At 43.3% G+C, this 84,537-nt stretch carries 82 protein-coding genes; 39 read left to right on the forward strand and 43 right to left on the reverse strand.

What is annotated here, in order from left to right:
• Nucleotides 1-99: 99 nt before the first annotated feature.
• Nucleotides 100-981: a LysR substrate-binding domain-containing protein gene (locus KPL72_RS17175; RefSeq protein ID WP_219703851.1), complete on the reverse strand. Its 882-nt coding sequence runs from the start codon at nt 979-981 to the stop codon at nt 100-102.
• A 171-nt stretch (nt 982-1,152) separates the two neighbouring features.
• Between KPL72_RS17175 and KPL72_RS17180 the strand changes: the two genes are divergently transcribed.
• Complete coding sequence (locus KPL72_RS17180) at nt 1,153-1,932, forward strand: HalD/BesD family halogenase (protein ID WP_219703852.1); 780 nt, start codon at nt 1,153-1,155, stop codon at nt 1,930-1,932.
• 6 nt (nt 1,933-1,938) lie between these two features.
• Here the strand turns inward: KPL72_RS17180 and KPL72_RS17185 are convergent, their stop codons facing one another.
• Nucleotides 1,939-2,460 (reverse strand): GNAT family N-acetyltransferase, encoded by a 522-nt coding sequence (locus tag KPL72_RS17185; protein ID WP_219703853.1) that lies wholly within the window; start codon nt 2,458-2,460, stop codon nt 1,939-1,941.
• A complete protein-coding gene (locus KPL72_RS17190; RefSeq protein ID WP_219703854.1) occupies nt 2,457-2,954 on the reverse strand; it encodes a GNAT family N-acetyltransferase in 498 nt (165 codons plus the stop codon). The genes KPL72_RS17185 and KPL72_RS17190 overlap by 4 nt, the downstream gene beginning before the upstream one ends.
• A 94-nt stretch (nt 2,955-3,048) precedes the next feature.
• Here KPL72_RS17190 and KPL72_RS17195 point away from each other — a divergent pair, with 94 nt between their 5' ends.
• Nucleotides 3,049-4,143: an MBL fold metallo-hydrolase gene (locus KPL72_RS17195; RefSeq protein WP_212917795.1), complete on the forward strand. Its 1,095-nt coding sequence runs from the start codon at nt 3,049-3,051 to the stop codon at nt 4,141-4,143.
• Nucleotides 4,144-4,239: 96 nt separating this feature from the next.
• Here the strand turns inward: KPL72_RS17195 and KPL72_RS17200 are convergent, their stop codons facing one another.
• Nucleotides 4,240-5,133 (reverse strand): LysR family transcriptional regulator, encoded by an 894-nt coding sequence (locus KPL72_RS17200; RefSeq protein ID WP_212917794.1) that lies wholly within the window; start codon nt 5,131-5,133, stop codon nt 4,240-4,242.
• 256 nt (nt 5,134-5,389) lie between these two features.
• Here KPL72_RS17200 and KPL72_RS17205 point away from each other — a divergent pair, with 256 nt between their 5' ends.
• Nucleotides 5,390-7,357 (forward strand): ligand-gated channel protein, encoded by a 1,968-nt coding sequence (locus KPL72_RS17205; protein ID WP_212917793.1) that lies wholly within the window; start codon nt 5,390-5,392, stop codon nt 7,355-7,357.
• Between the two features lie 189 nt (nt 7,358-7,546).
• On the opposite strand, the gene KPL72_RS17210 is transcribed toward KPL72_RS17205, so the two are convergent.
• Nucleotides 7,547-8,923 (reverse strand): glycine--tRNA ligase, encoded by a 1,377-nt coding sequence (locus KPL72_RS17210; RefSeq protein ID WP_219703855.1) that lies wholly within the window; start codon nt 8,921-8,923, stop codon nt 7,547-7,549.
• Between the two features lie 362 nt (nt 8,924-9,285).
• Here KPL72_RS17210 and KPL72_RS17215 point away from each other — a divergent pair, with 362 nt between their 5' ends.
• The 3 genes from KPL72_RS17215 (at nt 9,286) to KPL72_RS17225 (ending at nt 10,952) form a co-directional block, all read left to right on the forward strand.
• Nucleotides 9,286-9,726: a DUF3429 domain-containing protein gene (locus KPL72_RS17215; protein ID WP_212917791.1), complete on the forward strand. Its 441-nt coding sequence runs from the start codon at nt 9,286-9,288 to the stop codon at nt 9,724-9,726.
• A gap of 69 nt (nt 9,727-9,795) precedes the next feature.
• Nucleotides 9,796-10,188 (forward strand): thiol-disulfide oxidoreductase DCC family protein, encoded by a 393-nt coding sequence (locus KPL72_RS17220; protein WP_219703856.1) that lies wholly within the window; start codon nt 9,796-9,798, stop codon nt 10,186-10,188.
• A 38-nt stretch (nt 10,189-10,226) separates the two neighbouring features.
• Nucleotides 10,227-10,952 (forward strand): SDR family NAD(P)-dependent oxidoreductase, encoded by a 726-nt coding sequence (locus KPL72_RS17225; protein ID WP_219703857.1) that lies wholly within the window; start codon nt 10,227-10,229, stop codon nt 10,950-10,952.
• A 39-nt stretch (nt 10,953-10,991) separates the two neighbouring features.
• Here KPL72_RS17225 and KPL72_RS17230 read toward each other — a convergent pair whose 3' ends face one another.
• Nucleotides 10,992-11,741 (reverse strand): DUF1826 domain-containing protein, encoded by a 750-nt coding sequence (locus KPL72_RS17230; RefSeq protein ID WP_219703858.1) that lies wholly within the window; start codon nt 11,739-11,741, stop codon nt 10,992-10,994.
• 137 nt (nt 11,742-11,878) lie between these two features.
• On the opposite strand from KPL72_RS17230, the gene KPL72_RS17235 reads away from it, so the two are divergent.
• Nucleotides 11,879-12,346, forward strand: coding sequence for an Lrp/AsnC family transcriptional regulator (locus KPL72_RS17235; RefSeq protein ID WP_249411696.1), 468 nt, complete (start codon nt 11,879-11,881; stop codon nt 12,344-12,346).
• A 40-nt stretch (nt 12,347-12,386) separates the two neighbouring features.
• Here KPL72_RS17235 and KPL72_RS17240 read toward each other — a convergent pair whose 3' ends face one another.
• Nucleotides 12,387-12,647, reverse strand: a complete 261-nt coding sequence (locus tag KPL72_RS17240; protein WP_012068645.1) for a DUF5062 family protein — start codon at nt 12,645-12,647, stop codon at nt 12,387-12,389.
• Between the two features lie 328 nt (nt 12,648-12,975).
• Here KPL72_RS17240 and KPL72_RS17245 point away from each other — a divergent pair, with 328 nt between their 5' ends.
• The 9 genes from KPL72_RS17245 to KPL72_RS17285 all read left to right on the forward strand — a co-directional run bounded on the left by KPL72_RS17245 (nt 12,976) and on the right by KPL72_RS17285 (nt 25,492).
• Entirely contained in the window at nt 12,976-13,665 is a 690-nt protein-coding gene (locus KPL72_RS17245; RefSeq protein WP_219703859.1) for a GntR family transcriptional regulator, read from the forward strand.
• Between the two features lie 28 nt (nt 13,666-13,693).
• Nucleotides 13,694-14,572, forward strand: coding sequence for a methylisocitrate lyase (gene prpB, locus KPL72_RS17250; protein WP_072840362.1), 879 nt, complete (start codon nt 13,694-13,696; stop codon nt 14,570-14,572).
• Nucleotides 14,573-14,627: 55 nt separating this feature from the next.
• A complete protein-coding gene (prpC, locus tag KPL72_RS17255) occupies nt 14,628-15,767 on the forward strand; it encodes a bifunctional 2-methylcitrate synthase/citrate synthase (RefSeq protein ID WP_212917784.1) in 1,140 nt (379 codons plus the stop codon).
• Nucleotides 15,768-15,804: 37 nt separating this feature from the next.
• Nucleotides 15,805-17,304, forward strand: a complete 1,500-nt coding sequence (prpD, locus tag KPL72_RS17260; protein ID WP_219703860.1) for a 2-methylcitrate dehydratase — start codon at nt 15,805-15,807, stop codon at nt 17,302-17,304.
• A gap of 232 nt (nt 17,305-17,536) precedes the next feature.
• Nucleotides 17,537-19,570: a methyl-accepting chemotaxis protein gene (locus KPL72_RS17265; protein WP_219703861.1), complete on the forward strand. Its 2,034-nt coding sequence runs from the start codon at nt 17,537-17,539 to the stop codon at nt 19,568-19,570.
• A 78-nt stretch (nt 19,571-19,648) separates the two neighbouring features.
• Nucleotides 19,649-21,754, forward strand: a complete 2,106-nt coding sequence (locus KPL72_RS17270; RefSeq protein ID WP_219703862.1) for a tRNA(Met) cytidine acetyltransferase TmcA — start codon at nt 19,649-19,651, stop codon at nt 21,752-21,754.
• A 270-nt stretch (nt 21,755-22,024) separates the two neighbouring features.
• Nucleotides 22,025-23,017: a TRAP transporter substrate-binding protein gene (locus KPL72_RS17275; RefSeq protein WP_212917781.1), complete on the forward strand. Its 993-nt coding sequence runs from the start codon at nt 22,025-22,027 to the stop codon at nt 23,015-23,017.
• Between the two features lie 168 nt (nt 23,018-23,185).
• Nucleotides 23,186-23,863 (forward strand): TRAP transporter small permease, encoded by a 678-nt coding sequence (locus tag KPL72_RS17280; RefSeq protein ID WP_212917780.1) that lies wholly within the window; start codon nt 23,186-23,188, stop codon nt 23,861-23,863.
• A gap of 15 nt (nt 23,864-23,878) precedes the next feature.
• On the forward strand, nt 23,879-25,492 hold the full coding sequence (locus tag KPL72_RS17285; RefSeq protein ID WP_219703863.1) for a TRAP transporter large permease: 1,614 nt from the start codon (nt 23,879-23,881) through the stop codon (nt 25,490-25,492).
• A gap of 236 nt (nt 25,493-25,728) precedes the next feature.
• Here KPL72_RS17285 and KPL72_RS17290 read toward each other — a convergent pair whose 3' ends face one another.
• The 4 genes from KPL72_RS17290 to KPL72_RS17305 all read right to left on the reverse strand — a co-directional run bounded on the left by KPL72_RS17290 (nt 25,729) and on the right by KPL72_RS17305 (nt 29,476).
• Complete coding sequence (locus KPL72_RS17290; protein ID WP_219703864.1) at nt 25,729-26,526, reverse strand: NAD-dependent epimerase/dehydratase family protein; 798 nt, start codon at nt 26,524-26,526, stop codon at nt 25,729-25,731.
• Between the two features lie 25 nt (nt 26,527-26,551).
• On the reverse strand, nt 26,552-27,838 hold the full coding sequence (locus KPL72_RS17295) for a TRAP transporter large permease (protein ID WP_212917777.1): 1,287 nt from the start codon (nt 27,836-27,838) through the stop codon (nt 26,552-26,554).
• Between the two features lies 1 nt (nt 27,839).
• Complete coding sequence (locus KPL72_RS17300) at nt 27,840-28,397, reverse strand: TRAP transporter small permease (protein WP_212917776.1); 558 nt, start codon at nt 28,395-28,397, stop codon at nt 27,840-27,842.
• An 80-nt stretch (nt 28,398-28,477) separates the two neighbouring features.
• Nucleotides 28,478-29,476 carry a TRAP transporter substrate-binding protein gene (locus tag KPL72_RS17305; protein WP_212917775.1) on the reverse strand — a complete coding sequence of 333 codons (999 nt, stop codon included), beginning with the start codon at nt 29,474-29,476 and terminating at the stop codon, nt 28,478-28,480.
• A gap of 247 nt (nt 29,477-29,723) precedes the next feature.
• Here KPL72_RS17305 and KPL72_RS17310 point away from each other — a divergent pair, with 247 nt between their 5' ends.
• Entirely contained in the window at nt 29,724-30,482 is a 759-nt protein-coding gene (locus tag KPL72_RS17310) for a FadR/GntR family transcriptional regulator (protein WP_249411695.1), read from the forward strand.
• A gap of 166 nt (nt 30,483-30,648) precedes the next feature.
• Nucleotides 30,649-32,403, forward strand: coding sequence for a gamma-glutamyltransferase (ggt, locus tag KPL72_RS17315; RefSeq protein ID WP_249422320.1), 1,755 nt, complete (start codon nt 30,649-30,651; stop codon nt 32,401-32,403).
• Between the two features lie 33 nt (nt 32,404-32,436).
• Here ggt and KPL72_RS17320 read toward each other — a convergent pair whose 3' ends face one another.
• The 6 genes from KPL72_RS17320 to KPL72_RS17345 form a co-directional block, all read right to left on the reverse strand.
• Nucleotides 32,437-33,189, reverse strand: a complete 753-nt coding sequence (locus tag KPL72_RS17320; RefSeq protein WP_219703866.1) for a GGDEF domain-containing protein — start codon at nt 33,187-33,189, stop codon at nt 32,437-32,439.
• A gap of 30 nt (nt 33,190-33,219) precedes the next feature.
• A complete protein-coding gene (locus KPL72_RS17325; protein WP_219703867.1) occupies nt 33,220-33,984 on the reverse strand; it encodes a sulfite exporter TauE/SafE family protein in 765 nt (254 codons plus the stop codon).
• A 96-nt stretch (nt 33,985-34,080) separates the two neighbouring features.
• Nucleotides 34,081-35,439, reverse strand: a complete 1,359-nt coding sequence (locus KPL72_RS17330; protein WP_219703868.1) for a sigma-54-dependent transcriptional regulator — start codon at nt 35,437-35,439, stop codon at nt 34,081-34,083.
• The gene (locus KPL72_RS17335; RefSeq protein WP_219703869.1) at nt 35,439-37,739 is read right to left on the reverse strand and encodes an ATP-binding protein; all 2,301 of its coding nucleotides are present in this window, start codon (nt 37,737-37,739) and stop codon (nt 35,439-35,441) included. Before KPL72_RS17335 ends, KPL72_RS17330 begins: the two co-directional genes overlap by 1 nt.
• Nucleotides 37,740-37,820: 81 nt before the next feature.
• On the reverse strand, nt 37,821-38,798 hold the full coding sequence (gene epmA, locus KPL72_RS17340; protein WP_219703870.1) for an EF-P lysine aminoacylase EpmA: 978 nt from the start codon (nt 38,796-38,798) through the stop codon (nt 37,821-37,823).
• A gap of 108 nt (nt 38,799-38,906) precedes the next feature.
• Nucleotides 38,907-39,338 (reverse strand): hypothetical protein, encoded by a 432-nt coding sequence (locus tag KPL72_RS17345; RefSeq protein ID WP_219703871.1) that lies wholly within the window; start codon nt 39,336-39,338, stop codon nt 38,907-38,909.
• Between the two features lie 116 nt (nt 39,339-39,454).
• On the opposite strand from KPL72_RS17345, the gene KPL72_RS17350 reads away from it, so the two are divergent.
• Both KPL72_RS17350 and KPL72_RS17355 read left to right on the forward strand, forming a co-directional pair.
• Nucleotides 39,455-40,060: a hypothetical protein gene (locus KPL72_RS17350; RefSeq protein WP_219703872.1), complete on the forward strand. Its 606-nt coding sequence runs from the start codon at nt 39,455-39,457 to the stop codon at nt 40,058-40,060.
• A gap of 1 nt (nt 40,061) precedes the next feature.
• A complete protein-coding gene (locus KPL72_RS17355; RefSeq protein WP_219703873.1) occupies nt 40,062-40,409 on the forward strand; it encodes a hypothetical protein in 348 nt (115 codons plus the stop codon).
• A 415-nt stretch (nt 40,410-40,824) separates the two neighbouring features.
• On the opposite strand, the gene KPL72_RS17360 is transcribed toward KPL72_RS17355, so the two are convergent.
• Both KPL72_RS17360 and KPL72_RS17365 read right to left on the reverse strand, forming a co-directional pair.
• Nucleotides 40,825-41,466: a LysE family translocator gene (locus KPL72_RS17360; protein ID WP_219703874.1), complete on the reverse strand. Its 642-nt coding sequence runs from the start codon at nt 41,464-41,466 to the stop codon at nt 40,825-40,827.
• The gene (locus tag KPL72_RS17365) at nt 41,442-42,353 is read right to left on the reverse strand and encodes an EamA family transporter (RefSeq protein ID WP_219703875.1); all 912 of its coding nucleotides are present in this window, start codon (nt 42,351-42,353) and stop codon (nt 41,442-41,444) included. The genes KPL72_RS17360 and KPL72_RS17365 overlap by 25 nt, the downstream gene beginning before the upstream one ends.
• A gap of 211 nt (nt 42,354-42,564) precedes the next feature.
• Between KPL72_RS17365 and KPL72_RS17370 the strand changes: the two genes are divergently transcribed.
• Both KPL72_RS17370 and KPL72_RS17375 read left to right on the forward strand, forming a co-directional pair.
• Nucleotides 42,565-43,989: an aminotransferase-like domain-containing protein gene (locus tag KPL72_RS17370; protein WP_219703876.1), complete on the forward strand. Its 1,425-nt coding sequence runs from the start codon at nt 42,565-42,567 to the stop codon at nt 43,987-43,989.
• 112 nt (nt 43,990-44,101) lie between these two features.
• Nucleotides 44,102-45,094: an NADP-dependent oxidoreductase gene (locus tag KPL72_RS17375; RefSeq protein ID WP_219703877.1), complete on the forward strand. Its 993-nt coding sequence runs from the start codon at nt 44,102-44,104 to the stop codon at nt 45,092-45,094.
• Between the two features lie 57 nt (nt 45,095-45,151).
• On the opposite strand, the gene KPL72_RS17380 is transcribed toward KPL72_RS17375, so the two are convergent.
• Nucleotides 45,152-45,880: an SDR family oxidoreductase gene (locus KPL72_RS17380; protein WP_219703878.1), complete on the reverse strand. Its 729-nt coding sequence runs from the start codon at nt 45,878-45,880 to the stop codon at nt 45,152-45,154.
• Nucleotides 45,881-46,197: 317 nt separating this feature from the next.
• Here KPL72_RS17380 and KPL72_RS17385 point away from each other — a divergent pair, with 317 nt between their 5' ends.
• The gene (locus KPL72_RS17385; RefSeq protein ID WP_219703879.1) at nt 46,198-46,638 is read left to right on the forward strand and encodes a DoxX family protein; all 441 of its coding nucleotides are present in this window, start codon (nt 46,198-46,200) and stop codon (nt 46,636-46,638) included.
• Nucleotides 46,639-46,752: 114 nt separating this feature from the next.
• On the opposite strand, the gene KPL72_RS17390 is transcribed toward KPL72_RS17385, so the two are convergent.
• Nucleotides 46,753-47,277, reverse strand: a complete 525-nt coding sequence (locus tag KPL72_RS17390) for a nuclear transport factor 2 family protein (protein WP_212917760.1) — start codon at nt 47,275-47,277, stop codon at nt 46,753-46,755.
• Between the two features lie 131 nt (nt 47,278-47,408).
• Between KPL72_RS17390 and KPL72_RS17395 the strand changes: the two genes are divergently transcribed.
• A complete protein-coding gene (locus KPL72_RS17395; protein ID WP_212917759.1) occupies nt 47,409-47,819 on the forward strand; it encodes a winged helix-turn-helix transcriptional regulator in 411 nt (136 codons plus the stop codon).
• A gap of 80 nt (nt 47,820-47,899) precedes the next feature.
• On the opposite strand, the gene KPL72_RS17400 is transcribed toward KPL72_RS17395, so the two are convergent.
• The 3 genes from KPL72_RS17400 to KPL72_RS17410 are packed head-to-tail and all read right to left on the reverse strand — an operon-like array spanning nt 47,900 to nt 48,887.
• Nucleotides 47,900-48,070, reverse strand: a complete 171-nt coding sequence (locus KPL72_RS17400) for a S1 domain-containing protein (RefSeq protein WP_430010745.1) — start codon at nt 48,068-48,070, stop codon at nt 47,900-47,902.
• The gene (locus tag KPL72_RS17405; protein ID WP_212917758.1) at nt 48,060-48,314 is read right to left on the reverse strand and encodes an Atu4866 domain-containing protein; all 255 of its coding nucleotides are present in this window, start codon (nt 48,312-48,314) and stop codon (nt 48,060-48,062) included. The genes KPL72_RS17400 and KPL72_RS17405 overlap by 11 nt, the downstream gene beginning before the upstream one ends.
• Nucleotides 48,315-48,320: 6 nt before the next feature.
• Entirely contained in the window at nt 48,321-48,887 is a 567-nt protein-coding gene (locus KPL72_RS17410) for a hypothetical protein (protein WP_212917757.1), read from the reverse strand.
• 125 nt (nt 48,888-49,012) lie between these two features.
• On the opposite strand from KPL72_RS17410, the gene KPL72_RS17415 reads away from it, so the two are divergent.
• A complete protein-coding gene (locus tag KPL72_RS17415; RefSeq protein ID WP_219703880.1) occupies nt 49,013-49,915 on the forward strand; it encodes a LysR family transcriptional regulator in 903 nt (300 codons plus the stop codon).
• 95 nt (nt 49,916-50,010) lie between these two features.
• On the opposite strand, the gene efp is transcribed toward KPL72_RS17415, so the two are convergent.
• Entirely contained in the window at nt 50,011-50,586 is a 576-nt protein-coding gene (gene efp / locus KPL72_RS17420) for an elongation factor P (protein WP_168827528.1), read from the reverse strand.
• 187 nt (nt 50,587-50,773) lie between these two features.
• Between efp and epmB the strand changes: the two genes are divergently transcribed.
• Entirely contained in the window at nt 50,774-51,817 is a 1,044-nt protein-coding gene (gene epmB / locus KPL72_RS17425; RefSeq protein ID WP_249422321.1) for an EF-P beta-lysylation protein EpmB, read from the forward strand.
• 6 nt (nt 51,818-51,823) lie between these two features.
• Here the strand turns inward: epmB and KPL72_RS17430 are convergent, their stop codons facing one another.
• A complete protein-coding gene (locus tag KPL72_RS17430) occupies nt 51,824-53,107 on the reverse strand; it encodes a ribonuclease J (RefSeq protein WP_249422322.1) in 1,284 nt (427 codons plus the stop codon).
• 235 nt (nt 53,108-53,342) lie between these two features.
• Nucleotides 53,343-54,749 (reverse strand): amidohydrolase, encoded by a 1,407-nt coding sequence (locus KPL72_RS17435; protein WP_212917754.1) that lies wholly within the window; start codon nt 54,747-54,749, stop codon nt 53,343-53,345.
• A gap of 120 nt (nt 54,750-54,869) precedes the next feature.
• Here KPL72_RS17435 and KPL72_RS17440 point away from each other — a divergent pair, with 120 nt between their 5' ends.
• Nucleotides 54,870-55,805: a hypothetical protein gene (locus tag KPL72_RS17440; protein WP_219703882.1), complete on the forward strand. Its 936-nt coding sequence runs from the start codon at nt 54,870-54,872 to the stop codon at nt 55,803-55,805.
• A gap of 58 nt (nt 55,806-55,863) precedes the next feature.
• On the opposite strand, the gene KPL72_RS17445 is transcribed toward KPL72_RS17440, so the two are convergent.
• Complete coding sequence (locus tag KPL72_RS17445) at nt 55,864-56,241, reverse strand: DUF4870 family protein (RefSeq protein WP_219703883.1); 378 nt, start codon at nt 56,239-56,241, stop codon at nt 55,864-55,866.
• A gap of 167 nt (nt 56,242-56,408) precedes the next feature.
• On the opposite strand from KPL72_RS17445, the gene KPL72_RS17450 reads away from it, so the two are divergent.
• The 3 genes from KPL72_RS17450 to KPL72_RS17460 all read left to right on the forward strand — a co-directional run bounded on the left by KPL72_RS17450 (nt 56,409) and on the right by KPL72_RS17460 (nt 59,084).
• On the forward strand, nt 56,409-56,885 hold the full coding sequence (locus KPL72_RS17450) for a LabA-like NYN domain-containing protein (RefSeq protein ID WP_219703884.1): 477 nt from the start codon (nt 56,409-56,411) through the stop codon (nt 56,883-56,885).
• Between the two features lie 82 nt (nt 56,886-56,967).
• The gene (locus tag KPL72_RS17455) at nt 56,968-58,017 is read left to right on the forward strand and encodes a GGDEF domain-containing protein (protein WP_249411692.1); all 1,050 of its coding nucleotides are present in this window, start codon (nt 56,968-56,970) and stop codon (nt 58,015-58,017) included.
• A gap of 68 nt (nt 58,018-58,085) precedes the next feature.
• Nucleotides 58,086-59,084, forward strand: coding sequence for a GGDEF domain-containing protein (locus KPL72_RS17460; protein WP_219703885.1), 999 nt, complete (start codon nt 58,086-58,088; stop codon nt 59,082-59,084).
• Here KPL72_RS17460 and KPL72_RS17465 read toward each other — a convergent pair.
• The 10 genes from KPL72_RS17465 to KPL72_RS17510 all read right to left on the reverse strand — a co-directional run bounded on the left by KPL72_RS17465 (nt 59,081) and on the right by KPL72_RS17510 (nt 68,974).
• Nucleotides 59,081-59,302 carry a VF530 family protein gene (locus tag KPL72_RS17465; RefSeq protein ID WP_219703886.1) on the reverse strand — a complete coding sequence of 74 codons (222 nt, stop codon included), beginning with the start codon at nt 59,300-59,302 and terminating at the stop codon, nt 59,081-59,083. The genes KPL72_RS17460 and KPL72_RS17465 overlap by 4 nt on opposite strands.
• A 116-nt stretch (nt 59,303-59,418) precedes the next feature.
• Complete coding sequence (locus KPL72_RS17470) at nt 59,419-60,555, reverse strand: Gfo/Idh/MocA family protein (RefSeq protein WP_219703887.1); 1,137 nt, start codon at nt 60,553-60,555, stop codon at nt 59,419-59,421.
• Between the two features lie 4 nt (nt 60,556-60,559).
• Entirely contained in the window at nt 60,560-61,615 is a 1,056-nt protein-coding gene (locus KPL72_RS17475) for a sugar phosphate isomerase/epimerase family protein (RefSeq protein ID WP_219703888.1), read from the reverse strand.
• A gap of 9 nt (nt 61,616-61,624) precedes the next feature.
• Nucleotides 61,625-62,764, reverse strand: coding sequence for a Gfo/Idh/MocA family protein (locus tag KPL72_RS17480; protein ID WP_219703889.1), 1,140 nt, complete (start codon nt 62,762-62,764; stop codon nt 61,625-61,627).
• Entirely contained in the window at nt 62,761-63,525 is a 765-nt protein-coding gene (locus KPL72_RS17485; RefSeq protein ID WP_219703890.1) for a sugar phosphate isomerase/epimerase family protein, read from the reverse strand. Before KPL72_RS17485 ends, KPL72_RS17480 begins: the two co-directional genes overlap by 4 nt.
• Before the next feature lie 38 nt (nt 63,526-63,563).
• Nucleotides 63,564-64,637: an ABC transporter ATP-binding protein gene (locus KPL72_RS17490; protein ID WP_219703891.1), complete on the reverse strand. Its 1,074-nt coding sequence runs from the start codon at nt 64,635-64,637 to the stop codon at nt 63,564-63,566.
• A 4-nt stretch (nt 64,638-64,641) separates the two neighbouring features.
• Nucleotides 64,642-65,535, reverse strand: coding sequence for a carbohydrate ABC transporter permease (locus KPL72_RS17495; protein ID WP_212917743.1), 894 nt, complete (start codon nt 65,533-65,535; stop codon nt 64,642-64,644).
• Between the two features lie 9 nt (nt 65,536-65,544).
• Complete coding sequence (locus tag KPL72_RS17500) at nt 65,545-66,462, reverse strand: carbohydrate ABC transporter permease (protein ID WP_219703892.1); 918 nt, start codon at nt 66,460-66,462, stop codon at nt 65,545-65,547.
• A gap of 115 nt (nt 66,463-66,577) precedes the next feature.
• Nucleotides 66,578-67,816: an ABC transporter substrate-binding protein gene (locus KPL72_RS17505; protein WP_219703893.1), complete on the reverse strand. Its 1,239-nt coding sequence runs from the start codon at nt 67,814-67,816 to the stop codon at nt 66,578-66,580.
• A gap of 168 nt (nt 67,817-67,984) precedes the next feature.
• Nucleotides 67,985-68,974: a LacI family DNA-binding transcriptional regulator gene (locus KPL72_RS17510; RefSeq protein ID WP_219703894.1), complete on the reverse strand. Its 990-nt coding sequence runs from the start codon at nt 68,972-68,974 to the stop codon at nt 67,985-67,987.
• A 172-nt stretch (nt 68,975-69,146) separates the two neighbouring features.
• Here KPL72_RS17510 and KPL72_RS17515 point away from each other — a divergent pair, with 172 nt between their 5' ends.
• The gene (locus tag KPL72_RS17515; protein ID WP_219703895.1) at nt 69,147-69,431 is read left to right on the forward strand and encodes an HlyU family transcriptional regulator; all 285 of its coding nucleotides are present in this window, start codon (nt 69,147-69,149) and stop codon (nt 69,429-69,431) included.
• Nucleotides 69,432-69,453: 22 nt separating this feature from the next.
• Entirely contained in the window at nt 69,454-70,458 is a 1,005-nt protein-coding gene (locus tag KPL72_RS17520; RefSeq protein WP_219703896.1) for an alpha/beta hydrolase, read from the forward strand.
• A gap of 47 nt (nt 70,459-70,505) precedes the next feature.
• Here KPL72_RS17520 and KPL72_RS17525 read toward each other — a convergent pair whose 3' ends face one another.
• Complete coding sequence (locus tag KPL72_RS17525) at nt 70,506-71,339, reverse strand: SDR family NAD(P)-dependent oxidoreductase (protein ID WP_219703897.1); 834 nt, start codon at nt 71,337-71,339, stop codon at nt 70,506-70,508.
• Between the two features lie 148 nt (nt 71,340-71,487).
• Between KPL72_RS17525 and KPL72_RS17530 the strand changes: the two genes are divergently transcribed.
• The 5 genes from KPL72_RS17530 to KPL72_RS17550 all read left to right on the forward strand — a co-directional run bounded on the left by KPL72_RS17530 (nt 71,488) and on the right by KPL72_RS17550 (nt 77,009).
• On the forward strand, nt 71,488-73,110 hold the full coding sequence (locus KPL72_RS17530) for a methyl-accepting chemotaxis protein (protein ID WP_219703898.1): 1,623 nt from the start codon (nt 71,488-71,490) through the stop codon (nt 73,108-73,110).
• Between the two features lie 206 nt (nt 73,111-73,316).
• Nucleotides 73,317-73,982: a TetR/AcrR family transcriptional regulator gene (locus KPL72_RS17535; protein WP_219703899.1), complete on the forward strand. Its 666-nt coding sequence runs from the start codon at nt 73,317-73,319 to the stop codon at nt 73,980-73,982.
• 12 nt (nt 73,983-73,994) lie between these two features.
• A complete protein-coding gene (locus KPL72_RS17540) occupies nt 73,995-74,942 on the forward strand; it encodes an HlyD family secretion protein (RefSeq protein ID WP_219703900.1) in 948 nt (315 codons plus the stop codon).
• Complete coding sequence (locus tag KPL72_RS17545; protein ID WP_219703901.1) at nt 74,939-75,877, forward strand: ABC transporter ATP-binding protein; 939 nt, start codon at nt 74,939-74,941, stop codon at nt 75,875-75,877. Before KPL72_RS17540 ends, KPL72_RS17545 begins: the two co-directional genes overlap by 4 nt.
• Nucleotides 75,867-77,009: an ABC transporter permease gene (locus KPL72_RS17550; RefSeq protein ID WP_219703902.1), complete on the forward strand. Its 1,143-nt coding sequence runs from the start codon at nt 75,867-75,869 to the stop codon at nt 77,007-77,009. The genes KPL72_RS17545 and KPL72_RS17550 overlap by 11 nt, the downstream gene beginning before the upstream one ends.
• A gap of 21 nt (nt 77,010-77,030) precedes the next feature.
• Here the strand turns inward: KPL72_RS17550 and KPL72_RS17555 are convergent, their stop codons facing one another.
• The 3 genes from KPL72_RS17555 to KPL72_RS17565 form a co-directional block, all read right to left on the reverse strand.
• Nucleotides 77,031-77,804 carry an AraC family transcriptional regulator gene (locus tag KPL72_RS17555; protein ID WP_219703903.1) on the reverse strand — a complete coding sequence of 258 codons (774 nt, stop codon included), beginning with the start codon at nt 77,802-77,804 and terminating at the stop codon, nt 77,031-77,033.
• Nucleotides 77,805-77,827: 23 nt separating this feature from the next.
• Entirely contained in the window at nt 77,828-78,361 is a 534-nt protein-coding gene (locus KPL72_RS17560; protein WP_219703904.1) for a YbhB/YbcL family Raf kinase inhibitor-like protein, read from the reverse strand.
• A 139-nt stretch (nt 78,362-78,500) separates the two neighbouring features.
• Entirely contained in the window at nt 78,501-79,853 is a 1,353-nt protein-coding gene (locus KPL72_RS17565; protein ID WP_249422323.1) for a sigma-54 interaction domain-containing protein, read from the reverse strand.
• 224 nt (nt 79,854-80,077) lie between these two features.
• On the opposite strand from KPL72_RS17565, the gene KPL72_RS17570 reads away from it, so the two are divergent.
• The gene (locus tag KPL72_RS17570; RefSeq protein ID WP_219703905.1) at nt 80,078-80,959 is read left to right on the forward strand and encodes an MBL fold metallo-hydrolase; all 882 of its coding nucleotides are present in this window, start codon (nt 80,078-80,080) and stop codon (nt 80,957-80,959) included.
• 81 nt (nt 80,960-81,040) lie between these two features.
• A complete protein-coding gene (locus KPL72_RS17575) occupies nt 81,041-82,681 on the forward strand; it encodes a bifunctional protein tyrosine phosphatase family protein/NAD(P)/FAD-dependent oxidoreductase (RefSeq protein WP_219703906.1) in 1,641 nt (546 codons plus the stop codon).
• A gap of 130 nt (nt 82,682-82,811) precedes the next feature.
• Here KPL72_RS17575 and KPL72_RS17580 read toward each other — a convergent pair.
• A partial coding sequence (locus tag KPL72_RS17580) for a hypothetical protein (protein ID WP_219703907.1) occupies nt 82,812-84,537 on the reverse strand: 1,726 nt, incomplete at its 5' end.

The following is an 84,537-nucleotide window of genomic DNA, read 5'->3' on the forward strand; positions in this document are numbered from 1 at the left end:
GAACAACCTAATTTACTGTCCGGAATTAGTTGACCACTACATTCAGGAAAGGGCTGAACGTGTAACTTTTTGCCAACTCAACAGCACACCTAATCCCTTTCACTCTTTCAACCGCTCTATCAGCCCCATCGCTCCGTCTTTATTTTTCGTTCTATCTGGGTAGATGAGGTAATAGGCTTTTCTTAGGGGAAGTGTGATTGGGCTGAGTGTGATGAGTTGCCCTGTTTTCAGTGCGTTTTGGATGAAGAGTCCTTGGCCGAGTAGTAGGCCTTTGCCTTGTATGGCGGCGTCGATCGCCATGCTGGAGAGGTTGAATTGTGGGCCTTTGTTGGGTTTTCGGTTGTGGTAACCTGCGGCGGTTAGCCAGTCTTGCCAGTTGGGTAAGTATGGGTTCTCGTCGCCCCAGTCGATATGGATCATTGGTTTTTCCAGTAATGCGTCTAAATCCCCCTGTGCTATTCCGTTAACGAGTGATGGACTGGCGACTAGGTGTACTTCGTCTTGGAATAGAAAATCGTGATTCAGTGATTTGTCTTGTTTACCAAAGCTGATGCTTGCATCACAGCGGCTCAAGTTGAAGTCGATCGCTGTATGGCTTGCTTCCACTCGTATTTCTAGGTCTGGATGTTGTTCCATTATGTGCAGTACTTTGGGCATTAACCACAAGCTAGCAACGGAGGGTAATGTGTGGAGTGTAAAAATCGTTTGCTGCTTTAATTGGTCTAGGCTGGCTTGTCCACGTTGCAGGCTTTCAATCGCTTGGTTGGCAAAGTATAGGTATTGCTGACCTGCTTGAGTCAGTTCCACACCAAGTTTTGAGCGTTCAAACAGCGCTGTGTCTAGATGAGATTCTAGCTGTTTTATTTGTTGGCTGACGGCCGCTGGCGTTATGCACAAGGCTTTTGCCGTTTTCGCAAAGTTGCCTGTGTGTGCTGCGTTTATAAAAGTGATTAGGCTGTTCAGGTTAGGCAGTTTTAACATGATGCTCTCGTAGAATGAAGGCTGTGCAAAACGTGGTCACTTATTAACATTATTGTTAAGCAAAAATTAATGATGAGTGTATAAAATATTGATTTAACTGTTTTGCTAACTTCATTAATCTGGACGATATCCTTGGCAATATAAAAGATCAAAACCTAAAGGGGAACACTAATGTCGTTATCCAATATTATTAATGAGACAACTTACCCTATTGAAGATAATGACTTTAGAGAAGATTGTAAAAAGACGTTGGCTGAAAACGGGGCTTTGGTCTTGCCTGATTTCCTCAATCATAAGGCGGTTCAAGCCGTTATTGAGGAAGGCGAGATGAAGAAGGATCTCGCTTGGTATACCAAGTCCACCCATAACGTTTACTTAACGAATGTCGATCCAAGTTATGACGCTGATCATGCGAGAAACAAGCAGGTCATTTCTTCTAAAGGTTGCATCACGGACGATCAAATTGATGGCGATTCGCCACTACGACAGCTTTATGATTCGGCGGTATTTCGAGCCTTTCTTGCCAGTGTGTTAGACGAAGAAGCGCTGTATAACTACGCAGATAATCTTTCGTCGATCAATTTACATTATGCCAGCGAAGGACAAGAGTTAGGTTGGCATTTCGATAACTCGTCATTTGCCATTACTTTGTTAATTCAAAAGCCTGAGGGCGGCGGTGTGTTTGAATACATTGAAAACATGCGTGACGCCGATGCTGGCGAGATGAATTATAGCGGTGTAAGTGAAGTTCTCGCGGGACATAAAAAAGTCAAAGAATTGGCAATAGAACCCGGCGCTTTGGTGCTTTTTCGTGGTCGAAATGCCATTCACCGAGTCACACCAACACAAGGCAATACCACCCGTATGTTGGCGGTTCTCGCTTATAACTCACAACCCGGAATTGCGCTATCAGAAGCGGCAAGCAAAACCTTTTATGGGCGAGTGAATTAATACGCCTTAAAGCGCTCGAATCATGATCTTGGCGTCTTCCCCGTAGCTCTCATTGGCTTGTTGGTTCTTTAGTTCGACAAAGCCGTGTTTTTGCCAGAAGGATACTGAGTCTTGGACAGAGACGAGTAAGGCTTTTTCAAAGCCTGATGTAGTAGCGGTATCAAGTAGATGCTTAACCATTTTGGTGCCAACTCCCCTACCCGCCGCGTGTTTTGAAATGGCTAGATCGTGTAGGAATAAGATGGTGCCAAGGCTTTCTTCTGGAAGGATTTGGTATAACTTGGGTGGTGTTTCACTGTGCCAAGCGTGGGCCAATAAATAGCCCAGTACGTTTTGCTCTTCTAGTCTGCTTTGTTCTGCTAATTCTGCTTTTGCAAGGTAAACGAAACAACAGCTTGGGGATTGTTGCCATTTGCTTTGCAGTACCTCTAGGCTTTCAGGTTCGATTTCTGAATACACTTCAGCTTGGATTTTTAGTATCTCAGCCCACATGGTTTGGATAATTGGCTGTATGTGTCTGCTTGTCATTGGTTCGCCGCCTTAATGCCCGACTCAATTGATCTCACCATAATGTGCTGTGGCCCTGCGGCTCCGCCGTGGTAGAGCGTGTTGGTGTCCTGAAAGCCACCTTTTAAATAAAGTTCTTTGGCGATGAGATTTTGGCAGTTTACAGTTAAGAAGATATTTAAGTGGTTAGGATAAGCTTCGCTCAGATAGTTTGGTAGCGCCAAGATGGCTTGTTTCGCGTAGCCTTTGCTTTGGTGCTCTTTGCTGATAAAAAAGCTACGTAAGCCAATTGAGTTAGATTGTCTGGCAAAGTCGTAGTTTTTTGCATAGGTAGTATCGATGAGAAAGAAGCCGACAATGGTGTCTTCTACTAGGATCACATGAGGACGAATTTGTGCATTGGCGTTTGCTAGAATGTCTTCGATGCTGCCGACAAACTTTTTCTGTTCTTCCACAACACTCAAAGTAATGACGCCTGCTAAGTGTCGTGTCTTCATCTTTTCAATAGTAACCATGCTTTATCCTCCTAATTCTTTTCTTTTTTACCTTGTTGTATTTATCCCATTAGCCCAAATTATAAGCAGCCATCCAATTTGAAAGTGGTATTCTATGTTTGTCATCAAGCTCTTTGTTGCCTTGATTCTCGCACTTGCTATAGCGATATATCTCGTGAATTTAAACATTAAATCCAAGGTAAATCCTATCGAGGAAGTCACTTCCGCGCCTTATGAAAACTCAAAATTTCATAATACAGCACCGCGTAACCCTATGTCCTTGAGTGATACGGCTGCTTTGTGGATACGTTTTTTTACCGAGAAAAAAGTCGACACCACGCCAGACATCAATATTCCGGTACAAGCTGTGAGTCGAGCCGATTTGGATGCGCTGAGTAGTGATACGCTGCATCTAGTTAAGCTTGGGCACTCCTCTATTTTACTAAAAGTGTATGGCGAATATTGGCTAATCGATCCGGTATTCTCGGATCGCGCGTCGCCCTTTCAGTTTGCTGGCCCAAAACGTTTCCACCAGCCGCCAATTAGTTTAGAAGATTTACCTCCTATCGATAAAGTCTTGATTTCCCATAATCATTACGACCATTTAGACAAAGCGAGCATCAAGATTTTGTTAGCGAAAACTAAGCAATTTTTGGTGCCAAAAGGGGTCGATGGCGACTTAGTTGATTGGGGTGTTGAGGCAAATAAAATCGTCACTTTCGATTGGTGGCAAGAACTCCAGACTCGCCAAGGTTTGATCGCCTTTACACCTACACAACATTTTTCTGGTCGTGGGATGGGCGATGGCAATGCCACCTTGTGGGGAGCTTGGGTAATTAAAACACCTAACGAAAGTATCTTCTTTAGTGGTGATTCTGGCTATTTTTCGGGCTTTAAAGACACAGGCGATAAGTACGGGCCATTTGATCTAACCATGATAGAAACCGGCGCTTATGATAAAGACTGGGCTGATATCCACATGAAACCAGAAGAAAGCGTTCAGGCTAATATCGATTTACAAGGGAAAGTAATGATGCCAATCCACAATGGCACTTTCGATCTGGCGTTCCATACATGGCATGACCCGTTTGATCGTGTGGTTGTCGAATCAGAACGTCGAGGTGTAACGTTAAGTACACCTGAATTTGGTCGTATTTTTCCTATTAACGATTTACCGCCACTAACACCCTGGTGGCAAACAACACCTTAATTTTCCCACTCGTCTTCATTCTTTTCAGCACTTTTACTCTCTGTTTTCAGATAGTAAAAGTGCTGCTAACAAGGCAGTAGAATTAGTACGCTAGATTTAATAAAAAGCCTTTGCCTCTTCTCTTAGATATTGAATCAAGGTCTGCATTTTTTTCGGCAAATGACCAAAAGGATATTGCAGGTAAACAGGTAATGACTTTCCTTTCCACTCAGGTAAACAAGAGACAAATACTTCAGGATGACGCTTTAAATGTTTTTCAGCAAAATAATGTGGCAGTAATCCAACACCTTTTCCTCGGATAATAGCCTCAGCGTGAAGCATGTATTGATCTACTGTAAGACGAGACTTAGGTAAATCAAAAGACACATCTCCCTGCGTTCCATGCTCTAGCACTATGTCATTCTGCTCACTTTTCAGCGTATCAACCCAAGCATATTGATTCAGTTCACTTGGATGATTCAGCATACCAATTCGTTCTAAATACTCCGCACTGGCGTACAAACCTTGGCTTAATGTGCCTATCTGTTCGGAACGTAATTGGTCATTGGCAGGCTCACCAACCCAAACACAAACATCGTTGCTCTTTATTTCTTGGGATGACTGGTTGCCGGTGCGAACTTCAATATTTACTTGAGGAAACTCATCTAAGAAATCAAACATTAGCGCTGAAAACCAGCCCCGAACTAACGTTGTGTGTACATAGACAACTAATGATCCACTTATTTCATCTTTTAATTCTTCGACGGCTTTATGACCTTCATCGGCGACATGGAGCATTTTTTTTGCGAAAGGCAAAAACTTAATACCCGCCTCATTCGCGAAAAGTCGATTGGCTTGTCTGCGTAATAACGGCTGATTTAGTGCTTGTTCCAAATGGCTAATACGACGACTCAGGGTAGATTTAGACACACCTAATTTTTGAGCACTATCTTTAAGACTACCTGTTTCCATAACAGAAACAAACGTTCTAACTTCGTTCAGATCGTACATTCACCTTTCCCCAAATAAACCTTTAAACATCCCTAAGATGCAGTCTAAATTTTATGTATCTATCCACTGCAATGCAGCACTTATCAAACCAACTGTTTTTGAGCTCTTTTGCAGATGTTGCAAAAAGAGGAACAGAACGTGTCACCACAAAAAATGAATATTATCAGATAATACAAATGATAAGCATTCTTAATATCTTTTGTATAGCAGATTATACGAGATAAACACCACTTCTACTACGGAGAAATTGTTCATAATGACCCCTTCAGCTCGCCATTATAAACTGACTACTTTAGCCGCTCTAATCAGCGCCGCAACGTATTCTGCAACGTTATTAGCAGAAGAAAGTACTGTCGACCTAGATAAATTAGTTGTGACGGCCTCGGGCCACGAGCAACAAATCACTGATGCGCCAGCTTCTATTACGGTAGTTACTCAACAAGAACTCGAAAAGAAAGCGTACCGAGATGTTACCGATGCTTTGAAAGATGTTCCTGGTGTTATGGTAACGGGTGGTGGTTCGACAGAAGAAATATCCATGCGCGGTATGAGCGGAAAATACACGCTAATACTAGTCGATGGAAAACGCCAAGGTTCTCGTGAAACAAGACCAAATAGTGATGGCGCAGGAATTGAACAAGGCTGGACGCCACCATTATCAGTTATTGAGCGTATTGAAGTTATTCGTGGCCCAATGTCTTCACTATATGGTTCTGATGCACTTGGCGGTGTCATTAATATCATCACTAAAAAAGTACAGAATAAATGGGGCGGCGAGTTATCATTAAGTACCACACTTCAAGACAATTCAACGTCTGGTGATAGCCAACAAGCAGATTTAACATTGAGTGGACCTTTAGTAAAAGACAAACTCGGTTTGCAACTATATGGACAAGTGTCACAGCGCGACGAAGATGAAATTGTCGATGGCTATGCAGATCAAGAGATTAAAAATGCCACGGCAAAATTATCATGGGCTGTTTCTGAAAACCAACAATTGACCTTTGAAGCCGGTAAAGAAGAGCAATCCCGCTATCGCAATCCGGGTTATTCTATTGCTGCTGATGGAAGCGTGTCTAAGCAAGACTATGATCGAAAACACTATGCCATTACCCATTCTGCAAGAGTTAATAACAATAACATTGAAACCTATTTAACCCATGAAGAAATTGATAATCCTAGTCGTGATATGAATTATCAAAACACAGTACTAAATAACCAAACAGTACTGCCATTTGACTCTCATGTACTAACCGTTGGCGGCCAATATGATTATCAAAAACTAAAAGACGAAGGCAATGAAGCTGGCAATGGTATTGACGAGCTAACTCGCTGGAACACAGCGTTATTTGCGGAAGATGAATACTTTCTTACTGACAACCTTTCAGTTACTGGTGGCTTACGCTACAACGAAGATGAAAACTATGGCTCAAATGTATCGCCACGTTTGTACAGTAACTGGTCATTTGCTCCAGACTGGACATTAAAAGGTGGGATAAGTACAGGCTATCGTTCACCAGATCTTCGTCAAGGTAGTGACGGCTGGGGACAAATATCAGGTCGTGGCTCGGCACTTATTTTAGGCAATTCTGAACTAAAACCAGAGGAAAGTACTAGCCACGAAATTGGTCTTTATTGGGATAATCAGCAAAGTACACAAATCAGCGCAACTTTATTCCACACAAACTATAAAGATAAAATTACTGAACAGCGCATTTGTGACACCACTGCAGGAGATACTAGCTGTTCCTACTCTGGAAACTCTTATACATTTATAAGTGAACGAACTAATGTAGATCGTGTTGAAATGCAAGGGGTTGAATTGACCTTATCACATGAGTTCACTGACACGTTTTTTATCACAGCTAATTACACTTATACAGATTCAGAACAAAAAACCGGAGACTTTGCTGGTGAGCCGCTAAACCGCCTACCAAAACACATGGCTAACGCGACCCTTAACTGGGATACAACACCCAAGCTTACTTCTTGGACTCGTATAAACTACCGTGGAGAATCTAGTGAAGGTTTGAACCGCACATCAATGCAGGAAGCAATTCCTTCCTACACTTTTGTCGATACAGGAATCAGCTACAGCATCAACGATACTATTTCTGTTTATGCGGGAATCTATAACTTACTAGATAAAAAAGTAGATATTGAAAACTACGATACGGTATTAGATGGTCGTAGATACAACGCTAAAGTAAAAATCGCATTCTAACTCCCTACCCCTTAGCTTTCCTTATAGTGCAATTTGTAAAAAAGACCGCAACCTATTTGCGGTCTTTTTTTGATGGTACTTTTTTTGATGGTACTTTTTGTCATGACTTTTGCTTATAGACCAAACAGCAGGCATAAAAAAACCATACCTATCAAACGAAAGGCATGGTTTTTTATTCATCAATTAAAATTAGTTTTGGTTGATGAAGTAGTTAATAACGTAAGCTGGAAGATCCGCTGCTGGTACAACGATTTGTTCCATTGTATCGCGATCACGAACCGTAACTGGTGCGCCTTCTTGCTCGATAGAATCGAAATCAACCGTTACACAGATTGGCGTACCTACTTCGTCATGACGACGGTAGCCTTTACCTACGTTGCCCGTGTTTTCATAAAGAATACGACCAAGGCCAAGCTTCTGCAGCTTGTTTTTCAATTCCTTCGCAAGGGCTACGATTTCTGGTTTGTTCTTCTTAAGCGGCATGATAGCGACTTTGATCGGCGCTAGGTGCGGTTTGAACTTAAGTACAGTACGAGAAGTGCCGTTTGGTAGCTCTTCTTCCGTATAAGCTTCGGTCATTACAGCCAATAGACCACGGTCTAGACCTGCTGAAGGCTCGATACAGAAAGGTACTTCCCATTTGTTTTCTTCAAGATCACGAATCGCCAACTTAGCGGTTGAATGCTCGTTCTTTTTCACTTTCGCAGAAAGACCGAACTCTTCTTGTGCTTTGGTGTGAGAACCTAGATCGTAGTCAGTACGGTTCGCAACACCTTCTAATTCTTCAAAACCATGTGGAAACTTGTACAAGATATCCACAGTAGATTTTGAGTAGTGAGCCAAATCATCACCAGTCACATATTCAAACTGGATATTTTCTTCTGCTAGACCTTGATCCAACCACCATTGTTTACGAGCGTTAACCCAAAACTCATGCCATTTTTCATCTTCACCTGGCTTACAGAAGAATTCCAATTCCATTTGTTCGAATTCACGAACACGGAAAATGAAGTTACGAGGTGTGATTTCGTTACGGAAGGATTTACCAATCTGCGCGATGCCAAATGGCAAAGTACGAGAAGTCGAATCAACTACGTTTTTAAAGTTCGTGAAGATACCTTGTGCGGTTTCTGGACGAAGGTAAGTGTAAGATTCTTCGTTCACCATTGGGCCAACGTTGGTTTTGAACATCAGGTTAAAATCACGTGGCGCAGTAACGTTGGTAGAACCACAGTTATCGCATACTTTGATGTCTTTCATGTGATCGGCACGCATACGAGACTTACATTCGTGGCAATCTACCATTGGATCGGTAAAAGTATCTTCGTGCCCAGAATATTTGTAGACGTGTTTGTTTTGGATAATCGCCGCATCCAAACCTTCTACATCGTCACGCTCATAAACCATTGAGCGCCACCAAGCGGCTTTTAGGTTGTTTTTTAATTCAATACCTAGCGGACCGTAATCGTAAGCACCTTGCATACCACCGTAGATTTCACTGCCTTGGAAAATAAATCCGCGACGCTTACATAGGGAGACGAGTTCATCCATTGTTTTAGCTGGCATTTCTAAACACACCTTAAGCAAAATTCGTTAATGAGGACATAAAAGCCAATCTGGCATCATGTTCAAGTAATAATAGCCGACCATTGTACTCGTTGACCCTATTTCGCTCAATGGCGATTCCACGCAAGCAATGAATAAGTATTTCCCCTTACTTATTTTACGCGCTAAGACAAGAAAACCGCCCCACATCCAGACAAAATCGACCTAACAAACAGACAAAATCGACATAACAAAAAACTTTACACTTTTATGCATAAAAATAGGACAAAATAAGGAACTATAATGCTGTTTTAAAGTCCATTTTGTTAGATAATTCGTATTGTTTACATATTTGTATTTTTCATTTTTTCATGGGTAATTTCATGCGTTCTTATAAGCTCCTAGCAACAACACTTGCTACATTGAGCATAATCCCTTTTGTCCTGACAACTTATTTAAGCCTTAGCAACCATGCTTTTCTAGGGAAAACAGGCGTCACTCTTTTTGCCATTTATAGCGGCCTATCTCTCAGTTTTATTAGCGGCATAATTTGGGGACGAGTAATAGAGCTACCTGAAAGTGCTAATGGCAAGAGACTACTTATCTCCTGCTATATTCTCATATCTTCAGCTTGGTGCGCTTTACTAATGAATACGCCTGAGCTTTCAGTCGTATTATTACTACTCGGCTTTATTAGTATTTATTGGGTAGAAAACCGTTGGTTGAAGCAATCAAATGCTAATAAGCCCTTTTTGCCTTTGCATTTTGGTTTAACCACTACCATATGCATCATGCATTTGCTTGTTTTGTACCCACGTTATTAAACAAAAAGTGATCTAATTCCCTTCTCTCTGCGTATCATTACTCATCGTTCACACCAAGAGTAATGATACATGCTAACCATTTTCTACGATGGCCATTGCCCTCTTTGCGCCGCTGAAATGCAAACATTGCAGTCATTAGATACGCAAAAAAAGCTGCAGTTAGAAGACATTCACGCAGATAATTTCAGTGAGAAGTTTCCTTATATTGACAAGGTCGAAGCTGATCGATTACTGCACGGTCAACTCGCCAATGGGAAAATAATCAAAGGATTAGACGTCACTTGCCTTGCTTGGAAGCTCGTCGGAAAACACAAATGGATACAAATGCTTCGCTGGCCAGTGATTCGCTTTTTTGCGGACATGGGCTACAAATTTTTTGCACGCTACCGTCACCAAATATCGTCTTTTGTTACGGGCAAACCGCGCTGTGAATCCTGCCTAAAAGATCGCTGTGACCTTTAACCAGCGAGGTTCATTTCGCCTATTATCGGAGTCTTGATATGTCATCCTTTTATGCCTTAGTAATTGGCGCGGCCAGTGCAATCGCTCAAGCCGCTATTCAACAGTTTGAAGCTGATCAAGATTGCCTTGGCATCTTTGCAGTTAGTCGATCCGTACCAAATACTGAAAGAGCGACAAAAACCCAATGGCTAGAATCGGATTACAGCGAAACAAGCATTCAGAGAATTTGCCAATCTCTTTCATCTTATTCTGGAAAGATAAGCAAAGTATTGATTTGCAATGGCATATTACACAATGACAGCATGATGCCAGAAAGAAAGTTAGAAGAAATCAGAGCTTCTCAGCTAGAAGCTATTTTCCATGCTAACACCATTATTCCTATGCTGTGGTTGAGCCAGCTATTACCCATTTTACAAGGTGAACAAGCCACTCAAGTTGCCCTATTTAGTGCTCGAATTGGCAGTATTTCGGATAATAAAACCGGCGGTTGGTACAGCTATCGAGCCTCAAAAGCGGCATTAAATATGCTTATCCAAACCAGTTCCGTGGAATACGCCAGAAGAGCGAAAAACGTTAAGCTCATCGCTTTTCATCCTGGTACCACAGACACGCCGCTTTCCAAACCTTTTCAACGATCAGTGCCGAAAGACAAACTTTTCACGGCAGACTTTGTTGCAACACAGCTTTTATCCATCATGGGAAGTGTCACTATGGACAACAAAGCCGCTTATCTTGATTGGAACAACCAACCAATTGAATGGTGATTTTTCCAATCACCATTCAAAGAAGAAGTAGCCGATCTGTTAAATCATGTCCAAGCTTAAAAACAATCGCTTATTTTCAAGGCTTGCCGAAGGCGAACGATGCACTACACCTCGGCCTAATGACGTAGGCCATTCATCACCTTTCATTAACGCCACATCACCCGCCTTTAATTGATTAATACGGCCTTTGTCATGCAAGCCACTATTGTGATCAGACACATGACCGCCGAGCCCTAAGCGATCTCTTATCACATGAGCTTCATGCAGCCATTCACTACCGCTTCCCACATATGTTGATACTAAGCGACAAGGAATTTTATCTACATGAAAGCGTGGACACATGGCACTGGAGAGAACATTTAACCGCAAACCGACTTCTTCAAGATCAAATAAGCAGGCAAACATATCCACCAACAAGAAAAGATCATCAAGAAACAAAGCTTTATTTTCAGCATCAGGTAGAAGCCCTCTTAACAAAGAAATCAACTCTTCAGCGTTGCCCTGAGATTTGAAGGTGAAGTTTGGCGCTAACGTCAAAAGAGATTCTGCGTATTCCTCTACACCACCCAATTGGCGCTCCCAAACCACCATACTAATATTTTTCTGGTAGACATCAGCCAACACTTCTATATAGGAGGACTTAGCCACACCTAATAATGTTGGCCTTGTCTCTGATAAGCTTTTATCGACCCATTGAAAAGCGTTTGCCCTTTCATCCAGCAGATTAAAATTCGCTTGGCTAAAATCAACAGAGTTCGAAGCAATTCCTGAACTAAGATTCACCTTCATAACGCTTCCCCTAAAAATACAGACAGACACATAACATCAAAAACAAATATGTTACGTTATAACATTTTATAAATAAAGTGTTGAAATGAAGTAGATGAATCCATTACCTTAATCCTGACTTTTCAGAGATGGATTCCATGGAACAGCTAGATTCAACTGATCGTAAGATTCTTAATTTGCTGCAACACGATGGCAGTCTGAGTGCGACTCAAGTGGCTGACAAGATTGGCTTGTCTCAATCACCCTGCTGGCGACGTATTAATCGCCTAGAACAAGATGGCTATATTCGTTCGACACAAGCGATTTTAGACAGAAACAAATTGGGATTGGGCATCGTCGTCTTGGTAAATATCAAACTCTCTTCCCATGGCCGAAAAATGCTAGATGAATTCGAGCAAGCCATTGTCGACTATCCCGAAGTGGTAGAATGTTGGACGATTTCTGGTGCGATGGATTACAGCTTAAGAGTGGTTTCAAATAGCATTGAAAGTTATGAACACTTCTTGCGCAGCCAGTTATTGCAACTGCCACACATTCAAGAAGCGCAAAGTCACTTCACCATGCGTGAAGTAAAAAATATCACCACTCTACCGCTGGACTTGTAATTATTAACCCAGCAACTCTTAATTATTAACCCAGTAACTCTTACTTAAGAAGTGGATCATCTTTAGGTAATAGCTTCTGAATCCACAACGCTAGTTTATGTTTCATGCTTGGCAAGTCTTCTTTGTCTGCTGGTAATCCAACGACTAATTTATCCAACACCAACAATCGATAAATTGCTTCGGTTTTTTCGTTGGCAGACATGGTTGAAGAAAAGCCTGCATAGCCGCGTTTAAGGGCATAGTTCTCGCCAACTTGAATGGCTTTTTTACTTAGGGCTGCTTCATTTTTAATTTTTTTCATAATTTCCCTTATCTGTTGGGTAATCAAACAAACCGCCAAGCGAACAAGCCTAGCAAAGCGATTGTCGACACATTTGATCATAACGATATTCAAACGATTATCTCGACTCTATCAGCTTTTACGACTCAACCAAGCATTTCTAATCGATAAAGCCAAAAAATCACTTAATAAACACAATGTTAGCGGCTTCTATCTCCTAAATCACGCTCACACGTAAGACTAAAGGATAAGAGTAAATTCGACTTATTGTCGACAATCTAACTTGATAAACCGCTAAAACCAGACTATAACTAGCAATATTGTTAACAATAAAGTATTTCGTCTTCTTATGAACAACCTAATTTCGATCAAATCCGCAACACTGTCTGAAGACATAGCCCAGCAGCTCACCAATGCTATTGTGCAGGGGCATATTCCACAGGGCAGTAAGATATCTGAGCCAGAACTCGCCAAACAATATGGCGTTTCTCGCGGGCCATTAAGAGAAGCCATCGTCAAACTAGAAGGTCTTGGTCTAGTCACACGCACCGCCAATGTAGGCGCTCGTGTTATCCAGCTGAACACACAAGATATGCTGGATACCTTTACCATGCGCGAGGCATTAGAAGGCATGGCCGCTCGCTTAGCCGCCAGCAACATGCCATCAGATGAAATAAACAGCTTGTACGCGCTGCTCGACAAACACCAAGCGCATCTAGATGCCAATCAAGACGAACATTACGTGCAACAAGGCGGCAATGACGATTTTCACTTACGCATCATTCACGCCAGCGGCAACGCTAAGCTTATTCGTTTATTAACAGAAGAATTGTACGCGGTAATTCGCATGTATCGACGTCACACGGCCGATCAGCGCAGCGACCCGCGCCAAGCATTAAGGGAACATAAAGCCATTCTCGACGCGATTGCAAATCACGAAGGTGATCTCGCAGAACTACTCATGCGCCGCCATATCAGCCGCGCCAGCCAACTATTAAAGCAAGCGATGGAGCATTCTGCTGTCGCTTCCCGTACTTAATTAAAATCGTTCTAAAGAGAGGAAAATAATGACAATACTTTCAGCAGGCGCCCGTTTTAGACAAGCCGTCGCAACCCAATCCCCATTACAGGTTGTTGGCGCCGTGAACGCTTATTGCGCCATGATGGCAGAGCAAACAGGTCATCATGCCATTTACTTATCTGGCGGCGGCGTTGCTAATGCCTCCTATGGTTTGCCAGACCTTGGCATGACAGATTTACACGATGTATTAGAAGACGTGCGACGTATTACTTCCGCTTCGAATTTGCCATTACTAGTCGATATCGATACTGGCTTTGGTGGCGCATTTAATATCACTCGAACCATTCAGCAAATGGAAAAAGCGGGTGCGGCGGCTGTTCACATTGAAGACCAAGTTCAACAAAAGCGTTGCGGCCATCGCCCGAATAAAGCCATTGTCAGCCAAGATGAAATGGTCGATCGCGTGAAAGCCTGCGTCGACGCTCGTGTCGATGACAACTTTGTCATCATGGCACGCACTGATGCTTTGGCTGTGGAAGGTATGGAGTCGGCCATCGAGCGAGCCATTGCTTGTGTCGAAGCTGGCGCGGATATGATCTTCCCAGAAGCCATGATCACTTTGGATCAATACAAAGAATTTGTCGCGGCCGTGAAGGTGCCTGTTTTAGCAAACATCACCGAATTTGGCGCTACGCCTTTATTCAGTAAAGAAGAATTGGCCAGCGCAGGCGTGGATTTAGTGCTTTATCCACTGAGTGCGTTTCGCGCAATGAACAAAGCCGCGCTAAACGTATATCAGCATTTATTGAACGACGGCCACCAGCGCAATGTAGTCGACAGTATGCAAACTCGTAATGAGCTTTATGAATTTCTCAACTACCATGAATACGAAGATAAATTAGACGCGCTCTTCTCTAAAAAATAAGAGCCTAAAAAATAAGCACAAGCTTCTCTAAACAATAACAAAATGGAGTAGAAAAATGGCTAAAGTACTTTCTGGCGCAGGTCTACGAGGCCAAAGCGCAGGTGAAACCGCACTCTGTACCGTCGGCAAAGCAGCCTCCGGATTAACTTATCGTGGCTACGACATTGATGTCTTAGCGGACAAAGCCAGCTTTGAAGAAGTGGCTTATCTATTGCTGTACGGCAAATTACCCAACCGCACTGAACTGCATGACTACGAACAAAGACTGATGAGTTTGCGCTGCTTGCCTGAAGAGCTTAGAGCCGTCTTAGAACTTATCCCAGAAAGCGCTCATCCCATGGATGTGATGCGCACCGGCTGCTCTTTCTTAGGTAATCTAGAGCCAGAGCTGCCATTTGAAAAGCAACCTTCTCTAGCACTGCATACCGCGGATCGATTGGTCGCGACGCTGCCAGCTATGGTGGTTTATTGGTATCGTTTCAGCCACGATGGCGTTCGCGTAAATACGCACAATGCCAACGTGCCTTCCTTGGCGGGTCATTTTCTCACCATGCTGCATGACAAAGAACCAAGCGCTCTTCATACACAAGTGATGAACGCGTCTTTGATCTTGTATGCTGAGCACGAATTCAACGCTTCAACCTTTACCGCTCGTGTTTGTGCTTCCACCTTGTCAGACATGTATTCATGCGTTACTGGCGGTATCGGCAGCTTACGTGGCCCACTTCATGGTGGCGCAAATGAAGCTGCGATGGACATGATAGAACCATGGAAAACCCCTGACGAAGCCGAAGCGGCGTTGATGCAAAAACTTGCCAATAAAGAAAAAGTCATGGGCTTTGGTCACGCTATTTACAGTGAACGCGATCCACGCAATGACATCATTAAAAAGTGGGCCAAAAAACTCAGTGAAGACGTCGGTGACGATCACTTATACGCGGTATCAGAACGTTGTGAAGAAGTTATGTGGCGCGAGAAAAAACTCTTTTGTAATGCGGATTTCTTCCATGCTAGCGCCTATCGCTTTATGGGCATTCCCACCAAGTTATTTACGCCGATTTTTGTCTGTTCCCGCGTCACTGGCTGGGCTGCTCACGTCATGGAACAACGGGCGAATAACCGCATTATTCGCCCCAGCGCAGATTACATAGGGCCAGACCATTCTGAGTGGGTCGATATCGACGACCGCCATTAACCCAGAATCCGCCAACTTTCACGATTAAGGAAAAGAAATGAGCAACAACGTAGATTTAAACAACCGCCCCGATTACGACCAAGTCATCCAAGATATCGCAGACTATGTACTGAATTTTAAAGTGGAAAGCCAAGAAGCTCTCGATACCGCTCGTAATTGTTTAATGGACACCCTGGGATGTGGCTTACTCGCCCTGCGCTTCCCAGAATGTACCAAGCACCTTGGCCCCATTGTACAAGGCACAGTGGTGCCCAACGGCGCTCGCGTGCCAGGTACGTCTTTATCGCTCGATCCAGTGAAAGCCGCGTGGGACATTGGTTGCATCATTCGTTGGTTGGATTACAACGACACTTGGTTGGCGGCGGAATGGGGACATCCATCTGATAATTTAGGCGGTATTTTGGCCGTCGCCGATCACCTTTCACAAGTTAGATTATCGAACGGCGAAAGCCCGATGACCATGCGTGAAGTATTAGAAGCCATGGTAATGGCCCATGAAATTCAAGGCGTTATTGCCCTAGAAAACTCGTTTAACCGTGTGGGTTTATGTCACGTGTTATTAGTGCGCGTAGCCTCTGTGGCTGTGGTGACTAAAATGATGGGCGGCGACAGAGAACAAATCATGGCGGCGATTTCGCAAGCTTGGGTCGATGGCTCTGCTCTGCGTACTTATCGTCATGCGCCAAACGCTGGCTCACGTAAATCTTGGGCAGCGGGCGATGCGACCTCCCGCGCTGTTCGTTTGGCCGATATGTCAATGCGTGGCGAAATGGGCATTCCTGGTGTGCTTACCGCAGATCAGTGGGGCTTTTATGATGTATCTTTCTCGAAAACCAACAAAGACCAAGTCATCAAGCCCGAAGACAAACGTCAGTTTTCGTTCTCGCAAGACTTTCCACAATATTATGGCACCTACGTGATGGAAAACGTCTTGTTCAAGATCTCTTTCCCAGCCGAATTCCATGCTCAGACCGCTGCAGAAGCCGCAGTGATCTTGCATCCTTTAGTGAAAGATCGCTTGGCAGAGATCGATAAGATCGTGATTCGTACTCATGAATCCGCGATTCGTATTATTTCCAAATCCGGCCCATTGGCGAATGCCGCCGACCGTGACCACTGTTTGCAATACATGGCCGCTGTGCCATTGGCGTTTGGTAATTTGATTGCCGAACATTATGAAGATGACTTTCATGCGGCCAATCCAATCATCGATGAACTGCGTAACAAGATGGAAATCGTCGAAGACAAACGCTTCACCGCAGAATATTTAGAAGCGGATAAGCGTTCTATTGCTAATGCAATTCAAGTGTTTTTTAAAGATGGCAGCAGTACCGAAGAAGTGGTGGTGGAATACCCGGTCGGACACCGTCGCCGTCGCGAGGAAGGCATTCCTTTGTTAGAGCAGAAGTTTAAGAACAACTTGGCAACGCGTTTTCCAAACCGTCAGAGCCAAGCTATTTTCTCACTCTGTAAGGATCAAGCAGCTCTTGAAGGCACTGCTGTAAACCGCTTCATGGACTTATTTGTTATCGCGTAAATACTATTTATCTGTTTAAACAGATCCTAAAAAGCACTCATTTTTATGGGTGCTTTTGCATCTAACTCACAAGTCATACAAACCGTCCTTACTTATAGCCATTTATTACGATCAAAAACCAAGCAAAAGTTTGTAACTGCTTATTCTTACATGTATCTTTCACCGAAAATAAAAACAAACTTCCTAATAAGCCCCCCCTTTTATAAAAATGCCTGCAAGGATTCTTTGTTTTATGATTTCTGTTTTAAAAAAAGCCTCGTTACCAAAACAACTTAGTCTTGGTACATTTATTAGCATTCTCGTTATATTCACTTTGGTTGTTTTTATTATTGATCGGTTATTTAGCTATCAAATCAATAATATAGTCAGTAGCCATCAACAAAAAGAAGCCGCTCTTGTGGCCGAGCAGCTTGAAAGTAAATATCAGCTTTTGAGCAAAACCGCTGATCGTTTTAGCCAAATTCTAGGAAACCAGCTTGAATCGATCACAATCGATAATGAGCGAACTACGCTGATCAATAATCAGCAACTCCCTACTCTAACGCTGAATAATCAAGTTATCGGTGACAACGCGAAATTTCTAACCGACTTTGCTCGTTCTGCGCAGCTTGAAGCAAGTCTATTAGTAAAAACAACTCGAGGTTTGGTAAGAGTTAGCACAACATTAAAAGACCAAAATGGCCGAATAGCCTCAGGCAGTTCCGTTGACTCGCCTAATGCAATCAAAGCCTTACAAAGCAATACGACACAAGTCGGTCAAACACAACTGTGGAATAAGAGTTACATCAGCCATTATGCAAATGTATCAGGTAAGCCAAACTTATTAATTGAACTGCTTATCCCTTACTCTGCTATTCTTGAATCATCTGCCAAATCTATTAATCAGATGCAATTTGGTAAAAGCGGTTACATTTATGTCACTGCGGCTGGGGATAATGAAGGAGATGTCCTTATTCACCCAAGCATGGCGGGAAAGAACCTCTATACAGCCTTCCCGCAGTTAAAAGATACCTTTAAGCAAATGTACCAAGCAGACAGCGGTATTGTATCTTATAGCCTACAAATTGCTGGTAAAGGCAACAAGGCACGCTCATCAAAAGCCGTTTTTCAACATGTAAAAGGCTGGAACTGGGTTGTGACTTTGAAATCCTATAACGATGAATATCAAGAAGAAATTCGAGGCATAATCTGGGATGTTGTCGGAATCTGCATGATCGCAGCCTTAGTACTAAGTCTTATGCTATGGGGATTCATCCGTTATTCATTAGCACCGTTAAAAGAAATTTCTTCTGCACTAGATCAATTAGGTAAAGGCAACCTGTCCTTCCGCTTCAAACACAAAAAAGACTCGGACAGTAAAAACGAAATTGATTTATTACAGAATGATTCCATACGCATGCGTGATAGCTTAATTTCGCTTGTAAATACTATTTTGCACTCCAGCCAAGAATTACTAAAATCGACAGAAGGTATTTCAAACGCCAATAATGATTTACGTATTAGTGCTAATAATAGTCAAGATTCTAGCGCTCAAGTGGGTTCAGCTATCACACAAATAGCCGCTTCTATTCAAGAAGTGGCTCAAAGCTCTAATCAGGTTTCAGAAGAATCGATTGCGGTGAGACAGCTTACGGAAGATGGCAACAACGCAGTCCAACAAGTTGAAAATACTGTTAGCGCACTTTCTTCGGCATTCAGCCAAGCATCGAACACAATTCAGGAAGTAGAAGAAAGTTCGAAGAACATTGGGGATGTTGTCACTGTCATCAGTAATATTGCTGAACAGACCAATTTGCTTGCCCTTAATGCCGCGATTGAAGCCGCACGAGCAGGTGAGCAAGGTCGTGGTTTTGCTGTCGTTGCCGATGAAGTACGTGTTCTTGCACAACGCACACAACAATCTACCGAAGAAATCCGTAAAGTAGTTGAACAACTACAAAGCAATAGCCGTTCTGCAGTGAATGATATGGAACAAGGGCGTAACCAGGTCAACAATAGCGTACAGCAAGCCAATTATGCTCATAGCCTTTTGGCAAAAATTTATCAGTCGATACAAAACGTTGAAATGGGCATAAACAATGTTGCCACTGCAACAGAAGAACAAAGTGTGGCCTCAACACAAATCAATCAAAACTCTGAAGAGCTTCAGCAGTCTGCTATTGCAACACTTGAACTTGCTAATATGTCACAGGAGCATAGCCAACACATTCGTGAATTGGCCTCTCAGCTACAAAAAGACTTGGCGATCTTTACTTTGAAAAAATAGACAGTTTTAAATAATCCTTCGTTGGCACTTCCTTGTGGTCACAGTATGATAATGCGACCACAAGGAAATTTTATTTATATGTCTGACAACCACCGCCATTGTTTTATTTTAAAGGGCTCGCCTAGCGAGGTTTTATCAGACTTTCTTCGTCTGTGTGAAAATTTCTCCACACCGCTTATTACTGCTCATGATGTGAGCCAATATGACGAGCTGCTCGTTCCATCGCTAAAAACAAAACAATTTAAAACCTGTTCTTTTAAACAAACCCGACAAGAACTCGGCAGTAGCTATGACGCAGTTTTAGTGGATTTAACTCAAGGAGTCTCAGCCAGTGCCCTAGCTATTGTATCGGGTACAGTTCGTGGCAATGGCCTTTTCGCTATTGTTTTACCAAACGAAGATTGGTTGAAAATGGCCGATCAAGAGCTATCTCGTTACTTGCCTTGGCCTTATGAGCCTGAACAAGTGACATCGCACTTTAAACATTACCTGCTCGATAAATTACAAGACGCGACATCACCTTTTAAATTATTACTCTCTGGCAAGAATAAAAAACACAGCGTAAATCCGTTACCGACTTTAAAACCAATAGAACCTAACGCGCAGCTAACCCAAGAGCAAGCTGAAGCTCAGTCGTGTTTATTTGCCGAACAGGCTAAATCTTATGTATTAATTGCACCAAGAGGTCGAGGCAAATCCACCTTATTGGGTGACAGTTTGGCTAAGCTGCTCAAAGCAGGAAAACGTGTGGCAATCACCGCGCCGAATCAAGAGGCGATTGTGAGTCTAAAGGCTCGCTTTGAACAAGTTATTGATCAAGATAAAATAACGCTGCCTTTTTTCGCACCTGATGTTCTGGTAAGCGACTCAACTCACTGGGATTTTCTCTTTATTGATGAAGCGTCAATGATTCCTTTACCTTTGCTCATGGCGCTAAATGAAAAAGCCGAGCATTGTCTTTTTAGTACTACAGACTATGGCTATGAAGGCGCTGGTAAGGGCTTCGGCATTCGCTTTTGCCACTACTTAGAATCACAGAAAACCACCAAAGCATTGACTCTGCAGCAGCTGACGTTAAGCCAACCCATTCGATGGGGGGGAAATGACCCACTCGAAAACTGGATCAATGATTGCTTCTTTTTAGCAACGCCTGAACCTAGCTCTGAAATATCAAATAGTGTTGATAAAGACATAATTAAGCAGACTGAATTTAAACAGCTTGCTGGAGCAGATTGGTTAGAGAACGCAAACTTGCTCGCCGATACTTTTCAACTATTGGTCAGTGCCCATTATCAAACCTCACCTGACAACTTGCGCTGGGTGTTAGACGATCCTTCTGTATCGACCTACATTTCTACCTTAGGAAACAAAACGCAAAGCGTTACCGTTATTACTGAAGAAGGCAACCTGCCAAACGCACTCTGCCAAGAAGTCATGCAAGGAAAACGTAGACCAAGAGGCCATTTAGTGCCGCAATCTCTGCTTGCTCACGAAGGCATCGAAAACGCTGGGCAGTACTGTTACTGGCGTATTAGCCGAATTGCGACCGAGCAAAGCCAACAAAATAAAGGTTTGGCTAGTCAACTACTTACGCATATAGAAAAAGAAGCCAATGACCATTGCGACTTTCTATGCACAAGTTTTGCAGCGACTCCCGATGTCGTATCATTTTGGCTAAAGAATGGTTACTTACCCATTCGTTTAGGAACAAGCAAAGACCAAGCCAGTGGCAGCTACTCTTTGATGATGGTAAAACCAATGACAGAACATGCGACTAAGTTAGCTGTCGCATGGCAGGCTCGTTTTATCGAACAATTTCTACTTAACTTGCTACTACAATATGCCGACTTATCCACCGATTTGGTTATGCTTATTTTAGGTCAAAAGCATTATCAACAAAACGAACTTCCAGCACTCGCTCAGCTGTCACAAAAAGATCTGCAAGATATAGCGCTATTTGTAGAGCATCATCGTCAACTTGACAGTATCCGCTCAGTTTTCCTCAAGGCGACACTGTCTCTTGCCTTAACTAGCAAGTTAACGTCTCACGACCCAACGCATCGACTATTAATAGAAGCCGCTTTAGGCCGTAATACCGATCAGACTCGCCAAAAAGCGCAATTATCTGGCAAAAAAGCCATGCACCAAACCTTCAAAAGACTTTTAGCACAAACTCTCAAGTAAAAATGGGTGATTAACCACCCATTAAGAATTTACCCATGTGTGTAATCCCCCCTATTAAATCACCAGCATAAAGTATTAAGCAAACCCACAAAATAAAATTATTGTTAAAAATCAATAATTTAATAAAAACATAAAGACTTGGCATAGATTGTGTAAACAGTATGGATAGCACCACCTGTTTTGCTTTGTCTGCCGCTGATGAAAAATCAGAAAAAATCAGGCTAAAAATCAGGTAAACAATAATAATTCAGTTTTTGGAGTCTTATAAAAATGAAAAAAATCAGCCTTGCTCTAACATCTTTAGCAGTTGCTCTTTCTGCTAGCACAGCGATTGCAAACTGTGATCCAGGTGAGCGTGTTGTCAAATTCAGCCACGTAACAGGTGGTACGACTCACCCTAAAGTGGTTGCAGCGAATAACTTCGCAGAACGTGTAAACAAAGAAATGAATGGTAAATTGTGTGTTGAGGTTTTCCCTAACTCCACGCTATTTGGTGATTCAAAAGAACTTGAAGCCTTACTTTTAGGCGACGTGCAACTGCTTGCTCCATCTCTTTCTAAGTTCGGTTCTTACACTGATAAATATGGCGTGTTTGACCTTCCTTTCATCTTTAAAGACATGGACCATGCTATCCGCTTCACCAAAACACCTGAAGGCAAAAAACTGCTTACCGAAATGGATGATTACGCAGGCTTTGTTGGTTTAGGTTACTGGATGTCTGGTATGAAATACTTTTCTGCCAACAAACCACTTTTGGTTCCTAGCGATGCCAAAGGGTTGAAATTCCGTGTACAAACGTCTGATGTTGCAAAACAAATGATCGCGGCGATGGGCGCGTCTCCTCAAGCAATGGCGTTCTCTGAAGTATACGGCGCCTTGCAAACTGGCGTTGTAGATGGTCAAGAAAACACTTGGTCAAACATCTACACGAAAAAATTCTACGAAGTTCAAGACAGCACAACCGATACTAACCATCAGTTGTTGGCTTACTTGTTCATGACGTCTTCTGAATTCTTAAAGAGCTTATCTCCGGAAGACCGCGCTCAATTCACTCAAATTGCGGATGAAGTTACACAAGAAGCTAACTTGAGTGTTAAAGCTGCGGAAGAAGAAAACCGTCAAAACATTCTTAAAGCTGGCGGTAAGATAAATACGCTTACTCCAGAGCAACGCAAAGAATGGGTCGACACAATGAAGCCTGTTTGGAAGCAATTTGAAAGCTACATCGGTAAAGATTTGATTAACGCTGCTGCTGGCGCGTAATCCATTTTTATCCCGCAGTGAGCTGATCTTAACGGGTCAGCTCTTGTGGTTTTATCCTGTGCTTTCTTGATCCGCAATCTCTCTTCTGCGATTGACCCTAGAACCTACAAGACTCGCCACAAAGCTGCACTTTAACTTGTTCTGGTCCACTTAGTTAAGGAGACCCCCATGGCACATTGGCCGCATCTTTACTTACTTATTTTTATTATTGTTCTTTGGCTATTAGAGAAACGCTTCCCCAAAGTCATGGAACGAGCTGAAGAAAACCTACTGATCATCGTTATTTCCTCCATCATGGCGGTATCGTTCGGACAGGTTATTGCTCGTTATGGGTTTAACACTGGTTGGGACGCTGCGCTTGAATTCAATACAGTCGCCTTCTCTTGGTTGATTCTATTAGGCATGAGTTACGGTATCAAAACGGGCCTTCACCTGGGCGTCGACATTGTTCTCAATGCCGTACCAAAACGCATCACCAAAGCCTTGTCTTTATTCGGTGCTGCAGCGGCCATGCTTTACGGACTTATCCTTCTCGACTCTACTTGGTTGGCAATGCTTGGAGTAGACGTTAGCGGTGGTGCAATCGAATACTGGCTGAAGATGTTCAAAATTGGCATAGGTTCAGAAGAACTTCGTTACCCTGAATTTGTACAAGAAATGTTTGGTTTACGCCCTCGCGTTCACCGCTGGATTGTTCTTGTTATCCTGCCAATCAGCTTGGCTCTACTTTCTTATCGTTCTTTGCAAGCATTCATCGATATTGCCCGCGGTAAACGCGACATGTTGATCAGTGGCCATGAGGCACAAGATCTTGTTAAAGAAAACCAAAACGTCTTGAAAGACTAGCGCAGGAGCGTCATTGTGGAATCACTTATTCTATTTTCATTGGTAATCGTCCTGCTATTTGTCGGTTTACCCGTTGGTATTTGTTTGGGCTTGTCGTCCATACTATTTATTACCTTTTTCTCACACGACTCTTTGTCGTCTGTGGCTATTTCTCTGTTTGGGGCTGGTCAGCATTATACTTTGTTGGCTATCCCGTTTTTCATCATTGCATCGTCCTACATGTCGACTGGCGGCGTAGCGAAGCGTTTGATTAACTTTGCGATTGCCAGTGTTGGTCACTTCCGTGGTGGCTTGGCAATGGCATCGGTATTGGCTTGTATGATGTTCGCCGCCTTATCTGGATCTTCTCCAGCAACGGTTGTGGCTATCGGCACTATTGCCATTGCTGGTATGACTCAAGTGGGTTACTCAAAAGAATTTGCAGCAGGTATCATTGCCAACGCAGGTACTTTGGGGATTTTGATTCCGCCTTCTATCGTAATGGTGGTGTATGCCGCATCCGTTGACGTGTCTGTTGGTCGTATGTTCTTGGCGGGGGTTATCCCGGGCTTGATGGCTGGTGGTATGTTGATGTTAGCAATTTATGTGGTTGCACGTATCAAAAAACTACCCGCTGAAGAATGGAAAGGCTTTGGCAACTTAGTTCGTGGTGGTAAAGAAGCAGGCTGGGGCTTGTTCCTTGTCGTGATCATCATGGGTGGTATTTATGGTGGTGTATTCACGCCAACAGAAGCCGCTGTTGTCGCTGCTGTTTACTCTATGTTTATCGCTTTGTTTGTTTACCGCGACATGGGTCCATTAAAAGGCAAAACATGGACGAACGACAACGATGCTCCGCACGCTCGTGTTGGTTTTAACGGTACGGTTTATGGCGTGTCTTTCTTCCTAGTATGGGAAATCATGTCATTCTTTATCTTCGCAGACAGCGAAACGGTGACTGGTGGTGATCGCGCACTTTGGGGTGCGATTATGTCCGTTGTCTTGGCTATTTTCTATGTTTATAAGCGCTCTAGCAAAATAGAAGAATCTGTCGGTGCTTGTTTGGCTGCTGGCGTACCTATTTGGGGCCGTAATTTGTCCATGATGCTACGTGGCTTTTTCCCTTCTTTGTTTGGTGAAGAATCTCGTAAGGTAATGCTTGAAGGCACAAAAACAACCATCATGCTGATGTTTATCATCGCCAACGCATTGTTGTTTGCTCACACCTTATCTGCTGAACGCATTCCACAAATGATCACTGAGTGGATGCTTGGTGTTGGTTTTAACTGGTTCACTTTCCTCATCGCAGTAAATATCTTATTGTTGATCGGCGGTCAGTTCATGGAACCATCTGGTCTATTGGTTATTGTAGCGCCAGTGGTATTCCCGATTGCCATGGAGCTAGGGGTTGATCCAATTCACCTTGGTATCATCATGGTCGTAAACATGGAAATCGGTATGATCACACCGCCAATTGGTTTAAACCTGTTTGTTACATCCGGTATTACAGGTATGAGCTTGGCCCGTGTAGTGAAAGCCGCTATGCCGTTTGTATTGGTATTAATGGTGTTCTTGGTGATGGTAACTTACATTCCTGCACTATCTACTGCGTTACCGTACAGCATCATGGGGCCAGAAATCGTTCAATAACAATTTCTACCTCAATACAGAAAATCAAGTTTAGCGCCCCTCGGGGCGTTTTTTTTGCGTTGTTAACTATAAAGAGCGCTATAAAAAACGTGATAAAGAATGCACGATAGATAAATTAGACGCTCAATATCCCCCCATAATATTGGGGTGAACATTGAGCGACTAAGGATAGGGAAAGCAGGATTTAACAGACAATCAGATAGGTCGAGGTATTACTAAGTTATTCGCCTTCGAAATCATTTATCTTCAAAGTGACCTGCCGTCGCAAAGACACCACCTTGGTAAAGCAACACAGGATCATCTGTAGGTAAAAGGGGATCATTGCGCAATACCTCCTCTTCAAAATCAGCCGAAGAATCTTTCGGCTGCCATCCGATAAAGTTAGCATGGCTATTATCCCACCATGACCAAGGGTTATCAGACGCACCGTAAATAATCGTACAGCCCAGTCGATTTACTGCGTATACTTTTTTTATCAACCCAGCCAGATCACCTTCACTTAACCAAGTTGATAACATGCGACGATTCACTGGTTTCGGCAAACAGCTGCCAATTCGAACCAAGGCAGATTCAATTCCGAACTTATCAAAGTGATATTGAGCGATTAATTCACCGAAGCCTTTTGAAACACCATATAAGCTATCAGGGCGCATTGGGCTTTTATCATCCAAACGCTCTTCACGAGAATGAAAGCCAACAAGATGATTTGAACTAGCAAAAACAATCCGCTTCACGCCCTGCTGACGAGCCGCTTCATAAATATGGTAAACGCCTTTGAGGTTACCATTCATGATACTTTCAAAGGTCCCCTCAACAGACACACCACCTAGATGAATAATGCCATCACAACCTTTTACAAGCTCTAAAACTGACTCCAAATCCCCTAAATCGCAAGCCACAAAAGACTCGCCTTTATTTAAATCCTTGATCGGCACGATATCGGACAACACAAGCTCTTCGGCCCAGCCTGCTAACGCTTTTCGCATTGCCGAGCCAAGAGTGCCAGCGGCCCCCGTTAATAAAACACGTTTCATTGATAACTCCTCAACTCTTTGATCTTTAAAGACCATTAATCCAATTAGGTAAGGTCATAGATACTGCTGGAACAAAAGTCACTAGCATTAGGGCCGCTAAAATCGCCAAATAAAATGGCCAAATGGTTTTAACCGCTTTTTGGATCGACACACCACCAATCGCACAGCCGACGAATAGACATCCACCAACCGGAGGCGTACATAGCCCTAATCCTAAATTCATCATCAACATCACACCAAAGTGAATAGGATCCATGCCAAGGCCAAGCGCGACAGGTAAAAAGATAGGTGTACAGATTAAAATCAGTGCTGCCATGTCCATTATCATGCCCAGTAAAAGCAGGATAAGATTCATCATCAGCAAGATAACAATAGGATTATCAGAAATAGACGTCAGTGTTGTCGCCAGCACTTTTGGCACTTCATACAAGGCCAACATGTAACCAAATGCAGATGCACAGCCGACTAGAATCATGACCAGCCCTGTTGTTCTTACAGAGCGCACCACGGCAATCCAAAAGTCTCTAAGACTTAAAGATCGATACACAAATCCTGTAATAATAATGGCGTATATCGCACCAATAGCACCGGATTCGGTAACCGTAAACACACCAGACAATGCGCCACCAACCACGATAATTGCCGTAATTAAACCTGGGAAAGAAGCTAAAAAAGCAAAGAAGATCACCTTATAACCCGCAAATTCTTCGGTTGGAAAATTCTTACGAATCGCAATCCAACGCGCCACCAACCCCAAGAAAAAGCACATCAAAATCCCAGGTATAACACCAGCCATAAATAAGCTAGCAACCGACATTCCACCACCAGCGGCTACAACATACAAAATCATATTGTGACTTGGCGGAATCATAATGCCAGCAATCGAAGAAGTGACCGTTACGTTAACAGCATAATCATCATCGTAACCTTTCTCTTTCATCACTGGGATTAACAAAGACCCTAATGCAGAAACATCCGCAACAGCAGAACCAGAAATGCCACCAAACAACATGCTTGAGAACACATTCACCTGACCTAAACCACCACGCATCCAGCCGACAGCCGAGGAAGCAAGACGAATCAAACGCGCCGCAATACCGCCATGCAACATTAGCTCACCGGCAAAAATAAAAAACGGAATCGCAAGCAAAGAAAAGGTAGAGGTTCCAGCTACAATACGCTGAAAGCCAATCATTAAAGGCAAGCCTTCATACCAAAAAGCCGAGATAGCAGCCATCCCTAAAGCAAACGCGACAGGAACACCAATGAAAGTTAGTAATGCAAACAAACCAAGTAAAATAGCCAGTCCCATGTTACTGATCCCCTTTTACGTTAGAAGAAAGTGAATCAGTCGTCTCAGACTCAGGTTCTACAATAAACAACGCCACCACACCAATGACGACTCGATAACCTGAAAATAGCGATATCAAAACACCACACGCGACAACAGGAAAATAGCGGATTCCATCCGAGATACCTAACAAGGGTACTTTTCGGAACCATGCAAAATCGACCAGCTCTTTTCCATAAATTGCCATGGTGATACCAAACGTCAGCAATGACAGATCAATAACAATGTTGAGTAATTGATTGGCACGTTTTGGCACACATAAAGATAGGATGTCGACACTTAAATGGGTGCGCTCATGAATCCCCACCGCCGCCGCTAAAAACGTGATATTGGTTACCAGCAACAATGCCATTTGCTCTACCCAAGTTGGCGTGTCATTCAATACATAACGACCAAATACCAACCAACCAAATGACGCAACAAGAATCACCATAAAAACGCCAGAAAGAACAGTCGCTAAATAAGCCAACACATCAAGAAAGGTTTTTACGGGAGTCTGCTTAGAATAGAAAGAATTCATCGACTTACTCATTTTATAAAACCATCAAACTGGACTTATCCACTATTCAATAGCAGATAAGTCCTCCTAGAAAATTACAATTATTGAGTGTTCTGGATTTGTTCGATAAAGCTTTTTAATGATGGATTGTCTTTTACCGCTTTGGCATAAACAGGTTTCATTGCATCTTGGAATGCCGATTTGTCTTTGATTTCGTTAAACTTCACACCAGCAGCCAACACTTTTTCACGACTTGCAGCATCTCCTTCAGCCCACAACTTACGCTGTAAAACAGAGCTTTCACGCGCAGCCGCTTTGACAGCCTTTTGATCAGCAGCAGATAAGCTATTCCACGCCTTTACGTTGACACACAAACATTCAGGAAGAATTAGATGTTCAGTCAAAGAATAGTATTGAGCTACTTCATAATGGTTACTTGTGTCATAAGATGGCCAGTTATTTTCAGCGCCATCAACGACGCCAGTTTTTAATGACTGATAGACTTCTGAATAAGCCATTGGCGTCGCATTACCACCTAACGCCTCAACCATGCCGACATATAATTCATTATTCATGACACGAAATTTTTCACCCTTCATATCAGCAGGCGTTTGAATCGGCTTGACCGTGTTATAAAAAGAACGAGCGCCGCCGTCATACCAAGCTAAAGAAATAATGCCTTGTTTCGCCATCGCATCACTTAATTGATCGCCAACTGGGCCATCCATAACACGATGCATATGATCAAGATTCTTAAAAATAAAGGGTAAAGAGACGACGTTTACTTCTGGAACCGCATCGCCCATTGGACCTAAGTTAAAACCAGCAAATTGCAATCCGCCAACTTGTAACATCTGAATGGCATCGGACTGACTACCAAGCACACCACCATTGTATACTCGACCACTGACTCGGCCATCAGTAACCTTGTTGGCTTCTTTAATGAAGGATTCCATAGCTACCGTAACAGGGTAGCCAGCATTATGAATATTCCACCCTTTCCACTCAGCTTGAGCCACAGAAGAAAAGGTAAAAGCGGATACTGCCGTGGCAAGAGCCAAGGTAGTAGTGAGAGTTTTTGTGTGAAGCGTTTTTATCATTATTATGTCTCCAGGTTTTATTTTTTATTGTTCGCTTATCTGAACTTCAAGAAAATGATGAATCTAAAGAAACGTCATTTCAAAAAAAATGCATCAGATTAACTTTTTTATTTGTAACACAGAGCAGTATAGACAAACAACAGTCATACTATGAATATTTTTTAAACAGCGCCACTTTACAAGCCATCACATTTAGTAAATAGTCATCGATTACCGTGAAATATTAGTCACTATTAGAAATATTGCGATGCAGCAACATAAAAAAATAGGCCTTAAAACCATGCCACCAACAACAAAAATAAAAAAAAGCTTACCGCAACAAACCGCCGAAAAACTGCGCAAACGCATATTAAATCAAGGGATGAAAGTGGGTGATAAGTTACCGACTGAACCAAACCTAATGATAGAATTTAGCGTCAGTCGAACTGTATTACGCGAAGCCATTGCCACCTTAAAAGCAGAGGGATTAGTTCAGGCAAAACAAGGTGTTGGAGTATTTATAGCAGAACCCAAAACCACCTTACCTTTGCAACTAAGACAAAGTACTCGAACACTTACTGACACCATAGAATCACTGGAGTTAAGGGCCGCCGTAGAAGTTGAAGCAGTAGCTCTAGCTGTCGCACGTTGCTCTCTCGCACAAGAAGCCGATATATATCGTTGTTACGACGCCTACGAGAAAAAAGTACAAGGTGGCGAGAGTGCGGAACAAGAAGATTTTGAGTTCCATCTATCCATTGCAAGAGCCACCAACAACCAACATTTCATCGACTTTTTAGAAGAGCTAGGAAGGCGCACGATTCCTCGCGCCAGACTAAGAGAAGAAGCCGGACTACCTCGCGATCCTGAGATAGATAAATCACTCAATAACGAGCACAAAGCGATTCTTGACGCCATTGTGGCGCGCGATGCCAAAGCAGCTCAACAAGCCGTCCGTGATCATCTTTATAACGGCTGCGAGCGTTATCGAAAATTAATGCGCGATATTGAACGAACTAAGTCATAGTATGACTTAATATTTTCGAGTAATGACATTTGCCACAACACCAACACCACTTACACTTTCTTTTCTCTAAAATCACATCATTGTTTATTTTATGACTTCACGCAGCAACGTATTTTTGTTTTGATGAGAGTAGACCCTTTATACTTCCATCAATAAGGATTATATGATGCTAAAAAAGCGCTTACTACAGGCCTTAACCCTCGTTCCTTTACTGGCCGTTAGTCAATTCAGCATAGCAGAGCAAGCCGCTGATGCTGTGGCGCCAGAAGAAGCAAGTGGCACAGAAAAAAAGAGCTTGGCTCACGCTCAGAAATTTATGGTCGCAACCGCCAATCCAGAAGCTAGTAAAGCAGGTTATGATGTTCTAAAAGCGGGAGGCTCTGCTATTGACGCACTGGTTGCCGTACAAATGGTACTTGGCTTAGTAGAACCTCAATCATCTGGTTTAGGCGGTGGCGCTTTCGTAGTTTATTACGATGCTGCAAACCAAAAACTCACTACCTTTGATGGCCGCGAAACCGCTCCTCAAGAAGCTACACCAGAACTTTTCCAAGACGAAAATGGTGAACCACTTTCTTTTTATGATGCCGTTGTGGGCGGTCGCTCTGTCGGCACTCCAGGTACTGTCAAATTAATGGGAGAGCTGCACGACCGCTATGGCACCATGCCATGGGAGGATTTATTAGAACCAGCCACACAGCTTGCACAAGAAGGCTTTATTGTTTCCCCTCGCTTGGCAGATGCAATCAAAGGTAGCGCGGAGCGATTGTCTCGTTATCCAGAGACTAAAGCCTACTTTTTTAACCTTGATGGCACGCCGCTTGAAGCTGGCAGCCGCTTACAAAACACCCAGTACTATGAAACGTTGCGCTTTCTGGCTACCTACGGAGCAGACGAGTTTTATACTGGACAAATTGCCAAGAAAATTGTCTCTCAGGTACGTGGAGCAATAGATAACCCTGGCGTTTTATCAGAGCAAGACTTACTCAGCTATCGTGTAAAAGAGCGCGCTCCGGTGTGCTTACCTTACAAAGAGTACGATATCTGCGGCATGGGTCCACCAAGTTCAGGCGCTTTAACCGTTGGACAAATCCTTGGTATTACCGAGCAATTTGATCTAGCGTCCTTAGGCGCGAATTCACCTGAAGCGTGGCAAATTATAGGCGATGCTTCTCGCCTTGCCTTTGCTGATCGTGGTCGTTACATCGCCGATACCGACTTTGTACCTATGCCACAAGGTTTATTAGATAAACCTTATTTGGCAGAGCGAGCAAAACTTATAACCAAGGGCAAAGCACTTGAAAATGCTGAACCCGGCGAGCCTGAGTGGCGTCATCCGATTAAACAAGCCGACGATATGGCCATCGAATTACCCTCCACTAGTCATATTTCTATTGTCGATAAAGACGGCAATGCCGTTTCTGTTACTACCACAATCGAAAATGGCTTCGGCTCAAACCTCATGAGCAATGGCTTTTTGCTCAATAACGAACTAACTGATTTCTCCTTCAAATCACATCAAGATGGCTATCCGATTGCCAACCGTGTAGAGCCGGGCAAGCGCCCTCGTTCCTCGATGTCTCCAACGATAGTGATGAAAAATAATAAACCGTATTTAGTGGTTGGTTCACCGGGTGGTTCTCGCATTATCGGCTACGTGGCAAAAACACTGATTGCTCATCTTGAATGGGGCATGGATATTCAACAAGCCATTAACTTGCCAAATATGCTTAACCGTTTTGGAACCTATGACCTTGAAAAAGGCACCGAGGCAGAAACCTACGCAAAAGCCCTAACAGACATGGGCTTTAAAGTATCTGTGCAGGATTTGAATTCCGGAGTACAAGGTATTGTTGTCGAAAAAGACGGCTTACTGGGTGGCGCTGACCCAAGACGAGAAGGCTTGGTATTAGGAGATTAACAAATAACGGGAAACGAAAGGGCATTAGCCGGCCTAGCTCTTTTCTTCCGCAATAGACAGACGATAGCAGTCTCGCCCCGATTCTTTAGCTTCATACAGGGCGAGATCTGCATATTTAAAAGCATTTTCAATAGTGCTTTTATGGTAATTGATATTAATGGAAGCCCCGATACTCACACTAAAAGAGACAGAGATATTGTTATGCTTTACTACAATATCCCTTGTACGCTGACAAATATTTTCTGCCAACATCTCGGCAGAGTCTGCATCCATGTTAGGCACAAATATCGCAAACTCTTCACCACCAAGACGGCCAATAATACTGCCATTTGGCGCCTTTTCGCGCAAAACTTCAGCAAATTGCTCTAGAACCTTATCACCACAAAGGTGACCATATCTGTCATTAATACCTTTAAATACATCCATGTCGAGCACAAAAAAAGCATACTCAGTGTCACGATTTAACTTAGTCCCAAGCCAATCCTCTATTTGTTTATAAAAGAATCTACGATTGCAAACAGACGTCAAATCGTCCACCTTCGCCAAGCGACTCATCTCATTTTCCAAAATATCCAGTTGATAAAACATACCAACCAGATGCCAAGAAAGAAGAGGAGCAAGAAAAATAGGAATGATTGACGCACGAAAAATATCCTCAAAAAATGAGGTTTGGAAATTAAACAGTGCAGATATAAGAAGATTGCCAGCAGACGCTAAAATTATAGCCAAAATAGTAATAACACAAACCAGTCTCACCCGTCCAAGTTTTTGGAGCCGACCTCTCATACTTATCCTCCTCAGCAAAGAGTGTTCCGATTACGCAGTAAGCAAAACGATAGACTGCCAGATTAACCTTAACGCCATTACGGTTAACACTATATTAAAAATTCGATGAAAGTGACGATCTGGCATACGTTTTAGCACTTTAAGACCAACCCAAGTACCAATCGCACCACTGATAATCATACAAAACAATAAAGGCAACCAAGACTCTAACGGAAACCCTGCGACCTGAAATACCGTAATTTTCAACACATGCTGTAAGGACATCGCCGTGGCGAAAGTCGCCACCGTGCGAAAACGATCCACATGAATTTGCTTAACAAAGGCTGCGACTAAAGGACCAGTTGCGCCTGCAAAAAGCGTAATAAAGGTCGTGATAGCGCCGGCAAATGCAGTTCCCCAATGACCCAATACCATTTTAGGAAGCTTCGGCCCCCAACATAAATATAAGATAAATAACGCAATCGTTAGATACATTATAGCTGGAGGCAGAGAAACTAAGACAAAACTGCCAATAAAAGCCCCTAGCATTGCTCCGGGCAAAAATGCACCTATCAACCTCCAATCAATATGTCGCCAACTCATCGCTGCGCGTCCAGCATTTGACCCTAACTGCGCCACGCCATGCAGTGGAATAATAAGCTGCGGTGGCAACACTTGCGCCATGACACCTAACAACATCACACCACCGCCAGCGCCAAAACTCGCAGTAAAAAAAGACGTTAATCCAGACACAACAACAAGGAGAATAAATATATGCGCAGAGACTTGGTCAAAAAGCAGTACAAAAAAGTTCATATAATCGAAAGGGAATCAAAAGGAGTGAAGTCGGCAGAATAGCAAAATAGGCCGCCGAAATCTCAACAGGCCCATTACTATTCGTGATACAGAGAATTACTGTTTATAGATATCCTTATCAAGATCATACTTACGCATCTTGTCGTAAAGTGTTTTACGCGGCAAACCAAGCGCATCCATAGTGTCTTTAATCGAGCCTTTCTGACGCAGCAGCTCTTGCTCTAATAAAGTCTTTTCAAAACGCTCTAACTGCTCAGGGAGAGTCATAACGCCTGGGTTATTTTCATTGATAATGATTTGATCAAACTCAAACGAACCCGCCTCGCCCATTAGGACATAACGCTCAGCAAGGTTACGTAGCTCACGCACGTTCCCCGGCCAATCGTAACTCAACAAGCTGTGCATTCGCGCCGCCGACAGTGGCTCAGACTCGCGCTTATATTGTGCAATCGCCACCAAACAAAAATGCTGCCACAGCAAAGAAATGTCGTCTTTTCGCTCCCTTAGTGGCGGAATATCTACTCGCACCACGTTGAGTCGATAATACAAATCTTCGCGGAATGTGCCGCCTTCGCTTAGTTGTTTTAGGTCAACCTTGGTCGCGGCAAGAATACGTAAATCCAAATCAATTGCCGTATTGGAACCCAAACGCTCTAAGCGTCGTTCTTCCAACACTCGCAACAAGCGAATTTGCATCGACATCGGCATGCTTTCAATTTCATCTAAAAAGAGTGTGCCACCGTTGGCATGCTCAAGCTTACCGATACGTTGTGTCTTGGCATCGGTAAAAGCACCTTTTTCATGACCAAATAATTCAGACTCCATTATAGAATCCGGCACAGCGCCGCAGTTAATCGCCACAAAAGCATGACCTCGGCGAGAACTATGCTCATGAATGTAACGCGCCACTAGCTCTTTACCTGTGCCTGTTTCCCCTTGAATAAGAATATCCGCGCCGGTATCCGCCACGTGCAACAACGCCTGACGCAAACGATGAATACCCGGCGTATTACCAATAATTCTAGGGCCTGGGGCGTTTTGCGCCGCCAATTCCAGACGTAGATTACGGTTCTCTAAGGTTAAATGACGTTTTTCAGACGCCCGACGTACCACTTCAAGAAAGTCTTCATTGGAAAACGGCTTTTCAATAAAATCATAAGCGCCATCACGAATGGCGCTCACCGCCATGCTGATATCACCATGGCCAGTTATTAGAATAAAAGGGATTTCCGCATCAATTTTTTTAACTTCTTCGAATAACTCTAAACCACTTTTACCGGGCAAATTGATATCACTGACAATCACGCCAGACCAATCCAAAGACAACTTTTCCACCACGCCTTGAGCCGATGCAAACTCAGCGACCACAAAATCTTCAAGCTGTAATGTCTGAGAAATCGCCATACGAACCGCTTGCTCGTCGTCAATTAATATTACTTGCTTGCTGTCCGGCATTAGATTTCCTCTTTAGAATCTTTAGAAAGAGATTGAGATAATTGGTGATTGAAACGAGGTAGCCTAACACAAAATTCAGCACCGCCAGACTCTCGATTTTGCGCGCTAATTTGACCGCCCATTGCCTCAACAATACGCTGACTAATCGACAAGCCTAGCCCTAATCCCAGTCCTGAAGATTTAGAAGTAAAAAAAGGCTCGAAAAGGTGTCGAATGGCTTCATCACTCAAACCGTCACCTGAATCTTGGACACAAATAACCACTTGGCTTTCCGTAGAGCTTTGCTCGATACAGACACGTCGAGGATTATCTGATGCTTCTAAAATCGCATCGGCGGCGTTGGCTAATAAGTTCACCAACACTTGCTCCAAAAAGACCATATCACCGTTTACAATAAAGCCTTGATCCTCTGTCACTACCAACTCTATACCCACTTCCTTGTAACGTGGACTCATGATTTTTAGCGCGCCCATAATGGCGGTTTGCACGGCAATCGGGCCTTGATGCACATCACCTTTACGAGCAAAAACTTTGAAGCGAGCGATAATGTCGCCCATGTGATGACCCAACTGACTAATATGCTGCAAGTTGGTATGGGCTTGTTCGTATTGGCCACGATCCAGAAACTTCAACCCATTTCCCGCGAAAGCACGAATTGCGGTCAAAGGTTGGTTCAGCTCATGATTCAGACCTGCGGTTAGCTGCCCTAACACGGCCAATTTTGCTGTTTGTATCAATTCTCGTTGCGTGCCTTTATGCTCTTCAATTTCATGACGAAGACGAGTGTTAGCACCTTGTAGTTCAAACGTTCGCTCTTTAACACGTTCTTCAAGCTCAATACGCGCTTGAGTTATATCTTGTTCGTAGCGCTTACGCTCGGTCATGTCATGAAAAGTCACCAAATAACTCAAGCGATTCGGCAGCTGCATCTTACATAAGGTCATTTCCACTGGAACCGTTTGATCGGAATAACATAAGCGCCCTTCTCGCGTCAGCACTTTAATACCCAAATCATTCGCGGCTTCCAAAAAATCATTCTGAGCCAACAAGGCTGATGTATCTTGCTCATCGGGTTGAAATAAAACGCCCAAAGGTTGGCCCACCAAAGGTGCTAACGGCTGACCGAGTAATTTTTCAACCGCGGGATTAAAGGATTCTATTTTGTGATTTTCATCCAAGGTAACCAAACCCGCTTGTGTGTTTTGAATCACTTCACGAATATAGGCTTGATTATGGCGCGTCATCTCATTGGCATCATAACGCTCCCTCAACATTCGTCTGCGCAACATGGCCATCCCCAAGAGCAAAACGGTGATGGTCACACCACCGGCAAAAATGGTACGCCATAAGGAAATTTCTTCGTTAATGGTTTTTAAAGGCGCAAGGATGGAAATTTGAAAGCCTAATAACCGAATCGGACGACTCATTTTCAAAAACGACAACCGCTGCAATTCTTCTGAGCCATCTATAACGGTATTTTCTAATACATCGACAATTTGCGATTTTTCATCAAAAGGCTTTTGATAAACAATGGCTAACTTTTCGATGGCTTTGCCAAAATAACGCTGAGAATCGGCAATACGTTGCAATTCCGTATGAGACAACTCACCCAAGACTCGATACAGCCAGTTAGCACGCGAGCTACTAAACACAATACCATCGGGGTCGAGTAACAAAAATTCATAATGCTGATTGGCAAAGCGTTTTTCGAATTGCGTCAAATCCACTTTTACAACCGCAATACCAATAATCGAGTCGCCTTCATAGACAGGATATGAAAAATAATAACCACGACGATTCGACGTTGTACCAAGCGCATAATAGCGGCCCGGTTGGCCTTGAATAGCATCTTTAAAGTAAGGGCGAAAGGCAAAGTTACGGCCAACAAAACTGGCTGTTTCACGATAGTTAGACGCGGCTATGGTTAATCCGTCGGTGTTTAAAATATAACTGTCCGAGGCTTCGGTAATACGGTTGATTTGCTCAAGCTCGCGATTAAGCTGATTAATGTCCGATTCAAAACCATCTCGTAGGGCTTTTTTCACTCGGTCATTCGATGCCAATAAGGTCGGCATATGTTGGTACTTGGCAATCGCACTTTCTAGCACACTAGCAAGCTGATTTAACTGCTCAAAAGAATCAATACGCAGGGCTTTGATCTGTTGATTCCGTAGGGCTTCACCGCCTTTCCAAATCAATAAAACCACCACAATAAAAACGCCAAGATACAGCCAAATTAACTGCTTAGATGAAAAAAGCCATCTCATGCTAAAACCGTACTTTTCTTTCAATGCGCTCACCTAAAATGCCTTGTTGTTATTATCGCAATACTTTAATTATCAGCTTAAAAGACAAAGCCGTCACATCTTGGAGCAAAATAATTAAGCCCTAGAATGGGCAAAGGGCAACACTTCAGCAATATGCGATTTATGACAGATTAACATCAACAAGCGATCCACTCCTAACGCCACACCGGCACAATCTGGCAAGCCATTTTCTAATGCGGTGATTAATCGCTCATCAAACTGGCGGTTCGCCAAACGCATTTCCTTGCGAGTCTGTTTATCTTCGGCAAATCGTCTAGCTTGTTCCTTGGCGTCAGTGAGTTCATGATAGCCATTCGCTAGCTCCATGCCTTGCCAATAAAGCTCAAATCGCGCAGCGACTAACTGACCTTTTTCATCAAGGTGAGTCTTAGCAAGTGCCGCCTGAGAAGCAGGATAACTATGAATAAAACAAGGCACGTATTTGCCAATAGCAGGTTCTATCACGCTAGAAAATAGCAACTCAAGTAAGGTGTCACGATCATCTTCCTGCAAGCCGTATTCTGTGTGTTCATGAGCACATTCTTGCAACTGGAAAAGTGTTGCTGTGAAAGGGTCCAGTCCAGTATGACGTAAAAACGCCATTTGATAACTGAGTCGCTCGCACGTCAACGTCTCGTCATTTAACAGTACCGACAGCAACTGTTGAATCTCATCCATCAATTGCCAATGATCAAAACCCACTCGATACCATTCCAACATAGTAAATTCGATACTATGGCGACGGCCTATTTCCTCGGCTCGGAACACTTTCCCCAACTGATAAATAGAACCAGAACCCGCACACAATAAACGCTTCATAGCGAACTCTGGCGAGGTTTGTAGATAGTAAGTGAGGTCGTCCCCTTGGGAACGCGTCTTGCTGGTTAATACTTCAATATGTGGATCAGTAATACTGCCAAGTGATAGACACTGAGTATCCACCTCCATCACCTCACACGAATCGAAAAAAGCGCGAATAACTTTCAGTAACTGCGCACGCTTTTGTAAAATCGAAAGATCCGCACTGGGTTGCCACAAAGAAGCGTCGTACATAGAAAAACACTCTGAAAAATAAAGTGCATCATAGCAAATACCGCGTTAAATGTTCATTTGACCACATTAAATCATCTGATATTAACCGCTATGCTGAAAAATTCATTATCACTCATAGTGCTGGCACTCAAATATCAATTGCCCTGTCGGGTAAGGCTCTGATTTATCACCATAATGAAGCAGCTCCAACCTGCTATGCTGCTTACCTTCTCTAGGATTGAAGTAAGATGAACTTAGAGCCCTTACAGGAGCTGCTGGGCTTGGAGGTTGCACTTCTAGGTAAAAGTCCAAAATATATGGCATATTGGTAACATCAACGCGGTTGGCACTAACTATAAAAATATAATCTTTCAAGATGAACAACGGATTAGCTGAAGGATTCAAAGCATCAAGCACTACCGTTTTCTCTTGCATATCATCTAGATCAAAGCTCGGATAATCTATCGGAATCAAATTACAGCTAAGTTCAAGTTGTGAGGAACGAGCATGTGCTGTCACGGTTAGTAAACTGAAAAGTACAGTCATTAGGAATTTGGACATTTAGATGAGCCCTTAGTACAAACAGTAAAAATATAGTAAGCATTATTGACAATATATCATCTTAAATATAGGGTATTTTTCTTCTGGAAATGTTTTTATTATAAAAGGAATTAGAAATGGATATAGCTTCCTCAAGATCTACACCATTATCACTTAAAGAAAAAAAAGAACTTGAAATAAAATGTAGCAATCGTCTGAACTGGACAGATGGTGGGTATTGGATAGGGAGCGGTAAGGCTCCAAACTGTTTTATTAAAGAAAAAGCAAGTAGTAGATCTTCACATACCATCACTTTCCCTACAGATGCTTTAGCAAACAAATGGAATTCTGAGTGGGAAGAAAAAATAAGGTATGGAGGCTATTTAGCATCAGCTTTGTTAGGGCTTGGAACAGGATTTATAGCTAATACAGCTATCTCCTTTAGTGTATCAGTAATATCTAATATTGCTTTGGGAGAAACTCAAGCGCTAGTTGAATACCCTAAAATGGAAAGAGGCTGGAGCTACGAAATCATTTTTGAATATAGTTTTACTTGGTCACCACACCCTTATGGGTCTAGGCAGTTAATTCAAAAAGTTACAGGTATATCAAGAAATCAACTTGATCAAGAAGTGAATCGGAAATCGAATACTCAAAAGTACAGTTTAGACCAACTTCCAGATGGGTTGGGACGCCTCTTGGCAAGCACACCTCCCAAAAATACGTCTTCGGTATATAAATAAAATGTATAAATTCTTTAAAAAATTCACTCTTTTTTTTATTATTATATTATTTTCTAACCCAATATATTCTCAAGAAAATAACTTACAAAAAAAATGGAACATAAAAAAATTAATTTATTCCGACAACAGCGAGCTAAAACTTGACAATGGAAATTTTATAATCATTGATCAAAATAGCATTTCAGAAGTCATGAGTGAATATGGAAATAGACGTTACCCATATTATAAAAAATCAAATATTTTATATTTGAAATCAGGAGGTAGTGAGGTGGAATGGAAAATATTATTTATTGACGATAATAGCTTAACATTAGAAACTCCTATAGGAACGTACGTATTAGAAGAGTAATCTTAAAATTGTCCATTTTACTCGATGGAGCTTAAATATGACACCGAAATGCTTTAACTGTTCAAGTAATCTGTCCCTAGCGTGGTTCACTTTATCATTCAGCTCAACCAAGCATAGGTGTGTAAACTGCGGCACCTTACATGGTTTTACGAATAAACATAAAGCTGTAGGGCTACTGTTTATTATCCCTCTTTTTGCTTTATATATTTTTTCTGAATCGATAATACCTTGGGATATAGTAAGATTTTTAGTTCTACTAGCTTTGTCCCTTTCACTCGTCATTATAGTCCCAGGACAACACATACAAATATTGGACGACAGACTAGATATCAAAAAAAAAACCTAAAGCATCCTGATAAAAAATTTCACCTTATAAATATTTTAAGCGGGTAGTTTTTTACTAATGTTTTTGTCATTAACTGCCCAACTTACTCAGCAGTATTTTAATGCCCGCAACACCAAACATCAGCGTGAAGGCAGCATCAAAGCCGCGTTTCATTTTAAAATAGCTTTGGCGAATTCTTGGATTCGAAAACAACACAGCGTAGCCCAAATTTATGCAGGCACTTTGAATCGTTAATAAGACAATCACAGACAACAAACCTTGTGTGGAAACCGAACTCGGCATCCCCATGGCGAATAACGACCCTAGAAACAAAATCGCTTTAGGATTGGTTAAGTGGATGGCCAAACCACGAAAATAAGCAGCACGTAAAGATGTCTGTTTGGTTTCTAGCGTGGCCAACATTTTGCTCGAATCCGATTTATTCACCATTGCTGAACGACAAGATTTGTACGCTAAAAATAATAAATAGACTGCGCCAACATAACGTAAACTTTCGAATAGCCAGACATTCGCGTACAACACGGCACCTAAACCAAAGGCAGCCGAACAAGACCAAAATAGCGAGCCTGTGAGTATGCCTGATGCTAACGCCAAACCTTGCACTCGCCCCTTATTCATTGACGTTGACGCAATCGCCAATGTCGCAGGCCCAGGACTCGCCATAGCAACAAGCGCACCGATTAATATCAGGACATAGTGGATTTCTTGCATGAATCACCTCTCAGTCTTTTAAAGAAACTCAATTTTGGCAATGCCATCTGCCCGACAAACAAACCTAATAAAATCAGCACAGCAGCAATTATCTGATTCGTTTCTATTGGCTCGTTGTAAAACAAATAACCACCAAAAATACCAAACACAGGCACCAGTAACGTCATTGGCGCGACACTGGATACTGAGTATTTCATTATCATCTTATTCCAAAACCAGTACCCTAATAGTGTCGTTGGGTAAGCTTGAAACAAAGCGGAAAACAGCGTCCATTGGGTAAATTGATTCGGCAACTCAGTGACGACTTGCGTTCCTTCAAAAATAACCGCTAGTAACAACAAAGGCAAAGGTGCAAACAACATTCCCCAGATATTAAAGGCAAAAATAGCTTTGGTATTCGCGCGTTTTACAATCAAGCCATTAACGCTCCAAAACACCGACGCCATTAATACCAGCACTAAACCTTTTCCAGTCACCGAACCACCTTCGGAGTAAATGATCAAAGCAAGTCCAAGTAAAGCCAATCCAGCGCCAAGCAACTTATTGCGAGTAATGGTTTCGTTTAAACATAACCAACCCACCAGCAAACTACTAACAATACTCATATCCAATAACAAAGAGGCCATTCCTGCCGAAACACCAGCGCCAATCGATAAGGTCGTTAATCCCCAAACGCCGACACCAAAAGACAAGCCATAAGCAATCAAATAGCGCCACGGCACATCTGGCTTTTTAATAAAAAAGATCAACGGAAACACCGCGAAACCAAAACGCAATGCTGTGAGCACTAAAGGATGAACACTGTTCACGCCAAGCTTGATCACACTGAAATTCAATCCCCATAACGCCATCAAGGCAAACAGCAAGCCAAAGTCTCGTAGTTTCATTATTCGTTCCTAAATTGTCTAATCAATTGTGAGTGCCACAACATATCAATAACGCCGTGTTTCGATGAGGTAGGCGCTAGTTTCGAAAGGAAGCACCACACTGACTCAACATTGCCCCCCAGTATCACTAGAAAACCAAAAAGAACACAGATTCAATTTTTAACAAAAATAAGAGTACAATTCAGGGAAGAGAAATATTTCTGGAGAGGTTATGACGCTTTACGAAACACTCGCTCAGCATTATATAGACGATATAAAAGCGCAAAGACTGCCTGCGGGAAGCCGTTTACCTGCGCTACGAACCATGGCGAAGCAACATCGAGTCAGCATGACTACCGCGACTAAAACCTACGATTACCTTCAACAAACAGGTTGGATTTATGCGCAGCCACAGTCTGGGTACTTTGTTGCCAACCAAATTGAAGCAATCAGCTTTCCAAGTTTAGACATCAAAAGTATTGAACAGCGGGATCCAAAACGCTTTGCGCCGTTAAATGGCTATAACCCTGCCTCGGCGCTTTTTAGCCCTCTTGGCACCTCGATGATTTCGCCAGAATTACAACCTAGCGTAGCACTGCAACGCTGTATTAAACGTGTCACCCAACGAGCAGGGAAACATCTATTTCAATACCCAGAAACACAAGGCGACAAAGGCCTGAGAAGCGCCCTTGCGGAACATTTCCGACATGACAATCTAGCCTTTTCAGCAGCCGACTTTGTCATCACCAATGGCTGTATCGATGCAGTAAAACTGGCGATAGAAAGCGTGACGAAAGAAGGCGACACTATTGCCATTAGCTCCCCCTGTTTTAGTGGCTTGCTCGATTTGCTGAGCGCTTTGTCGCGCAAAGTGATTGAAATCCCCATTAGCGACCAAGGCTTGGATTTAGACCATCTAGAAACCTTGATGCAACAAGGTTTGATTAAAGCCTCGCTGTTCAGCACATCAAATATGAATCCCACCGGTATGACGCTGCCCGTTGAGCAAAAACAAGCTCTTGCCAAACTCGCCACGCAATACAAAACACCGATGATAGAAGACGACGTCTATTTCGAATTGAGCCACCAGAAACAACTAACTCTGCCAGCAAAATATTGGGATAAAGAGGGATATGTGATTTGGTGCGGATCTTTTTCAAAAACCTTAGCCGCAGGACTGCGACTTGGTTGGTGTGTTCCGGGTCAATATTTAACGCCTTATCTCAATCAACATGCCTTAACCAGCTTTGGCGTGAACGGACTTATACAGTCTTGCATGGCGGAATTTATCAACACCGGTGAATATCGCTCTCATGTGAATAAAATACGTACGGTGTTGAACCAACACATCCACCATTATCAACAATTTTTGCTCGAGCACTTACCCGCCACAGCGAAAATCAGTACGCCACAAGGCGGCATTGTGCTTTGGGTGCAAATCCCCAGTTTAAATGCTGTACAGCTTGAAAAAGAAGCCAATAAACAGAGCATCGACATACGCAGCGGCGCTTGTTTCAGCACCCACGACTTCTATCACGATTGCTTGCGTATAAACTGCGGTTGGCCGCTGGAAAATACTGGGGATAAACACAGTACTTATCAACAATTGATGCGATTGTGCGAAATAATCAACAGTTTGATGAGAATAAAGACTTAATAAGATTGGATCGATTGCACATTTACTCCTTCAATCCTAACCTTTAGATCAATAAAAACAGCCCAACCTCTCTAGGTAAGCATTTAGAAAAACATTAAGAGGAATATTTGATATGTCTTACCGTTCCGTAAAACTGATAAAACGCCCTGAATTAGAAATCACCGAAGATGTCTTCGATATTGTTACTCAAGATATCCCAACACCAGCAGAAGGCGAGGTATTGGTAAAACTCTCTCACCTTTCTTTAGATCCAGCCATGCGTGGTTGGATGAGCCCTGACGAAAACAGCTACATTCCGCCTGTAAAATTAGGTGGTACCATGCGCGCCAGCGGCATAGGTGAAGTCGTTGAATCCAACAATGAACGATTCCCTGTTGGCGCTCGTGTTATGGGGCTTATGGGTCTGACTGAATATGCAATCAGTGATGGTAATGGCTTAAACGTTATTCCAAAAGAATTACCGGCTGCAGCAATTTTATCCGTCATCGCTCTGCCCGGTATTACGGCTTATCACGGTGTGTTTGAAGTGCTTAAGCCAGAAGCAGGTCAGACGCTTATCGTCACCGCGGCAGCAGGTTCAGTTGGCTCTCTTGTCGGTCAAATGGCTAAGAATCTAGGTTTAACGGTTGTTGGCGTGGCGGGCTCTGATGAAAAATGCCAATGGTTAACCAAAGAACTTGGCTTTGATCATGCGATTAATTACAAAGACGCAGACTTTGTTGAGCAACTAACACTAGCAACGCCAAACGGCATAGATCTTTTCTTTGAAAATACGGGTGGTTTGGCACAAGGTCCTATCTTTGAACGCATGAATCCTCATGGCCGCATTGCAGTATGTGGTCTCATTGCCGATTATCAAAAAGCCGAGCCTGCACCAGGGCCAAGCTGGGTTGGTATCATCAAGCGTCGCTTAACTATCCAAGGCTTCACTATGCCAGATCATTTCCATCGCATTCCTGAGTACGGCCAAGCACTAGGCGCCATGTTAGGCAAAGGCGAATTAAAATATCGTGCTCACGTAATTGAAGGCATTGAAAGCGCGACAAGCGGCATTAACCTACTCTTTGAAGGTAAAAATACCGGCAAGTTGATCGTTAAGCTATAACGGCTATCACATAGAAAAACCTTTGCACGAACCTAGTTGTCGTGCAAAGGCTTCTAGCTAAAGGTCAAATTGTGATGGCAACATCACCACATCTCGGATCGTCACATGACGAGGACGCGTAAGCATAAAGATGAGCGCTTCAGCCACATCGCTGGCTTCCATTAAACTACCTTTTGCCTTGGCTTCTGCCAGCTTTTCCGCAGGCCAATCAGATAACAAAGAGGTAATAACTGGGCCAGGAGACACCGAGCCTACACGAATACCGTGTTTGCTGACCTGTCTACGTACCGTTTGCACAAAACAATTCATCGCCCATTTTGACGAAGCATAAACAGGTTCCCAAGGTGTCGGAAAATGACCCGCTAACGAACTGGTTATTAAAATATCCCCAACACCTCGTTCAATCATATGCGGCAAGACATCACGCACGTTCTTGATAACTACGTTAATATTCAGATTCAACATTCGGTCTATGGCGTCATTATCGGCATCAACTAAATCACCGCCCACATACAAACCCGCATTGGCGTGAAAAATATCAATCACATTGGCTTTTTCTAAAATTCGCGGAACCATCGCCGAGCAAGCAGCTGGATCTAACAAATCGACAGAAAGAGTCATGACTGAGTCGCCATGCTTGTCTTGCAAGGCTTGTAATGCTGCCTCATCACGGTCAACAATAACAACCCTCGCCCCTTCAGCAATCATACCTTCAACACTTGCCAATCCAATTCCTGACGCACCACCAGTGACGACGGCAATTTTTCCTGTTAATGATTTAGACATGTCTTATCCTGCTTATTGTTATTAATTAATATGACAACACGCTACCATCCTATAGACCGTAAACTCTGCTACTTTTTTGTCTATAACTAATCCAAATCAACCTTTTAAAACATCAGCATTACACAGAGTGTCACATGTAAAAAAGAGTATGCAAAAGATAGCCTTACACTTAAAAATGAAATAAAGGTCGTAGATAATTATGATAGTTCAATTTTTTTGATCATTAACCTCAAAATACTCCGTTACACTATTCTGTTTTTTTTATATATAGTGCTTACATATTAAGTAACACCCACCCAACACTAAGGTAAATGAAAATGACAACATCGTTAATCCAAAAAATCACTAACACAACTTCTGGTATCGCTAGCACAATTTTGCGTATTCCAGTGGGTCTAATCCTAATGGCACATGGCGCGCAAAAATTGTTCGGTGCTTTTGGCGGTTACGGTCTAGAAGGTACTGGTCAGTGGATGGCATCTATTGGTCTAGAACCTGGCTACTTAATGGCCCTTTTAGCAGGTAGTGCAGAATTCTTTGGCGGCTTAGCACTGGTTATCGGTTTGCTTGTTCGTCCAGCTTCTGCAGTTGTTGCTTTCACTATGCTAATGGCGATCTTCTCTGTGCATATCTCAAACGGTTTGTTTATGGCAAACAATGGCTACGAATACGCCCTAACGCTTTTAGTTGTTGCTGTTTCTTTGGTATTTAGCGGTGCAGGCTCTTTCTCTGTTGATAAAGCGCTTTCAGCTAAATAGTTACCCTTTCTAAAAGCAATGTAAAAAGCCTCGATACTGAAAGGTATCGAGGCTTTTTATACGTTATGAAAATCAGATCAAGAAAAAGGGAAATGCGAATAGGACTACCTGGGGTTATGGACTCAAGTCTGGGTTTTCATTCATCAATGAAGAATCCCAATGCTCCATCGCTTTGCCATCTTTTATACGCCAAGTATCAAACCAAGCGGTGGTGTAAGTACCCTTTTCAGTTTTTACCTTACGAGGTGTGATCACGGTAACTAGATCACCTTCAGCCATCACTTCTGCTACTGGCCAATTCAACTTATCTGCAACGGGCTTAGGCTTAGTTTTAAGTATTTCAGTGAAAAAATACACAACGGCATCACGCCCATTCGCCGCATTTGGGTTATGTTGAATATAATCTTTGGCAATAAATTCTGACGCCCTATCCCACTGATTCGCTTCTAATAACACTTTCAGAATATTATAAACTACCTGTTTATTCGCATGCAGTTTTGGGTCATCACTGACAAACAAAGCATCCGCATCGGCTCTAGCCACGACAGGAGTAGCAGGGGAAATGGCGGCAGATTGTTCAGCGTACGCTGGAATATTTGTCACAGCAGCGAGGAAAGCCGCCAAAAAGACTCTTTTCATAAGGTTATCTCCTGCATAAAATCGTTACTCTTTGTTAGTCTATTTAAAATACTAGATATATATTAGAGACTAATGAGCCATTGTAAATAAGGCAGTTTTTAAGCAGTAAGTAACATAGAGGTAACTACCTAATGGACAATTCAGATCAAACAAACCCTGAGTCAATAACGCCACTGCATAATAAACAGAACACAAAAGCATTTGAAGCTTGTCCAATTCGCGACGTGTTAGATAGGATTGGAGGCAAATGGAGTATGTTGCTACTTCTGACGCTAGCAAGCGAAGCCCACCGATTTAGCGCATTACGTCGCGCAGTTCCCGATATTTCACAACGCATGCTGACCCAAACATTACGAGATTTACAGCATGATGGTTTTATCAGTCGCCATGTTTACCCAACGGTGCCACCAAGTGTGGAATACAAATTAACTGCTCTTGGTCACTCGCTGCTTGAGCCATTACAACAATTAACCAAGTGGGCTGACGCCAATCATGATGCCATTCGTGCCGCACGAGTAGAATTTAAACAGAATGCCGTTTGATGAAAAAACAGCCGTTTAAAGACAAAAAGCCCCGATAGTTTCCTATCAGGGCTTTCATCTTCGTTACGCAAATTCAGCAATTACTTGCCTGTAGCGTGAAAAACATAGTCAACAAGCAATACTTCACCGAGGTTGATAAACAGTGGTACGCGAACCATAGCGCCAGTCACCAAGAAAGCCGGTTTAAAACCGCCGTTTGCGGTATTTTTTAAACAACATATATTGGCAGTGTCTACTATTTTACTGACGATACAAAATCATACCAGCGTGATAAAGCACTCCATCTATAAAGGTGCCATCAGCAGTAAAACCTGTGTCATCCCAATACTCGATATAATCGCCAGAAATTCGATAGCGCCCTTGATAAGCCACTTCTTTATTCCCTCTTGCTTCAATATAACGGTTATTAGGTAATAGTTGATGTCGTATGTAGCTATCCTCTGTCATCCACATACCGACATAAGGATGCGGAACCTCTGGCTCTTTTTTAGCCATAATCTTTCAATGTTCCTTTTTCATCGCATCGTAGTAATGTGCAATATCTTTAGCTTCAACAACCCACGCATAATTCAGTTCTTGATGAATCTTCCATTCGCCAGAATCACATCTCCAGCCCAATTGAGAACGTCCGTTAAATGGAATAACTCCACCACTTTTTTGCGTTATTGTGCCAACAAACCCGATGGTTGTTGACGAAACCTTATCGCCAACAAGTTCACTATGCCCTTCTGTCAGAGCATGTGTAACTGATTCAGCGTTTGCTTGTAAGCCCTCCCAGTTAGCACCATAGATCGCGGCATTATCAAACAACTGATTATCACCTGGGGCAAAGTTATCCCAATAAATACCCGCTGGGTCTTGCAAGTTATAGTAACGGCTCATTTTAGTAGCAAAAATGAACTCGGGGGCATCTGTCTTTTTTTCCCACCCCTTCATAATCCAATGCTTATGAAGTTCCAATGGAGAGTCTGCACCAGTTTGTGCACAAGTATGCTCCGCTGCTTGTAGCTGCACAGAACCTAAACTAAAAAAAAGTACTAGAGAAAGAGTCGATTTGAGATGTGTCATAGATCACCTTTTATATTGTCAGAGTAGAATCGAGACATTGCTATGTCTCAACTTGCTTTAACATTATAAAAACGTGATATTGATTAGAGTAGATAGCCATTACTTGACATATTGGTAAGCAAATTATGACAATGAAAATCGACCTGAATATCCTGCCAGTTTTTATCGCCGTCGCGGAAGAACACAATTTCCGAGTAGCAGCCGACAGATTAGGAATAACACGATCTGCAGTCAGTCAGATGATTAGAAAGCTTGAGGATCAACTAGGCATCGCTTTATTTACCCGAACCACAAGAAGCGTGAAACTAACTGAAGCAGGAGAACATCTTTACAGCCAAATGCGCCCCCAATTAGAGAATGTGAACTCTTCTTTAGAAGATATTACCAGCCACAAATCCCCACGAGGATTACTAAGAATAGCTTCGACCTCTATTGCAGAACCTTTTTTATCTGGAAAGTTTATTGTCGAGTTTTCAAAAAAGTACCCAGACATTGAGTTGGATATTACAGTCACCGATGATGAATTTGATATTGTAAAAGCAGGCTTTGATGCAGGAGTTCGTCTTGGTGACAGCCTAGAACAAGATATGATCGCCCTGCCTATCTGCGGCTTACAAAGAGATATGGCTGTTGCTTCGCCAGACTACATAGCGCAGCAAGGTATTCCAAAACACCCTAAAGACTTACTCAATCATCGCTGCATTGGTTGGCGCCCAAAGCTAAACAATCGCCCCTATTATTGGGAGTTTAGTGAAAACGAAAAAGACTTTGAGGTGTCGGTAGAGCCTCAAATCACCACTAATGACTTCCGATTAATGTTGCGCGTTGCACTGGCTGGGGGTGGAATCACTTTTGCGACAGAAGAAACCTTCCGCCCCTTTATTAAGGCAGGCAAACTAGTCCCCTTACTCGAAGAGTTTCTGCCAACTTTTTCTGGCTTTTACTTCTTTTACCCAAACCGAGAAAACATGTCTCCGAAATTAAGGGCCATGGTAGATTTTGTAAAATCTTGGAAACAAACGAATTGATTACCAAGCTAGCTATCTAACAGTTCACAATCGTATAAAAAAAGCCCCGATAGTTTCCTATCGGGGCTTTCATCTTCGTTACGCAAATTCAGGAATTACTTGCCTGTAGCGCGAGAAACGTAATCGCCAGTACGAGTATCAACACGCAATACTTCACCGATGTTGATAAACAGTGGTACGCGAACCATAGCACCAGTCACCAAGAAAGCCGGTTTAGAACCGCCGTTAGCAGTATCGCCTTTTACACCAGGGTCAGTTTCTTTTACTTCAAGCTCGATGAAGTTAGGAGCAGCAACCGCCAATGGCGCACCGTTGTATAAAGTTACAACGTATTTTTCTTGCTCTTTAAGCCACTTGATCGTGTCGCCAACAGCTGTTTCATCCGCTGCGTGTTGTTCGAAAGAACCATCCACAGCCATGAAGTGCCAGAACTCGCCGTCGGTGTACAAGTACTCCATATCGGTGTCCATTACGTCAGCAGTTTCTAGTGTATCACCAGATTTAAAAGTACGTTCCCAAACGCGACCTGTTTTTAGGTTACGCAGCTTGATGCGGTTAAAGGCTTGGCCTTTACCTGGTTTAACGTGTTCGTTGTCGATAATCGCACATGGATCGTTGTCGACCATTACTTTAGAACCGCTGCGCATTTCGCTGGTAGAAATATTAGCCATACATCCTCACAGTATATTTTTAGAGAAAAGGCTCTGACTGGCGTATCATGTCAGTCCCAAGATCTCTGCAAACTTCTTTTTATATCATTTAGAACCACTAAATAGACAAATAAAAAGAGCGTTTGCAAAGATCTCTGAGAGCCACTGGCCGAGTAGGCCAAAATAAGTTGGCGCAATCATAACCCAAATGAACACAATTTTGCAGATATTTGACGTGATCCCTATTCAAACAAAGAACAATTTAAGCTGGTCGCAGCACCTGTCACAGGCCCTAACCTCCTTACCTGAACTGGTTGAGCATTTAGGCTTACCAAAAAGTCTTGCTCAACAAGGCATAGAAGCGCATCAGAGCTTCAAATTATTGGTGCCTCGCCCTTATTTGTCGCGCATTGAATATGGCAACCCTAACGATCCGCTGCTGCTGCAAGTCTTACCCAGCATCGCAGAGATGCAAAAGGTTCCAGGTTACACAAAGGATCCATTAGAAGAAGCAGACCACAATCCACAAAAAGCCATCGTGCATAAATACAAACGCCGTTTGTTGGTGATTACGACTGGCACTTGCGCGGTAAATTGTCGTTACTGTTTCCGTCGCCATTTTCCTTATGGCGATAATCAATTGGCGCAAGCAGAATGGGACTCGGTAATCGACTATCTAAAAGCCCATCCAGAAGTCAACGAAGTGATCTTAAGTGGTGGCGATCCCTTAATGATGAAAGACGCTTTGCTCGCTGACAAAGTCCGCAAGCTTGATGCCTTGCCACAAATAAAACGTCTGCGCATTCATTCACGTTTGCCAGTAGTAATTCCTGACCGCGTTTGCGACGACATGCTGGCGTGGATCAAGGCAAGTCGCCTAAACATTGTCATGGTGTGGCACATTAATCATGCCAATGAAATGGACGAAGAACTTGCCGAGGCAGCCTATAAGCTGAAAAGAGCGGGCGTTACCTTGCTCAACCAAGGCGTTCTACTAAAAGGCGTGAACGACTCCGTAGAAGCTCAAGTCAATTTGAGCGAAGCCGTGTTTGATGCAGGAATTTTGCCTTACTACATGTTCACGCTAGATCCGGTAGAGGGCGCGGCACACTTTGATATTTCCATCGAAGATGCGCAACGCTTGATGGGAAAAGTCGCCGCTGAATTGCCAGGTTATTTAGTGCCAAGGCTCGCCAAGGAAATCCCCGGCAAACCAGCGAAAAGCATGTTTGCACCACTACTTGGGGACTGATTCGCTTTATCTGAGCAGCGCAATACGACCGACTTTTACTTGCTGACGTCGAATACTTACGTTTGGCGCAAGCTGGTATAAGTCACCATTTCGTCCGATCAATTGATCAGGCACATGGCTGAGCTTCGCCACGTCAGCGTTAGCATCCAAATGTTTCGGCTCACCATGAACGGGAATCGCTAATTGCGGCTGCACCCAAGTATAAAGCTGCTTAAGCTCTTCTCGGCAAGGATGACCACTAACATGAATGGTTAAGTCGGTTTCATGGGCTTGCAAGGTGCGGATTTTCCGACCTTTAAATTGCTCGGCTAATCTGTCTATAGCCTGCTCATTGCCAGGAATGCGCATGGAACTAAAAATCACCAAATCATCGGCTTCAAGACTCAAATCAAAACAATTATCGGCGGCCAATCGGTTCAAGGTCGCCCTTGGTTCCCCTTGGCTTCCTGTGACCACCGCCAATACTTCTTCTCTTGGTAAATAGCCGAGATGCGCGGCGTCGATAATCGGTAAATCATCTGGCCAATGACCTGTCACCCGTGCCGCGCTAACCATGTTTGTCAGCGATCTTCCGATCAAGGCAAGGTAACGACCTGTCTCTTTTGCGACTTGCCCCAATGCCACTAAACGAGCAACATTACTACTAAAACAACCGACTACAACACGGTTCTTTTCTGCCTCAATGGTTTTTAATAAGCCCTGATAACAATCACTTTCAGATGGCGAGAAACCCTCTTTTAGCGCATTGGTAGAATCACACACCATGGCGAGAATATTTTCTTTGGCTAATGCTTGAAAGGCTGCGGAAGAAAACGCATCACCCAAAATCGGCTTTTTATCGATTTTCCAATCACCCGTATGAAAGATACGACCAGCAGGCGTGTCGATGGTCATCGCATAAGGTTCTGGAACAGAATGAGTCAATCCCAACCATTTGACATTAAACACACCAATCTTTTTGGTTTCGTTTTCTTTCACTTCAATAATCGGCACTTGATCGGTCAAACCCACTTGAACCAACTTACGACGCAAAACCTCTGCGGTAAAAGCCGTAGTGTAAACAGGACATTTAAAACGTCGCCACAAAAAAGGTAAAGCGCCCACATGATCTTCATGAGCGTGAGTGATCACAATGCCAGCTAAACGTTCTTTTTGCTCGGTGATAAAACGTGGGTCTGCGCAAACAATCTCAGAAGTCCGCAAATCATCAGGCGCTAACGGTTCATTGAAGGAAACACCACAATCCACCATCAACCATTGGCCGTCATGACCATAAAGGTTCATGTTCATGCCAATTTCGCCGGTGCCTCCTAAAGGCAAAAACCACAAATCCTCTTGCGAGGGAATCAAAGATGAAATAACGCACTCCTTGTGAATACAGGTCAATTGGCTCTATGGTACGCATTTTTCGTAAATATCCCAGCGCGCTCGTTACGATTGGATAAAAGAAACTAAAATAAAAAACCTCTTTCTACTTTTTAGGTAAAAAGAGGTTTTATCGAATCAAGAATATATAAACGATGCTTTATAAAACTTCTTCACCATTAGCTATCACTGTATCTCGTACGGTTTGAGTATAGTCTTGAGCCTCTTTCAAGATAGCAGCTTCATCTACGGTGAGAATTTTTTTGTCTTCCATGAGGATTTTGCCATCGACTATGCTGTGTCGAACATCGCTAGGGTAAGCAGAATAAACCAAAGCAGAGTAAGGATTATACATAGGTACCATATGTGGAGCCTTGGTATCCACTACGATAATGTCAGCTAGTTTGCCGACTTCTAATGAACCAACACGGTCTTCCATATGAAGCGCTTTTGCTGCCCCCATGGTCGCCATATCAATGACTTTAATTGGTGGCATTGCCGCACGATCTTGATTAACCAATTTATGGACTTTAGCAACCTGCCCAAATTCAGCAATGGTACTTAGATTATTGCCAGACATTGGACCATCTGTCCCTAGACCAATGCGCACGCCTTCGTCGTACATTTTTAAAGCAGGCGAAACACCTTTCGCCGACTTGATATTCGCGCTCATGTTATGCGCCACGCCCATGCCACTTTCTTTGACAAGCTCAATATCATGATCGTCTACTAGGATCATATGAGCGCCAACTAAATGCTCATTCAAAGCACCAATATCATGCATATATTGAACAGGGCTTTTACCGTCAGCTCGCTCGGCAATTTTTTCTTGCTCAGTGTGAGATTCGGCTAAATGGATCAATACGGGTACATTTTTTTCTTTGGATAATTTAGCTACTCGCTGTAACACTTCCGTGGTGTTTGTATAAGGAGCATGAGGCGCAAACGCTGGCGTAATACGCGGATGGTCTTTGTACTCGTCAATGAATTTTAACGCATAGTTAATACCTTCTTCGGCATTTTTAGCGTCGGCGACCGGAAACTTAATCACAGTTTCACCAAGTACAGCTCGCATACCAATTTGATCGACTGTTTTCGCTACCTCATCTTCAAAATAATACATATCTGCATAAGTAGTAACACCGCCACGCAACATCTCGACATTGCCAAGATTAGCGCCAATACGCACCATATCACGGGTAATCAGCTTGTTTTCAAGAGGGAAAATATAACGATGCAATCGATCTGGTACGTCGTCTGCTAAAGAACGTAAAACCGTCATAGATACATGGGTATGAGTATTAATTAAGCCAGGCATAACAATATCACCTTGCACATCTAAGACTTTTTTTGCGTCAAATTGAGACGCTAATGACGCGTCGCCAACCGCGAAAATTTTATTACCTTTAATGGCGACCACACCCTGATGATAAAGCGTCTTGCTGTTATCCATGGTCAAAACGGTAGCGTCTTTGATCAACAAATCGACAGATTCTGCACCCCAAGATGGCACAGATAACGTCGTCGTTGCTAATACTGCCAATAAGACACTTTTTTTAAACTGCATTCGATTGCCCTTTATTAGATAATGTTCCAAATAGGTCGCTCTTCAATGACGGCGACATTGTTTAATACTTGCATGTTTCATTCCAACACAAAAAGCATGTTCTAACTTTAGGATTAGAAATTGAATAATAACATCGTCACCAAACTTCAAAGTGGTCTTGGCAAAGCCTTAACCTACTTCATTTTATTATCCTGTTTGGCTATTTTGGTACTCTATCTGGTGCAGCGCTTTGGAACACAATACGCCGAAGACAAAATTCAAGAACAGCTTAATCAATCTGGTTTAGCACCTTTTGTTCATTACGAAAGCATTCATCTTGACCCATTCACTCTGACGCCGTCTCTAGAAAATGTCAGCTTTGGCAACGAAAATTCGCCGTGGTTGCGTTTCGCTAGAATTTCGTTGAATAGCTATCCGATTAAATACCCAGATTTAAATGTGGATTTTTGGATCCAAAAAAGCCCAATAGACAGCTTGTCTCGTGAAACACGAGGCCTAATGCGCGCCGCGGGAGTTGATACCTTGCTTGGAAAAGGTTCTTTTACTTCCAAGGTAGAAGGCGAAAACGTCTCCTCTCATTTCAAATTAGATATAAAGGATCTTGGCAAGCTCGACCTGACTTCTAAAATCAACCTGTTAGACAACAGCATCGTTATGTCTGATTTACGTTCTGATGTGCTTGCGTCTTTTGCACTGGGTCAACCCGAAGCACTGCCAATCATCTATGGTGATGCCATCGAACTGCATTCTTTGGACGTAAGATACGAAGAGTCAGGATTAATCTCTCACCTGTTTCCTCCATCGGTTATCTTACAAGACTCCCCAGAGAACCAGTTGAACAGACTAGAAAACATATGCCAAGCATTAGGGCTTGCGCCAGCTGACTCGGAAGAAGCGGAGCATATTGCCGAGACGTTGCTAGCGTTTCTGAAGCAACCAAAAAAGCTAAGTCTGACCCTATCACCTTCTTCAGCGATCAGCTTAAAAGAACTTGCTTTACTAGCCAGCGAAGGCATGCTCTATAAAGACAGTAAAATGACGTTATCGAACGATTAATAAGCAAAAATTACAGCCCAAGTGTCTGTACACATGGGCTGTAAAAATTATCGAGTCTCTAAAATGGGTTAAACATTTCTCGATAAGACTGGTTAGACGTCGCTCTGGCAATGCCTTTTACCATTCTGAAAATCGACCAAACCCAAACACCAAATAACACGATGTAGCCGATAAAAAAGAACGCCAGTATCACGCCAATCACGCTCCAAAAAATCCCCCACCAAAAAGTACTAATGATATTGGCATAGTGATCTTCAAACAGTGTTCCGCGAGCCTCATCCGCTTTCACCATGGCCCATATCGCACCAATCAACCAAAAGACACCGGTAAAAACGCCTAGCAACATAAAAATATAGGCAATCACTACATTGCTTTTTGCATTTTCCTCTCGCGGTGTTAACTGCCTAAAACGATTATCAGGTTCAAATCCGGACATATATCAATACTCCGTTATTCAATAAAAATGTGTCTAATAAGCATAATGGGGATGCTTTTAAAATTATCTCCCTCTCCTTATTCAGTTTTATGATTTCTTTTCAATACGAATACTTGTAACGTGCTCTGTACCCACTCTGTTTTTCACCCATAACGCCTAGGAATACCATGACAAATGTGACGATTTTAGTCGATGTTCAAAATGTCTATTACACCACGAGACAAGCTTTTGGACGCTCTTTCGATTACAACACCTTTTGGCAACAGGCCACTGAAGGTCGAAATGTCGTCAAAGCCATTGCTTACGCCATAGACAGAGGTGATGAAAAACAACGTCAGTTTCAAAATATTTTACGTGCAATTGGCTTTGAGGTGAAATTGAAGCCCTTTATTCAGCGCTCGGATGGCTCAGCAAAAGGCGACTGGGATGTGGGTATTGCCATCGATGGCATAGAACATGGTAAAGACAGCGACGTGCTTGTTTTGCTTTCAGGGGATGGGGATTTCGATATTCTCGCTAAAACTCTCAGAGAAAAATACCAAACCAGAGTAGAAGTTTACGGCGTTGAATCCTTAACAGCACAGTCATTAATCAATGCGGCCGATGACTTCACCGCCGTCAGTAACAAATTGTTACTTAAATAGATAAAACTCGTCTATATTTTTAAGAGAGAATATGTCCTCTTAAAAATCCTTACTGATTATTTTATATACAGAAAGTGACGAAATGACATCTCAAACAAACTTCTTATTATTAGAAACAAGAGACACCCTACATAAGTGGCTAAGTCTAGTCACAGGTGTACTCATACTATTTTTCAGCTTTCTTAATGTTGCTATCTTAAACCAAGCCACTATTGGCGCCATAGAAGCTATTTTTGGCCTGTTAAACTTATATTTTTTTAGATCTGCTTATCAAGGAAAAATATATAAATGGCATAGCTATATGCTAATTTTTTCTCTAACAACAACCGTCTTTTATGCTTTTTATTTTGCAGATCTAAGGGCTGGTTCTATTTACTGGTTACTTATCTTGCCACCTTTGTATTGCCTACTTACAGGACCAAAACTGGGGCTCTTTTATACAATTCTCCTTTCCATTCCAGCCATATCGATTCTGTTTATAAAATCCGATACTACTGATTTAATTCCCTACCGATCGGTTCTAAATTTCGTACTGGCTTATTTCTTGTCCTACGCAATTTGCTATTTATATGAAACCCAATATGCGAAAAGTAGTCTGCTACTAGAAAAAATGGCCTTTCAAGACCCATTAACAGGCGCACAAAACCGCCATGCACTGAAGCTATTTTTTGACGATTTCAATAAAGATCCAGTGGATCCATTTCAAGAAGAACAAGAAGAAACACGCCTTCTAATTATTGATATTGATCTCTTCAAAAAAGTTAATGACGAATTCGGACATGATGTAGGTGATTCTGTACTGATTGAGATGGCTGAATTATTGCGTTACTGCACAGATAATGATGAGATTTATCGTATCGGAGGAGAAGAATTTTTAATTATATTAAAGGACCACACATCTACTCAAGCATTTGATTTTGCAGAAAAAATCCGAAAGACAGTTGAAAATACAGTGTTTAGAACTCACCAGAAAAACATAAAAATTACCGTGAGTATTGGCATAGCAGAACTCAAAAAAGGCCAATCCTTTAGAGAATTTTTACGAGTCGCCGATAAAAACCTCTACTCAGCAAAGAATAAAGGGCGTAATTTAGTTCACTATGGTGCTATGAGTGTTACCGAAGCGGTCTAGCGGCATTTGTAGCAATACCCGATTATTAACGAGTTTTTTACACCTATTGTGCTTAAGCGAATCAGTCAATGAGTACTAGACGTTATCCGTATTCCTCTGTATCACCAGAGGAATTCCACAAATGGCTAAGCGCGTTAATTTGCGTATTAAACAGCGTCTATTTTTTACTGAATATGGCAATCCTGCAAAAATTGGGAATTGGGGGCGTTCAACTCACCGTCGCAGTATTTGGCGGCTATTGCTTTTATAAGTCATCAAATGGCCTTTACCGACCTTGGCATAGCTATACTCTTCTCGCCTTATTAACCTTAAATATTCTACTATCTATTGCCATCATGGAGCTGGTAGCAGGGGCGACCTATTGGGGCCTTGCCTTACCTTTTTGGTACTACAGCTTATTTGGCCTGAGAAAAGGTTTTGTTTTTAGTGCGGTTATTGTGCTCCTCTGTGCTGTAGTCATATTTCTACGTACTGACACAAATATATTCATGCCATACAGAACAGTATTCAACTTTACCTTAGTCTATTGCTCCATTTGGCTTGTCTGCCATATCTATGAAGTGCAACGCCAAAAAACCAGTGCTTTTCTACACTCACTTGCATTACAAGACGACTTAACAAACCTTAAAAACCGTCATGCCCTAAAAGCCGATTTTCGAGCTATCCATAAAAACTTTCAAAGCATTCACATGCTCATTATTGATATTGATCACTTCAAACACATCAATGATAAATATGGGCATGATATTGGCGACACAGTACTGACAAAGGTTGCCGATCTGCTTATGCAATCCACTCAAGTAAAGGAAATATATCGCTTAGGTGGCGAAGAATTTGTTATTTTACTAAAAGATATTAGTGATGAAGAAGCCCAAGAACGGGCAGAGAAAATCAGAAAGACGATAGAGCTAGGGATTTTCTTCAGCCACAACGAACCGATCAAACTAACAGTCAGTATTGGCATCAGTTCACTACGACCAGAGCATGAATTTACCGATTTTCTTCGCTCTGCAGACGAAAAACTCTATCAAGCCAAGCACGAAGGGCGAAATAGAGTCTGCTGTTAACGGCTAAAAGTATCCAGAAATAATGCTTCAACCTTGTCTCTCGCCCAAGGCGTTTTGCGCAAAAACTTCAAGCTCGACTTAACCGATGGATCGCTTTTAAAACAATTAATATTGATACGAATCGACAACTCCTCCCAACCGTAATGCTCCACCAGATCCGTGACAACCTTCTCTAATTTCACACCATGCAAGGGGTTATTAGCTTGTGTTCCGACCATATCTATTTATTCCTATGACTCAATTAGCAATTTAACCGAGAGTATACAGCAAGCCGAAAAAAGCCGCCTAAACATAATGCGGCTTGACCCGGCTTTATACTTAAAATAACTTTACGCTAACCATCAATCGGAACCCAAAGGCAATTATTTTGGCTCGAATAAACGGTAGCCGTAATAAATCGCATTCCATGTAACCCCGTTGCCAATGTTGGTAAATTAGAATTCGGAGTGGATGTAAACAGTTGCTCAGCAAACTCTCGGTATAAATTCGCAAACGCCTCTAAATAGCCTTCGGGATGACCGGACGGAATACGGGAAACCGATGCGGCCGCATCACTCAAGTAGCTATTGCCTCGTCGAAGGCGTTGGCTTGGCTCACCTAACACCGAATAAATCAGCTCATTAGGCGATTCCTGTCGCCACTCTATGCCGGCTTTATCGCCATAAATCCGCAACGACAAGGCATTCTCATTGCCGGGAGCGACTTGGCTCGCCCACAAGCTCCCTTTCGCGCCATTTTTAAAGCGCATCAAAATATTAGCTTCATCATCAAGCTGACGCCCTTCCCCCCAACTGGATAAATCCGCCAAGACCTCTTTTGCCTGAGTATTAGCAACAAAACACGCCAATTGATAAGCATGACTGCCGATATCTCCCATACAACCTGCAATACCGGATTGCGCAGGATCAGAGCGCCAAGTGGCTTGTTTGTTACCCGTTTGTTCTAATGGTTCCGTCAACCAGTCTTGTACGTATTCCACTTGAATAGAACGAATATTACCCAATTTACCTGCTTTAACCATGGCACGCGCTTCGCGTACCATAGGATAAGCGGAATAATTATGGGTTAACAAAAACTGCGCCTGACTTGCCTCTGCGGCTTGATATAGCACTTCCGCCTCTTCAAGAGTCGCGGTCAAAGGCTTATCACAAATTACGTGAATACCTCGCTTTAAAAACGCCATCGCCACGGGGGCATGTAGATGGTTAGGTGTCACAATGGATACCACTTCAATACCATCTTCACGCTCACTTTCCTGACGCGCCATTTCTTCAAAATCCACATAGGATCGAGTAATTCCAAGCGCTTGTGCTGAACGCTCTGCTTTATCTGATTGGCTCGATAAAGCCCCAGCCACCAGCTCATAATGGTCATCAAGACGCGCAGCAAACCGATGGACTTCACCGATAAACGCACCTTCACCGCCGCCAACCATACCAAGGCGCAATCGGCGTTTGCTTGCTTCAGTCATAAAATCACTCCAGTCCCAACATTCTTCGGTTCGCTAGTGCGTCGATACCACTGTCAGCAAAATCATCAAAGGCCTTATCCGTTACTCGGATAATAAAGTCTTGAATGTGTTGCGCGCCTTCACGGGCACCCTCTTCAGGATGCTTTAAACAACACTCCCATTCCAACACCGCCCAGCCAGCAAAATCATAAGCGGTGAGCTTAGAAAAAATACCTTTGAAATCCACCTGGCCATCACCGATAGAACGAAAACGTCCAGGACGATCTACCCAGTTTTGGAAACCACCGTAAACGCCGCATTTGCCATTCATATTCAGCTCTGCGTCTTTCACATGAAACATTTTGATACGCTCATGATAATGATCGATAAAGGCCAAATAATCCAAATGCTGCAACACAAAATGGCTGGGGTCATAAAGAATATTCGCCCGTGGATGATGATCCACTTCGTCTAGAAAACGCTCAAAAGTCACACCATCATGAAGATCCTCACCGGGGTGAATTTCATAACAAAGATCTACACCAGCTTCATCAAACACATCAAGAATTGGCTTCCAGCGTCGACCCAGTTCTGCAAACGCCTCTTCGACTAAGCCTGCTGGTCGTTGTGGCCAAGGGTAAAAATAAGGCCACGCCAAAGCGCCGGAAAAGGTTGCATGAGCCGTCAAACCAAGACGCTGTGACGCCTTAGCTGCCATTTTAAGTTGCTCCACCGCCCACGCTTGGCGTGCGGCGGGGTTGCCTCTTACGCTCGGATCTGCAAAGCCATCAAACGCTTCGTCATAGGCCGGATGCACTGCCACCAGCTGACCTTGTAAATGCGTAGACAATTCCGAAATTACTATGCCATGTTTGGCTGCTGTCGCAGTTAGCTCGTCACAGTATTCTTGGCTGTTTGCAGCTTGCTCAAGATCCATCAGGCGTTTGTCCCAGGTGGGAACTTGCACGCCTTTATAACCCAATGAGGCAACCCAGCCACAAATAGCATCAAAGCTATTAAAGGGGGCTTCATCACCAACAAACTGCGCTAAAAAAATAGCCGGTCCTTGTATCGTTTTCATAACGTCCTCCTAAAAACAAGCGGCAAGCAGGGCTTTGGCAGCCTCAGGATCAAGTGCTCGCGGGCGATCACAATGGGTGGTCATCTTGATGGATTGTCCACTCTCACCTGACGCCAAAATCGCCGTCATTACTTCCACACCATGTAAAGCTCTGTCCAGCGAACACATATGATCACGCCCCATATGGATCGCCATAACCATTTCAGCCAAACCTGCGGTGCGATAATTCGCCTTTGCGAACTCGCCATGAATTTGATTTGGCACGCCAAACGGGTGGTCCCACACCTTCAAAGGTGTTTCTCGGCCTTCTTGAATCAGCAATACTTTTCCGCCAAAAAAGTTAGGATCAGGCAAATACATAGAACCTTTGTTGCCATATAACTCCATGTGAGAATGCTGATGGGCTTGCACGTCCCAACTAGCCCCCAAGGTAATAACTGCACCATTTTCAAACGTTAAAATAGCGTGAATTGTCGTTGGAGTTTCCACTTCTATCATCTCACCAGATCTTGGTTGGCTGGTAATCTTGCGTTGCTTACGAGGAATCGCTGTTTTGGCAATCACCGACTCTACTGGCCCTAACAGCTGAATCAAGTTGGCAATGTAATAAGGCCCTAAATCGAGAATCGGACCGCCACCCGCCTTAAAGAAAAAGTCCGGATTAGGATGCCAGCTCTCCATTCCTGCGCTCATCACATGGCAAGTACCTGAGTACACTTCGCCAATTTCTCCCTTGTCCAGTAAATGCCGTGCAAACTGATGGGAGCCACCCATAAAGGTGTCAGGGGCACTCCCGACTTTTAGCCCCTTCTTGAGTGAAAGCGCTTTCATTTTTTGCCCTTCTTCAAGGCTTAGAACCAAAGGCTTTTCTGAATAAACATGTTTTCCAGCCTCAAGAGCTTGCATGCTTACCGCATAATGTGCTGCGGGGATAGTTAAATTGACAATAATATCAATATCTTGAGAGGCTAATAATTCATCTACACTGCGCGCTTCAACGCCGTATTTTTGTGCTTTCGTTGCCGCTAACTCAGCGTTTAAATCGGCACAAGCAACAATCTTAAAACCACAGAATTGCGGAGCCAAAGAAAAATAACTGTCCGAAATATTGCCACAACCAATCAGTCCAACATTCAAAATAGTTTTCATGCTGTCGCCCCTTTTAATAAAGCTTTTGCGCCCGTTAATGCACGATTCGCAAAACGTGATAAATCATTAGGGTTATCATGCTCCATCACAAACGCATTGGCTGGCGTTGAACGCACCACGGGCCACCAGTCTCGCCAAGGCAAGGTTCCGTGAGTAAAGTCCGCCCAACCATCTTCATCTTGGCACTCCCCTTCTGGCGCGATGTCTTTTAAATGCACAGCACAAATACGCTCACGATACTTGCTTAGCCACTTAGCGGGATCTTGTCCGCCTTTGACCACCCAAGACACATCCATCTCCCATTTAATATTCGGGCCGCCTTCTAGAATCCACGTCATTGGCAAAGAACCATCGGCTAGAGGCTCAAATTCAAAATTATGATTGTGCCAGCCAAATTCAAAACCAGCGTTGATGGCTCTTTCTCTAATAGCCTCTAAACGCTGCCCCAATTCAAACCAACCTTGCGCGCTGTCAGGACGTTGCTCTGGCAAAATATAAGGACAAATAATCGTGTGCATATTCAAGGTTTTCGCGATATACAAAGCCTGCTGTATGTTGTTTTCCAACATAGCTAGATCAAAGTGCCCTGTTGGCATGGTCAATTGGTGTTTTTCTAATAAGCTTTTTAGCTCATCCAATTGGCCATACAAACCACCATAGCCTTCCACTTGCTGATAACCAGCTTGATGTAAAAGAGCAAATACTTCATCAAGAGATTGAGTATTACGGGCGCTATAAAGCTGAAATGAAAATTCGTTCATATCGTTTCCTTTTTATTTTTATTGCGATGATTGTTGGCTTAAAGCCGCACTTCACTTTGCTTAGAAAAGAGATGAGCTTTTTTCGGATCAAGATAAATATCGACGTCTTCATCCCACTTAAGCTGATGATCTCCATGAACTTTTACTGACCATTTACGGCCCATAAAATCAAACCAAACAATGGTTTCATCACCCATTGGCTCTAAGATATCAATCTTGGCAGAGGTCAATTTTACATAGCCGTCACGAGGCCCAAGCGCCAAATGCTCAGGGCGAATTCCCAAAAAAGAGTTCTCGTCATGATCACCTTGATTAATAAACTCATAACCCATTAAGTTGACGCGATAATCTTGATAAACAAAGTTTTCGCCAACGACACGACCTTCCAATAAATTCATGCTCGGCGAACCAATAAATTGCGCGACAAACAGGTTACAGGGTTTATGATAAATATCCGCTGGAGTGCTCAATTGCTGGATTTCGCCGTCCTTCATGATGGCAATTCGATCCGCCAACGTAAGCGCTTCCACTTGGTCATGAGTCACATACACCATGGTGTTTTTTAATTGCTGATGCAGGCGCTTTATTTCTACGCGCAAATCTGCCCGTAATTTAGCGTCCAAATTCGATAAAGGCTCATCGAATAAAAAGACATCCACATCTCGTACCAAAGCTCGACCTATCGCCACACGCTGACGCTGCCCACCAGACAATTCGGATGGCTTGCGATGCAGAAGTGGCTCTATTTGCAAAATTTTAGAAGCACGATCCACTCGCTCACGAATCTCATCTTTTGCCATACCTTTGACCTTCAAGCCAAAAGACAAATTCTTTTCCACCGTCATTTGCGGATACAAGGCATAAGACTGAAAAACCATGCCAATTCCGCGATCTTTGGGTTCTTCCCATGTCACGTTGCGATCGTTGATCCAGATCTGCCCAGCGGTGATATCCAACAAACCAGCAATGCAATTGAGCAAGGTCGATTTCCCGCAACCAGAAGACCCTAAAAGAACCAAAAACTCCCCCTTTTTAATATCAAGATTAAGGTGTTTTAAAACATGGGCATCTTGGTATTTAAGATCTAACTCTTTAATCGATATACTGTTCATCGTCTTACCCCTTCACCGCGCCAGCCGCTATGCCACGCACAAAATATTTGCCAGACAACAGGTAAATAGCCAACGGCACCAGTGCCGTAAGAATCGTTGCTGCCATGTTCACGTTGTATTCACGTACGCCAAATGTCGTTGCCACTATATTGTTTAATTGCACCGTCATTGGTAGGTTCTCTCGACCGGCAAAAATCAGCCCCAATAAGTAGTCATTCCAAATGCCTGTAGTCTGTAAAATCACTGCAACAACCGTTACAGGAATAGATAAAGGCATCATGATTTGAAAGAAGATCTGCCAAAAATTTGCGCCATCTACTCGCGCAGCTTTAAATAATTCATCGGGTAAAGATGAAAAATAATTGCGGAATAACAAGGTCATGATCGGCATACCAAAGATGGTGTGAATCAAAATAATCCCAGTTAAAGAACCATAAAGTCCCACCTCACGAAGGAAAATGATCAGCGGAAAGATCACCACTTGAAAAGGCACAAAGGCGCCAAATAACAAAAGACCAAACAATACATTTGAGCCTTTAAAACGCCAAAATGACAAGGCATAACCATTGATAGAACCGAGAATGATAGAGATCGCCACACTCGGAATAGTGATTTTTACGGAGTTCCAAAATCCTGTTTGAATACCATTACATTCCACCCCAGAGCAGGCCTCTCCCCACGCTTTTACCCATGCGGCAAAACTTGGGTCACCAGGTAACGCAAAAAGCTCCCCTAAGCGAATCTCAGGCATGCCTTTTAGCGATGTAATCAACATCACGTACAAAGGAATACAAAAGAAAACGGCAGCACTGAATAAAAATAAATAAACGCCAAGCCGTGAGACTGTAGTTTTTTTCGGCTTTGGCCCATGTGGGCCAGTTAATTGAATCTGTTCCATGATCGACTCCTAATGTTTCGTTGGACGAACATATTCGCGATAAATCCAAGGACCAATGACCAAGAGCACTGGAAGTAACATCATGGTCGCCGCAGCCATCCCTAAGCCCACGTTGCCACGGGCTGTAATGTGATCAATAACGAACTTCGCAGGCATTTCCGTCGACATACCAGGGCCGCCACCCGTTTGCGCGACAATAAGGTCATAAACCCTCACCACACCAACAGCGAGCAACACCACAGAAGTAATCATCACTGGTCGCATCATTGGCAAAACGATAAAGAGATAGGTCCTCCATGTTGGAATGCCATCCACACGAGCCGCTTTCCAAATTTCGCCATCAATGCCTCGTAAACCTGCCAACATCAGAGCCATTACTAACCCAGACGACTGCCAAACGGCAGCGATTAATACACCATAAAGTGCGTACTGCGGATCAACCAAAGGCGCGAATTCAAATGATTCCCAACCCATACGTTGAATAACATTTTGAACGCCAAGAGAAGGTTCCATCATCCATTGCCAAACTAGACCCGTTACAACCAAGGACATCGCATAGGGATACAAAAACAAAGTCCTAAAGCCGCTTTCAAAACGGACTTTCTGATCAAGAAACACCGCCATAAAAAAGCCCGAGACTAAACAAAAGGCAATGAATAAAATTCCATACAAAAATAAGTTTTCTACAGACACCACCCACCGGGACGTTCCCCAGAGGCGTTCATATTGGTCTAATCCGACCCAATTAAAGTTTGGAAACAAGCGTGATTTCGTGAACGAAAGCATCACCGAATAACCGACACAAACCACAAATACGCCAATTGCAACAATCGCCATGGGCGCACTTGCTAATAACGAAGAAATTTGAATTCGTTTCGTACGTCGCGGGGTCGATACTTTTATTGAAGTAGCCGTAGTCTCTTCCATTTGAAACTCCTTTTGAAACGCAAGAATTGACCGCCAGGACAGCCCACTAAAAAGCCGTTCAACTAAGTATGTAGACTTAGGACAATTAACAGGCGGTCATTTTTTCACCAAAAAATCATTCGGCGTCTTCGATAATGCCTTTAAAAATATTAAGTGCATTGTCGACAGACATACTTGGTTCGTTCCAAAAAGTAGAGACTAGATCTTGCACCTGCCCATTCGTATCTTCCGTAATGTAATTATTTGCAGGTGTGATAGTGGCTTTGGGGTCATCCAACAAAGCGAGGCCTTTTTTCATGCAAGCATCAGCCACATCTAAATCGACATCGGCACGTACTGGCAAAGAGCCTTTAGTATTGTTGAATTTTGCTTGAATAGTTGGGCTCAACATCATAGAAGCTAACTTCATTTGTGCCGCTTCAAGGTTTTTATCTGAGGATTTAGGGAAGATAAATGCATCTCCGCCTAAAGTGAGAGAAGGACGTTTAGCGGGTCCCGGAATACAGCCATAATCGACTTCGGCAACTTTTCCTGCCGCAGCAAACTCACCACGGGCCCAGTCACCCATTACTTGTGCAGCCGCTTTGCCGGTGATAACCATATTCGTGGCATCATTCCAGTTTCGACCAGGCGCTCCCTCATCGGTAAATTGTCGTAATGCACCAAAAGTTTCAAACACCTTACGCATTTTATCGCTGCTAGCAGCCTTTGGATCCTTATCTTTCCATACCCTGTTCCAGAATTTTTCATCTGTCACGCCAATCATCACTACATCAAAAACATGACGTTCCTGCCAACCTTGTCCACCAAAGGCCAAAGGAATGTAACCCGCTTCACGAATTTTAGGCGCGACAGCCAAAAACTCTTCCCATGTATGAGGTTCTTTCACGCCAACATCAGCAAAGACCTTCTTATTCGTCCAAAGCCATTGATTAGAATGGATATTGACTGGCACACAATAAATGCCGCCGTCTTTCATACAAGGATTTAAGATACTCGAAGGACGTATAAAGTTTGTCCAACCTTCTTTCTCTGCAACCGGAGTGAGATCTAGGAGAAGACCTTCTTCAATCAATTCTTCGAACTGACGAGAGGTGTTGAATTGTGCGGCGCCCGGTGCATCACCACCTAGAATGCGCTGCATGGTAAGTGCTCGCGCGTTTTCGCCTAATGCGACAGCGGTATCCATCCACTTGTCGTTGCCCAGTTTATTAAATTCCTCGGCCAACACTGTGACGGCTTTTTGCTCACCGCCAGATGTCCACCAATGAATGACTTCAACATTAGCCGCTTGGACCGACGCACTCATACATCCTGCCCCAATTGTGGCAGCAAACAGTTTTTTACCCATCATATTATTTTTATCCTCTATTGGGTTTTTGTCCTCAAAACTTCCTTGCGAAAGGCTTGAGCTGAAAACGGTAAAACTTGAAATGAAACCGTTTTCATGAACAAATATTAGACAATAAAAGATCCCCGTCAATACTTTTTACTTATTTGTTTTAAGGGCTACTAATTCAACTTAAGCAGATTGACGAACAATTAACTCAGGGGAAAAGGTCGTTTTTAAAGGGAAATGAGCACCGTAAACGCTGTTTAAAAGCAGGTATGCCGTGGCTTCAGCCATATCGTATAATGGCAGTTTGATGGTGGTAATGCTTGGGGAATAATACTTAGACATATCAAGGTCATCAAAACCTATTATGGCAATATCTTCAGGGACCTTAATCCCTTGTTCTGCACATACATGCAGGGCTCCCATCGCCATAATATCATTGGCAAAAAAGATCGCAGTTGGTCTATCTTCACGCTCTAAAATAGATTGCATGTGAGTCATACCAGAATTCGCACTAAAGTTGCCTTCGAGTTGAAAGTGCAGGGCAAGATCGGCTTGTTGTAGCGCTTTTTGGCAACCTAAATAACGCTGATACGCATCATGCTTCCATAATGGGCCTGTAACAGTCGCAATCTTTTTATGGCCTTTATCAATAAGATATTGGGTCGCCATTTCACCACCCGCAAAATTATCGAAAGAAATATGACGGTCTTCTCCACCAGGAAAAGTCTGATTTAAAACAAAAACAGGACAACGCAAATTAATCTGTGATATTTCCTCTTCGGATAAAAAGTTGGTAATAATCACTAACGCATCCACTTGACGTTTAATCAAAAAGTCGACAGCATCACGCTCGCCTTCTAACGACCCGTTACCACTGGCGATAATCACATGACGATCACCACCGCGTAAGGCCTTTTCAACGCCGCTTGCCGCTGGTCCGTAGTATGCTGTATCGATACGAGATGCAACCAAACCAATGGTGTAAGTCTTATTACTCGCAAGCGAACGGGCCGCCTGATTCGGACTATAAGAGAGTGCTTTGATGGCTTCTAATACACGAGATTTCGTCTCATCTTTGACTGGCGTAACACCACTTAACACTCGAGAAACCGTGGCTTTAGAAACGCCTGCGAGTGTTGCAACTTGATTAATAGTGCTCATCGTTTTTTTCAAACTACTATCCTAGGAAAAGAAAACACCAAAAAATTATTATAAGCCTGCTTTTACTTCGACAGGACAACAATCCTGTGGTAATTCTGTAACCGATTAAAATAAATCATACGACGGAATTTGACTATTACAACAAATCCCCGAAAAATAACGAAAAGTTTAGGAGAACAATTGCATGGGTATTCTATCTAGCCTCAAAGGGCTATTTGCAGGTGGCGAAAGCGCACCAGAAAAAACAGAAGACGTCGTTGAATATAAAGGTTTTTCAATTATACCAGCACCGATGAAAGACAGCGGCCAATACAGAGTCGCCGCAACCATCACCAAGGGCGATGGCGAAGAGCAAAAAACACATAAGTTTATTCGTTCAGATTTAATGCCAAACCGCGACGAGTGTATTGAAATCACCTTACGAAAAGCCAAGCTTACGATTGATCAACTAGGTGATAATATTTTTTAACCAATTGATAAAGAAGACGAATATGAGCGCACCAATAGGACAACACTGGCAACAAGTTAGCGAATGTGAAGACCTATTGGGTGCCGACTTTCGCGCCCGCACCTTTTCTTTTGCTGGCCCTAAGACTCAAGTCCACACTACTCTCATTAATCATATCGGTAACCCATATGCGACAAAAGCTATTTTGTACGTACATGGCTACACAGATTATTTTTTTCAGACCGGTTTAGCTGAGCACTTTGTCGATCTTGGCTATCGCTTCTATGCCTTGGATTTACAAGGTTACGGTCGCTCTATCCGACCATCAACGCCGCCTAACTGGTGTGAATCAATTGAGCAATATGGACAAGATTTAGACATCGCCTTGGCAACCATAAAACAAGATGGCGTAGATCAAGTCGTCATACTTGGACACTCTACTGGTGGCTTAGTGGTATCAACTTATTTAGCTCAGCCCTATGCTCCACCTGAACGCGAAAGCCATTACAGCAAAGCGTTTCCTGAGGTTCTTGGGCTCATGCTCAACAGTCCATTTCTTGCTCTTCCTTTTTCTCCAGCCGTATTAAATTACGTCAGTTGGCCAGTTCGAATCTTGGTATCTTTACTGCCGTTTTCGTATTTACGAGCGAAAAAAATTAATATTTACTCGAAGTCACTACACACAATATATGGCGGTGAATGGGATTACCGATTAGATTGGAAACCCTCGCAGGGCTTCGATTTATCTTTCCATTGGCTAAGAGAAGTCATTATTGCGCAACGTAATCTTGCTAAGCAGCGCCTCCATACACCAACACTAATGTGCCATGCCGAAATCAGCACCATAGGAAAACGCACGGTCGAAGAAGTACAGCAAGGCGACGGCGTGTTAGACGTCGATAGCATGCAGCAAGCCGCCAAAAAAACCTTCATAAACCTCACACAAGCGAGCATACCTCAAGGTTTCCATGACTTGTATTTGTCTCACCAACCTGCTCGTACAGCTTATTTATCAGCCATGACTCAATGGCTAGAAAAGCTAGATTAGCGCTAGAAAAACTAGATCGGAAGCACTAAACAGGCTTCTAAAAAAATCTACGCACCTTGGCGTCGCATTACCCAATCCAGCAAGCAAGTTGGTAACACGCGTTTCATCACCACAGCAGCATACGTTGGCATAGTCACGTAATAACGTGCTCTTGGACGAGGTGATTCCAAGGCATGAATCAGTTTTTTCACTACGGCACTTGCTGGCAAAGTTTGCGATGAAGTTACGCCCTCTTTGCTCAAACGAGCAATCGCTTCTGCGTAACCTTTTTGGTGGCGGCTATTTTCTATATCAATATTGTCTTGCAGAGCAAGCAACGCATTCGCACGAAAACGACTTTCAATGGGACCAGGTTCAATCAAACTCACTTTTATCGGCGTATCCGACAACTCCAAGCGCAAGGTATCGGTTAGGCCCTCTAAAGCAAACTTACTGGCGTTGTAAGCACCACGGAACGGCGCAGCAACCAACCCCAATACAGAGCTGTTATTTACAATTCGACCGTAACCTTGAGCTAGCATGATTTTCAGCACCTTGGTTGTCAGCTCATGAGTACCAAAGAAATTACACTCAAACTGCGCTCTTAACGCATCAACCGGCAAATCTTCTACCGCTCCGGGTTGGCCGTAAGCGCCATTATTAAACAAAGCAAAGAGCTGACCATTGGTAATCGCTAATGTTTCTTGCAAGCCTTTTTCTATTGAAGAGGAATCCGCCAAATCCAGTCGAACAACATGCTTAATACCTTGAGCTCGCAATGCCGCTACGTCCTCTTGCTTACGGCAACTCGCCACCACCAAAAAATCACGCTCTTGAAGCATTCTGGCGGCTTCCAGCCCAATTCCTGTCGAACAACCTGTAATAAGAATAGAATATTTCATAGCGCTTCCTTATAAGAAAAAACCTTCAGGCCTTGGATGGTAGCAAAAAGTCATGCTAAGTGCCGTTTTCTTGATTTTAATCACAATACTCACCGTCACTCAGGCTCATAATCCCTGCTTATAAAACAATCATTAATAGGGATATCACATGAAGCTAAGCTCAATCAAAGTAAGCTACAAACTATGGGGGCTTATCGGTACCCTAGTCACATTACTCATCATTTTTAGCGCGATAGCCTATAACGAACTGCACAGTGAATTGCTCAACGCACGTCAATTACAAGTGAAAGAGCAAGTCGATAGCGCTTACTCCCTTGTCAAATATTATGGTGATCAAGCACCTATTATAGGAGAAGAACAAGCCAAACAATCGGCTTTGGCTGCGCTATCAGCCCTGCGCTTTGGTGACGATGGTTATTTCTGGGTAAATGACATGCAAGCCAAACTACTCATGCATCCCTTTAAGCCACAAGATGCAGGTAAAAACATGGCAAATGTGACAGATGTAAATGGCTTCCATCATTGGCAAGCAATGGTGTCTGTAGTGAAAAATCAAGAAGAAGGCTATGTACATTACGCTTATAAAGGTCCACAAGTCTCACAGCCTGAAGACAAAGTATCTTACGTAAAAGGTTACCAACCTTGGGGATGGATAATCGGTAGCGGCGTGCTATACAGCGGTGTCACGGATATTTTTTGGACAGCGGTACAAAAGTCTGCCGTTATCGAACTCATCCTAGTACTCCTCGCCCTAATCGGCAGTGTGACTATTGTACGCAATATCACACGTCCTCTTAAAACTGTGACAGAACACCTTCAGCATATTTCGGATGGCGACTTGACTAAGCAACTAGATATGCAACGAGGAGATGAGATAGGTATTTTAGCCAACGCGGCAAACCATGTATCCGTTTCATTAAACGACACCTTGTTAGAAGTTGACCACGCCATCACCGAGCTGCAAGCTGTTTGCGTGCAAATGCAAGGCAACAGCTTACATACTAAACAAGGCATGGATCACCAATTCCAAGAAGTCGAAATGCTTGCTACCGCCATGAACGAAATGTCTTACTCTATTCGAGACGTAGCGCAACATGCCAAAGATACCGCTGATGCGACTCAAATGGTGCAAACCATCACCCGTCAAAGCAGCCAAGATTTGGACGCGACGAATGAAGACATCCAAATCCTAACCAAGAACATCGAAGGTGCTAACGACGTCATTATTAAACTGCTGGAGCAAACAGGCGACATCGACTCTGTTTTAGGCGTAATTGGTGATATTTCCGAGCAAACTAACCTACTTGCCTTAAACGCAGCGATTGAAGCCGCACGCGCTGGCGAACTAGGCCGAGGCTTTGCCGTCGTGGCCGATGAAGTTCGCTCACTGGCTAGCCGCACTCAAGGATCAACCGTCGAAATCCGTGCCATTATCGAAAAACTTCAGCATCAGTCAAAAGAAGCGTCCACTTCTATGGCAACCAGCACGCAACAAGCAGAGCGCGGTGCAGACAGAATGCATGTTGCCGCTGAAAACCTGAAAAACATGCTAATGCAAGTGGACGACGTATCGGCTCGCAGCCATCAAATTGCTTCAGCGGCAGAACAGCAAGGCACAGTGGCCGAAGAGATTAATAACAACATAATGGGCATTCGAGAAGTGTCTGAAAAAGTACTAGAGGATTCTCAACAAGTGTCTGAAGGCAGCACAATGATTGCCAACATGACCGATGAGCTAAGCAAAAAAATCAAACAATTTCAGTTTGCTTGAACGATCCCTAGCTAGCTACCAAGATAGGTGAATTCAAATATTCACCTATCTTTTCTCTAATACAGTCACAGTAATCCAATAAAAAACGAAGAGGTTTTTAACGTTAAATCCCTCACTAAATAACATTTTGAGGAATTATCTTAGTAACTCATTGTGGATATATGGCCTATATTCATCACTAGATGAATTAATAATTGGAGCCAACAATGACCACCCGAATGGGGCGCCCTAAACAGTCTGATAAGAATCAAGATTCCGCTCGCAGCAGTTTAATTGCTGCCGCCAAGCGTTGTTTCTCTGAACAGGGTTTTGACAAGGTATCGACTCGAAAAATCGCCCTCTCGGCGGGAGTAGATGCGGCTATGATTCGTTACTACTTCGGTTCAAAAGCAGGTTTATTCGAAGCAACAATACAAGAAACCTTGGCTCCGGTTATCGAACAATTCCAAGCCGATATTGACCCCACCCCCTCCCCCAATCCATTGTTACTGATGCAAACCTACTATCGCATGATTGCCAACAATCCCATGCTGCCAAAATTGATTCTGCAGGTGATAAACCAACAAGATAACCCCGAAGCGTTTGGTATTTTGACGGGCATTATCGACAACATCTTGAAACGATCAGAAAAATGGATCGAGGCATTTGAACAGCAAAAACAAATTAACCCCAATCTAAACCCGGCATGGATTCGCCTTAGCTTTGTCAGCTTAATGATTTTTCCGGTATTAGCACCAAAATATCTTCAACAACAACTTGGAGTCGAACTCAAAGAAGACTGGTTATTAAATCTAGCGGTTCATAACCAAACATTGTTAGAACAAGGACTTTTCACCTCTCCATCACCACAACCATCATCCAAAGACACCTAAAGGTGAGCAAGAATGAAAACACGTCATATTCTACTACCCGCTCTTATGCTGACTTTACTTGCTGCTTGTCAGTCCGAAGACAACACTTACGCCATGGGTAATATTGAACGAGATAGAATCACTTTGTCAGCTCCCGCTGCGGAGCAAATTGTTTTAGTAAAGGTCAACGAAGGACAACAAGTCTTTCAAGGTGACATTTTGTTGCAATTAGACTCACGCAGCGCTGATGCACTTATTGCCCAACGTGAAGCCGAGCTTGCCCAAGCCAATGCCGCTCTTAGCGTATTAACTGCTGGCACACGACCAGAGCAATTAAGCGCTTCACTCGCTGCGCTAGAAGCTACTCAAGCCGCCAGCAAAGAAGCGGAGCTAAAATACCAACGCATCGAAAAACTCTATAAAAGCAAGGTCGTTGGCAAAGCCGATTTCGATGCGGCTAAAGCATCTAGAGACAGCAATAAAGCTAAAGCACAGCAAGCCCATGACCAATGGCTAGAGTTAAAAAATGGTGCGCGCGAAGAAGACATTGCCCAATCCAATGCTAAGGTTCAAGCTGCACAAGCCGCTCTTGAATGGCAAAGCAAAGCCCGTGAAGACCTCACCATAAAAGCACCGATTGACGGCACGATTGATACGCTCCCCTGGCACGAAGGCGATAGAGTTACTGCTGGCACTCAGCTAATTAGCCTGCTGTCTTCTGCTCACCCTTATGCAAGAATGTATTTACCTGCCAGCGCGTTAACTAAGATAAAAACTGGCGACGCTATTGAAGTGTTTGCTGATGGTATCGAATCGCCCATTCAAGGCCGTGTGCGAAATATTCGCTCGCAACCCGCTTATACGCCATTTTATGCCCTCAACGAACGAGACAGAGCACGTTTGATGTATCTAACCGATATCGATCTCATCGACGCCGACAAACTGCCCACAGGCTTGGCAGTTGAGGTGCATTTACCATGACCAACGCTTCAGAACAATCAGAATATGCCATTGAAGCCAAGGGATTGAGCAAGCATTTTGGCAACAACATTGCGGTAAATAAACTCGATTTAAACATCCCCAAAGGCAGCATCTATGGTTTTCTTGGACCCAATGGCTGCGGAAAATCCACCAGCATCCGCCTGCTCACTGGGTTATTAGAAGCCAGCGAAGGTGACGTCACCATTTTAGGTAAATCGCTATTAGGCCATGAAGAATCGCTGAAAAAGCGCATCGGCTATATGACGCAAAAGTTCTCCTTATACGACGACCTTACCGTTCAAGAGAATCTAAATTTTGTCGGTGCCATTTATGGTTTTGCCGGAAAGCGCAAAAAAGCCCGTCTCGAAGAGTTACTCGCGTTATACGATTTAGAAAAACAAGCGAAACAGTTTGCTGGCTCCATGAGTGGCGGACAAAAACAGCGCCTCGCTCTAGCCTGCGCCACGCTACATTCGCCTGAGTTGTTATTTCTCGATGAGCCAACCTCTGCGGTTGATCCAGAAAATCGTCGTGAATTCTGGGAAAGATTGTTCGACCTTTGTGCCGCTGGCACCACTATTTTGGTGTCCACCCATTACATGGATGAAGCCGAACGCTGTCACTCTTTGGCAATTATGGAAGAAGGCAATAAACGCGCCGATGGTTCGCCTCAAGCCTTGATGGATGCTATGCCTGCCACCGTTGTGGAAGTCAGTGGCAACAAGTTAAGACAACTCAAACAGACACTAACCCAGCACCCAGAAATCCTCTCTGCAGCACAAATTGGCGCGCATCTAAGAGTACTAGTGAAGAAAAAGGTACAAGATCCTCTCAGCCTTATCTCAAAACTCAGTGATGGCAGAGAAACAGTATTAGCACGTCCTAGCCTTGAAGACGTATTTGTTACCTGCACCGGAGGGCGTCATGGGGATTAGTATGTGGATTAGAGTGTATGCTATTTTCATCAAAGAATTAAAGCAGCTCTCCCGAGACAGAATGACCTTCGGCATGATTATCATGATACCGCTGGTACAACTTATGCTGTTTGGCTATGCAATTAACACCGATGCTAGACACATTCACGCTGGTCTTGTCGACCTCAGCCAAACATCGGAAAGCCGAGCGGTCGAACAAGCGCTGGTGGCCACTCAATCCGTCGACTTTATTGCTCGTTATCGTTCGATCAAAGAAGCCGAAGTCGCCATTACCAAAGGCGAGATCAGAGCCGTACTGTATTTGCCAGCAGACATGACTCGCCGTCTATTCAATCACCCGCTCTACGATCATAAACAAACTGACTCCCAACTTACTCAGCCAATAGGCCAATGGATAGTCGACGGTTCGGATACCGTCATTGCGTCTACCATCAGAGCATTGCGTAATATGCCTTTGGACGAAGTGGCAAACCATACCGCGACACGCACCGCGCCGAGTTTCGAAGTGGTGCAATACTTCAATCCAGAACAAAGAACCGTGGTGAATATTGTCCCAGGTTTAGTAGCAGTGATACTGACCATGACAATGATTTTATTTACATCGTCCGCCATCGTTCGCGAGCACGAACACGGCAATATGGAGTTTCTCATTACCACGCCAGTGCGTTCGATCGAACTCATGATAGGAAAAATAGCGCCTTACGTTTTAGTCGGGCTCTTACAAGTCGCTATTATTTTATGCGTGGGTCATTGGGTGTTTTCTGTGCCGATTAAAGGTAGCATTCTGTCACTACTCGGCAGCTCCATTTTATTCATTTTTGCCAGCTTAACTCTTGGATTGGTGCTTTCCACCATTGCCAAAACGCAATTGCAATCGATGCAGATGACTATATTTATTCTCTTGCCATCAATATTACTCTCGGGATTCATGTTCCCTTACGATGCCATGCCGGTCGCTGCCCAATGGATTGCCGAAGCCCTACCAGTCACGCACTTCATGCGCATGATCCGTGCTATCGTCTTGCGAGATGCCAGCCTGCTTTTATTAGGAAAAGATGCCTTATGGCTAGGATTGTTTACCATAGGTGGAATCATCATTGCATCGTTACGCTTCAAAAAGAAACTAGGATGACTTTTCATTAAAAGAGACCTCTTAAAGTGTCTTTATATATTGACTTGGCGTAATCCCGAATGACTTGTAAAAACGCTGGCTAAAGCGCTCTTGAGATTGATAACCGCAACGCACAGCAATGTCTATTTGTTGACGGTAACCTTGTTGCATCAAACTAATAGCATGATTCATACGCACTCGAGTTAACAAGGTTCTAAACTGGGTATTTTCTTCTTTCAAACGACGAATCAAAGTCGCCCGACTCATCGAAAAATGCGCAGCGACTTGATCCAATTGATAATCTTGCCATGGCGCTTGCTGCAACAGCTCAGTGATTTTTTGCTCAAAAGAAACAGCATGCCCTTCAAAGATAAGATGCAGTTTACCCGCTTCGGCCAATTGTTGGTAAAAGCCATTTAACCAATACGCCTGAGTCGTTTCACTCACACTTTGTGTATCTAATTCCAGCAAGAAATCAAGACTCGCCATCACAAAACGATTAGGTTTGAAGCGTGGCGAGCATTCATTATCAGCCACCTTGATACTCAGCTGTATCATGTCTTCTGCAGGTGGCAATAAAAAGCTCATCTGCACGGACAAAAAACGTTCTTTGCTTGGCTCATTTTCAAACGTCAGTTGTTGTCCTGCTTTCGTTAATAACAAGGTAGAAGAATCAAATTCCAACACATCATCTTGCCAAAATAAACGCTTGCGCCCTGAACGAATTTTGAAAAGGCTAGGAGTAAGAATGGCCACATTACGCAGTCGCTGTGTTTGTAAACCGTACACTTGACTGACTTTAAACATGGGACGCATTTTTACTCCTAATTGGTGATCGATTAACGATTATAAGGTGCGACCAACATAGCCTTACCAATTGCCATACTGCGGACAGTGAAACCTGCTAACGCAGCTGAAGCATCAACGCTTAAATCCAGTTTTTCTACTGGTAATGCCCAAACAGTAAACTGATAACGATGCATATTATCGCCCTTTGGTGGACAGAAACCACCAAAGCCAACGCTACCGTAATCTGATTTCAGCTCTGTCGCACCAAGCTTAGTTAAATCTGCACCTTGAGCCAAAGACGTCACAGAAACCGGAATATTAAACGCCGACCAATGCCACCAGCCACTACCAGACGGCGCATCTGGATCGTACACGGTAATAGCATAACTTTTCGTGCCTTTAGGCGCGTCAGTCCAAGCTAGTTGAGGTGATTTATTATCGCCGTTACAACCAAAACTGTTAAACTCAAAAGCATGCGGCATCTTTTGCCCCTCTTGAATATCTTGGCTTGTGAGTTCAAATGCATTGCTGCTCATAGACACTAAGCCGCTTAACGCTGCCGTTATAAGAAATACTTTTTTCATGTTTTTCGCCTTACTGTTTCAACCATCAGAGTCGTTATAGTAAGGATTCAAGGCAATACAAACTCGACTACAAGTATCTTATTTAAAACATAAAGCGTTTTTTTTGATACTTTACGTAAAATTGCCAGAAAAAAACCAACTATTCTAACTTCCGATACAAGGATCGTAGGCTGATCCCTGCGACTTTGGCGACTTGCTCTTTATCGTCATGATGAAATGCCATGAGTTCTGATAAGTAGCGTTTTTCGGCGGTTTTTAAGTCCAGCCATTCTCGGCCTTCGCCAGCGTCAGTAATACTTAACGGTTGAAAAGCGGATGAAGTATCTATTAGCGGATCAAGTTCACGGTCGATCTCCAAGCATTCTTGAATGGTGCTTCGCTCAATCAAATTCGTATCGGTTAAGAGGATTGCGCGGTTGAGGATGTTGCTTAGCTCACGAATATTACCGGGGAAATCGTGTTGCTTTAACACTTGCATCGCTGAGTCGGTCAGATGATATTCCTTGCGTTGACTGATGCGTTTTAACAAGGTGTTGGTTAGCAAAACAAGATCGTCTTGCCGCTCTCGTAAGGAAGGCACATGAATGGGATAAACGTTGATCCGGTAATATAAATCTTGGCGGAACTCACCTGCTTTGACCATTTGTGCGAGGTTCTTATGAGTTGCACAAATTAATCGGAAATTAGTGTGTTTCACGGTTGAAGAACCGACCGGACGAAATGCCCCAGTTTCAATGAGACGCAATAATTTAACTTGCATTGAGAGCGGAACATCACCGATTTCGTCTAAAAAAAGCGTGCCACCATTGGCCAGCTCAACTAAACCCACTCGGTTACTGTGCGCGCCAGTAAACGAGCCTTTTACATGACCAAACAACTCGCTTTCAAACAAAGAATCCGTCAGCCCGGCACACTCTAACGTCACCATGGAATTACTCGCTCTATGGCCGCCTTGATGAACCGCGTGCGCGACCAGCTCTTTACCGCTACCGGATTCTCCTAGTAGTAAAACAGACGCGTCGCTGTGACTAACACGAGTAATTTTTTCCAGCATTCGATTAAAAGACTTACTCGAACCCACCAATTTTTTGCTGCTGTCTTGCACGCTGGCCACCGACACAGAGCGCAATAGCTCGACAAAAAACAGTAATTGACCTTGGCTGTCATGAATCGGCAGCATTTCTACATCAACATGCTCTTTGCCTCTGGGTGTTTGATGAATGTGCAACACTCGTTCTTTGCGGCCTGATTGCAAGGTTGCCGACAAAGGACAATCTTCACCCGCTTCATCACAAGGCACGCTATAGCCATGGGAAACTTCAAAGCAGCGCTTGCTCTGCTGCAAAGGAACATCACCAAATTCGTCTCGATAATGCTGATTAATGGCAAGAATTCGATAATCCACCGATACTAAAATAGCAGGACAATCGTAGCCCTCTAACATGCTAGCTAGCCCATCAAAGGAAGAAGAATCAGACGCGATAACATCCATAAAATACTTGCCATTTTTGTCAAAGAATAAAGTCAAATATGACAATCAACACTACATTAGTCAATTCTAATTTATTATCTAGATTTAATATTAAAATAATAAACATAAATATCAATGAGTTAATAAAAACCTTCACCTTGGCACGCTTTCTGCCTTATCTAAGTTATAAGCTCATCAAGTGACTAAAACATTTGAGTGTGAAAAATTTGATAACGAGGCGAAACATGACAAACACGATTGTAACCAAGCCTGATGTAGCGGCTTTTTTTGATAAAGACTCCAATACTTTCTCTTATGTCGTTAAAGATCCGGCGTCTTCTAGCTGTGCCATTGTCGACAGTGTATTGGATTTTGACTATGCCTCTGGCGGTACATCCCACAAGGGCGCTGACGCCATCATTGAATACGTCACCACGCACAAGTTAAAAGTGGAATGGCTCATTGAAACTCACGTCCATGCAGACCACCTTTCTGCTGCGCCTTACATTCAAAGCAAAGTCGGCGGCAAAATTGGCATTGGTGAGCAGATCACTACCATTCAAGAAACCTTTGCCAAAGTATTCAACGAAGGCGCCGACTTCTTACATGACGGCTCTCAATTTGATTATTTATTTAACGATGGTGAGCAATTTTATATTGGCGAAATGCAGTGCACCGCCCTGCATACACCGGGCCACACACCAGCCTGTTTCACCCATGTTTTAGGGGATGCTGTATTCGTTGGTGACACCTTGTTCATGCCAGATGCTGGTACCGCACGTGCCGATTTTCCCGGTGGCGATGCGGGAATATTGTTCGATTCCGTACAACGAATCTTGGCGCTACCAGAAGATCACCGCATTTTTATGTGCCATGACTACTGCCCAAATGGCCGTGAATTGGAATATGAAACTACCGTAAAAGCGCAGCGTGAATTGAACATCCACGTTAAAAAAGGCATCAGCAAATCGACCTTTGTAGATTTACGTGAAACCCGCGATAAAACATTGGCCATGCCTCGCCTGATTTTGCCATCGTTACAAATCAATATGAGAGCAGGACACATGCCAGAACCGGAAAACAATGGTTTGTCGTATCTGAAAATTCCGTTGAATGCATTCAAATAAACCGTAACGCCAATAGCAACTAACTATAAATAGCCTAATGACCATTAGGCTAAATAATAATTATATAGAGTGAGAACAACCATGTTACGCAAACAAATCACAGACAACTATTCCGTATCTGAGCAGATTAACTTAGACGATATAGACGCTTTAGCAGAATCAGGTGTCACACTTATCATCTGTAACCGACCGGATGGTGAAGAGGAAGGACAATTACCTTTTGCCGATGTTGCCGCTTATGCAGAAGAAAAAAATATCAAAGCAGAGCACATTCCGTTTGCTGGCGGGCAAATGAAAGCTTCAGACATCACGGCTTTTCAAGCAGCAATACAAGATGCTGAAAATATTCATGCCTATTGTCGAACCGGTAACCGCTCTAGCCAAATTTGGCAAGCGGCTCAGGAAGCTTCACCTGCTGATCCTTCCACTCAAGACAATAAAGCCTCTTCCGCAACAGACGATAAAGCACAGCCTAAAGAAGACAACAAAACAACCGCTCAATACGATGTTGTAGTAGTCGGTGCAGGCTCAGCCGGTATTTCTACCGCCGCCAGTTTATTAAAACGTAAACCTGGCTTGAAAATTTGTTTGATTGATCCTGCTGAAAGTCATTTTTATCAGCCCGGTTGGACGCTTGTTGGCGGCGGTGTGTTTAAAGCAGCCAATACGCGCCGCAACATGGCCGATGTTATTCCAGCACACACAAAATGGCTAAAAGAAGCGGTAAAAACTTTCTTGCCAGATGAGAACCAAGTCGTACTCGAAAACGGCCAAAAAATCGCTTATCAATACCTAGTCGTGGCGGCTGGTATTAAGCTTAACTGGGATGCTATTGAAGGCTTATCAGAGACATTAGGTCGTAATGGCGTGACATCAAATTATCGTTACGACTTAGCACCTTATACATGGGATTTAGTTAAAAACTTAAACGGCGGAAAAGCGGTATTCACCCAACCGCCCATGCCGATCAAATGCGCTGGCGCGCCACAAAAAGCCATGTATCTATCTTGTGACCATTGGTTGAAGAACGACAAACAAAAAGACATTAACGTGTCTTTCTACAATGCGGGCGCTGTATTGTTTGGCGTGCCTGAATATGTTCCTGCTTTGGAAAGCTATATTCAAAAATACCAAGTGAATACTCACTTCACTCACAACCTAGTCAAAGTGGACGGTCCGAATAAACGCGCCTATTTTGCCACTACAGATAAAGATGGTGAAAAAAGCATCGTGGAGACCGAGTTCGATATGTTACATGTTTGTCCACCACAGACGGCACCTGACTTTATCCGCAATAGCCCATTGGTCGATGCGGCAGGCTGGGTCGATGTGGATAAAGAAACCTTGCAACACACCCAGTTCAAAAACATCTGGTCATTAGGTGATGTCAGTAATACGCCAAACGCAAAAACCATGGCAGCGGCTCGTAAACAAGCACCAGTCGTAGCTCAAAATATTGCCGATGCCATAAACGGAAATACGCTAAGAGCCATTTACGACGGTTACGGCTCCTGCCCGCTTACCGTTGAACGCGGCAAAATTGTCTTGGCGGAATTTGGTTACGGCGGAAAGCTGTTACCGACCTTCCCGACATGGTTTAACGATGGCACCAAACCCACTTATCTCGCTTGGGTGCTGAAAGAAGACTTACTGCCTCCTTTCTACTGGCACGGCATGCTGAAAGGCTATGAATGGTTCGTAAAACCGACAATGCGTAAGTAACGAGAGCTTCAATGTTTACGATCAGACGCAAGTCTATTCTTTGCCAACAGACACAAAAAAATCCAATGGCGTGGCGGCCATTGGATTTTTTATGAGTGTTATAAGCCGCCAAATTAGCGTTTTATGTAGATTACTGTTGCGTGTAACGATGAAGGGCTTTGTAATCACCATCGTCTTGTAAACAATAAAACTCTGTTTCCTTTGCGCCTAAGATTTGACAGCTAAAGTCGACACTTTCTTGCGCTTCCCATTCATTTTCACAGCTATTACGGAACCGGATGTTAGAATTAGCTTCTACAATAGACCCCAAAGCATAAGACCATTTGAAGTTACTTTCGAAGACATTACAGCTGTTAGAATCATCTGTATCAACAAATGTACCTGTCCCATCTTGGTTAAAGGTTTCACTGCCGATATCAATCCATTTACATTCTTCGTCTAAGTATTCAACTTTAAATACATTCACCAAATCCTGACGACGTTTAATGGTAACTTTTGACACATCTTTCATCGACATAGACCAAGCACTTTTATAGCCATTGTCGTCAAGATCTTCACGAACCTTTAGTGTAAAAGGCACTGCGGTAAGCGCAGTAGATACGGTGAATAAATCGGTACAATCATTCCCCATGCTGGCGTTGAGTGGTCCCATATTCATAATCAGGTCACCCAGTTTGGTACTCTCCATATTAAAAGCTACAACGCCATTTGGCTTCACTTCCTCCGTCGCTAATTGCTCAGCAACTTGCTTACTCTTTTCGCCTGTGTAAGCCACCAAATGCTTGCCCTTAATTGCAACATAAGCGTCTATTGGCAAACCACTATCGGCTAGATTAATAGCGGAACCATCGGTTGGAACTTGCACACCATTTAAGATTGGCAGAAATTTACTAGCAAGCGCGGATAGTACTTCTGGCTTTTCAGTCGTGATAGTAGCAATGGCATCGTATTGAGCACCTAATTGGCTATTTTCATCTTTTATCAGATCAAAAACGCCCAAGCTAACACCAGACAAGCTTTGTGCCATGCTAGTAAATACCGATAGCATCGCTGGGTTATTTTCACGTAACTTCACTTGTAAATTTTGCAACTGAGCACAGCTGAATTCCGCTTTGGTAAACTGATTCCATAAGCTCGTTAAAACAGGAGAAAGTGCGTCCGCCGACAAACCAACACCAAGCCCTATCGTCAAATCCTTGCTCGTATTTAGGTAGCTTGGAATAAAGCCGCGAAGCTTGCTTAGCTCACCTAAAATGTTGGCATTTTTGATTTCCAGTGCATAAGAAAAATCAAGCGCCATGTTATCGTCTTTTACATCATAACGATTCAGGCCAAAGACAAAACGCGGCACACCAGAAACAATATTAACAACATCAGCTCGGCACTGCATTTGTGCTTGCGTCAAATCTGGTAACTTATCTCCCATCAAAGCCTTCAACTGCTTGTGTGCACGAGCGTCTTTGTCAAACATGGCATTGGCGATGTTCAGCAAACTAACAAAACCATGGGAGTAATCCATGAAGTTATAAGTCTTGCCGTCGTTTTCCCAGCTGTCTGCTGGCATTGACTGTGTAGGTTTCGACAAAGCAAAACGCTGCTCTTGAGCGGCCACATCGTCTTTTTGTGATAATACAGAGATGGTCAGAACACTATCCTTGATCATAAAGCCAAGCGTCAGCACTAGATCATCATTTTTCGCCAGTTCGATAGTCGTTAAAGTTTCGTCGGCAATCGTTTTTGAGCCTAAGGTCAAATCACTTTCTAGCGCAGCTTGTTTTACAAGATCCAAAAATGCTTGTTCATCTTGTAAAACAACACGCATCACAGGGAAAACCCCATCTAAATATGCAACACTT

Origin of the sequence: Marinomonas lutimaris (genome assembly GCF_019426345.1) — a bacterium.
Taxonomy (GTDB): domain Bacteria; phylum Pseudomonadota; class Gammaproteobacteria; order Pseudomonadales; family Marinomonadaceae; genus Marinomonas; species Marinomonas lutimaris.

Excerpts from the sequence above, each read along its gene's own strand:
- KPL72_RS17295 (WP_212917777.1), bottom strand. The coding sequence starts at position 27,838 with ATGGGACTGGCTATTTTACTTGGTTTGTTTGCATTACTAACTTTCATT.
- KPL72_RS17230 (WP_219703858.1), bottom strand. The coding sequence starts at position 11,741 with ATGAAGGTGAATCTTAGTTCAGGAATTGCTTCGAACTCTGTTGATTTT.
- KPL72_RS17470 (WP_219703887.1), bottom strand. The coding sequence starts at position 60,555 with ATGACTGAAGCAAGCAAACGCCGATTGCGCCTTGGTATGGTTGGCGGC.
- KPL72_RS17450 (WP_219703884.1), top strand. The coding sequence starts at position 56,409 with ATGACAAATGTGACGATTTTAGTCGATGTTCAAAATGTCTATTACACC.
- KPL72_RS17475 (WP_219703888.1), bottom strand. The coding sequence starts at position 61,615 with ATGAAAACGATACAAGGACCGGCTATTTTTTTAGCGCAGTTTGTTGGT.
- KPL72_RS17330 (WP_219703868.1), bottom strand. The coding sequence starts at position 35,439 with ATGCCGGACAGCAAGCAAGTAATATTAATTGACGACGAGCAAGCGGTT.
- KPL72_RS17190 (WP_219703854.1), bottom strand. The coding sequence starts at position 2,954 with ATGGTTACTATTGAAAAGATGAAGACACGACACTTAGCAGGCGTCATT.
- KPL72_RS17320 (WP_219703866.1), bottom strand. The coding sequence starts at position 33,189 with ATGAGAGGTCGGCTCCAAAAACTTGGACGGGTGAGACTGGTTTGTGTT.
- KPL72_RS17215 (WP_212917791.1), top strand. The coding sequence starts at position 9,286 with ATGCGTTCTTATAAGCTCCTAGCAACAACACTTGCTACATTGAGCATA.
- epmB (WP_249422321.1), top strand. The coding sequence starts at position 50,774 with ATGAACACAATTTTGCAGATATTTGACGTGATCCCTATTCAAACAAAG.
- KPL72_RS17245 (WP_219703859.1), top strand. The coding sequence starts at position 12,976 with ATGAACAACCTAATTTCGATCAAATCCGCAACACTGTCTGAAGACATA.
- KPL72_RS17270 (WP_219703862.1), top strand. The coding sequence starts at position 19,649 with ATGTCTGACAACCACCGCCATTGTTTTATTTTAAAGGGCTCGCCTAGC.
- KPL72_RS17175 (WP_219703851.1), bottom strand. The coding sequence starts at position 981 with ATGTTAAAACTGCCTAACCTGAACAGCCTAATCACTTTTATAAACGCA.
- KPL72_RS17430 (WP_249422322.1), bottom strand. The coding sequence starts at position 53,107 with ATGAACATGAACCTTTATGGTCATGACGGCCAATGGTTGATGGTGGAT.
- KPL72_RS17515 (WP_219703895.1), top strand. The coding sequence starts at position 69,147 with ATGGGTATTCTATCTAGCCTCAAAGGGCTATTTGCAGGTGGCGAAAGC.
- prpB (WP_072840362.1), top strand. The coding sequence starts at position 13,694 with ATGACAATACTTTCAGCAGGCGCCCGTTTTAGACAAGCCGTCGCAACC.
- KPL72_RS17210 (WP_219703855.1), bottom strand. The coding sequence starts at position 8,923 with ATGCCAGCTAAAACAATGGATGAACTCGTCTCCCTATGTAAGCGTCGC.
- KPL72_RS17540 (WP_219703900.1), top strand. The coding sequence starts at position 73,995 with ATGAAAACACGTCATATTCTACTACCCGCTCTTATGCTGACTTTACTT.
- KPL72_RS17375 (WP_219703877.1), top strand. The coding sequence starts at position 44,102 with ATGTCTTACCGTTCCGTAAAACTGATAAAACGCCCTGAATTAGAAATC.
- KPL72_RS17455 (WP_249411692.1), top strand. The coding sequence starts at position 56,968 with ATGACATCTCAAACAAACTTCTTATTATTAGAAACAAGAGACACCCTA.
- KPL72_RS17520 (WP_219703896.1), top strand. The coding sequence starts at position 69,454 with ATGAGCGCACCAATAGGACAACACTGGCAACAAGTTAGCGAATGTGAA.
- KPL72_RS17275 (WP_212917781.1), top strand. The coding sequence starts at position 22,025 with ATGAAAAAAATCAGCCTTGCTCTAACATCTTTAGCAGTTGCTCTTTCT.
- KPL72_RS17225 (WP_219703857.1), top strand. The coding sequence starts at position 10,227 with ATGTCATCCTTTTATGCCTTAGTAATTGGCGCGGCCAGTGCAATCGCT.
- KPL72_RS17505 (WP_219703893.1), bottom strand. The coding sequence starts at position 67,816 with ATGATGGGTAAAAAACTGTTTGCTGCCACAATTGGGGCAGGATGTATG.
- KPL72_RS17325 (WP_219703867.1), bottom strand. The coding sequence starts at position 33,984 with ATGAACTTTTTTGTACTGCTTTTTGACCAAGTCTCTGCGCATATATTT.
- prpC (WP_212917784.1), top strand. The coding sequence starts at position 14,628 with ATGGCTAAAGTACTTTCTGGCGCAGGTCTACGAGGCCAAAGCGCAGGT.
- KPL72_RS17180 (WP_219703852.1), top strand. The coding sequence starts at position 1,153 with ATGTCGTTATCCAATATTATTAATGAGACAACTTACCCTATTGAAGAT.
- KPL72_RS17240 (WP_012068645.1), bottom strand. The coding sequence starts at position 12,647 with ATGAAAAAAATTAAAAATGAAGCAGCCCTAAGTAAAAAAGCCATTCAA.
- KPL72_RS17345 (WP_219703871.1), bottom strand. The coding sequence starts at position 39,338 with ATGTCCAAATTCCTAATGACTGTACTTTTCAGTTTACTAACCGTGACA.
- KPL72_RS17550 (WP_219703902.1), top strand. The coding sequence starts at position 75,867 with ATGGGGATTAGTATGTGGATTAGAGTGTATGCTATTTTCATCAAAGAA.
- KPL72_RS17560 (WP_219703904.1), bottom strand. The coding sequence starts at position 78,361 with ATGAAAAAAGTATTTCTTATAACGGCAGCGTTAAGCGGCTTAGTGTCT.
- KPL72_RS17565 (WP_249422323.1), bottom strand. The coding sequence starts at position 79,853 with ATGGATGTTATCGCGTCTGATTCTTCTTCCTTTGATGGGCTAGCTAGC.
- KPL72_RS17415 (WP_219703880.1), top strand. The coding sequence starts at position 49,013 with ATGACAATGAAAATCGACCTGAATATCCTGCCAGTTTTTATCGCCGTC.
- KPL72_RS17410 (WP_212917757.1), bottom strand. The coding sequence starts at position 48,887 with ATGACACATCTCAAATCGACTCTTTCTCTAGTACTTTTTTTTAGTTTA.
- KPL72_RS17525 (WP_219703897.1), bottom strand. The coding sequence starts at position 71,339 with ATGAAATATTCTATTCTTATTACAGGTTGTTCGACAGGAATTGGGCTG.
- ggt (WP_249422320.1), top strand. The coding sequence starts at position 30,649 with ATGCTAAAAAAGCGCTTACTACAGGCCTTAACCCTCGTTCCTTTACTG.
- KPL72_RS17380 (WP_219703878.1), bottom strand. The coding sequence starts at position 45,880 with ATGTCTAAATCATTAACAGGAAAAATTGCCGTCGTCACTGGTGGTGCG.
- KPL72_RS17355 (WP_219703873.1), top strand. The coding sequence starts at position 40,062 with ATGTATAAATTCTTTAAAAAATTCACTCTTTTTTTTATTATTATATTA.
- KPL72_RS17220 (WP_219703856.1), top strand. The coding sequence starts at position 9,796 with ATGCTAACCATTTTCTACGATGGCCATTGCCCTCTTTGCGCCGCTGAA.
- KPL72_RS17350 (WP_219703872.1), top strand. The coding sequence starts at position 39,455 with ATGGATATAGCTTCCTCAAGATCTACACCATTATCACTTAAAGAAAAA.
- KPL72_RS17360 (WP_219703874.1), bottom strand. The coding sequence starts at position 41,466 with ATGCAAGAAATCCACTATGTCCTGATATTAATCGGTGCGCTTGTTGCT.
- KPL72_RS17435 (WP_212917754.1), bottom strand. The coding sequence starts at position 54,749 with ATGCAGTTTAAAAAAAGTGTCTTATTGGCAGTATTAGCAACGACGACG.
- KPL72_RS17200 (WP_212917794.1), bottom strand. The coding sequence starts at position 5,133 with ATGTACGATCTGAACGAAGTTAGAACGTTTGTTTCTGTTATGGAAACA.
- KPL72_RS17205 (WP_212917793.1), top strand. The coding sequence starts at position 5,390 with ATGACCCCTTCAGCTCGCCATTATAAACTGACTACTTTAGCCGCTCTA.
- KPL72_RS17480 (WP_219703889.1), bottom strand. The coding sequence starts at position 62,764 with ATGAAAACTATTTTGAATGTTGGACTGATTGGTTGTGGCAATATTTCG.
- KPL72_RS17465 (WP_219703886.1), bottom strand. The coding sequence starts at position 59,302 with ATGGTCGGAACACAAGCTAATAACCCCTTGCATGGTGTGAAATTAGAG.
- KPL72_RS17545 (WP_219703901.1), top strand. The coding sequence starts at position 74,939 with ATGACCAACGCTTCAGAACAATCAGAATATGCCATTGAAGCCAAGGGA.
- KPL72_RS17485 (WP_219703890.1), bottom strand. The coding sequence starts at position 63,525 with ATGAACGAATTTTCATTTCAGCTTTATAGCGCCCGTAATACTCAATCT.
- KPL72_RS17460 (WP_219703885.1), top strand. The coding sequence starts at position 58,086 with ATGAGTACTAGACGTTATCCGTATTCCTCTGTATCACCAGAGGAATTC.
- KPL72_RS17495 (WP_212917743.1), bottom strand. The coding sequence starts at position 65,535 with ATGGAACAGATTCAATTAACTGGCCCACATGGGCCAAAGCCGAAAAAA.
- KPL72_RS17395 (WP_212917759.1), top strand. The coding sequence starts at position 47,409 with ATGGACAATTCAGATCAAACAAACCCTGAGTCAATAACGCCACTGCAT.
- KPL72_RS17370 (WP_219703876.1), top strand. The coding sequence starts at position 42,565 with ATGACGCTTTACGAAACACTCGCTCAGCATTATATAGACGATATAAAA.
- KPL72_RS17365 (WP_219703875.1), bottom strand. The coding sequence starts at position 42,353 with ATGAAACTACGAGACTTTGGCTTGCTGTTTGCCTTGATGGCGTTATGG.
- KPL72_RS17490 (WP_219703891.1), bottom strand. The coding sequence starts at position 64,637 with ATGAACAGTATATCGATTAAAGAGTTAGATCTTAAATACCAAGATGCC.
- KPL72_RS17385 (WP_219703879.1), top strand. The coding sequence starts at position 46,198 with ATGACAACATCGTTAATCCAAAAAATCACTAACACAACTTCTGGTATC.
- KPL72_RS17185 (WP_219703853.1), bottom strand. The coding sequence starts at position 2,460 with ATGACAAGCAGACACATACAGCCAATTATCCAAACCATGTGGGCTGAG.
- KPL72_RS17280 (WP_212917780.1), top strand. The coding sequence starts at position 23,186 with ATGGCACATTGGCCGCATCTTTACTTACTTATTTTTATTATTGTTCTT.
- KPL72_RS17535 (WP_219703899.1), top strand. The coding sequence starts at position 73,317 with ATGACCACCCGAATGGGGCGCCCTAAACAGTCTGATAAGAATCAAGAT.
- KPL72_RS17555 (WP_219703903.1), bottom strand. The coding sequence starts at position 77,804 with ATGCGTCCCATGTTTAAAGTCAGTCAAGTGTACGGTTTACAAACACAG.
- KPL72_RS17305 (WP_212917775.1), bottom strand. The coding sequence starts at position 29,476 with ATGATAAAAACGCTTCACACAAAAACTCTCACTACTACCTTGGCTCTT.
- KPL72_RS17405 (WP_212917758.1), bottom strand. The coding sequence starts at position 48,314 with ATGGCTAAAAAAGAGCCAGAGGTTCCGCATCCTTATGTCGGTATGTGG.
- KPL72_RS17310 (WP_249411695.1), top strand. The coding sequence starts at position 29,724 with ATGCAGCAACATAAAAAAATAGGCCTTAAAACCATGCCACCAACAACA.
- KPL72_RS17195 (WP_212917795.1), top strand. The coding sequence starts at position 3,049 with ATGTTTGTCATCAAGCTCTTTGTTGCCTTGATTCTCGCACTTGCTATA.
- KPL72_RS17390 (WP_212917760.1), bottom strand. The coding sequence starts at position 47,277 with ATGAAAAGAGTCTTTTTGGCGGCTTTCCTCGCTGCTGTGACAAATATT.
- KPL72_RS17530 (WP_219703898.1), top strand. The coding sequence starts at position 71,488 with ATGAAGCTAAGCTCAATCAAAGTAAGCTACAAACTATGGGGGCTTATC.
- epmA (WP_219703870.1), bottom strand. The coding sequence starts at position 38,798 with ATGTACGACGCTTCTTTGTGGCAACCCAGTGCGGATCTTTCGATTTTA.
- KPL72_RS17575 (WP_219703906.1), top strand. The coding sequence starts at position 81,041 with ATGTTACGCAAACAAATCACAGACAACTATTCCGTATCTGAGCAGATT.
- prpD (WP_219703860.1), top strand. The coding sequence starts at position 15,805 with ATGAGCAACAACGTAGATTTAAACAACCGCCCCGATTACGACCAAGTC.
- efp (WP_168827528.1), bottom strand. The coding sequence starts at position 50,586 with ATGGCTAATATTTCTACCAGCGAAATGCGCAGCGGTTCTAAAGTAATG.
- KPL72_RS17445 (WP_219703883.1), bottom strand. The coding sequence starts at position 56,241 with ATGTCCGGATTTGAACCTGATAATCGTTTTAGGCAGTTAACACCGCGA.
- KPL72_RS17570 (WP_219703905.1), top strand. The coding sequence starts at position 80,078 with ATGACAAACACGATTGTAACCAAGCCTGATGTAGCGGCTTTTTTTGAT.
- KPL72_RS17235 (WP_249411696.1), top strand. The coding sequence starts at position 11,879 with ATGGAACAGCTAGATTCAACTGATCGTAAGATTCTTAATTTGCTGCAA.
- KPL72_RS17500 (WP_219703892.1), bottom strand. The coding sequence starts at position 66,462 with ATGGAAGAGACTACGGCTACTTCAATAAAAGTATCGACCCCGCGACGT.
- KPL72_RS17300 (WP_212917776.1), bottom strand. The coding sequence starts at position 28,397 with ATGAATTCTTTCTATTCTAAGCAGACTCCCGTAAAAACCTTTCTTGAT.
- KPL72_RS17290 (WP_219703864.1), bottom strand. The coding sequence starts at position 26,526 with ATGAAACGTGTTTTATTAACGGGGGCCGCTGGCACTCTTGGCTCGGCA.
- KPL72_RS17265 (WP_219703861.1), top strand. The coding sequence starts at position 17,537 with ATGATTTCTGTTTTAAAAAAAGCCTCGTTACCAAAACAACTTAGTCTT.